The sequence below is a fragment of the Streptomyces sp. NPDC017943 genome (genome assembly GCF_044328425.1).
Lineage (GTDB): Bacteria > Actinomycetota > Actinomycetes > Streptomycetales > Streptomycetaceae > Streptomyces > Streptomyces djakartensis_A.
Window position 1 is genome coordinate 608436 of record NZ_JBIRHH010000003.1, and the last position, 110905, is coordinate 719340.

Annotated in this window: 108 protein-coding genes (1 of these 108 running past the window's edge); 59 read left to right on the plus strand and 49 right to left on the minus strand. The window is 73.4% G+C overall.

Annotated elements, in window-relative coordinates:
- Nucleotides 1-130: 130 nt before the first annotated feature.
- From ACH4C6_RS12175 to ACH4C6_RS12185, 3 genes are read right to left on the minus strand one after another with little or no spacing between them, the layout of a single operon-like run.
- Nucleotides 131-1201, minus strand: a complete 1071-nt coding sequence (locus ACH4C6_RS12175) for a threonine aldolase family protein (protein ID WP_398108473.1) — start codon at nucleotides 1199-1201, stop codon at nucleotides 131-133.
- Nucleotides 1198-1947 (minus strand): SDR family NAD(P)-dependent oxidoreductase, encoded by a 750-nt coding sequence (locus ACH4C6_RS12180; protein WP_398108716.1) that lies wholly within the window; start codon nucleotides 1945-1947, stop codon nucleotides 1198-1200. The genes ACH4C6_RS12175 and ACH4C6_RS12180 overlap by 4 nt, the downstream gene beginning before the upstream one ends.
- A gap of 41 nt (nucleotides 1948-1988) precedes the next feature.
- Nucleotides 1989-3386 (minus strand): DUF6421 family protein, encoded by a 1398-nt coding sequence (locus ACH4C6_RS12185; protein ID WP_398108474.1) that lies wholly within the window; start codon nucleotides 3384-3386, stop codon nucleotides 1989-1991.
- A gap of 250 nt (nucleotides 3387-3636) precedes the next feature.
- On the opposite strand from ACH4C6_RS12185, the gene ACH4C6_RS12190 reads away from it, so the two are divergent.
- Nucleotides 3637-4320 (plus strand): glycerophosphodiester phosphodiesterase, encoded by a 684-nt coding sequence (locus tag ACH4C6_RS12190; protein WP_398108475.1) that lies wholly within the window; start codon nucleotides 3637-3639, stop codon nucleotides 4318-4320.
- 35 nt (nucleotides 4321-4355) lie between these two features.
- Here the strand turns inward: ACH4C6_RS12190 and ACH4C6_RS12195 are convergent, their stop codons facing one another.
- Nucleotides 4356-4895 carry a GNAT family N-acetyltransferase gene (locus tag ACH4C6_RS12195; protein ID WP_398108476.1) on the minus strand — a complete coding sequence of 180 codons (540 nt, stop codon included), beginning with the start codon at nucleotides 4893-4895 and terminating at the stop codon, nucleotides 4356-4358.
- A gap of 74 nt (nucleotides 4896-4969) precedes the next feature.
- Between ACH4C6_RS12195 and ACH4C6_RS12200 the strand changes: the two genes are divergently transcribed.
- Both ACH4C6_RS12200 and ACH4C6_RS12205 read left to right on the plus strand, forming a co-directional pair.
- Nucleotides 4970-5362: a VOC family protein gene (locus tag ACH4C6_RS12200; protein ID WP_398108477.1), complete on the plus strand. Its 393-nt coding sequence runs from the start codon at nucleotides 4970-4972 to the stop codon at nucleotides 5360-5362.
- Between the two features lie 101 nt (nucleotides 5363-5463).
- Nucleotides 5464-6225 carry a VOC family protein gene (locus ACH4C6_RS12205; protein WP_398108478.1) on the plus strand — a complete coding sequence of 254 codons (762 nt, stop codon included), beginning with the start codon at nucleotides 5464-5466 and terminating at the stop codon, nucleotides 6223-6225.
- A gap of 111 nt (nucleotides 6226-6336) precedes the next feature.
- Here ACH4C6_RS12205 and ACH4C6_RS12210 read toward each other — a convergent pair whose 3' ends face one another.
- Complete coding sequence (locus ACH4C6_RS12210; protein ID WP_398108717.1) at nucleotides 6337-6828, minus strand: MarR family winged helix-turn-helix transcriptional regulator; 492 nt, start codon at nucleotides 6826-6828, stop codon at nucleotides 6337-6339.
- 233 nt (nucleotides 6829-7061) lie between these two features.
- Nucleotides 7062-8729, minus strand: a complete 1668-nt coding sequence (locus ACH4C6_RS12215) for an FUSC family protein (RefSeq protein WP_398108479.1) — start codon at nucleotides 8727-8729, stop codon at nucleotides 7062-7064.
- Nucleotides 8730-8879: 150 nt separating this feature from the next.
- On the opposite strand from ACH4C6_RS12215, the gene ACH4C6_RS12220 reads away from it, so the two are divergent.
- From ACH4C6_RS12220 to ACH4C6_RS12240, 5 genes are all read left to right on the plus strand, one after another.
- On the plus strand, nucleotides 8880-9446 hold the full coding sequence (locus ACH4C6_RS12220; RefSeq protein ID WP_398108480.1) for a DUF5134 domain-containing protein: 567 nt from the start codon (nucleotides 8880-8882) through the stop codon (nucleotides 9444-9446).
- 131 nt (nucleotides 9447-9577) lie between these two features.
- Nucleotides 9578-10513 carry a M56 family metallopeptidase gene (locus ACH4C6_RS12225; RefSeq protein WP_398108481.1) on the plus strand — a complete coding sequence of 312 codons (936 nt, stop codon included), beginning with the start codon at nucleotides 9578-9580 and terminating at the stop codon, nucleotides 10511-10513.
- 114 nt (nucleotides 10514-10627) lie between these two features.
- Nucleotides 10628-11317: a phosphatase PAP2 family protein gene (locus ACH4C6_RS12230; protein WP_398108482.1), complete on the plus strand. Its 690-nt coding sequence runs from the start codon at nucleotides 10628-10630 to the stop codon at nucleotides 11315-11317.
- 112 nt (nucleotides 11318-11429) lie between these two features.
- The gene (locus tag ACH4C6_RS12235; protein WP_398108483.1) at nucleotides 11430-12119 is read left to right on the plus strand and encodes an HAD family hydrolase; all 690 of its coding nucleotides are present in this window, start codon (nucleotides 11430-11432) and stop codon (nucleotides 12117-12119) included.
- Nucleotides 12120-12319: 200 nt separating this feature from the next.
- Nucleotides 12320-13006 carry a TetR/AcrR family transcriptional regulator gene (locus tag ACH4C6_RS12240; RefSeq protein WP_398108484.1) on the plus strand — a complete coding sequence of 229 codons (687 nt, stop codon included), beginning with the start codon at nucleotides 12320-12322 and terminating at the stop codon, nucleotides 13004-13006.
- Here ACH4C6_RS12240 and ACH4C6_RS12245 read toward each other — a convergent pair.
- Entirely contained in the window at nucleotides 12994-14496 is a 1503-nt protein-coding gene (locus tag ACH4C6_RS12245) for an LVIVD repeat-containing protein (protein ID WP_398108485.1), read from the minus strand. The genes ACH4C6_RS12240 and ACH4C6_RS12245 overlap by 13 nt on opposite strands.
- 190 nt (nucleotides 14497-14686) lie before the next feature.
- Between ACH4C6_RS12245 and ACH4C6_RS12250 the strand changes: the two genes are divergently transcribed.
- Complete coding sequence (locus ACH4C6_RS12250; protein ID WP_398108486.1) at nucleotides 14687-15343, plus strand: DUF305 domain-containing protein; 657 nt, start codon at nucleotides 14687-14689, stop codon at nucleotides 15341-15343.
- Nucleotides 15344-15401: 58 nt separating this feature from the next.
- Here the strand turns inward: ACH4C6_RS12250 and ACH4C6_RS12255 are convergent, their stop codons facing one another.
- Both ACH4C6_RS12255 and ACH4C6_RS12260 read right to left on the minus strand, forming a co-directional pair.
- On the minus strand, nucleotides 15402-15857 hold the full coding sequence (locus tag ACH4C6_RS12255) for a DUF6214 family protein (RefSeq protein WP_398108487.1): 456 nt from the start codon (nucleotides 15855-15857) through the stop codon (nucleotides 15402-15404).
- Nucleotides 15858-16052: 195 nt separating this feature from the next.
- On the minus strand, nucleotides 16053-16403 hold the full coding sequence (locus ACH4C6_RS12260; RefSeq protein ID WP_398108488.1) for an ArsR/SmtB family transcription factor: 351 nt from the start codon (nucleotides 16401-16403) through the stop codon (nucleotides 16053-16055).
- A gap of 118 nt (nucleotides 16404-16521) precedes the next feature.
- Here ACH4C6_RS12260 and ACH4C6_RS12265 point away from each other — a divergent pair, with 118 nt between their 5' ends.
- Nucleotides 16522-17601 (plus strand): NADH:flavin oxidoreductase/NADH oxidase, encoded by a 1080-nt coding sequence (locus ACH4C6_RS12265; protein WP_398108489.1) that lies wholly within the window; start codon nucleotides 16522-16524, stop codon nucleotides 17599-17601.
- Nucleotides 17602-18122: 521 nt separating this feature from the next.
- The gene (locus ACH4C6_RS12270; protein WP_398108490.1) at nucleotides 18123-18911 is read left to right on the plus strand and encodes a pectate lyase; all 789 of its coding nucleotides are present in this window, start codon (nucleotides 18123-18125) and stop codon (nucleotides 18909-18911) included.
- A 134-nt stretch (nucleotides 18912-19045) separates the two neighbouring features.
- On the opposite strand, the gene ACH4C6_RS12275 is transcribed toward ACH4C6_RS12270, so the two are convergent.
- Nucleotides 19046-19804 carry a PaaX family transcriptional regulator C-terminal domain-containing protein gene (locus tag ACH4C6_RS12275; RefSeq protein ID WP_398108491.1) on the minus strand — a complete coding sequence of 253 codons (759 nt, stop codon included), beginning with the start codon at nucleotides 19802-19804 and terminating at the stop codon, nucleotides 19046-19048.
- A gap of 75 nt (nucleotides 19805-19879) precedes the next feature.
- Here ACH4C6_RS12275 and ACH4C6_RS12280 point away from each other — a divergent pair, with 75 nt between their 5' ends.
- Both ACH4C6_RS12280 and ACH4C6_RS12285 read left to right on the plus strand, forming a co-directional pair.
- On the plus strand, nucleotides 19880-21544 hold the full coding sequence (locus tag ACH4C6_RS12280; RefSeq protein WP_398108492.1) for a DNA alkylation response protein: 1665 nt from the start codon (nucleotides 19880-19882) through the stop codon (nucleotides 21542-21544).
- Nucleotides 21545-21660: 116 nt separating this feature from the next.
- Nucleotides 21661-23709 carry a HEAT repeat domain-containing protein gene (locus tag ACH4C6_RS12285; RefSeq protein WP_398108493.1) on the plus strand — a complete coding sequence of 683 codons (2049 nt, stop codon included), beginning with the start codon at nucleotides 21661-21663 and terminating at the stop codon, nucleotides 23707-23709.
- 218 nt (nucleotides 23710-23927) lie between these two features.
- On the opposite strand, the gene ACH4C6_RS12290 is transcribed toward ACH4C6_RS12285, so the two are convergent.
- A complete protein-coding gene (locus tag ACH4C6_RS12290; RefSeq protein ID WP_398108494.1) occupies nucleotides 23928-24512 on the minus strand; it encodes a hypothetical protein in 585 nt (194 codons plus the stop codon).
- Between the two features lie 167 nt (nucleotides 24513-24679).
- Between ACH4C6_RS12290 and ACH4C6_RS12295 the strand changes: the two genes are divergently transcribed.
- On the plus strand, nucleotides 24680-25837 hold the full coding sequence (locus ACH4C6_RS12295; RefSeq protein WP_398108495.1) for a WD40/YVTN/BNR-like repeat-containing protein: 1158 nt from the start codon (nucleotides 24680-24682) through the stop codon (nucleotides 25835-25837).
- A gap of 159 nt (nucleotides 25838-25996) precedes the next feature.
- Here the strand turns inward: ACH4C6_RS12295 and ACH4C6_RS12300 are convergent, their stop codons facing one another.
- Complete coding sequence (locus ACH4C6_RS12300) at nucleotides 25997-26674, minus strand: uracil-DNA glycosylase (RefSeq protein ID WP_398108496.1); 678 nt, start codon at nucleotides 26672-26674, stop codon at nucleotides 25997-25999.
- Between the two features lie 151 nt (nucleotides 26675-26825).
- Between ACH4C6_RS12300 and ACH4C6_RS12305 the strand changes: the two genes are divergently transcribed.
- Nucleotides 26826-27809, plus strand: a complete 984-nt coding sequence (locus ACH4C6_RS12305) for an N-acetylglucosamine kinase (RefSeq protein WP_398108497.1) — start codon at nucleotides 26826-26828, stop codon at nucleotides 27807-27809.
- Nucleotides 27810-27919: 110 nt separating this feature from the next.
- Nucleotides 27920-28843, plus strand: coding sequence for a sirohydrochlorin chelatase (locus tag ACH4C6_RS12310; RefSeq protein WP_398108498.1), 924 nt, complete (start codon nucleotides 27920-27922; stop codon nucleotides 28841-28843).
- Between the two features lie 72 nt (nucleotides 28844-28915).
- Here ACH4C6_RS12310 and ACH4C6_RS12315 read toward each other — a convergent pair whose 3' ends face one another.
- The gene (locus ACH4C6_RS12315) at nucleotides 28916-29935 is read right to left on the minus strand and encodes a lactonase family protein (RefSeq protein ID WP_398108499.1); all 1020 of its coding nucleotides are present in this window, start codon (nucleotides 29933-29935) and stop codon (nucleotides 28916-28918) included.
- Nucleotides 29936-30026: 91 nt separating this feature from the next.
- Nucleotides 30027-31517: an FUSC family protein gene (locus ACH4C6_RS12320; protein WP_398108500.1), complete on the minus strand. Its 1491-nt coding sequence runs from the start codon at nucleotides 31515-31517 to the stop codon at nucleotides 30027-30029.
- Nucleotides 31518-31714: 197 nt separating this feature from the next.
- Here ACH4C6_RS12320 and ACH4C6_RS12325 point away from each other — a divergent pair, with 197 nt between their 5' ends.
- The 3 genes from ACH4C6_RS12325 to ACH4C6_RS12335 all read left to right on the plus strand — a co-directional run bounded on the left by ACH4C6_RS12325 (nucleotide 31715) and on the right by ACH4C6_RS12335 (nucleotide 33767).
- Nucleotides 31715-32191, plus strand: coding sequence for an Lrp/AsnC family transcriptional regulator (locus ACH4C6_RS12325; protein ID WP_333929967.1), 477 nt, complete (start codon nucleotides 31715-31717; stop codon nucleotides 32189-32191).
- Between the two features lie 19 nt (nucleotides 32192-32210).
- Nucleotides 32211-32906 (plus strand): HAD family hydrolase, encoded by a 696-nt coding sequence (locus ACH4C6_RS12330; protein ID WP_398108501.1) that lies wholly within the window; start codon nucleotides 32211-32213, stop codon nucleotides 32904-32906.
- Nucleotides 32907-33005: 99 nt separating this feature from the next.
- Nucleotides 33006-33767: a DUF4142 domain-containing protein gene (locus ACH4C6_RS12335; protein ID WP_398108502.1), complete on the plus strand. Its 762-nt coding sequence runs from the start codon at nucleotides 33006-33008 to the stop codon at nucleotides 33765-33767.
- A 128-nt stretch (nucleotides 33768-33895) separates the two neighbouring features.
- Here the strand turns inward: ACH4C6_RS12335 and ACH4C6_RS12340 are convergent, their stop codons facing one another.
- Nucleotides 33896-34768: a LysR family transcriptional regulator substrate-binding protein gene (locus ACH4C6_RS12340; protein WP_398108503.1), complete on the minus strand. Its 873-nt coding sequence runs from the start codon at nucleotides 34766-34768 to the stop codon at nucleotides 33896-33898.
- A gap of 114 nt (nucleotides 34769-34882) precedes the next feature.
- On the opposite strand from ACH4C6_RS12340, the gene ACH4C6_RS12345 reads away from it, so the two are divergent.
- Complete coding sequence (locus ACH4C6_RS12345) at nucleotides 34883-35263, plus strand: DUF5997 family protein (protein WP_398108504.1); 381 nt, start codon at nucleotides 34883-34885, stop codon at nucleotides 35261-35263.
- A gap of 317 nt (nucleotides 35264-35580) precedes the next feature.
- A complete protein-coding gene (locus ACH4C6_RS12350) occupies nucleotides 35581-36069 on the plus strand; it encodes a hypothetical protein (RefSeq protein ID WP_398108718.1) in 489 nt (162 codons plus the stop codon).
- A gap of 64 nt (nucleotides 36070-36133) precedes the next feature.
- Here ACH4C6_RS12350 and ACH4C6_RS12355 read toward each other — a convergent pair whose 3' ends face one another.
- On the minus strand, nucleotides 36134-36337 hold the full coding sequence (locus ACH4C6_RS12355) for a hypothetical protein (RefSeq protein ID WP_398108505.1): 204 nt from the start codon (nucleotides 36335-36337) through the stop codon (nucleotides 36134-36136).
- A gap of 286 nt (nucleotides 36338-36623) precedes the next feature.
- Here ACH4C6_RS12355 and ACH4C6_RS12360 point away from each other — a divergent pair, with 286 nt between their 5' ends.
- Nucleotides 36624-37847 (plus strand): GAF domain-containing protein, encoded by a 1224-nt coding sequence (locus ACH4C6_RS12360; protein ID WP_398108506.1) that lies wholly within the window; start codon nucleotides 36624-36626, stop codon nucleotides 37845-37847.
- Between the two features lie 122 nt (nucleotides 37848-37969).
- A complete protein-coding gene (gene adh / locus ACH4C6_RS12365; protein WP_398108507.1) occupies nucleotides 37970-39487 on the plus strand; it encodes an aldehyde dehydrogenase in 1518 nt (505 codons plus the stop codon).
- A 60-nt stretch (nucleotides 39488-39547) separates the two neighbouring features.
- On the opposite strand, the gene ACH4C6_RS12370 is transcribed toward adh, so the two are convergent.
- Entirely contained in the window at nucleotides 39548-40978 is a 1431-nt protein-coding gene (locus ACH4C6_RS12370; RefSeq protein ID WP_398108508.1) for an endo-1,4-beta-xylanase, read from the minus strand.
- A 326-nt stretch (nucleotides 40979-41304) separates the two neighbouring features.
- On the opposite strand from ACH4C6_RS12370, the gene ACH4C6_RS12375 reads away from it, so the two are divergent.
- Complete coding sequence (locus ACH4C6_RS12375; protein WP_398108509.1) at nucleotides 41305-42771, plus strand: non-reducing end alpha-L-arabinofuranosidase family hydrolase; 1467 nt, start codon at nucleotides 41305-41307, stop codon at nucleotides 42769-42771.
- A gap of 62 nt (nucleotides 42772-42833) precedes the next feature.
- On the opposite strand, the gene ACH4C6_RS12380 is transcribed toward ACH4C6_RS12375, so the two are convergent.
- Together ACH4C6_RS12380 and ACH4C6_RS12385 are read right to left on the minus strand one after the other, a co-directional pair.
- Entirely contained in the window at nucleotides 42834-43172 is a 339-nt protein-coding gene (locus tag ACH4C6_RS12380; protein ID WP_398108510.1) for a GNAT family N-acetyltransferase, read from the minus strand.
- Nucleotides 43173-43209: 37 nt separating this feature from the next.
- The gene (locus ACH4C6_RS12385; RefSeq protein ID WP_398108511.1) at nucleotides 43210-44196 is read right to left on the minus strand and encodes a pirin family protein; all 987 of its coding nucleotides are present in this window, start codon (nucleotides 44194-44196) and stop codon (nucleotides 43210-43212) included.
- Between the two features lie 113 nt (nucleotides 44197-44309).
- Between ACH4C6_RS12385 and ACH4C6_RS12390 the strand changes: the two genes are divergently transcribed.
- Entirely contained in the window at nucleotides 44310-44789 is a 480-nt protein-coding gene (locus tag ACH4C6_RS12390; RefSeq protein ID WP_398108512.1) for a carboxymuconolactone decarboxylase family protein, read from the plus strand.
- 5 nt (nucleotides 44790-44794) lie between these two features.
- On the opposite strand, the gene ACH4C6_RS12395 is transcribed toward ACH4C6_RS12390, so the two are convergent.
- From ACH4C6_RS12395 to ACH4C6_RS12415, 5 genes are all read right to left on the minus strand, one after another.
- Nucleotides 44795-45259 (minus strand): MarR family winged helix-turn-helix transcriptional regulator, encoded by a 465-nt coding sequence (locus tag ACH4C6_RS12395; protein ID WP_398108513.1) that lies wholly within the window; start codon nucleotides 45257-45259, stop codon nucleotides 44795-44797.
- 82 nt (nucleotides 45260-45341) lie between these two features.
- Nucleotides 45342-45995 (minus strand): DUF5701 family protein, encoded by a 654-nt coding sequence (locus ACH4C6_RS12400; RefSeq protein WP_398108514.1) that lies wholly within the window; start codon nucleotides 45993-45995, stop codon nucleotides 45342-45344.
- A 146-nt stretch (nucleotides 45996-46141) separates the two neighbouring features.
- The gene (locus tag ACH4C6_RS12405) at nucleotides 46142-47116 is read right to left on the minus strand and encodes a helix-turn-helix domain-containing protein (RefSeq protein ID WP_398108515.1); all 975 of its coding nucleotides are present in this window, start codon (nucleotides 47114-47116) and stop codon (nucleotides 46142-46144) included.
- 109 nt (nucleotides 47117-47225) lie between these two features.
- Nucleotides 47226-48062, minus strand: coding sequence for an alpha/beta fold hydrolase (locus ACH4C6_RS12410; RefSeq protein ID WP_398108516.1), 837 nt, complete (start codon nucleotides 48060-48062; stop codon nucleotides 47226-47228).
- Nucleotides 48063-48193: 131 nt separating this feature from the next.
- Nucleotides 48194-48646, minus strand: a complete 453-nt coding sequence (locus ACH4C6_RS12415; RefSeq protein ID WP_398108517.1) for an Lrp/AsnC family transcriptional regulator — start codon at nucleotides 48644-48646, stop codon at nucleotides 48194-48196.
- 111 nt (nucleotides 48647-48757) lie between these two features.
- Here ACH4C6_RS12415 and ACH4C6_RS12420 point away from each other — a divergent pair, with 111 nt between their 5' ends.
- The 4 genes from ACH4C6_RS12420 to ACH4C6_RS12435 all read left to right on the plus strand — a co-directional run bounded on the left by ACH4C6_RS12420 (nucleotide 48758) and on the right by ACH4C6_RS12435 (nucleotide 53814).
- Nucleotides 48758-49393 carry a LysE family translocator gene (locus ACH4C6_RS12420; RefSeq protein ID WP_398108518.1) on the plus strand — a complete coding sequence of 212 codons (636 nt, stop codon included), beginning with the start codon at nucleotides 48758-48760 and terminating at the stop codon, nucleotides 49391-49393.
- A gap of 165 nt (nucleotides 49394-49558) precedes the next feature.
- Nucleotides 49559-51964 carry a SpoIIE family protein phosphatase gene (locus ACH4C6_RS12425; protein ID WP_398108519.1) on the plus strand — a complete coding sequence of 802 codons (2406 nt, stop codon included), beginning with the start codon at nucleotides 49559-49561 and terminating at the stop codon, nucleotides 51962-51964.
- Between the two features lie 197 nt (nucleotides 51965-52161).
- Nucleotides 52162-52566 carry a DUF779 domain-containing protein gene (locus ACH4C6_RS12430; RefSeq protein ID WP_398108520.1) on the plus strand — a complete coding sequence of 135 codons (405 nt, stop codon included), beginning with the start codon at nucleotides 52162-52164 and terminating at the stop codon, nucleotides 52564-52566.
- Nucleotides 52567-52974: 408 nt separating this feature from the next.
- Complete coding sequence (locus ACH4C6_RS12435; protein ID WP_398108719.1) at nucleotides 52975-53814, plus strand: cytochrome P450; 840 nt, start codon at nucleotides 52975-52977, stop codon at nucleotides 53812-53814.
- On the opposite strand, the gene ACH4C6_RS12440 is transcribed toward ACH4C6_RS12435, so the two are convergent.
- The gene (locus ACH4C6_RS12440; RefSeq protein WP_398108720.1) at nucleotides 53783-55264 is read right to left on the minus strand and encodes an MFS transporter; all 1482 of its coding nucleotides are present in this window, start codon (nucleotides 55262-55264) and stop codon (nucleotides 53783-53785) included. The genes ACH4C6_RS12435 and ACH4C6_RS12440 overlap by 32 nt on opposite strands.
- Nucleotides 55265-55442: 178 nt before the next feature.
- On the opposite strand from ACH4C6_RS12440, the gene ACH4C6_RS12445 reads away from it, so the two are divergent.
- Entirely contained in the window at nucleotides 55443-56048 is a 606-nt protein-coding gene (locus ACH4C6_RS12445; RefSeq protein WP_398108521.1) for a response regulator transcription factor, read from the plus strand.
- Nucleotides 56049-56366: 318 nt separating this feature from the next.
- On the opposite strand, the gene ACH4C6_RS12450 is transcribed toward ACH4C6_RS12445, so the two are convergent.
- Nucleotides 56367-56789: a secondary thiamine-phosphate synthase enzyme YjbQ gene (locus ACH4C6_RS12450; RefSeq protein ID WP_398108522.1), complete on the minus strand. Its 423-nt coding sequence runs from the start codon at nucleotides 56787-56789 to the stop codon at nucleotides 56367-56369.
- Nucleotides 56790-56876: 87 nt separating this feature from the next.
- On the opposite strand from ACH4C6_RS12450, the gene ACH4C6_RS12455 reads away from it, so the two are divergent.
- On the plus strand, nucleotides 56877-57953 hold the full coding sequence (locus ACH4C6_RS12455; protein ID WP_398108523.1) for an NAD(P)-binding domain-containing protein: 1077 nt from the start codon (nucleotides 56877-56879) through the stop codon (nucleotides 57951-57953).
- Between the two features lie 16 nt (nucleotides 57954-57969).
- On the opposite strand, the gene mltG is transcribed toward ACH4C6_RS12455, so the two are convergent.
- Both mltG and ACH4C6_RS12465 read right to left on the minus strand, forming a co-directional pair.
- Complete coding sequence (mltG, locus tag ACH4C6_RS12460) at nucleotides 57970-58815, minus strand: endolytic transglycosylase MltG (protein WP_398108524.1); 846 nt, start codon at nucleotides 58813-58815, stop codon at nucleotides 57970-57972.
- Between the two features lie 43 nt (nucleotides 58816-58858).
- Nucleotides 58859-60661: an ABC transporter ATP-binding protein gene (locus ACH4C6_RS12465; RefSeq protein WP_398108525.1), complete on the minus strand. Its 1803-nt coding sequence runs from the start codon at nucleotides 60659-60661 to the stop codon at nucleotides 58859-58861.
- Between the two features lie 106 nt (nucleotides 60662-60767).
- Between ACH4C6_RS12465 and ACH4C6_RS12470 the strand changes: the two genes are divergently transcribed.
- Nucleotides 60768-61217, plus strand: coding sequence for a MarR family winged helix-turn-helix transcriptional regulator (locus ACH4C6_RS12470; RefSeq protein ID WP_398108526.1), 450 nt, complete (start codon nucleotides 60768-60770; stop codon nucleotides 61215-61217).
- Nucleotides 61218-61440: 223 nt separating this feature from the next.
- Here ACH4C6_RS12470 and ACH4C6_RS12475 read toward each other — a convergent pair whose 3' ends face one another.
- Nucleotides 61441-61737, minus strand: a complete 297-nt coding sequence (locus tag ACH4C6_RS12475) for a hypothetical protein (protein WP_398108527.1) — start codon at nucleotides 61735-61737, stop codon at nucleotides 61441-61443.
- Nucleotides 61738-61886: 149 nt separating this feature from the next.
- Entirely contained in the window at nucleotides 61887-62615 is a 729-nt protein-coding gene (locus ACH4C6_RS12480; protein ID WP_398108721.1) for a L,D-transpeptidase family protein, read from the minus strand.
- 253 nt (nucleotides 62616-62868) lie between these two features.
- Between ACH4C6_RS12480 and ACH4C6_RS12485 the strand changes: the two genes are divergently transcribed.
- The 4 genes from ACH4C6_RS12485 to ACH4C6_RS12500 all read left to right on the plus strand — a co-directional run bounded on the left by ACH4C6_RS12485 (nucleotide 62869) and on the right by ACH4C6_RS12500 (nucleotide 67533).
- Complete coding sequence (locus tag ACH4C6_RS12485) at nucleotides 62869-64743, plus strand: ABC transporter transmembrane domain-containing protein (protein ID WP_398108528.1); 1875 nt, start codon at nucleotides 62869-62871, stop codon at nucleotides 64741-64743.
- On the plus strand, nucleotides 64740-66521 hold the full coding sequence (locus ACH4C6_RS12490) for an ABC transporter ATP-binding protein (RefSeq protein WP_398108529.1): 1782 nt from the start codon (nucleotides 64740-64742) through the stop codon (nucleotides 66519-66521). The genes ACH4C6_RS12485 and ACH4C6_RS12490 overlap by 4 nt, the downstream gene beginning before the upstream one ends.
- Nucleotides 66522-66752: 231 nt before the next feature.
- Entirely contained in the window at nucleotides 66753-67220 is a 468-nt protein-coding gene (locus tag ACH4C6_RS12495) for a DUF5709 domain-containing protein (RefSeq protein ID WP_398108530.1), read from the plus strand.
- A gap of 64 nt (nucleotides 67221-67284) precedes the next feature.
- A complete protein-coding gene (locus ACH4C6_RS12500) occupies nucleotides 67285-67533 on the plus strand; it encodes a type B 50S ribosomal protein L31 (protein ID WP_369198500.1) in 249 nt (82 codons plus the stop codon).
- Between the two features lie 84 nt (nucleotides 67534-67617).
- On the opposite strand, the gene ACH4C6_RS12505 is transcribed toward ACH4C6_RS12500, so the two are convergent.
- Nucleotides 67618-68412, minus strand: coding sequence for a metal-dependent hydrolase (locus ACH4C6_RS12505; RefSeq protein WP_398108531.1), 795 nt, complete (start codon nucleotides 68410-68412; stop codon nucleotides 67618-67620).
- Between the two features lie 145 nt (nucleotides 68413-68557).
- Between ACH4C6_RS12505 and ACH4C6_RS12510 the strand changes: the two genes are divergently transcribed.
- The 3 genes from ACH4C6_RS12510 to ACH4C6_RS12520 all read left to right on the plus strand — a co-directional run bounded on the left by ACH4C6_RS12510 (nucleotide 68558) and on the right by ACH4C6_RS12520 (nucleotide 73013).
- Nucleotides 68558-71071, plus strand: coding sequence for a DEAD/DEAH box helicase (locus tag ACH4C6_RS12510; RefSeq protein WP_398108532.1), 2514 nt, complete (start codon nucleotides 68558-68560; stop codon nucleotides 71069-71071).
- Nucleotides 71072-71110: 39 nt separating this feature from the next.
- Nucleotides 71111-71983 carry an acyl-CoA thioesterase gene (locus ACH4C6_RS12515; protein ID WP_398108533.1) on the plus strand — a complete coding sequence of 291 codons (873 nt, stop codon included), beginning with the start codon at nucleotides 71111-71113 and terminating at the stop codon, nucleotides 71981-71983.
- Nucleotides 71984-72110: 127 nt separating this feature from the next.
- Nucleotides 72111-73013, plus strand: a complete 903-nt coding sequence (locus tag ACH4C6_RS12520) for a DMT family transporter (protein ID WP_398108722.1) — start codon at nucleotides 72111-72113, stop codon at nucleotides 73011-73013.
- Between the two features lie 8 nt (nucleotides 73014-73021).
- Here ACH4C6_RS12520 and ACH4C6_RS12525 read toward each other — a convergent pair whose 3' ends face one another.
- Nucleotides 73022-74017, minus strand: a complete 996-nt coding sequence (locus ACH4C6_RS12525) for a DUF6397 family protein (RefSeq protein ID WP_398108534.1) — start codon at nucleotides 74015-74017, stop codon at nucleotides 73022-73024.
- A 126-nt stretch (nucleotides 74018-74143) separates the two neighbouring features.
- Entirely contained in the window at nucleotides 74144-74557 is a 414-nt protein-coding gene (locus ACH4C6_RS12530) for a roadblock/LC7 domain-containing protein (RefSeq protein ID WP_398108535.1), read from the minus strand.
- Between the two features lie 104 nt (nucleotides 74558-74661).
- On the opposite strand from ACH4C6_RS12530, the gene ACH4C6_RS12535 reads away from it, so the two are divergent.
- Nucleotides 74662-75090 carry a PPOX class F420-dependent oxidoreductase gene (locus tag ACH4C6_RS12535; protein ID WP_398108536.1) on the plus strand — a complete coding sequence of 143 codons (429 nt, stop codon included), beginning with the start codon at nucleotides 74662-74664 and terminating at the stop codon, nucleotides 75088-75090.
- A 42-nt stretch (nucleotides 75091-75132) separates the two neighbouring features.
- Here ACH4C6_RS12535 and ACH4C6_RS12540 read toward each other — a convergent pair whose 3' ends face one another.
- The 5 genes from ACH4C6_RS12540 to ACH4C6_RS12560 all read right to left on the minus strand — a co-directional run bounded on the left by ACH4C6_RS12540 (nucleotide 75133) and on the right by ACH4C6_RS12560 (nucleotide 80287).
- Nucleotides 75133-75738, minus strand: a complete 606-nt coding sequence (locus ACH4C6_RS12540; RefSeq protein WP_398108537.1) for a GTP-binding protein — start codon at nucleotides 75736-75738, stop codon at nucleotides 75133-75135.
- A gap of 110 nt (nucleotides 75739-75848) precedes the next feature.
- Nucleotides 75849-76259 (minus strand): DUF742 domain-containing protein, encoded by a 411-nt coding sequence (locus tag ACH4C6_RS12545; protein WP_398108538.1) that lies wholly within the window; start codon nucleotides 76257-76259, stop codon nucleotides 75849-75851.
- A gap of 22 nt (nucleotides 76260-76281) precedes the next feature.
- Nucleotides 76282-76719 (minus strand): roadblock/LC7 domain-containing protein, encoded by a 438-nt coding sequence (locus ACH4C6_RS12550; protein ID WP_369198509.1) that lies wholly within the window; start codon nucleotides 76717-76719, stop codon nucleotides 76282-76284.
- Nucleotides 76716-79430 carry a nitrate- and nitrite sensing domain-containing protein gene (locus ACH4C6_RS12555; protein WP_398108539.1) on the minus strand — a complete coding sequence of 905 codons (2715 nt, stop codon included), beginning with the start codon at nucleotides 79428-79430 and terminating at the stop codon, nucleotides 76716-76718. The genes ACH4C6_RS12550 and ACH4C6_RS12555 overlap by 4 nt, the downstream gene beginning before the upstream one ends.
- 83 nt (nucleotides 79431-79513) lie before the next feature.
- Nucleotides 79514-80287, minus strand: coding sequence for an MHYT domain-containing protein (locus ACH4C6_RS12560; protein WP_398108540.1), 774 nt, complete (start codon nucleotides 80285-80287; stop codon nucleotides 79514-79516).
- Nucleotides 80288-80439: 152 nt separating this feature from the next.
- Between ACH4C6_RS12560 and ACH4C6_RS12565 the strand changes: the two genes are divergently transcribed.
- Nucleotides 80440-81042: a class I SAM-dependent methyltransferase gene (locus ACH4C6_RS12565; RefSeq protein ID WP_398108541.1), complete on the plus strand. Its 603-nt coding sequence runs from the start codon at nucleotides 80440-80442 to the stop codon at nucleotides 81040-81042.
- Between the two features lie 89 nt (nucleotides 81043-81131).
- On the opposite strand, the gene ACH4C6_RS12570 is transcribed toward ACH4C6_RS12565, so the two are convergent.
- A complete protein-coding gene (locus tag ACH4C6_RS12570; RefSeq protein WP_398108542.1) occupies nucleotides 81132-82034 on the minus strand; it encodes an oxygenase MpaB family protein in 903 nt (300 codons plus the stop codon).
- A 118-nt stretch (nucleotides 82035-82152) separates the two neighbouring features.
- Here ACH4C6_RS12570 and ACH4C6_RS12575 point away from each other — a divergent pair, with 118 nt between their 5' ends.
- Nucleotides 82153-82449, plus strand: a complete 297-nt coding sequence (locus ACH4C6_RS12575; RefSeq protein ID WP_398108543.1) for a hypothetical protein — start codon at nucleotides 82153-82155, stop codon at nucleotides 82447-82449.
- Between the two features lie 134 nt (nucleotides 82450-82583).
- Nucleotides 82584-83489 carry a hypothetical protein gene (locus tag ACH4C6_RS12580; RefSeq protein WP_398108544.1) on the plus strand — a complete coding sequence of 302 codons (906 nt, stop codon included), beginning with the start codon at nucleotides 82584-82586 and terminating at the stop codon, nucleotides 83487-83489.
- Between the two features lie 38 nt (nucleotides 83490-83527).
- Here ACH4C6_RS12580 and ACH4C6_RS12585 read toward each other — a convergent pair whose 3' ends face one another.
- Nucleotides 83528-83710, minus strand: coding sequence for a hypothetical protein (locus tag ACH4C6_RS12585; RefSeq protein ID WP_398108545.1), 183 nt, complete (start codon nucleotides 83708-83710; stop codon nucleotides 83528-83530).
- A 287-nt stretch (nucleotides 83711-83997) separates the two neighbouring features.
- Between ACH4C6_RS12585 and ACH4C6_RS12590 the strand changes: the two genes are divergently transcribed.
- Entirely contained in the window at nucleotides 83998-86931 is a 2934-nt protein-coding gene (locus tag ACH4C6_RS12590; RefSeq protein WP_398108546.1) for a DEAD/DEAH box helicase, read from the plus strand.
- The gene (locus ACH4C6_RS12595; RefSeq protein WP_398108547.1) at nucleotides 86928-88187 is read left to right on the plus strand and encodes an SWF or SNF family helicase; all 1260 of its coding nucleotides are present in this window, start codon (nucleotides 86928-86930) and stop codon (nucleotides 88185-88187) included. Before ACH4C6_RS12590 ends, ACH4C6_RS12595 begins: the two co-directional genes overlap by 4 nt.
- Nucleotides 88188-88633: 446 nt before the next feature.
- Here ACH4C6_RS12595 and xylA read toward each other — a convergent pair whose 3' ends face one another.
- The gene (gene xylA, locus ACH4C6_RS12600) at nucleotides 88634-89800 is read right to left on the minus strand and encodes a xylose isomerase (protein ID WP_398108548.1); all 1167 of its coding nucleotides are present in this window, start codon (nucleotides 89798-89800) and stop codon (nucleotides 88634-88636) included.
- A 130-nt stretch (nucleotides 89801-89930) separates the two neighbouring features.
- Between xylA and xylB the strand changes: the two genes are divergently transcribed.
- The 6 genes from xylB (at nucleotide 89931) to ACH4C6_RS12630 (ending at nucleotide 96526) form a co-directional block, all read left to right on the plus strand.
- Entirely contained in the window at nucleotides 89931-91376 is a 1446-nt protein-coding gene (xylB, locus tag ACH4C6_RS12605) for a xylulokinase (RefSeq protein ID WP_398108549.1), read from the plus strand.
- A gap of 14 nt (nucleotides 91377-91390) precedes the next feature.
- Nucleotides 91391-92599: an ROK family protein gene (locus ACH4C6_RS12610; protein WP_398108550.1), complete on the plus strand. Its 1209-nt coding sequence runs from the start codon at nucleotides 91391-91393 to the stop codon at nucleotides 92597-92599.
- Between the two features lie 233 nt (nucleotides 92600-92832).
- The gene (locus tag ACH4C6_RS12615; protein ID WP_398108551.1) at nucleotides 92833-93447 is read left to right on the plus strand and encodes an N-acetylmuramoyl-L-alanine amidase; all 615 of its coding nucleotides are present in this window, start codon (nucleotides 92833-92835) and stop codon (nucleotides 93445-93447) included.
- Between the two features lie 92 nt (nucleotides 93448-93539).
- A complete protein-coding gene (locus ACH4C6_RS12620) occupies nucleotides 93540-93935 on the plus strand; it encodes a luciferase family protein (protein ID WP_398108552.1) in 396 nt (131 codons plus the stop codon).
- A gap of 123 nt (nucleotides 93936-94058) precedes the next feature.
- Entirely contained in the window at nucleotides 94059-95156 is a 1098-nt protein-coding gene (locus ACH4C6_RS12625) for a bifunctional class I SAM-dependent methyltransferase/NUDIX hydrolase (protein WP_398108723.1), read from the plus strand.
- Between the two features lie 128 nt (nucleotides 95157-95284).
- On the plus strand, nucleotides 95285-96526 hold the full coding sequence (locus ACH4C6_RS12630; protein ID WP_398108553.1) for a phosphodiester glycosidase family protein: 1242 nt from the start codon (nucleotides 95285-95287) through the stop codon (nucleotides 96524-96526).
- 2 nt (nucleotides 96527-96528) lie between these two features.
- On the opposite strand, the gene ACH4C6_RS12635 is transcribed toward ACH4C6_RS12630, so the two are convergent.
- From ACH4C6_RS12635 to ACH4C6_RS12660, 6 genes are all read right to left on the minus strand, one after another.
- Complete coding sequence (locus ACH4C6_RS12635) at nucleotides 96529-96723, minus strand: hypothetical protein (protein ID WP_333929917.1); 195 nt, start codon at nucleotides 96721-96723, stop codon at nucleotides 96529-96531.
- Between the two features lie 129 nt (nucleotides 96724-96852).
- Nucleotides 96853-97716: a phosphatidylinositol-specific phospholipase C/glycerophosphodiester phosphodiesterase family protein gene (locus ACH4C6_RS12640; RefSeq protein WP_398108554.1), complete on the minus strand. Its 864-nt coding sequence runs from the start codon at nucleotides 97714-97716 to the stop codon at nucleotides 96853-96855.
- Between the two features lie 212 nt (nucleotides 97717-97928).
- On the minus strand, nucleotides 97929-99002 hold the full coding sequence (locus ACH4C6_RS12645) for an acyl-CoA dehydrogenase family protein (protein ID WP_398108555.1): 1074 nt from the start codon (nucleotides 99000-99002) through the stop codon (nucleotides 97929-97931).
- Nucleotides 98999-100177 (minus strand): acyl-CoA dehydrogenase family protein, encoded by a 1179-nt coding sequence (locus ACH4C6_RS12650; RefSeq protein ID WP_398108556.1) that lies wholly within the window; start codon nucleotides 100175-100177, stop codon nucleotides 98999-99001. Before ACH4C6_RS12650 ends, ACH4C6_RS12645 begins: the two co-directional genes overlap by 4 nt.
- Nucleotides 100174-101139 (minus strand): NADPH:quinone oxidoreductase family protein, encoded by a 966-nt coding sequence (locus ACH4C6_RS12655; protein ID WP_398108557.1) that lies wholly within the window; start codon nucleotides 101137-101139, stop codon nucleotides 100174-100176. The genes ACH4C6_RS12650 and ACH4C6_RS12655 overlap by 4 nt, the downstream gene beginning before the upstream one ends.
- 120 nt (nucleotides 101140-101259) lie before the next feature.
- Nucleotides 101260-101832, minus strand: a complete 573-nt coding sequence (locus ACH4C6_RS12660) for a helix-turn-helix domain-containing protein (protein WP_398108558.1) — start codon at nucleotides 101830-101832, stop codon at nucleotides 101260-101262.
- Between the two features lie 78 nt (nucleotides 101833-101910).
- Between ACH4C6_RS12660 and ACH4C6_RS12665 the strand changes: the two genes are divergently transcribed.
- The 7 genes from ACH4C6_RS12665 to ACH4C6_RS12695 all read left to right on the plus strand — a co-directional run bounded on the left by ACH4C6_RS12665 (nucleotide 101911) and on the right by ACH4C6_RS12695 (nucleotide 108801).
- Nucleotides 101911-102876, plus strand: a complete 966-nt coding sequence (locus ACH4C6_RS12665; protein WP_398108559.1) for an NAD(P)/FAD-dependent oxidoreductase — start codon at nucleotides 101911-101913, stop codon at nucleotides 102874-102876.
- Nucleotides 102877-103151: 275 nt separating this feature from the next.
- On the plus strand, nucleotides 103152-104690 hold the full coding sequence (locus ACH4C6_RS12670) for an ATP-dependent DNA ligase (RefSeq protein ID WP_398108560.1): 1539 nt from the start codon (nucleotides 103152-103154) through the stop codon (nucleotides 104688-104690).
- Complete coding sequence (locus ACH4C6_RS12675; RefSeq protein WP_398108561.1) at nucleotides 104687-105145, plus strand: NUDIX domain-containing protein; 459 nt, start codon at nucleotides 104687-104689, stop codon at nucleotides 105143-105145. Before ACH4C6_RS12670 ends, ACH4C6_RS12675 begins: the two co-directional genes overlap by 4 nt.
- Nucleotides 105146-105221: 76 nt before the next feature.
- The gene (locus ACH4C6_RS12680; protein WP_398108562.1) at nucleotides 105222-106607 is read left to right on the plus strand and encodes an NADP-dependent succinic semialdehyde dehydrogenase; all 1386 of its coding nucleotides are present in this window, start codon (nucleotides 105222-105224) and stop codon (nucleotides 106605-106607) included.
- A gap of 25 nt (nucleotides 106608-106632) precedes the next feature.
- Nucleotides 106633-106869 carry a DUF6213 family protein gene (locus tag ACH4C6_RS12685; RefSeq protein WP_333929907.1) on the plus strand — a complete coding sequence of 79 codons (237 nt, stop codon included), beginning with the start codon at nucleotides 106633-106635 and terminating at the stop codon, nucleotides 106867-106869.
- A 352-nt stretch (nucleotides 106870-107221) separates the two neighbouring features.
- A complete protein-coding gene (locus ACH4C6_RS12690; protein ID WP_398108563.1) occupies nucleotides 107222-108283 on the plus strand; it encodes a type III polyketide synthase in 1062 nt (353 codons plus the stop codon).
- On the plus strand, nucleotides 108280-108801 hold the full coding sequence (locus ACH4C6_RS12695) for a cupin domain-containing protein (RefSeq protein ID WP_398108564.1): 522 nt from the start codon (nucleotides 108280-108282) through the stop codon (nucleotides 108799-108801). The genes ACH4C6_RS12690 and ACH4C6_RS12695 overlap by 4 nt, the downstream gene beginning before the upstream one ends.
- Before the next feature lie 6 nt (nucleotides 108802-108807).
- Here the strand turns inward: ACH4C6_RS12695 and ACH4C6_RS12700 are convergent, their stop codons facing one another.
- Nucleotides 108808-110034 carry an acyl-CoA dehydrogenase family protein gene (locus tag ACH4C6_RS12700; RefSeq protein WP_369198538.1) on the minus strand — a complete coding sequence of 409 codons (1227 nt, stop codon included), beginning with the start codon at nucleotides 110032-110034 and terminating at the stop codon, nucleotides 108808-108810.
- A gap of 172 nt (nucleotides 110035-110206) precedes the next feature.
- Between ACH4C6_RS12700 and ACH4C6_RS12705 the strand changes: the two genes are divergently transcribed.
- On the plus strand, nucleotides 110207-110851 hold the full coding sequence (locus ACH4C6_RS12705; protein WP_398108565.1) for a TetR family transcriptional regulator: 645 nt from the start codon (nucleotides 110207-110209) through the stop codon (nucleotides 110849-110851).
- Between the two features lie 9 nt (nucleotides 110852-110860).
- On the opposite strand, the gene def is transcribed toward ACH4C6_RS12705, so the two are convergent.
- Nucleotides 110861-110905, minus strand: the 3' end of a protein-coding gene (gene def, locus ACH4C6_RS12710; RefSeq protein WP_398108566.1) for a peptide deformylase. Its footprint extends 495 nt past the window's final position; only the last 45 of its 540 coding nucleotides appear in the window; its start codon lies beyond the right edge, outside the window; the stop codon is at nucleotides 110861-110863.

Below are 110905 nucleotides of genomic sequence, written 5' to 3' on the forward strand. Positions count from 1 at the left end.
GTACCCGCGTGGCCGGCCCCCCCCGCCCCCCCGCGGGGGGCCGCGCCCGGCGCGGGGTGGCGCCCGCCGCGCCCCCGGGGGGGGGGGGGGGCGCACGCCCGGATCCGTGAGTACCGCGGATCCCCGCTCGCTAGCGGGCCATCTCTTCCTTGAGCGCCGCGAGGAACGCGTCCACGTCGTCCTCGGTCGTGTCGAAGGAGCACATCCAGCGGACGTCGCCCGCCGTCTCGTCCCAGAAGTAGAAGCGGAACCGCTTCTGCAGGCGCTCGCTCACGTCGTGCGGCAGCCGGGCGAACACCGCGTTGGCCTGCACCGGGTAGAGGACCTCCACCCCGTGCACCGAGCGCACGCCCTCGGCCAGGCGCTGGGCCATCTCGTTGGCGTGCCGGGCGTTGCGCAGCCACAGGTCCCGGGCGAGCAGGGCCTCCAGCTGCACCGACACGAACCGCATCTTCGAGGCGAGCTGCATGGACAGCTTGCGCAGGTGTTTCATGTGGCTCACGGCGTCCTGGTCGATCACCACGACCGCCTCGCCGAACAGGGCGCCGTTCTTGGTGCCGCCCAGGGAGAGCAGGTCGACGCCGGCCGCGCTGGTGAGCGTCCGCATGGGGACGTCCAGGGTGGCGGCGGCGTTGGCCAGCCGGGAGCCGTCCAGGTGCACCTTCATGCCGTGCGCGTGGGCGTGGTCGCACAGCGCCCGTATCTCCTCGGGCGTGTAGACCGTGCCCAGCTCGGTGGCCTGGGTGATCGACACGACCTGCGGCATCGCGCGGTGCTCGTCGTCCCAGCCGTACGCCTGCCGGTCGATCAGCTCGGGGGTGAGCTTGCCGTCGGGCGTCGGGACGGTGAGCAGCTTCAGGCCGCCGACGCGCTCGGGCGCGCCGCACTCGTCGACGTTGATGTGCGCGCTCTCGGCGCAGATCACCGCGCCCCAGCGGTCGGTGACAGCCTGGAGGGCGACGACGTTGGCTCCTGTGCCGTTGAAGACCGGGAACGCCTCGGCCGTCGGCCCGAAGTGGCTGCGCACGAGGTGCTGCAGGTTCTCGGTGTACACGTCCTCGCCGTAGGCGACCTGGTGCCCGCCATTGGCCACGGCCAGGGCGGCGAGCACCTCCGGGTGGACGCCGGCGTAGTTGTCGCTGGCGAAACCGCGGATGTCCGGGTCGTGGTGGCGTCGTGCGTCGGTCTTCGGCGGGTTCACGGCTTCTCGGTGAGCCACAGACGTTTTCCGTTCACTTCGGCGGCGGGCTTGTCCCAGACCTCGGTGATGGCCTCGGCCAGGTCCTTGACGTCGGTGAAGCCCGCGAACTTCGCGTTGGGGCGGTCGGCGCGCATGGCGTCGTGCACCAGCGCCTTCACCACCAGGATCGCAGCCGCCGAGGTCGGGCCCTCGGGGCCCCCGGCCTTGCGGAAGAAGTCGGCCATGGCCAGCGTCCACGCCTCCGCGGCCGCCTTGCCGGCGGCGTAGGCGGCGTTGCCCGCGGTGGGCTTGCTGGCCCCCGCGGCGCTGATCAGCACGTAGCGCCCGCGGTCGCTGCGCTGGAGCGCCTCGTGGAAGGCGAGCGAGGTGTGCTGCACGGTGCGCACCAGCAGCATCTCCAGGAAGTCCCAGTCGTCGAGGCTGGTCCTGGTGAAGGTCTCGCTGCCGCGCCAGCCGCCGACGAGGTGGACCAGGCCGTCGACGCGGCCGAAGTCCTTCTCGATGCGGTCGGCCCAGTCACGGGTGGCCTGCAGGTCGAGCAGGTCGACCGTGTCACCGGTGACGGTCGCGCCGCCGGTGGCGTAGCCCGCCGCGTCGACGGCTTCCGCCAGCCGCTCCGGATCGTTGTCCGAGCCGATGACGGTGGCTCCCGCCTCGGCCAGCCTGAGCAGTGCGGCCCGGCCCGCGGGCCCGCCCGCTCCGGCCACCGCGATCACCGCACCGCTGAGCGCCCCGTTCCCCGCCATGTTCTTCGCCTCCTGAGCAGTGTTCTCGGTACGCCGATCGCTCACGCGGCGATCCGCTCGGTGCTGTCCGCCGTGATGCCCTTGGTGGAGGCGATCACGTTCTTCAGCTTCTTGGACAGTGCCTCATAGAACATGCTCAGCGGAAACTCGTCCGGAAGCACGTCATCGACGAGCTTGCGCGGCGGCTGCGTCAGGTCCAGGGCGTCGGGACCCTTGGCCCACTTGGAGCCCGGGTGCGGGGAGAGATAGGTGGAGACGAGCTCGTAGCCGGCGAACCAGTGGACGAGCTTGGGACGGTCGATGCCGTCGCGGTACAGCTGCTCGATCTCGCCGCACAGCTGGTTGGTGACCTGCGGGGCCCGCTCCCAGTCGATGGTGAGCTTGTTGTCGGTCCAGCGGACGACGTCGTGCTTGTGCAGGTACGCGAAGAGGAGCTGGCCGCCGAGGCCGTCGTAGTTGCGCACGCGCTCACCGGTGACGGGGAAGCGGAACATGCGGTCGAAGAGGACCGCGACCTGCACGTCACGGGCCTGCGGGACGCCCTCCTGGGCGAGCTTCACGGCCTCCTTGAAGGCGGTGAGGTCGCAGCGCAGCTCCTCCAGGCCGTACATCCAGAACGGCTGGCGCTGCTTGATCATGAACGGGTCGAAGGGCAGGTCGCCGTGGCTGTGGGTGCGGTCGTGGACCATGTCCCACAGGACGAAGGCCTCCTCGCAGCGCTTCTGGTCGTGGACCATCGCGGCCACGTCCTCGGGCAGCTCCAGGCCCAGGATGTCGACGGCGGCGTCGGTGACGCGCCGGAAGCGGGCCGCCTCGCGGTCGCAGAAGATGCCGCCCCAGGTGAACCGCTCGGGGGCCTCGCGCACGGCGATCGTCTCGGGGAAGAGGACGGCCGAGTTGGTGTCGTAGCCGGCCGTGAAGTCCTCGAACGTGATGCCGCAGAACAGCGGGTTGTCGTAACGGGTGCGCTCCAGCTCGGCCAGCCAGTCCGGCCAGACCATGCGCAGCACGACCGCTTCGAGGTTGCGGTCCGGGTTGCCGTTCTGCGTGTACATCGGGAAGACGACCAGGTGCTGGAGGCCGTCCGCCCGGTGCGCGGCGGGCTGGAAGGCCAGCAGCGAGTCGAGGAAGTCCGGCACCTTGAAACCGCCGTCGGCCCACCGGGTCAGATCCTTGGCCAGGGCCTCGTGGTAGGCGCGGTCGTGCGGGAGCAGCGGGGAGAGCTCCAGGACCGCGTCGACGACCTCGCGGACGGCGAGCTCGGCGTCGGCCGTACCGGGCGCGCCCTCGGCGCCGAAGTCGATCGACCCGTCCTTCGACTGCCAGGGCCGTATCCGCTCCACGGCATCCTTGAGCACGGGCCACGCCGGGTGCTCCACCACCCTGGCCACGGGAGGAACCGTCTCCTCCGAACCCACTTGCACAAGAATTTCCGTCATGTCACACCCTCCACGGGAGAATCTCACGTATGCAGACCGTATACACACGAGGTTCCGTCCAGCAAGGGTCGCCTCGGGAAAATATCCTGCCTCACCCGGTCCTTCACCGCACTTTTTCCTGTCGACCATGCGTGTGCCCGGGCCCGCGACGGGCATGCCCGCACCTCTGCGCGCAGGGCCTGTCCAGGCGATACGGTCGGGTGGGCCGTCAGGCCCCCACAGCCGCCTGTCGACGGAAGAGAGTGGTGTCTTGAACTTCCTCACGATCGGTCACCGCGGAGTCATGGGTGTGGAGCCCGAGAACACCCTCCGGTCGTTCGTCGCCGCCCAGGAGGCGGGGCTCGACGCCATCGAACTCGATCTGCACCTGAGCAAGGACGGCGCGCTCGTCGTCATGCACGACGCGGACGTGGACCGCACCACCGACGGCACCGGGGCGATCGCCGAGAAGACCCTCGCGGAGCTGCGGACCCTGGACGCGGGCCGGGGCGAGCGGGTGCCGGTCTTCGAGGAGGTTCTGGAGGCCGTGCGGGCGCCCCTCCAGGCGGAGATCAAGGACGTGCAGGCGGCGCGCGCCCTCGCGGAGGTGATGAACGCGCGCGGGCTGGCCGGCCGGGTGGAGGTGTCCTCGTTCCACGACGAGGCGGTGGCCGAGATCGCCCGTCTGGTGCCCGGGGTGCGCACCGCGCTCGTGGCCAGCCGCTACGGCACCGACGTCGTCGACCGCGCGGTGGCGGTGGGGGCGGCGACCGTCTGCCTGAACATCCGCCGGCTCACCCTGGAGATCGTGGAACGGGCCCGCGCGGCCGACCTGCGCATCCTGGGCTGGGTGGTGAACACGCAGGACCACCTGCGCCTGGTCCGGGCGTTCGGCCTCGACGGCGCGACCACCGACCACCCGGACATCAAGCGCACGGGCCGTTTCACGGCGTAGGGCCGGTCCCGGCGGGCCCGGGGCCGCTCGCCGCGCTAGCCGAGCCGCTTCACCAGCAGCTCGAACTCCAGGTCGTCGCGCTGCGGGACACCGAACCGCTCGTCGCCGTACGGGAAGGGGGTGGTCCGGCCCGTGCGGCGGTAGCCGCGCCGCTCGTACCAGGCGATCAGGTCCTCCCGCACGGAGATCACCGTCATCTGCATCTCCGTCACGCCCCAGGTCTCCCGGGCCTGCCGCTCCGCCTCCGCGATGATCAGCTTGCCCAGCCCGGCGCCCTGGAGCGCGGGGCTGACCGCGAACATCCCGAAGTAGGCGTGCCCGCCCTGGTGCTCCAGCTGGCAGCAGGCGACGATCCGGCCGTCGCGCTCCACGGTCAGGAGCCGGCTGTCGGGCGACTTGATGACCTCCAGCACACCGTCCGGGTCGGTCCGCTGCCCTTCCAGGATGTCCGCCTCGGTGGTCCACCCGGCCCGGCTGGAGTCGCCCCGGTACGCCGACTCGATCAGCGCGACCAGTTCGTCCACGTCGGCGTCCGTGGCGTCCCGGAAGGTCAGTGCGGTGGCGGCGGTCTCCATGGGCGTACGTCTCCGTCTTTTGCTGGCGCGGCTCGGGCAGGGACGAGCGTAACCCCGCCGGTAGGCTCCGCCGCATGGTGCATGTACTCGGCAGCCGCGTCCTGCTCCGCCCCACCGACCCCGAGCGGTCCCGGGCCTTCTACGGCGGGCAGCTGGGCCTCGCCGTGTACCGGGAGTTCGGCACGGGTCCCGAGCGTGGCACGGTCTACTTCCTCGGCGGCGGCTTCCTGGAGGTGTCCGGCCGGGCCGCCTCCCGCCAGGAGCCGTCGGTGCGGCTGTGGCTCCAGGTGGACGACGCGGCGGCGGCCGAGGAGGAACTGCGCGCCGAGGGCGTGGAGATCGTGCGGCCCCCGGTGCGCGAGCCCTGGGGGCTGATCGAGATGTGGATCGCCGATCCGGACGGCATCCCGATCGTCCTGGTCGAGGTCCCGGCGGACCACCCGATGCGCCACCGGCCGGGCATCTGAGGCGGCCGGCGCCCGGTGCCCCACCAGCGTCCCCGGATGGCACCCGCTCCCGGCGGCGGCTTAGCGTGCTGGAGGGGGTCGTCTCCTGCGGAAGGAACGCCATGAAGCTCGACGCACCGGTGACCGGCGGGCCCTGCTGGGCGGAGCTGGGCACCAGCGACCTGGAGGCGGCCCGGCGGTTCTACACGCGCCTGTTCGGCTGGCGGCCCGAGACCGACCCCCGCCCGGAGGCGGGCGGCTACACCGTCGCCCACCTCGGGGACGCGGCCGTCGCCGCCCTCGCTCCCCTCTACCAGCCGTCCCAGCCGGTGGCGTGGAACGTGGCGTTCGCCGTGACGGACGCGGACGCCGCGGCCCGTGCGGTGACGGAGGCGGGCGGGGTGGTGCTGCTGGGCCCGGTGGACGTGTTCGACGCGGGCCGCTTCGTGGTGGCCGCCGACCCGGGGGGCGCCGTGTTCCAGCTCTGGCAGGCGGGGGCCTTCCCGGGCGCCGGGCTGTTCAACGCGCCCGGCGCGCTGGGCTGGGTGGAGCTGTTCACCCGCGACCCCGAGCAGTCCGTGGCGTTCTACGGGCGCGTGTTCGGCTGGGGCGTCAGCGCCTCGGACCGCTACACGCAGTGGGGACTGGACGGCGCGGACTTCGGCGGCATGGTGACGATGGACGACAAGTTCCCGCCGGAGGTGCCGCCGCACTGGCTGCCCTACTTCGCCGTCGACGACGTGGACGGGGCGACCGCCGTCGTCCAGCGGCACGGCACCGTCCTGATGGTCCCGACGTCCGTGCCCGACGGCCCGCGCATCGCGGTGCTGCGGGACCCGCAGGGGGCGATGTTCGGGGTGTATCCGGCGGAGTACGAGTTCTAGCGGAGTACGCGTTCCAGGCGAGCGGGAGCGGAACCCGGCGCCCCGGCCCCGGCGCCCCCGTGCCTCGTACCCGGTGCCCCGTGGCCCCGAGCCCCCGTGCCCGTGGTGGTCTCAGGGTCGCAGCGCGCCCAGGCGGCCTTCCAGCTGGCCGAGCAGGTCCCCCAGCAGTGCGGCCAGCTCGCCCTGCTCGGGGGCGTCGAGGCCGGACAGCGCGGCGGCCTCGTAGGCGAGCTGGGAGGGGAGGATGGCGTCGACCAGGTCACGCCCGGCGTCGGTGAGGCGGAGATGGACCACCCGGCGGTCGCGGTCGTCGCCGCGGCGCTCGACCAGGCCGCGCTCGGCGAGCTGCTTCAGCCGCTTGGTGACGGCGGCCCCGGAGGAGAACGTCTCCCGGGCCAGTTCCCCGGGGGTCAGCTCGTGCCCGGTCCGGCGCAGCGCGCCGAGCAGGTCGAACTCCGGCCGGCTGAGCCCCGCCCGGCGCAGGGGCGCGTCCTCGGCCTGCTGGAGGAGCGCGGCGCAGCGGTTGATCCGCCCGATGACCTCCATCGGGCCGGTGTCCAGCTCGGGATGCACCGACCGCCACTGGTGGACGACCGCGGCCACGGTGTCGCCCCGGCGGGCGGGGGCCGGACCGGACGCCGTGCCGTCGCCCGCTCGGGGGGCGCGCGCGGGCCGGTGCCCGGCGACCGAGCCCTCACCGGCGGGACCGCCCCGCGCGGTGCCGGCGGCCCGGTCCACCGCGGACGGCCGTTCCCCCGCGCCCGGCCCGGCTCCGGCTCCCTGGCGGGGACCGGCCCCCGGGCCGTTCCCTGCGGGTGGCGATCCCTCGGTCGGCGTCATGCCCGTGCGTCCTCCGTCTCCGTGCCCGCGCTCCGCCGCGGGAGCAGTCCCTGGCGTCGTGCCGTAGCGGCGAGCGTACGGTGTCCGGACCGCTCGGTGAGCACGACCCTCTCGTGGGGCAGCGCCCGCTGCCACCACTCCCCGGCCGCGGCGTCCGCGGTGGCCCGCAGGGCGGCCAGGGCGGCGGCGAGGGCGCGGCGGGCCGATTCCAGGGCGGCCGGGGCGGGGTCGGGTTCGGCCAGCAGGCGGGCGGCGTCCTCGCGGGCCCGGTCGGCGTCCGCCAGGGCGCGCTCCACCCGGTCGCCCGCGCGGCGGTCGGTCACCGCCACGGCGGCGGCGAGACCGACCAGCGCCCCGACGACGGTGTCCACGACCCGCTCCTTCATCAGCTCCCCCGGCGCCTGGTACCCGGCGAACTCCGTGACGAGCAGGGCCATGGGCGTCACGCACACGCTGCCCAGCCAGTAGTTCCGGCTGATCAGCACCTCGGCGCCGAAGCTGAACGCGAGGCAGCTCAGCACCAGGGCCGCCGGGCCCAGGTGCGCCAGCGGGACGACGGCCAGGAAGACGAGGACGCCGGCGACGTTGCCCACCACCCGCTGCACGGCGCGGCTCCAGGTCAGGGTGACGTTGGCCTGGTAGAGCGAGGCGGCCGTGACCAGCGCCCAGTACGGCCGGCCGACACCCAGCGCGAGGGAGGCGTGGCCGGCGAGCACGCAGCCGAGTGCCGTGCGGGCGGCGAGCGGGGTCAGCGGGCCGAGGCGGGCCCACAGCGGCCGGGCCGCCTCGACGCCGGCCAGTTCCTCGGCGGCGGCCGGAGGGAGCCCGGCCCGCGGCACCGGCCCGTTGCCGCGCAGCGCGTCGGCCCAGGCGCGCAGCCTCCCGGCGTCCGCTTCCGCCGGCGCGACGAGGGCCACCTCGGCGCGGACGACGAGCCGCTCCAGTGCGCGCCGGGTGCGCGAGGGGGCCTTGGTGGACAGCAGCGACTGCCAGGCGGCCTGCACGGCGGCGTACCCGGCCGCGCGGGCCCGGGCCGCGTCGCTGTCCGTCCCGGCCGTGGCGGCGCAGGCGGCGGCCGCCTTCAGTGCGGCGGCGGTGGCCCGTCGCTCCGGGCCGTGCGGGCGCAGCAGTCCCGGCGCCATGCAGACCAGCCAGGCCCAGACGCCGGTGGCGGCGGCGAGCGCCAGGTGGCCGGGGACCTGGGCGAGGGTCTGCGGCGCGAACAGGGACGCCGAGGTGACGAAGGCGAGCACGACGTTGCCCGGCGGGCCGACGCGGGTGGCGTCGCACAGCACCTTCTGCGCGGCGGCGAGCAGCGCCCCGACGGTGACCAGGAGGGCGGCGCTGTCGGTGAGCGAAGCCGCGATCAGGGCCACCGCCAGACCGCCGACCATGCCCAGCACTACCCACAGCAGGGCCCGGGCCCGGGCCGCGTAGGGGCGGTTGTGGGTGTACAGGGCGCACAGGGACCCCGCCATCGTGTACATCGCCAGGTCGAGTCGCCCGAGCGCGAGCAGCGTCAGGTTGGGCGGCGCCATCGCGGCGACCACGCTCAGCGCGGGCTTGAACCAGATCTCGGAGGGCCGGCCGAGGCGCAGCACTCCCGCCAGCGGGAGACGCCGTGGGGTCGTCGAGGAGGCGGGGGTGGGGGGCGCGGTGCTCATCCCTCCACATTAACAGGTGTTTTACTCGTGAAACATCAGTGGCCCGTCCGCCGTGCTCCCCGGAACGCTCCCCGTGTACACCCTTGCGCTCGCGTGCGCACCGTCCGGCCCGGGCATCGAATGACCGACCGCCGATCGGGGGAGGTACGCGTGCACGGACCGGCATCGTCCGGCTGGCTGCTGGTGGCGCTCTGCGCGGTGACCGGCGCCTACTGCCTGCTGCGGATGCGCACCGGGGCCGAGGGAGAACGGGGCACCACGGGCGGTGAGGCGCTGATGGGCTTCGGGATGGCCGTCATGGCGGTCCCGGCCGCGGCGTTCACACCGCCCGCGTGGGCCTGGCCGGCGTACGCGGTGATGTTCGGGGCGGCGGGCCTGCACGCGCTGTGGGCCGCGCGGGCCGGGGCGCACCACCTGCACCATCTGGTGGGGGCCGGGGCGATGGTCTACATGTCCGTCGTCATGGCGGGGTCTCCCGGCCACGCGCACGGCGGGGGCGGCTCGGGGGTTCCGCTGCTGACGGGAATGCTGCTGTTGTACTTCGCCGGGTACGTGCTACTGGCCGGGACACGGCTGGTGCCGGTCGCGGCCGTGGCGGGAAGCGGCGGCGCGGGCCGGGGCACGCCCGCGAGGAGGTGGGGCGACCGACCGGAGCTGGCGCGGGCCTGCCGCCTGTCCATGGGGATGGCGATGGTGGCGATGCTGCTGACGCTGTGACACCGCACGGTTCACGCCGGTTCGCCCGTCCACGGAGCAGTTCAAGCCGACGGCTGCGGAATTCGTTGCCTGCGTCACTTTGCCCCCGCCAGCCGTACCGCCGGTGGGTGATGCCCTCATAGGCTGCGGCCATGATGCTCCCCGCGGCGCTGCTGCTGCTCGGCGCCCTGACGGCCGTGGTCGCTCCCCGGCTGCTCGCCCGGGCGGACTGGCCGGACCGCGAGCCGGTGGTGGCGCTGTGGGTCTGGCAGTGCGTGGTGGCGGCCGTGCTGGTGTGCTGCGCGCTGTCGATGACGCTGAGCGCGGCGGCCGCCTGGCACGCGGTCGGCGGGCATGTCTTCGCGACGGCGCCCGGCCCGGTCGTCGAGGCCTACGCCCTCGGCACGGCGGGCACCTGGGCGGCGAGCACCGCGGTGGCGCTGGCCTGCGCCGGGCTGTGGAGCGCGGCGATGCTGGTCCGCGAGATCGTCCGGGCCCGGGCCCGGCGCCGCCGGCGCCGCGCCGACCTCCTGGTCCGGGCCCCGCTGATGCCGGGCGAGGTGGCGGTCTCGGGTCGGCTCGTCGTCCTGGAGAGCGAGCGGCCCGACGCCTGGTGGGTGCCCGGCACACCTGCCCAACTGGTCGTGACCACGGCGGCGTTGCACCGGCTGAAGGGCCGGCAGCTGGACGCCGTCCTGGCCCACGAGCAGGGTCACGCCCGTGCCCGGCACGACTGGCTGCTGAACTGCTCCTCCGCCCTCGCGGGCGGCTTCCCGCAGGTGCCGGTGTTCGCGGCGTTCCGCGACGAGATGCACCGCCTGGTCGAACTCGCCGCCGACGACACGGCGTCGCGCCGCTTCGGCCGGCTGACCACGGCCCTCGCCCTGGTCGAACTGAACGAACACCGGGGCGTGTTCGGCCCCTGCCCGACCCCCCAGGCCCATGTCCCGGCCCGGGTGCACCGGTTGCTCACTCCCCCGGACCGCCTGTCCCCCTCGCGGCGGCTGCGCCTGACGGCGGCGGCCGCGCTGGTGCCGGTGGTGCCGGTGCTGCTGGCGTTCGTACCGGGGCTGCACGCCCTGGGCTGACCGGGGCCGGGGCCGGGGCCAGGTGGACGGGAGGCGTCCGGAGCAGGTCGTCCGGGTGGCGGGAGATCGTCCCCGCGCTGGTTTCGGAACCCCGGGTTCGGCGACTATCGCTGTATGCACACCTCGTCCGTGGACTCCCCGCCCCGCCCGGAGCACCGCGTCACCGCCACGCTCGCCGGCGCCCTGGCCGTGTGCTCGGCCCTGCTGCTGACCCTCGTCGCGGCGAGATGGAGTCCTCTCGTCACCGCGGACGGCGACATCGCGGCCACCACCCACCGCTGGGCGGTCGAGGAGGGCGGCCTCACCCAGGCGTGCCGCATCCTGACCGACTGGGTCTGGGACCCGTGGACGATGAGGCTGCTGTGCGCGGCCGTCGTCGTGGCGCTGGTGGTGCGGTTCGCGGCACGCTGGACGGCGGTGTGGCTGGCCGTGGCCGTGGCGTTCGGCACGCTGCTGCAGCAGGGCGTCAAGGCGGCCGTGGACCGGCCTCGCCCCGTGTGGCCCGACCCGGTCGACTCGGCCCACTACGCGGCCTTCCCGTCGGGTCACGCGATGACCGCCACCGTGGTGTGCGGACTGCTGCTGTGGCTCCTGCACCGCCACGGCGTCACCCGCGCGGTGTGGCGCACGGCCCTGGCCGTGGCCGTCGTCTCCGTGGTGGGCGTGGGCCTGACCCGGATCTGGCTGGGCGTGCACTGGCCGTCGGACGTGATGGGCGGCTGGCTGCTGGGTGCGACGGTCGTGGCCCTGGCGGTGTGGGCGCACGCCCGGTGGCAGCCGGGGCGGATGGACGCGCAGGGCTGAGCGGTTCCCCGCCCGGCCGGTCACCGCCCGGCCCCGTCGCGCCCGGCGGGCCCCGCCCATCGGCCTCCGCAATCACCGACGGGCGTGGGGCGGCGCCTCATAAGATCGCCCCATGGACGCCGTGCTGTTCGACTTCTCCGGGACCCTCTTCCGGGTCGAGTCCACCGATGCCTGGCTGCGCGGGGCCATGGTGGGCAGCCGGACCGCGCTCTCCGACACCGAGTTGACCGCCGCGGCACGGGCGCTGGAGGCGGTCGGGGCGCTCCCCGGCGGCGGGGATCCGGCCCGGGTCCCCGAGGAACTCGCCGAGACCTGGCAGGTCCGCGACCGCAGCGCCGCACTGCACCGGGCCGCCTACACCGGCCTGTCCCGCCAGGTCCCGCTGCCCGACCCGGCGCTGCACGACGCGCTGTACGACCGGCACATGACCCCGGCCGCCTGGGCCCCCTACCCGGACGCCCCGCAGGTGCTGCGGGCCCTCGGGGAGCGCGGCATCCCGGTGGGGGTGGTCAGCAACATCGGCTGGGACCTCCGGCCGGTCTTCCGGGAGCACGGCCTGGACCGCTACGTGGACACCTACGTCCTGTCGTTCGAGCACGGTATCCAGAAGCCCGATCCGCGCCTCTTCGCGACCGCGTGCGAGGCGCTGGGGGCCGATCCCCGCAGGACGCTCATGGTCGGGGACAACCGCGTGGCGGACGGCGGCGCCGGCGCCCTGGGGTGCGCGGTGCACTTCGTGGACCATCTGCCGGTGGCCGACCGGCCCGCCGGACTGCTGCCCGTGCTGGAGCTGGTGAGCTGAGCCCGGGCGGCGTGGACGCACCCGCCGTTCGGCCGAGAGGTGGTAGCCCCGGGCGACCACTGGGGCGTTCGCACGTCTGCCTCGGACGATCCCCCGCGTCGCCCGAGGCAGACGGCATCGCCGACCAGGACCGAGCGGTCCGGCCGGACACCCTCCGAGTATAGTTGGCTGGCAGCCAGTCAACGCAGGAGTTACAGGATATGTCCCCGCGCAGCGCCTCGGTCAATGAAGAGTTGCGGCGGCGTTCCCGGGAGCGGCTCCTGCAGGCGGCGGTCGAGCTCGTGGGCGAGCGCGGCTACGAGGCCACCACGCTCGGCGACATCGCGGACCGGGCCGGTTCGGCGCGCGGTCTGGTGTCGTACTACTTCCCGGGCAAGCGGCAGCTGGTCCAGTCCGCCGTGCACCGGCTGATGCACCGCACGCTGGAGGAGGCGCTGGAGCGCGAGCCGCGCACCGACGACGGCCGGGAGCGGATGGCCCGGGCCATCGACGCCGTCCTGGGCCTCGCCCGCGACCGGCCGGTGCTGATGCGCCAGCACATGGCGGGGATCCTGGACACCGAGGGCTTCATGCAGTGCCCGGAGCAGCGCCGGCTGGCGGAGCTGCTGCGCGACACGATGGCGCGGCACGGTTCCGAGGACGTCGACCGGGACTACCCCATGATGCGGGCCCTGCTGATGGGCGCGGTGTACGCGGCCCTGGTGCCGGGCGTACCGATGCCGGTCCCGGTGCTGCGGGCCGAGTTGTTCAAGCGCTACCGGCTCGACTGGGAGCTGGGTCTCCCGCCGGAGGCCGGGGCCTCCGGCGGGGACTGCGACGACGATCTGTCGCGGTTCTTCGCGACGGGGGCCGCACCGCGGTGCGGCCCGGCGGATCAGTCGAAGTAGTCGGGCTGGGTCTGCACGTTGAGCTCACGCTGGTGGACCCGGCGGGCCGGATCCGTGCGCCGGTCGTCGACCTTCAGCACGTCGAAGCCCCGGGCGATCTCGTTCGAGTAGATGTAGCCGTTGTAGTAGTACGCCGACCAGGAGCCGGCCGTCGTGATCGTGTCGGTGGTCAGCGGGCCGCGGTCGAAGTAGGCGATCTCCTTCGGCCGGTCCGAGTCGGTGAACTCCCAGACGGAGACACCGCCCTGGTACCAGGCCTGGACCATGATGTCCCTGCCCTTGACCGGGATGAGCGAGCCGTTGTGGGCGACGCAGTTCTCGGTGTCCGCCTGGTGGCGGGGGATCTTGAAGTAGCTGCGGAAGACGAGCTTGCGCTTGTCGCCCTTGCCGACGATGTCGTAGATGCCGTCGGCGCCGCGGTCCGGGCCGACCTGGGCGTTGCAGGTGGCCCCGCCGCCGCCGCCCAGCTCGTCGGTGAAGACGACCTTGTTCGCCCTCTGGTTGAACGTCGCGGAGTGCCAGAACGCGAAGTTGACGTTGTCCTGGACCCGGTCGATGACCTTCGGGCGTTCCGGGTCCTTGATGGAGAACAGGATGCCGTCGCCCATGCAGGCGCCTGCGGCCAGGTCCTCGGACGGCAGCACCGTGATGTCGTGGCAGCCCGTGGTCTTGGAGACCCCCGGGTTGACCGGGCCGCCCGGGTTGCCGCCGCCGTCCGGGCCCTCACCGGGGAACAGCACGGGGAAGCCGACGACCTGGGCCTTCTCGGGCGCGTGGCGCGGCACCTTGATGACGGAGATGCCGTCGTGCGGCGGCTGGCAGTCGGGGTAGGCGGCGTTCGGCGAGTACGAGGAGACGTACACGAACACGTTGCGGCGCTCGGGCACCAGCGTGTGGGTGTGCGAGCCGCAGGCGGTCTCGACGGCGGCGACGTACCTCGGGTTGCGCTTGTCGCTGATGTCGAAGACCTTCATGCCCTCCCACGAGGACTTCTCGGTCGCCGGCTGGGTGGTGCTGGAGCAACTGCTGTCGCTGCGCGAGGAGTCGGTGGACAGGAACAGCAGGTCACCGGAGACGGAGATGTCGTTCTGCGAGCCGGGGCACAGGACTTCGGCGACGGTCCTCGGCGCCCTGGGGTTGCTGATGTCGAAGATGCGGAAGCCGTCGTAGTTGCCGGCGAAGGCGTACCTGCCCTGGAAGGCCAGGTCGGAGTTGGTGCCCTTCAGCGCGTCCTTGGGGACGTGCGCCACGTGCCGGATGTTGTCGGACCGGACGATCTCGTCCTGGCCGGGTATGTCGCCGTTCCGGATGGCGTCGCGCACCTCGGCCTGGGCGTTCCTGGAGACCTCCTTCGGCGCGGGCGGCGCGTCCCCGGGGTCGGGGGTGGCCCCTGCCGGAGCAGCCGTGAGGAGCGCGGCCAGCATTCCGCCGGCGGCTGCGACGACTCCCAGTCGTCTGCGGCGTGTTCTGCGGTCGTTCAACAGGATCACTGTTTTCCTCCCTGGTTCCGTTCGCTGCGGAACGGTTCACGCACCACGCAGTATCGTCTTCGCCATGCACATACCAATAGGGGGCAACAGAATCGCAATGAAGTTTTGCGATCAATGACCCGCGGAAGCGTGCCAGTACGCCGCCGGCACCACGCGGTGCGCCCCAACCCGCCCGCCCCAGGAGGTCGTTGTGCTCTTCCGCCGTGCGTCCCGTACGTCCCGCGCGTCCGCCGTCGTGACGGGGCTGGTAGTCCTGACCGTGCTCGGCGCGGGAGGCTGCGACTCGGGCTCGGACGAGAAGGCGGCGGACGGCCCGGCGGTGATCGCGCCGGGCGGGCCCGGTGAGGCCAACCGCACCCTGTCCCCCGAGGAGGTGGCGGACCGGCACGCGGAGAACGACTCCCCCAACTCGGCCGACGTCTCCTACGTCCGCATGATGATCCAGCACCACACGCAGGCGCTGGAGATGACCGGACTCGTACAGGAGCGGGCCGAGTCGAAGGACGTCGAGCGCATCGCCGAGCGCATCGCGGCCGGGCAGAAGCCGGAGATCGAGGCCATGAAGGGCTGGCTGAAGTCGTACGGCAGACCGCTGAGGGCCGAGCGGCACGACCACGCGGCGATGCCCGGCATGGCGACCGAGGCCCAGCTGAAGAAGCTCCGCGCGGCCGAGGGCAGCGCGTTCGACCACCTCTTCCTCACCTTGATGACGACCCATCACCAGGGGGCGATCACCATGGCCACGGAGGTGAAGGGGGAGGGCAACAACATCCGCGTCGAGGAGATGGCGGACGAGGTGATCGCGCAGCAGACGAGCGAGATCACCCGTATGCGGAACATGCTCTGAGCGGCTCGCCCGGCGCGGCCGGATGGGGGTCCGGCCGGACGCCGTGCGGGCCGGAAGGTCAGCGTCTGGCCCGGCGCGCCGGCAGCAGGCCGGCGTCCCTGGCCTGGCCGATCAGCCTGAGGGAGGTGCGGCGGCCATGACCGGTCGCGGACATCACGGCGAGGACCGGGTCGGTTCCGGACCGCTGGGCCGCGCGGTACTCCCGGGCGACGAGCTGCCGCCCCTCGGCGCCACGCGGGGGTACCGGCCTCGCCCGGCGGCCCGGGCCGTCTCCCCCCGCTTCGGGCCCGGCGGCGCACGCCCCGGCGACCGACTCCTCGATCCAGTCGGCGAGCACCGCCAGATCGTCCAGGGTCAGCGCGGGCTGGGCGCGCACCTCCTCGACGCAGACGGTTCCGCCGGCCACCAGTGCCAGCGCGTCGACACGGGCTCCGTCCGCGAAGGCCAGACGGAACTCGAACCAGCGCGTGGCGCCCTCGCTCTCCCGCACTTCCCACGCGGGGCGCACGGACACCGCACCGTCCGCCGGAGAGCGATCAGAAAGATGAAGAAAGGATGCTTCGACCACACACGGAACGTAACCGCATGATCACATTCCCTACAGATCGGACACGCGCCCTCGGCGGCGCACTGCACCCTGTCAGCGCAGCCGCGGCGGCGGCGCCCGCGTACCGCCGGCCGCCCGGACGCCCGGACGCCCGTCGGACCGTCAGTCCGCGAGGCGGGCGGCCTGCCGGGCCGCAGCCTCCAGCAGTGCGTCCAGCAGACCGGGGAACAGGGCGTCCAGATCGTCGCGCCGCAGCCCGTTCATCTTGGCGGTCCCGCGGTACACCTGCCGGATCACCCCGCTCTCCCGCAGCACCCGGAAGTGATGGGTCGTCGTCGACTTGGTCACCGGCAGCTCGAAGTGGGAGCAGGACAACTCCCCCACCGCGGCCGCCAGTTCCCGCACGATACGCAGCCGCATCGGATCGGACAGCGCGTGCAGCACACCCTCCAGCCGGACCTCGTCCCGTGCGGGATGCGGCAGAGCACGGCTACTCACGGCGGGGGTCGTCACGACGGCCTCACTTCCTCGGGAGTTCCCATGGTACGAGAACCTTCGTAGTTTGACACTCGCCGTACTACGAAGGCTATCGTACGAGGAGACCTCGGCCCCCTGACGAACGGAGTCCGCCGTGACCGCGCTCTTCGAGCCCTTCACCCTGCGCGATGTGACGATCCCGAACCGCGTGTGGATGCCCCCGATGTGCCAGTACTCGGCCGCGCCGGAGGGTCCGGAGGCCGGCGCCCCGACCGACTGGCACTTCGCCCACTACGCCGCCCGCGCCACCGGAGGCACGGGCCTCGTCATCGTCGAGGCCACCGGCGTGTCCCCGGAGGGCCGCATCTCGCCGTACGACCTCGGCATCTGGAACGACACGCAGGTGGCGGCCTTCCGCCGGATCACCCGCTTCCTGCGGGAGCAGGGCACGGTCCCGGCGATCCAGCTGGCCCACGCCGGCCGCAAGGCGTCGACGGAGCGCCCGTGGAGGGGCGGCGCCCCGGTCGGCCCGGAAGGCCACGGCTGGGACTCCGTCGCCCCGAGCGCGATCGCCTTCGACGAGCGGCACCCCGTCCCGGCCGAGCTGACGGTCGAACAGATCGGAGACGTGGTGCGGCAGTTCGCGGACGCGGCCCGCCGGGCACTGGCCGCCGGCTTCGAGATCGCGGAGATCCACGGCGCCCACGGCTACCTGATCAACGAGTTCCTCTCACCGCACTCCAACCAGCGCACCGACGCCTACGGCGGCTCCTACGAGAACCGGACCCGCTTCGCGCTCGAGGTCGTCGACGCCGTTCGCGCCGTCTGGCCGGACGACAAGCCCCTGTTCTTCCGCGTCTCGGCGACCGACTGGCTCGACGAGGGCGGCTGGACGGCGGACGACACCGTCCGCCTCGCCGGCGATCTGCGTGCCCACGGAGTCGACCTGCTGGACGTCTCCACCGGCGGCAACGTCTCCGGGGTGCACATCCCCACCGGCCCCGGCTACCAGGTGCCCTTCGCCGCCCGGGTCCGCGCCGAGACGGGCCTCCCGGTCGCCGCCGTCGGCATGATCACCGACGCCGAGCAGGCGGAGAAGATCCTGGCCAACGGCGAGGCGGACGCCGTCCTGCTGGGCCGTGAACTGCTGCGCAACCCCTCATGGGCCCGGCACGCCGCACGGGAGCTCGGGGGCGAGGTGCACGTGCCGGACCAGTACCACCGCTCGGTCTGAGCCGACCCCCGCCCCCGCCGCCGACCGGCCGCACCCGCCGCCGACCGGCCGGGCGGGCGGCCGGCGGGGGGGGGCGGGCGGGCGGGGGCCCGCAACCCCGGCCCCCCCACAAACCGAAAACACGGTGTACCCCCACCCGCCCGGCGCCGCGGCCCCCGCCCCCCGCGCCCCCCGCCCCGCCCCCCGGGGGCCCCCCCCGCGGCCGGTTTCGCCGTTCCGGGGCGAGCACTCCCCCACCGTGACGGCCGACCCCGACCGGCCGGACGGACGGCCGGATGTGTTCTGCGCGAGGCGTTGACCAGAAAGCGCTTACCGTCTACGTTCCGTTCAGTGGGTTGACCCGGATGCGTCCGCACAGGGCGCCCGTCTTACCCTGCCCGACGCCATGAGCTGCACGTCTTGGTGGATGTAGATGCATACCGGGACACACACGCAACCGCACCGGACGAAAGCTTGACCGTTGTCCGTGTACATGAACCACCCGAACCTGATCGGCCCCCACGACAGAAGGAATCGGGACCATGACGTCTGCGACCCGACCGCGCGCCCGCGGGCGCGCACCGATCGGCACGATGGCCGCCCTCGGCCTTTCTATTGGCATGGTCATGACCATGCAGGCCCCGACGGCGAGCGCCGCCACCTGGCCCACACCCAACGGCAGCCAGGGCACCTCCTCCACCATCGCCGTGTCCGGCACCAAGGACTACGGGATGAAGCGGTACTACGGCACCGGCGACCTGGCCGGCGACGGCCAGGAGGAGGGCCAGGACCCCATCTTCCGGCTCGCGGACGGCGCGGTGCTGAAGAACGTCGTCCTGGGTGCCCCGGCCGCCGACGGCATCCACTGCGAGGGCAGTTGCACACTGCAGAACGTCTGGTGGGAGGACGTCGGCGAGGACGCCGCAACCTTCCGCGGCGGCACCGGCGCCACCTACCACGTGATCGGTGGAGGGGCGAAGAAGGCGGCGGACAAGGTCTTCCAGCACAACGGCGGTGGCACGCTCAACATCTCCGGTTTCGCGGTGCAGGAGTTCAAGACGCTCTACCGCTCCTGCGGCGACTGCTCCACGCAGTACACCCGCAAGGTCAACCTCGACACCATCGACGTGACCGGCACGGGGTCCACCGCGCGGCTCGTCGGCATCAACGTCAACCGCAACGACGTGGCGACCCTGCGCGGCATCACGATCCGCAACGACTCCGCGCGCAAGGTCGTGCCCTGCCAGAAGTACAACAACAACACCGCGGTCGGGTCCGGCCCGGACAGCAAGAACTGCCTGTACTCCACCTCGGACATCACCTACCGGTAGCCCGGGGAGACCTCCCCCCACGGTGACGGCGGCCGTGCGGAGCGCCCCGGCGGGCGCTGCGCACGGCCGTCCACGTCATGGCACCCCGCCCCGGCCGGTCGAGCCGACCGAGTGCCTTCCGGGTGCCTTCCGGGTCATGTGCCGCGCACGCGCGCGTGCACTGCCCCGGTCAGCTCCCGTTGGTAGGCGGCGTAGGCGGCACGCAGTTCGTCCCCGGGCCAGTCGGCCGGCAGGAGGCTCGGGGGCAGCACCGGATCGGCGAGCAGATGCCGGACGACCGCGGCGTACGCGGTGAGGCGGTCGGCGGGCCGGTCCGCCCCGGCGATGTGGGCGAGGAGGTCCCGGGCCGTGCCGGACCAGGTGTCCAGGGGCCACAGCGACGCGGCGAGTTCGCGGGCGGGGCGCTCGGGCCGGGCCGTGTACCGCTGGACGACCTCACCCAGGTCCGCGGGGAGCTCCCGGGCGAGATTGGCGGGCCTGAGCCAGACGCCCTCGCGCAGTTCGGCCAGCCGCAGGCCGGTCAGCCGGGTCCTCAGATCGGCGCGTTCGGCGGGCCCCCGGCCGGTCGCGGTGACGACGGCCATCTCCCAGTCGCCGTCCCACGCGCGCGTGCGGGGCCGTACGGCGTCGTCCTGGCGGCGCTGACGGTCCAGCAGACGGTCGTTGAGACGGTATCCGGCGTCGGTGCGCCCCAGATCGCCGGCGGCCACCATCCGGCTGAGCGCCGCGCGCAGGGTGGAACCCCCGACGCCGAACCCCTCGACGAGCGGCACCAGCTCCCGCGTCGCCAGCTCCGGGGGGTGCGTGCCGAGCAGCAGGCTCAGCACGACCGACCGCGCGGACAGGGGGCGCAGATCGAGCGCGCCGGACCGCGCGGGCACGTTCCTGGGCATGGGCACGTACTGTACGCGGCACCCTGCGATGTTGCACTATTGCTGCGACCGTAGAAGAAGTGCAACACTCGGCGCATGGTCTCGACACCGGAGGAACCGCGGGCGTACGGCTCACCCGCCACGCACGACGTCACCAACCAGGCCCCGCCCCTCACCCCGTACGACGCCTCCGAGGACGCGGCGCTGCTGGAGGGGCTGCGGCGGGAGGGCGCCGGCTGGGCAGAGGCGGACCTGCGGCGGCTGGGCCGGCAGGCCGGCAGCGTCCAGGCGCAGGAGTGGGCGGATCTGGCCAACCGGCACGAGCCGGAGCTGCACACGCACGACCGGTACGGCAACCGCGTCGACGAGGTCCGGTTCCATCCGAGCTGGCACCACCTGATGCGGACGGCCGTCGCGGAAGGGCTGGCGGGCGCGCCCTGGGCGGAGGACCGGCCGGGCGCGCACGTCGCCCGGACGGCCGGCGGCCTGGTCTGGGGCCACACCGAGGCGGGACACGGCTGCCCGACCTCCATGACGTACGCGGCCGTCCCCGCCCTGCGCCGCCAGCCGGAGCTGGCCAAGCTCTACGAGCCGCTGCTGACCAGCCGCGAGTACGACCCCGCCCTGCGCGAGCCCACCGAGAAGCGGGGGCTGCTCGCCGGCATGGGGATGACCGAGAAGCAGGGCGGCTCCGACGTCCGCACGAACACCACGAGGGCCACACCCACGGCCGAACCCGGGGTGTACACCCTGCGCGGGCACAAGTGGTTCACCTCCGCGCCCATGTGCGACGTGTTTCTGGTGCTGGCCCAGGCCCCGGACGGTCTGTCCTGCTTCCTGGTGCCGCGCGTGCTGCCGGACGGCACCCGCAACACGTTCCGCATCCAGCGCCTGAAGGACAAGCTGGGCAACCGGTCCAACGCCTCCTCGGAGCCCGAGTTCGACGGCACGGTGGCCTGGCTGGTCGGTCCCGAGGGGCAGGGCGTCAAGACGATCATCGAGATGGTCAACTGCACGCGTCTGGACTGCGTGACGATGTCGGCCGCGTTGATGCGCAAGTCCCTGGTGGAGGCGGGGCACCACGCGCAACACCGCAGGGCGTTCGGCGCACGGCTGCTGGACCAGCCCCTGATGCGCAACGTCCTGGCCGACCTCGCGCTGGAGTCGGAGGCCGCGACGGCGCTGACACTGCGCCTGGCAGGGGCGGCCGACCGGGCCGTCCGCGGGGACGCGCGGGAGAGCGCGTTCCGCCGGATCGCCACGGCCGTGGGCAAGTACTGGGTGACCAAGCGCGGTCCGGCCTTCACGGCCGAGGCCCTGGAGTGCCTCGGCGGCAACGGCTACGTCGAGGACTCGGGCATGCCCCGGCACTACCGCGAGGCACCCCTGCTGTCCATCTGGGAGGGCTCCGGGAACGTCAACGCGCTCGACGTGCTGCGGGCGCTGGGCCGCGAACACGGCACGGCCGACGCCCTGTTCGGCGAACTCGCCCTGGCACGCGGCGCGGACGCCCGGCTGGACGCGGCGGTGGCACGGCTGAAGCAGCAACTGACGGAGGCGACGCAGACGACGGCACGCCGCCTCGTCGAGGACATGGCTCTGGCGCTCCAGGGCTCGCTGCTGGTGCGGCACGCCCCGCCCGCGGTCGCCGACGCCTTCTGCGCGACCCGGCTCGGCGGCGACTGGGGGCACGCCTTCGGGACACTGCCGGAGGGGGCGGCCCTCGACGCGGTCGTGGAGCGGGCGCTGCCCGGGGACTGACCCACAGTCAGCCAACCAGCAGACAGATTGCGCACAGTCACCCCCTGCTTCCGCTTCGTTGTCGGTGCCGTGGTGCAGACTCCCCGTCAGTCGGCACTTCGCCTGGGGAGGACAACGTGTTCAGGGGGATCGACGAGGTCGACTGGGCCTCGCTGCGGTACGCGGACGGCAGTGCGCAGGACATACCCGGACTGCTGCGGGGACTGGCCTCCGCCGATCCCACCGAGCGGGGGACCGCACTCGACGGGATGTACGGCGCCGTGCACCGGCGGGGGGACGTGTACGACGCGACACTCGCGTGCGTCCCGTTCCTCCTCTCGCTCGCCGTCCGCGAGGAGGTGCCGGACCGGGCGGAGGTCCTGGAACTCCTCGTCAGCATCGGCGACCTCGGCGGTGACGGCGACGCGCTCGCCGCACGGGCCCGGGCCGCGCTCCGCGCGCGTGCCGAGGTGTTCGTACGGCTCGCGGGGGACGCCGACAGCGGGGTGCGCCGGGTGGTGCCGGGGGCGCTGGTGCGGTTCCTCGACGGGCCGGGCCGGGTGCTGTCGCTGCTGCGGGAGCGCATCCTCGTGGAGCGGGACGACCGGGTGCTGACGGCCCTGGCGGAGGCCCTCGGCCTGTTCGTCCGGCGGCACGGGCACGCCGCGGCCCGGTCGCCCCGCCGGCACCGGTTACGCCTCGGCCCCGACCACGGCGCCGAGGCCGTGCGCCTGCTTCAGGCGCTGAGCGGGCCTCCGTACGGCCCGTCCCTGCGGCTCGCCGCCCTCGGCCAGCTCGCCGGGTGCGCCCCCGGGCGGCTGCCCGGCGATGTGGTCCCGGTCGCCGTGGGGCTGCTCAGGGAGAGATCCGGTCGGCGGACCGCGCAGGGCCACGCCTGCGGCGATCCCGGCCCCGAGACCCTCGCCGGGCGGCTGCGGCGGCTGCGTCCGTCCGACGAGGAGGGCTCCCGGCTGCTGCGCGTCCTGCACTCCGGGCTCGGGAGCCGCGTGGCCGACCGGGCCGAGTTGCTGTGCGGGCAGTTGTCGAGTCCCGACCCCCTCGACCGTTGCAACGGGGTGTGGATGGCGGCCGGGTTCGTCCGGGAGTGGCGCGACGGTCACGAGCGGCCGGTGGCCCTCGTCGGTGCGCAACTCGGGTGCCGCGAGGACCGGTTGCACGATGCCGCAGTGACCGTCCTGGCGGAGTTGCACGCCCTCGCGGCACCCGCCGCCGGGCCTCTGCACGCCCTGGTGACGTCCCGCCCCGAGTTCCGCGTACGGCACGGCGAGCGGGGCGGCCCCGCTCTGGGCGGTGCGCTCAAGGCCCTCGCGCGCGCGGGCGACGCGCGTGCCACGCCGGTGCTGGCCGAGGTGCTGGCCGGTCCGGTCGTGCCGCACGATCTCGGCCGGGTCATACCCCACCTGGGCCCGGCGGCGGCGCCCCTTGCCCCGGCCCTGCGGCGCCGGCTCGCCCGCGTGCCGCCGGACAGCCCCTGCACCCACGAGCAGGCCGTCCCCCTGCTGGCGGCGCTCGGGTCCCTGGGCGACGTCTCCTCCCTGCCCTGGGTTCTGCGGCTGCTGCGTGGCATGCCGGAGCGGGCGCGGGGCCGTGAGGCCGTCGTGCACGCGGCGGTCGACGCCCTGGGCGCCTTCGGCGGGGAGGCGCGGGAAGCGGTCCCGGACCTGCGGGCGTTGCTGGTGACCGGCTGTGCCGTCGCCGCCGCGGAGGCGCTGTGGTCGGTCACCGGAGACGCGGACGCGGTCGTGCCCGCGCTGCTGCGGGAGGTGGCGGCGCCGGGGAGGGACCGGCGGTGCCGCGCGGCGGCCGTCCTCGCGCGGCTCGGACCGGCGGCCCGGCCGGCCCTGCCGGAACTGCGCCGCCTGGCGGGCTCCGGCGACTCGCTGGAACGAGCGACGGCAGCGTGCGCGGTGTGGCGGACCACGGGCGAAGCGGACCGGGTCCTGCCCGTCCTCCGCGCCTGCTGGACCGGCCATCCGCACACGCGCGTGGTGATCGCCGGGTGCGCCGCCGCCCTGGGGCAGGAGGGCGCACCCCTGCACGACCTGCTCCGCGAGGAACTCGCCTCCCCCCGGCGGCACAGAACCGACCTGGCGGGCGGCCGCGCCCTCCACGAGGACCTGGTGCTGCTGCGGCTGTGCGGGGAGGCGCTGGGGGTGGCGGGGTAGGCACGTCGGGGGCCGGGGCGCGGCGGGGCACGGACCTGTCGGGACCGGGCGAGGAGAAGTGCCGCTGCGCGTCGTCCCGGGTTGCCGCAGCGTCCGTGGGACGGGGCCGCGGCGCCGGCCGGGGCGAAGCACGCGAAGCAGCCCCGTGGAGGTGCTTCGCGGGGTGGCGTGGGGCCCGGCGGCGGTGGGCCCGTGGCGTCGGCCGTCCGTCCGGGTCCTCACCCCGCGGTGCGGCCCCACAGCGGGTCGAAGCGGGCCCACGCTGCGTCCCAGGAGTCGATGCGGCGGCGCTCCAGGCGGCGGCCCACCGCGCCGCCGAAGAGCAGCGGCACGGTCGCGGCGCAGACGCCCGCCACCCCGCCGGTCAGCACCGCGCGGAAGCGTGCCTGGGACGCGGTCAGCGGGCGGGTCACCCGGCGGCCCTCCGGGTCCGTCCACACGGTGACGGGCGTCCCGGCGGGGCTGCCCTCCGGGACCCGGAGCAGGCCGGTCCGCACGGAGCCGTCGGGCGCCGTCCACCGGGCGGTCGCCCAGACCTGGTCGGCAGGGGACGAGCCGCGGTCCCGGGCCGGCGCTCCGGGAGCCCGCTCGGCGAGGCGGGCCACCGCGGGACGCCACTCGATGCGCTCACGGGACAGCCCCTCCTCGACCGAGCGGCACACGTGCGTCCCGGCGAGCACTCCGGCGACGACGGTGAGCGTCCACACGCCCAGCAGGACCCAGGTCTCCAGCCTGTCGGCCGGGCGTTTGAGCGGATTGCGGCGCCAGCGCCACAGCCACACCGTCGGACCCCGCCATGCCATCGAGGGCACCTCCTCACCGGCGGCCGGTGGGGCCGCCGTCCTCCCCATACGCGCCGGGGCCTGCCGATGCTCAGAGCACCGACCCGGGTGGGAGGCGGGCGCCGGCGCGGCTCAGCGCGCGACACCCCGCTGACCTGCGCCGCAACCCGGTCCGGAGGTGACTGTCAGTGGTGGGGTGCAGACTGGCCGATGTCGGAGGAGAAGGCGTCGACGGTGACGCCGCGGAGGTGATCGGCATGACCGAGGTACTGCTCGCCGTGGGCACGCGCAAGGGCCTGTTCATCGGGCGCCGCCGAGACGGCGGGGCCTGGGAGTTCGACGAGAGTCCCTACTTCAACGCGCAGGCCGTGTACTCGGTCGCCGTCGACACCCGCACCGCGTCCCCGCGGCTGCTGGCCGGCGGCGACAGCGCGCACTGGGGCCCGTCCGTGTTCCACTCCGACGACCTCGGCCGGACGTGGACCGAACCGGCCCGGCCGGCCGTCAAGTTCCCCAAGGACACCGGCGCGTCCCTGGAGCGGGTGTGGCAGCTGCACCCGGCGGCGGCCGAACCCGACGTGGTGTACGCGGGTACGGAACCGGCCGCGCTGTACCGCTCGGAGGACCGGGGCGAGACGTTCGACCTCGTGCGGCCGCTGTGGGAGCACCCGACGCGCTCGAAGTGGGTGCCGGGCGGTGGCGGTGAGGGCCTGCACACGGTGCTCACCGACGCGCGCGACCCCGGAGCGGTGACGGTGGCCGTCTCGACCGCCGGAGTGTTCCGCACCCTGGACGGCGGTGCGAGCTGGTCACCCTCCAATTCCGGTGTGTCGGCGGTGTTCCTGCCCGACCCGAACCCGGAGTTCGGCCAGTGCGTGCACAAGGTCGCCCGGGACGCGGCGGACCCGGACCGGCTGTACCTGCAGAACCACTGGGGCGTGTACCGCAGTGACGACGCGGGCGCGCACTGGACGGACATCGGCGAGGGCCTGCCGTCGACGTTCGGTTTCGCGGTGGCGGCCCATCCGCACCGGGGCGACACGGCGTACACGTTCCCGATCAACGCCGACGCCGACCGGGTCCCGGCGGACCGCCGCTGCCGGGTCTACCGGACGGCGGACGCGGGCAAGAGCTGGGAGCCGCTGTCGGCGGGCCTGCCCCGTGACGACCACTACGGCACGGTGCTGCGGGACGCGATGTGCACGGACGACGCGGACCCGGCGGGCGTCTACTTCGGCAACCGCAACGGCGAGGTGTTCGCCTCGGCGGACGACGGGGACAGCTGGCAGCAGGTGGCCTCGCACCTGCCGGACGTGCTGTGCGTACGCGCAGCGGTCGTCGGCTGAGTCGAACGGGGCGTCCCGCTGAGGCGGTTGACGGGCCCCGCCCGTGGTCCGGTGCACCCCGGCGGCCGACGGGCCCCGCCCGTGGTCCGGTGCACCCCGGCGACCGCCGGTCGCGGTCGCCGAAACTGCGCAAGGGGCGGCCCCGGCGGCGCGGCAAGGTTATGGAAGCCGCCAGTCGACCGGCTGGCCGCCCAGCTTCATCAGCAGGTCGTTGGCCCGGCTGAACGGGCGTGAGCCGAAGAAGCCGCGGTCAGCCGACATCGGTGAGGGGTGGGCCGACTCGATCGCCGGGAGGTCGCCCAGCAGGGGGCGCAGGTTGCGCGCGTCGCGGCCCCACAGGATCGACACCAGCGGCTTGCCGCGTGCGGCCAGCGCCCGGATCGCCTGCTCGGTGACCTCCTCCCAGCCCTTGCCGCGGTGCGCGCCCGGTTTGCGGGGCGCGGTGGTGAGGGCCCGGTTGAGCAGCAGGACACCCTGCCGCGTCCACGGTGTGAGGTCGCCGTTGGACGGGCGGGGCAGGCCCAGGTCGGAGTGCATCTCGCGGTAGATGTTCTCCAGGCTCCCCGGCAGCGAGCGCACCTCCGGCGCCACGGCGAAGCTCAGGCCGATGGCCATCCCCGGTGTGGGGTAGGGGTCCTGGCCGACGATCAGGACGCGGACGTCGTCGAAGGGTTGCTGGAAGGCGCGCAGGACATGGGCGCCGGCCGGCAGGTAGGTCCGGCCCGCCGCTATCTCGGCCCGGAGGAAGTCCCCCATGGCGGCGATGCGTTCGGCCGCGGGTTCCAGGGCCTTCGCCCACCCTGCTTCGACAAGTTCGTGCAACGGTCGTGGTGCCACGACGCGTCACTCTACTGGCAGACACCGTGCGCCGGCGCCGGCGCCGGGTCGTCGCCCCCTGCCGCGGGCACGCCGCTAGTGTTCCTCCCCGTCGAGCTCGCGGGCCGGGGCCGGGCGGAAGGCGCGGCCGGCCCGCCGTGAAGGAGGGGTCGTGTCGCGTCCCGTGGACTGCGGGTTCCTCGCCGTGGACTCCGGCGGGTCCGGCCTCCGGGTGGTGGTGGGGACCGCCGGGCGCGGGCCGCTGGCCCGGCGGGCCTCCGCCGAACCGGTCCGCACCGGCGCCCGGGGCATCGACCCCGAGCACTTCATGTCGCAACTCCTGCCGCTCGCGCGCGCGTCGGCGGCGGAGGCCGGTCCGGTACGGCTGACCGCCGCCGTCGTGGGCGCGGCCGGGCTGGCCACCCTGGGCGCGGCGCTGCGCGCGGAGCTGCCGGGCGCCCTGGCGCGCGAACTGGGTGTGCGGCGGGTGGCGCTGGCCGCCGACGCGGTGACGGCCTACGCGGGGGCCCTGGGCACCCGTCCGGGTGCCGTCGTCGCGGGCGGCACCGGCCTGATCGCGATCGGCACGGATCTGGCCGGCTGGCGCCGGGCGGACGGCTGGGGGCACCTGCTGGGCGACTGCGGAGGCGGGGCGTGGATCGGACGGGCCGGGCTGGAGGCCGCACTGCGCGCCCACGACGGCCGGGAGGGCGGCTCCGCCCGGCTGCTGGGCCGTGCCGAGGAGGCGTTCGGGCCGGCGGCGGGGCTGCCCGGCGCGCTGTACCCGCGTCCCGACCGGCCCGCCGTCCTCGCGTCCTTCGCGCCCCGGGTGGCCGAGTGCGCCGACGAGGACCCGGTCGCCGCGGGCATCCTGCGTGCGGCGGCCCGGCACATGGCCGACTCCCTGGCAGCGGTGTGCCCGCGCGGCGGGGAGCCGTACGTGGCGGCCACCGGCGGACTGTTCAGGATGGGCGCGGTGCTGCTCGGACCGCTGGACGAGGAACTGGCGCAGCGGCTGCCGCGGGTGCGCCGGGTGCCCGCGGAGGGAGATCCCCTGCACGGCGCGGTGCGCCTGGCGACCGAGCTGAGCGCCGGCTCCCTCGCCCTGCCCGAGGACGAGGCCCTGCTCAGCGTGACCGCCCTGACGGGCGATTGACCCCATCACACCCGAACCGTACGCAACTCATCCGACAAAACGGGACGGATACCGCTCACCTGCACCCTCCCCGAACAGGGGAGCCCAGGAAGCCAGTAACATGCGACGCCATGAGTTCCCCCACTGGGCCCGCGTCCGGCCTGCCAGTACGAATGCCGCGCCCCCGCCAGCCCGGACGGCACCGCCGCCCCGAGCCGCTGGTGGCTCCCGAGGGCGCGCCGGCGCTCGTCCTCGCGGTCCCGGGCACGCCCAGCGGTGCCACGCGCGGCCTCGCCGAGGAGGTCGTGAGCATCGCCCGCTCCGAGCTGCCCGGCCTCGACGCCCGCATCGGGTACCTGGACGGGGACAACGAGGAGTTCCCGACCCTGCAGTCGGTGCTCGCGTACGCCGCCGAGGAGCGCACCGCCCGCTTCGAGCAGGCGCGCGCCGCGGGTCTGGACGTGCGGGAGCCGGACGGACCGGTCGCCGTCGTCGTGCCGCTGCTCGCCGGCCCGGACAGCGCGCTGCTGCGCCGGGTCCGCCAGGCCGTGATGGAGAGCCGGATCGCCGCCGAGCTGACGGACGTGCTCGGTCCGCACCCGCTGCTCGCCGAGGCGCTGCACGTGCGGCTGTCGGAGGCCGGTCTGGCGCGTGCCGACCGCGCCCGGCTGTTCACCGTGGCGACCGCCGCCGACGGCATCGTCCTGGCGTCCGTGGGCGGTGACGAGGCGGTGCAGGCGGCCGGGATCACCGGCATGCTGCTCGCGGCCCGCCTTGCGGTGCCGGTGATGGCGGCGGCCCTGGACCAGGAGGGTTCCATCGCGTCCGTGGCCGAGCAGCTGCGTTCCTCCGGGTCGCAGCAGCTGGCCCTCGCGCCCTACCTGATCGGCCCGGAGATCGAGCCGGGACTGGTCCAGGAGGCCGCGAAGGAGGCCGGGTGCTCGGCCGCGGAGTCGCTCGGCGCGTACCCGGCGATCGGGAAGCTGGCCCTCGCCAAGTACACGACCGCCCTCGGCATCACGCCGCAGCAGGCGCAGAGCACGCCGGCGCGCTGACGCCCGGCGTCCCACCGCACGCGGAAGGCCCGTTCCGGCACGGAACGGGCCTTCGTCGTGTGTACGGGCGTGTCAGCCGATGATCACGCAGGACGCGGCCGGGAGCTCGAGCGAGCCCTCGCGGTGGGGGACGCCGGTGTCGGGGTCCACCGTGAACCAGGTGACATCGCCGGAGCGCTCGTTGGCGACGTACAGCCGGCGGCCGTGGGCCGTGAGGGCCCGCGGCCAGTGGCCGCCGCAGGGCACCGTGGTGACCAGCCGCAGGTCCTCGCCCTCGACGGCGAGGACGGACAGCACGTCCTCGCCGCGGGTGGCGGTCCACACGAAGCGGCCGTCGCGGGAGACGGCGATGCCCGACGGGTAGGCGTCGCCCGCCGGCGCGCCGGGCAGGACGCCGGTTTCCGCGAGGGGGGTCAGCACGCCCGCGGCCGCGTCCCAGCGGCAGACGGTGACGGACGGGCGCAGCTCGTTGACGACGTACGCGCGCGTGCCGTCCGGGTGGAAGGCCAGGTGCCGGGGTCCCGAGCCGGGCTCCAGGGCGGTCTCCCGGTGCAGGACCGGAACACCGTCGGCCAGGGTGCACACCCGCACCGAGTCGGTGCCGAGGTCGACGCTGACGGCCCAGCGGCCGCTCGGGTCGGCCTGCACCTGGTGGGCGTGCGGTTCCCCCTGGCGCTGCGGGCAGGGCCCCGATCCGGTGTGCCGCAGCGCGCCGGACGCCGGCCCGGTGAGGATGCCGTCGGGGCGCAGGGGGACGGCGGTGACGCTTCCGGAGCCGTAGTCGGCGGTGAGGACGTGTCCGGCGAACACGCCGAGGTGCGTGGGCCCGCCCCCGACCCGGACGGCGGGCCCGGCGGGTTCCGGCTCGTCCCCGCCGACCCGGTACGCCGTCACCGTGCCCTCTGAGGTCTCGCTGACGGCGTACAGCGTGCCGCCGCCGGGCGCGAGGGCGAGGTAGGAGGGGTCGGCGAGGCCGTCCAGGCGGCTCAGGACGGTCAGTGCGCCGCTGTGGGCGTCGACCCGCGCGGTGACGAGGCCGGGGCCGCCGGCCGTCGTGAACGATCCGATGTACGCCCGTCTGCCGTCCGTCACCGCTGTCCCCTCTCGTCGCGAGCCGTCCGGAAGGCCGCGCAGCCGATCATGCGCGGTCTAGACCAACGGGTCAAGAGCGCCCCTGGTGTCCTCAGGCGCCGACCAGTGGGGAGCCCGAGGGGGCGCGCAGGGGCCGGGCGAGTTCGGCGAGGGCCCGCTCCAGGCCGTGGAGGTGGGCGAGAGCGGGCTCGGAGACGGCCGGCCCGTCGGCGTCGAGGGCGATGTCGCGGCCCTCGGTGAGGGCCTCGACCGCCGTCTCCACGCGCGCGCAGGCCGCGGCGAGGCGGGCGTCGTGGGAGGCCTCCGGGTCGGCGGCGACGGCGACCAGGCCGCGGATCTCCCGGGCGCAGTCGTCGAGGAGGTCCAGCACGTGCCGGGCCCGCCGCTTGCGCCCGAGCACGGGGTTCAGGGGGTGCACCAGCGGGGCGACCGAGAGCCGCACCCGGGCGAGGAGCTGCTCCAGTTCCGCCACGCGCGGGGCCGGGTCGGCGTCGGGCGCACCCGCCAGGCGCCGGGCGGTCTCGGTGGCGCAGGCGTGCACACAGCCCAGCGCGCGCCGGATCCAGGCGTCGGTGACGCTGTGGGTGGTGACGGGCAGGACCAGGATCACGGCCAGGACCGCGCCCAGCGCCCCGACGACGGTCTCGGCGAGCCGCAGGGCGAGCAGTCCGGGCCCGAGCACCCCGAGCAGGCCGTACAGCAGCCCGGCGAGCAGGGTCACCCAGAGCATCATCCAGGTGTAGGAGACGGCCGCCGTGTAGAAGATGCCGAAGACGCAGACGGCCGCGAGCAGGGCGGTGCCGACCGGGTCCCCGTGGACGGGCACGGCGATCAGCAGGCCGAGGCCGATGCCGATGACCGTGCCGAGCAGCCGCCGGAAGCCGCGCACGAGGGTCTCGCCGCGCGAGGTGGTGTTGACGAAGATCCACCAGGTGGCGCCGACGGCCCAGTACCAGCGCTGCCCCGACACCAGCTGCCCCACGATCAGGGCGAAGCCGGCGCCCGCGGTCGCCTGCACCGCCTGGCGGGTGGTGACGCGGGCCAGGCCGGTGCCGCCCGGCGGGGCGGGCGGCACCGGCAGGGGCAGGCGCCGCTCGTAGCACCACAGGCCGAAGCGCACCGCGGCGGCGGCCAGGACGGACAGCAGGACCGCGGCGTACAGCTCGGGCAGCTGGCCGGTCGTGGCGTGCAGGAACTGCGCCACGAAGAAGTTCATGAAGGCGAAGACGCCGAGGCTGTGGCCGCGCGGGCCCCATCGGCGCGCGTACACGCCCGCGCCGACCACGGCGAGGAAGGTGAGGTCCCGGGCGACCGGATGGTCGTGGAGGACGGCCGCCGCGGTGAGGACGGGCAGGCCGATGGCGGGCAGCAGCGCGGTGGTGACGGCCTGGCCGCGGACGGTGGCGTCGGTGACGGTGAACAGGGCGAGCAGGGCGGCGAGGCCGCCGGTGACGGCGCCCGTGAGGGAGTGCCCGGCGAGGCCGCTCAGGGCGACCGCCAGTGCGATGCCGAGCACCGCGCGCGTGGCGAACCGCAACCGCGTCCGCCCCGGATCCGGAGCCGTGAACACCCTCTTCAGCACCGCCTACCGCCTCCTTCGTCCCCGCACGTGGCGTGGGCATGGAAAAGGCGCCGCGGGGTCCGCAGCGCCATCGACTCACCCATATCAGCATCCCGTCCGCCAGTGGCTCAACTCGCTGATTCTAGACTGGGCCATTGGCACAGCCGGGACCGCAAGGAAGCGGCCATGGCAGAGCCATCGGACGAGGAGGACGTGCGATGCCCGTGGACGAGCTCGACACCCGCATCCTGCGGCTGCTGCTGGAGCAGCCGCGTACCAGCGTGCGCGAGTACGCCCGGATCCTCGGTGTCGCCCGGGGCACGCTCCAGGCGCGACTCGACCGGCTGGAACGGACCGGGGTGATCACCGGCACCGCGCCGGCCCTCTCCCCCGCCGCGCTCGGGCATCCGGTGCTGGCGTTCGTGCACGTCGAGGTCACCCAGGGGCATCTCGACGAGGTGGGCGACGCGCTGGCGGCCGTGCCGGAGATCGTCGAGGCGTTCTCGATCACGGGTGGCGGGGACCTGCTGGCGCGGGTGGTGGCGCGGGACAACGCGCACCTGGAGGACGTCGTCCAGAAGCTGATCAGCATGCCCGGGGTCGTACGCACCCGCACGGAGGTCGCCCTGCGCGAGCGCGTCGCGCACCGGCTGCTCCCGCTGGTGGAGTCGATCGGGCGGTCGGCCCGGGGATGACCTTTGAGAGCATGGCGGCATGAGCAGGCTCCGCGGCCTTTCGGTCATCTTCGATCTCGACGGAACGCTGGTGGACAGCGAGCCGAACTACTACGAGGCCGGCCGGCAGACCCTCGCCGCCCACGGCGTCCCCGACTTCACCTGGGCGGACCACGAGCGGTACGTCGGCATCAGCACGCAGGAGACCGTCGCGGACTGGAAGGAGCGGTACGCCCTGCCGGCCACGGTGGAGGAGCTGCTCGCCGCGAAGAACCGGCGCTACCTGGACCTGGCGCGCGGCGCCACCCGCGTCTTCCCGGAGATGCGCGCTTTCGTGGACCTCCTGGCCGCCGAGGATGTGCCCATGGCCGTGGCCTCGGGATCCTCGCCGGAGGCGATCGCGGCGGTGCTGACCGGCACCGGCCTCGACGCGCAGCTGCACACGGTGGTCTCGGCCGACGAGGTCGCGCACGGCAAGCCCGCACCCGACGTCTTCCTCGAGGCGGCCCGCCGCCTCGGCGCGTCCGCGGCCGACTGCGTCGTCGTCGAGGACGCCGCGCCGGGCGCCGCCGCCGCGCACGCGGCCGGCATGCGCTGCATCGCCGTCCCGTACGTCCCCGCGCAGGCCGCAGCCCCGGAGTTCGCCACGGCCGGCCTCCTGATGCGGGGCGGACAGCGGGAGTTCACGGCGCGCGGCGCCTACGGCTGGCTCGTGGAGTCGGCTGCCCCGTCCTGACGCCGGGCGGGTGTACGAACTTTTTTGCGGCGGAGGTGATTGTTTCGCCTGCGCCGTCCGTACCTCCTGCTGTTGGGCCGTTCATCTCCAGGAGGCACGATGCGCATCTCGCGCAGCACGGCAGGAACCGCGTTCGTGGGCGGTGCGATGATCCTTACGCTCACCGCGCTCGCCTATCCCAGCATGCTGGGCGTGCAGAACACGGCTTCCAGCCAGGACCGCATCATCGCGAACACCCAGTGGGGCCCGCTGACCGAGGCGGACCGCGACTTCGTGGTCCGGGTGCGTGCGGCCGGGCTGTGGGAGTACCCGCTGGGTCAGATGGCGATGGAGAAGGGCACGACGCCGGCGATGAAGGAGGTCGCCAAGCACCTGCTGGTGGGACACGGCCGCCTCGACGCGTCGTGCCGCAAGCTCGGTACGGACCTGGGCATCACGCTGCCGAACGAGCCCTCCCCGCAGCAGCAGCAGTTCGTGGCGACGGCCGAGAGCGCCTCGGGCAAGGAGTTCGACTCCACGGCGGTGACGATCATGCGCGTGGCGCACGGGGGCATCTTCCCCACGATCGCCAAGATCCGGGCGACCACCCGCAACAGCCTCGTGCGGGAACTCGCCGACCAGACCAACGACACCGTGCTCGACCACATCACGATCCTGGAGAAGACCGGCCTGGTCAATCACGAGCAGGTGGCCTTCCAGATCACCGCCCCGGCGAAGCTTCCGCAGGACCAGACGACGCCCCCGCCACCGCAGGCGGGCGCGCCGGTCCGGGTGCTGCCGGTCCCCGAGAACCTGAAGGACTTCCAGACGGTCGCCCCCAACCCGACCTTCGCGCCGCAGCCGTCCCCCACGGCGGGCTGAGCGGGGAGTGCGGGGTCCGGGCCGGGCCCCGCACGCGTGCGGACGACCCGGGTGCGCCGCCCCGGTCGCGGACCGGACCGGACGGGGCCCGGGCCGGACGTCGGCGCCGGGTACCCGGCCCCCGGGCGTCAAGAGCGCCGACGGGGCTTGCCGCGCTTGCCGCTCCCCTTCCCGGCGCCTCCGCCGGCCTGCCGCGTGCCTCCGGCGCCCTTCGAGGTGCCGCCTCTCGACGCGCCCCCCTTCGACGCGCCGCCCTTGGCCGTGCCCTTCGCGCCTCCCGCGGCGCCGCTCCCGCGGCGGTCGGCGCCGGAGCGTCCGCCTGCCGCAGGCTTGCGCCGCGTCCCGTCCTGCCCCGCGCGCCGGGACTTCTCCTGGGCCGGGGGCTGCGTGCGGCCCCGCGTGCTGTTGACCGTCCGGCCGCGGACGATGCCGATGAAGTCCTCGACGAGGTCCGTCTTCGCGTCCTCGGGCCAGGCGAGAGCCACGCTCGAGCCCGGCGCCTCCTCCAGGGGACGGTGCGTGAGGTCCTTGCGGTGGTGCAGACGGGCCAGTGACAGGGGGACGATCAGGACGCCGATGCCGGCCGCGACCAGCTCGATCGCGTCGGCCGTGGTGGCGGGCCGTTCGACGGCGGGCCGCCCGGGCAGGCCGTGCTCCCAGTCGAGGACGTCGTCGAGGGGGTGCAGCACGATGTCGTCGGACAGGTCCTGCGGCGTGACCTCGTCGACGGCCGTGACCAGATGGTCCTTCGGTACGACGACGACCGTCTGCTCCGTGTACAGGGGGATCGCGCTGAAGACCGCGCGGTCCACGGGCAGCCGGACGAGGCCCGCGTCGGCCTCCCCCGCGCGCAGCCGTCCGGCCGCGTCCGGCGCGGGTACCTGCGCGAGCGTCAGCGGGACTTCGGGGTGCCGCCGGCTCCAGACGCGCACCCACTTGTCGGGCATCACCCCGGGGACGTAGGCGAGCCGGAACGCGGGGGATGCTGCCGAGTCTGTCACCCGGCCAGGTTACCGGCCCAGGTCAGCGACCGTGACGCCGCGCAACCGTCCCCGTCCGGCCGCGGGCGGTGGCCGTGGTCGGAGGCGCGGCGCACGCTCGATACGCTGGACGGCATGACGTCGCACCAGAGCACCCAGACGATGAAGCCCGCCACCGCGGCGAAGAAGCTGGGTGTGTACCTCGAGGCCACCCCCGCCGAGTTCCGGGAGGGTGTCGTCTCACGCGCCGAGCTGAACGAGCTGCAGGCGAACCCCCCGCAGTGGCTGCGGGAGCTGCGGCGCGACGGGCCGCACCCCCGCCCCGTCGTCGCGGCCAAGCTGGGCGTCTCCATCGCGGGTCTCGCCCGCGGTGGCGTGACCGAGCCGCTCACCACCGAGCAGATCGAGGCGCTGAAGCAGGAGAACCCCGAGTGGCTCCAGCGGGAGCGCACGACCCAGGCGGAGGTCCGCAAGGAGGCCGCCCGCATCAAGAAGAAGCACGCCGAGCGCGGCTGACCCGGCCCGCTCCCGCACGGCCCCGACCGGTCCCCCGGTCGGGGCCGTCGTCGTGCCGCCGCGGTCCGCCGGTGCGCCGGTCCGGACCGTGTCGCCGGGCGCACGGATGTGACCGGCGTCGTACGGATCGGGCCCTCGGGCGTCCGCTTCCGATCGTTGCCCCACCGGTCGGAACGCCAGGCCGCGCCACCCCTTCCGGGACGTAGAAATATCTACCAGCATGGCTGTGGCCGGGCGGGGCGCGGAGCACCGCGGGCCCCCGGTCCGTGTCCCGCGCGCCCGCGGACGCGGAGCCGCCGACCGTGCCTGGGGTGAGCATGCGGAGCGTCATGGGGAAACAAGCCGTCGAGTGGCTCGCCGCGGCCGCCACCGACCCGCAGGCGTGCAAGCGGGAGTGGGACCACGGCTCGGGCACGGTGCTCGTGGAGGCCGGGCGGTACTGGGACGTGCTCAGCGTTCCCGACCGGCTGGGACTGCTCGCCCTGGACATCCTGTGGCGCGATCCGCCGAACCTGCCCGGCCCCACCCTGGTGGACTCCGCCGCGCGCCGGGTGGGGTTCCTCCTGCCGCCCGACCCGGTCAGCGAGTGGGTCGGGGACGGGGTCCGGCACGTGGGGCGGGGCTCCTGGATCGCCGTGCCCCCGCCCTACCGGCCCGCCGGACGGCTGGAGTGGCTCGTCCCGCCGGACGGTTCCGGCGCGCTGCACGCGCCCGGCACTCTGGAAGCGGCGTTGCGGAAGGCCACCGGCACGCTCGCCGTGCTGACTCCGGCCAGTGCGGAGCCCGCGGTGACGGACGGCTGGTGAGCCGGCGTCCGGGCGGATGCGGGCCGGCCCAGGGGCCGGCTGCGGCCCCGGTGGCACCGGCGGGTCAGATCTCGCTGTCGGCGGGGGCGGCGAAGGAGACCCAGTGCCCGTCGCGGTGTCCCGGCACGGCGTCGGAACTGACCGGCCCCTCGGTGGCCGGTGCCGCGCGAAGCGCCGGATGTGCCGTGTAACCGCTGGTGAGTTGGGCGTACGAGCGGGGCGCGGCCTCGTCATCGGGCGGGCGCCGCACCGTCTGCGTGCTGTCCATGCCCGGTCAACGCGGCACCACGCGCCGGTGGTACGCGGTGCCGGTCCCGTTCCGCCGGACCGGGTGAACCCGTCACCCGGACGGCGGCACCCGGCCACCGGGGCGAACTGCCGCCGAACCGTTGGCTGTTCGTACCGCCGGACCGTCCGCTGTTCGCACGGCCGGTCCGCTCGCTCGTACGGCCGGACCGTTCGCCGTCCGCGCTGCCCGACCGCTCGACCGGGGCGGGGGCGTCCGGTAACACTGACCTGACGCCGGGACGAAGGTACGACGGCAGGGAGAGCCCATGTCACAGCGCCCTGACCTCCGACAGCGCAGGAGTGTGCTGGAGCACGAGTGGTCACGCTGGGTGCCGCGGCTGAGCGTCCCGGGGACGCGGCCGGGCGGCAGCCCGAGCCTGCGGCACGAGGTGACGGAGTCCTGGGCGCGTTCGCTCGGCAGCGTCGATCCGGGCCGGGACAGCGCCCCGGTCGCCGACGGCGGGGCAGTGCGGCAGCGGTGGACGTCCTCGCCGCTGTACGGCCCGGTCACCGGCCTCGCCGGGGAACTGCGCAGCATCGCCGAGGACGCCGGATTCGTCACCGCCGTCACCGACGAGTCCGGCACCATCCTGTGGACCTGCGGCGGCCCGACCATGCGGCGCCGGGCCGAGCGGGTCAACTTCGCCCCCGGCGGCCGCTGGGACGAGCAGGCGATGGGCACCAACGCCCTGTCGCTGGCGCTGCGCACGGGGCGTCCCAGCTCCGTCTTCTCCGCCGAGCACCTGGTGTCGGCCCTGCACGGCTGGGTCTGCTACTGCGCGCCCGTACGGGCTCCCGACGGCCGGGTCCTCGGCGTGCTCGACCTGTCCACCACCTGGGACCGCTCACACCCGCTGGCGATGTCGACCGTGCGGACCCTGGTGTCGACCGTCGAGGCCCGCCTGACAGCCGAGCCTCCCCGGCCGGGCCGGCTGCGGATCAGCTGCCTGGGTGCGGAGCACGCCGTCCAGGGAGGACGCCGACTCGCCCTGCGCCCGCGGCAGTTGGAGATCCTGACCCTGCTCGCGCTGGAGCCGGGCGGCTTCCCGGCGGAGCGGCTGCGCGCCGCGCTCCACGGGGACCGGCCCGTGACGTCCTCCACCGTCAAGGCGGAGATCTCCCATCTGCGCCGGGCCCTGGGCGGTGGCGTCTCCGCCCGGCGCTACGCCCTGACCGTCCCCGTGGCGTGCGACGCCGTCGAGGTGCTGCGCGCGCTGGAGCGGGGCGACATCGACGGCGCGCTGCGCCACTACGGCGGCCCGCTCCTCCCCCGCTCCGAGGCCCCCGGCATCGGCGAGTGGCGCACCCGCCTGGAGGTGGCCGTCCGCGAGGCCGTCCTGGCGAGTCCCCGCCCGGAGCACGCGCTGCGTCACGGCGAACTGGCGCCGTACGACACGGAGATCCACGAGCACGCGCTCGGGCTGCTGGGTCCGCGGGACGCCCGGCGCGCGATCGCGGCGGGCCGGCTGACGGCGGCCCTGCGCGACTGACCCTCCGACCGGGCACCGGTTGCCGCTCCGGCGCACCAACCTTGCGCCAACCTCCGCGGAGCACAGTCGGGGACGTCACGACGGCACGGGCCGTCGCCAGCCCTTCACCGAGGAGAGCCGCCATGGTGTACGCGCAGCCCGGAACGGACGGCAGCATCGTCACCTTCGCCCGCCGCTACGACAACTTCATCGGGGGCGAGTGGACACCCCCCGTCGAGGGCCGCTACTTCGAGAACCCGACTCCCGTGACCGGCAAGGTGTTCTGCGAGGTCGCCCGCTCCACCGCGGCCGACGTCGACCTCGCCCTGGACGCGGCGCACCGGGCGGCCGACGCGTGGGGCCGCACCTCCACCGCGGAGCGCGCGAGGGTGCTCAACCGGATCGCGGACCGCATCGAGGAGCACCTGGAGAAGATCGCCGTCGCGGAGACCTGGGAGAACGGCAAGCCGGTCCGCGAGACCCTGGCCGCCGACATCCCCCTGGCCGTCGACCACTTCCGGTACTTCGCCGGGGTGGTCCGCGCCCAGGAGGGCAGCATCGCGCAGATCGACGCCGACACGGTCGCCTACCACTTCCACGAACCGCTGGGCGTGGTCGGGCAGATCATCCCCTGGAACTTCCCCGTCCTGATGGCCACCTGGAAGCTGGCGCCCGCGCTGGCGGCCGGCAACTGCGTCGTCATCAAGCCGGCCGAGCAGACACCGGTGAGCCTCCTGTACGTCGTCGACCTGATCGCCGACCTGCTGCCTCCGGGCGTGCTCAACGTGGTCAACGGCTTCGGTGTCGAGGCGGGCAAACCGCTGGCCTCCAGTCCGCGGGTGGCGAAGGTGGCGTTCACCGGCGAGACCACGACCGGCCGCCTGATCATGCAGTACGCCAGCGAGAACATCATCCCCGTGACGCTGGAACTGGGCGGCAAGAGCCCGAACATCTTCCTGCCCGACGTCATGGCCGCCGACGACGACTTTTTGGACAAGGCGGTCGAGGGATTCGTGATGTTCGCCCTGAACCAGGGCGAGGTCTGCACCTGTCCGTCCCGTGCGCTGATCCCGTCGTCGATCTACGACGACTTCATGGCCCGCTGCGTCGCCCGTACGGAGGCCATCGTGGGCGGCGATCCGCTGGACCCGGCCACCATGATCGGCGCGCAGGCGAGCAACGACCAGTACGAGAAGATCCTCTCCTACCTGGACATCGGCAGGAAGGAGGGCGCCGAGGTCGTCACGGGCGGCAACCCCCGGACGGTGCCCGGCCTGGAGGGCGGCTACTACGTCGAGCCGACCGTTTTCCGCGGTACCAACGAGATGCGCATCTTCCAGGAGGAGATCTTCGGCCCGGTCGTGTCGGTCACGACCTACGACTCGGTCGACGAGGCACTCGAGATCGCCAACGACACCCTGTACGGGCTGGGCGCCGGTGTCTGGAGCCGCGACGGCAACACCGCGTACCGTCTGGGCCGCGGGATCAAGGCGGGCCGCGTGTGGACCAACTGCTACCACGCGTACCCGGCGCACGCGGCGTTCGGCGGCTACAAGAAGTCGGGCATCGGGCGCGAGACCCACAAGATGATGCTGGACCACTACCAGCAGACCAAGAACCTGCTGGTCTCCTACTCGCCGAAGAAGCTGGGCTTCTTCTAGAGCCGCGGCGGGGCGCCCGGCGGCGAGGTGGTGCGCCGGGCGCCCGGTGGGACGGTGCCGTCAGGTGCGGGTCCAGCGTTGGTTGCCGCCGCCTGAGCAGGAGTACAGCTGGATCAGGGTGCCGTTGGCCGTACCGGCCGAGGCGGCGTCGAGGCAGAGGCCGGACTGGACGCCGACGATGGATCCGTCGGAGGCCAGGCGCCACTTCTGGTTGTTGCCGCCCCAGCAGCTGTAGATCTGGACCTTGGTGCCGTTGGAGGTGCCGGCGGCGTCCAGGCATTTGTTGCCCAGGACCCGCAGCTCACCGGCGTCGGTGTAGGTCCACTGCTGGTTGGTGCCGCTGTGGCAGTCCCACAACTGGAGCTGGGTGCCGTCGGCGGTGCTGGTGCCGGGCACGTCGAGGCAGCGGCCCGACGCCGCGTTCCTGATCTGCCCGGAGTCCGCGGGGGGCGTGGTGGAGCCGCCGTTGAGCGCGTCGAGGACGGCGGTGTAGGCGGGCTTCTTGCTGCCGTTGCCGTTGAACAGCAGCGGCGTCTGCTCCGCTCGCCAGGAGTCGGTGTCGCGCACGCCCCAGACGGTGATGCCGAGGCAACGCGGGACGGCCAGGCAGTCGTTGGTCACGGCGGCGTAGGTGGAGGCCGGGGCTCCCTGGATGTCGAGCTCAGTCACGGCCACGTCGACACCGAGGGCGGCGAAGTTCTGCAAGGTGGTGCGGAAGTTGCTGTTGTAGGGGCTGCCGCTGTTGAAGTGCGACTGGAAGCCGACGCAGTCGATCGGCACACCGCGCTGCTTGAAGTCCCGGACCATGGCGTACATCGCCTGGGTCTTCGCCCACGTCCAGTTCTCGACGTTGTAGTCGTTGTAGCAGAGCTTGGCCGCCGGGTCCGCTGCGCGCGCGGTGCGGAAGGCGACCTCGATCCAGTCGTTGCCGGTGCGCTGGAGGTTGGAGTCGCGCCGGGCCCCCGAACTGCCGTCGGCGAAGGCCTCGTTCACGACGTCCCACTGGGCGATCTTGCCCTTGTAGTGCGCCATCACGCCGTTGATGTGGCTGATCATCGCCTGACGCAGCTGGCTGCCGCTGAGACTCTGCATCCAGCCCGGCTGCTGGGAGTGCCACGCCAGCGTGTGACCGCGCACCTGCTTGCCGTTCTGCACCGCCCAGTTGTAGACGCGGTCGGCGGCGGTGAAGTCGAACTGGCCCCGCTGCGGTTCGGTGGCGTCGATCTTCATCTCGTTCTCGGCCGTCACCGAGTTGAACTCGCGGGCCGCGATCGACGTGTAGGCGGAGTCGCCGAGCTTGCCCGAGGCGATGGCGGTGCCGAAGTAGCGGCCGCTCTGCGCCGCCGCGGCGCCGAGCGTGCTCTCGGCGGCGTGCGCGGGTGGCGGCGCGACCAGTGCGGCGACCGCGCACAGGACGCCGACGATCAGCGCCGGTAACAGCCGGCGGATCGTCCGGCGGGCTGCGGGTGCGGGTGGGGCGTACACGCCCATGGCTGTGCCTCCAGAGTAGAGATCACGGACTGTCGGATGGGCAGGGGAAGGCGCCGCTCGACAGGGACGGCCCGGCCCGTGGGTTCGACATCTCGAACTGCGGTCGGGCGCTCGGTGGGAAGCGTGCGGGATTGACCGTGACTCGTCAACACCTGACACCGAGAAAGTTTCTTGCTTTCCTTCGAAACATTCGAAGCCCTGGTGCAGCGTCTGTTTGCAGACACCTCGGCTCCAGACCTTGACCGACGCACTCCGGATTCCTAGCTTGTGCCGTCGATGATTCGGGGATCGATCGAAAGTTTCGACCGCCCTCAAGGAGGCCTCGCATGTGGTTCCGCCATCCGTCACCGGTCCGCCCAGGACGCCTGCTCGCCGTCCTCACGCCCCTGTTGCTCCTTGTCACCTTCCTCGGCGCCCAGCCCGCCGGCGCGGCGACCGTGGACCCCGGCGCCTCCTACGTGCTGGTCAACCGCAACAGCGGCAAGGCCCTGGACGTGTACAACCTGGCGACCGAGGACGGCGCCCGCATCACCCAGTGGACGAGGAACGACCAGAACCAGCAGCAGTGGCAGTTCGTCGATTCCGGGGGCGGCTACTACCGCATCAAGTCCCGCCACTCGGGCAAGGTGCTCGACGTGCACAACTGGTCCACGGCGAACGGCGGTTCGATCGTGCAGTGGGCCGACCTGAACGGCGTCAACCAGCAGTGGCGGCTGGTCGACAGCTCCGACGGTTACGTGCGGCTCGTGTCGCGCCACAGCAACAAGGCCCTGGAGGTGCAGGGCGGTTCCACCGCCGACAACGCCGACATCGTCCAGTACGACGACTGGGGCGGTGCGAACCAGCAGTGGCGGCTCGTGAAGGCCGGGGCCGACGGCGGGTCCGGGACCTGTGAACTCCCCTCGGCGTACCGCTGGAGCTCGACGGGCGCGCTGGCGCAGCCCAGGCAGGGGTGGGTCTCGCTGAAGGACTTCACCGTCGCCCCGTACAACGGCAGGCAGCTCGTCTACGCCACCACGCACGACACCGGGACGCGGTGGGGTTCGATGAACTTCGGCCCGTTCACCGACTGGTCGCAGATGGCCTCGGCCGGCCAGAACCCGATGTCGAACTCGGCCGTCGCCCCCACGCTGTTCTACTTCGCGCCGAAGAACATCTGGGTGCTGGCCTACCAGTGGGGCCGGACCGCCTTCTCCTACCGCACCTCCAGCGACCCCGCCGACCCGAACGGCTGGTCGTCCGAGCAGGTGCTCTTCTCCGGGAGCATCACCGGTTCCGGGACCGGGCCCATCGACCAGACGCTCATCGGTGACGGTACGAACATGTACCTGTTCTTCGCCGGCGACAACGGCAAGATCTACCGGGCCAGCATGCCCATCGGCAACTTCCCGGGCAGTTTCGGCTCGACGTCCACCGTGGTCATGAGCGACACGACCAACAACCTGTTCGAAGCCCCGCAGGTCTACAAGCTGCAGGGCCAGAACCGCTACCTCATGATCGTCGAGGCGATCGGCTCACAGGGCCGGTACTTCCGCTCGTTCACGGCCACCAGCCTGAACGGCTCCTGGACGCCCCAGGCCGCGACGGAGAGCAACCCCTTCGCGGGCAAGGCCAACAGCGGTGCCACCTGGACGAACGACATCAGCCACGGCGAACTGATCCGCACCACCGCCGACCAGACCATGACCGTCGACCCCTGCCACCTGCAACTCCTCTACCAGGGCCGCAGCCCGGCCTCGGGCGGTGACTACGGCCTCCTGCCCTACCGCCCGGGCCTGCTGACCCTGCGTTAGGCCCGCTGGAGGGCTGCCGGACTCGTGCCCCGCGTGACGCGGTCCACGCCGCGCGCGGTCGCTCAGCCCAGTTCGCCCTCCAGCCACCGCAGGACGTCCGGGGTCACCGGGTCGGTGAGGTCGGTGAACTCCTCGTGCTTCTTCAGGTACTTGGCCACGTAGGGGCAGACCGGCACGATCCGCTTCCCGGAGGCGCGTACGTCGGCGAGGGCCCGGCCGACCAGTTCCGAGGCCAGCCCGCGGCCGGCGAAGGCGTCGTCGATCTCGGTGTGGAAGAAGACGCGCTGCTCACCGCGGTCGCGGTAGGCCGTCAGCCCGGCCCGCCGGCCGTCGACGAGGATCTCGTACCGCTGCCGCTCGTCCACCCGCTGCACGGCGGGGGCGGTGGAGGACTCGCTCATGGGATGCCTTTCCTACGGGGAGTTCGACGGCCGGCACTCAGGGGTGCCGGGGATTGCGGCGCGGGGTGATGACGGCGTTCGGCAGGGCGGGTGCGGGCAGTCGCCCTCCGGGGTAGCCCTCGACGGTGCCGAAGCGGCCGGAGTCCGCCTGCCAGTCCTCGCGCGCACGGACGATGTCCTCGTGGCTGCGGCCGATGAAGTTCCACCACATCACGATCTCCTCCTCGAACGGCGGGCCGCCGAGCAGGACCGTGCGCGCCGGGGTGCCGGAGTCGTTCGCCACGGTGAGGGTGTCGGTGCCGCGGGGGAGGTAACCGAGGTCGGTCGGGCGCAGCGCGGTGCCGGACAGGCGGACGTCGCCGCTGTCGACGAGCAGGCCGTGCTCGAACGCGGGGTCCACCGGCAGGGTGAGGGTCGCGCCCGGCCCGAGGACGATCTCGGCGCCCAGCAGGGGCGTGAAGGTGCGCACCGGCGAGGTGCTGCCCACGAGCGAGCCGAGGAAGACCTTGATCTCGGCGCCGTCCCGGCGCACGGTCGCGGGCACGTGGTGCTGGAAGTCGCGGGCGGTGTGCCGGTGCTCCTCGGGCAGGGCCACCCACAGCTGGACGCCGTGCAGGACGGTGGTGCGCGCGGTGGAGACCTCCGAGTGGGCGATGCCGTGGCCGCCGGTCATCAGGTTCATCTCGCCGGGCCGGACCAGGGCGTGGGTGCCGAGCGAGTCGCGGTGCTCGATCTCTCCGCTGAACAGCCAGCTCACCGTCTGGAGGCCGGTGTGGGGATGCGGGGGCACGTCCATGCCGGTGCCGGAGGCGTCGACCGGGCCGTAGTGGTCCGCGAAGCACCACGCGCCGATCAGGGTACGGGCGCGCTGCGGCAGGGTCCGGCGCACGAGCAGGGCACGCGGGCCCCCGAGCGGCACCTCCCGGGCCGACAGCACCTCGACCGCGGCACCCTGCCCGGCCCCGGCGTCGCCGGCCACCGCCCCGCACTTCAGCGCCGCCGGTTCGGCTTCCACGTTGCTCACCGGGACCACCTCTCGCCCGCTCTGGTTGTCACATCAACTATGATGCCACGCAGGCAGGTCGGCGGCCACGGCACACCGGTGCCGCGACCGCACGGCCCCGAGGGAGGCGTGACGTGAGCGACCGGACCACCGGCCCGGCCCATCCGAGGATCTTCGTCGACAAGCGGAGCCCCGAGGCCTTCCGGGCCATGGTGCGGGCCTCGGAAGCGGTCAGGGCGACGGCCGCCGGGGCGGGACTGGACCGCACGACCGTGGAGCTGGTCAACCTCCGCGTGTCCCAGCTGAACGGCTGCGCCTACTGCCTCGACCTGCACACCCGCAAGGCCCTCGAGGCGGGCGAGTCCGCACAGCGGCTGGGCGTCCTGCCGGCCTGGCGGGAGACGGAGGTGTTCACCGCCGTGGAGCGGGCGGCCCTGGCGCTCGCCGAGGCGACGAACGATCCCACGGACACGGCCGCGCAGACGTCCGCCTACGCGACGGCCCGCGAGGCCCTGACCGAGGAACAGATCTCCGCGGTGGTCTGGGTGGCGATCACCATCGGCGCGTTCAACCGGGTCTCGGTCATGAGCGGACACCCCGTGCGGCGCGCCTGACGGCGTCAGTCCTCCTCGTCCATCCGGGCGAGGACGCGCTCGGACAGCTCGGCGAGCACCCGCAGTTCGGCCGGGGTGACGTGATCCAGGAAGAGGGCGCGGACGGCCTCCACGTGACGCGGTGCGGCGGCCTCGATCGCCGCGCGCCCCGCCTCGGTGATCACGACGAACGCGCCCCGCCCGTCCTCGGGGCACTCCTCGCGCACCACCAGACCACGTCCGGCCATCCGCGCGATGTGGTGGGACATGCGGCTCTTCTCCCACTCCAGCGCGCGGGCCAGGTGCTGGTACCGCTGCCGCCCGTCGGGCGTGTCCGTGAGGTGGACGAGCACGGCGAAGTCGGCCGACGACACCCGGGACTGCGACTGCAGCAGCCGTCCCAGGCGCCCGCCGAGCCGTTCCTGCAAGCGGACGAAGCCGCGCCAGGCGCGCTGCTCCTCCGGTGTCAGCCAACGCACTGTCTCCGCCATGGCACGAGTGTAGGCATGGATGACGGATCATCCACTTGCCGTACCGGCGGCTGCGCCCGGGTCCCGCCCCGGCGGGGAGGGCTCAGCCACGGCCCGCCGCGGAGGCGAACCCGAGCCAGGTGTGGCGGTTGTTCCACCAGCACCAGCCCACCTTCGGGGCGTTACGGCGCTCGCGTCCGTCGCGGCCGGTGCCGTTGCTGATCCAGACGGCCGGGGTGCGCGCGTCGAAGGTGCCGTCGGCCTTGCGCAGCCGGGAACCGATGGTCATGAAGCAGCGGTTGCGCTCCAGGGCCTGCGGCTGCTGCAGGATCCAGTGGATGCCCTCGGTGAGCACGAGCGGGGTGCGGTGCTCCGCGGTGAGGGCGGGAAGCGCCTCGTCCGGACTCCAGTTGGCCAGGTGGTCGCCGCGGTCGACGCCGGAGACGAAGTAGAGGGCGGCGTCGGGCAGTTCGACGGCGTACGGGGTGAACGCGTCGACGTCGGCCATGTCGACCACCACGAAGCCCGGCTTGCCGTCCCGGCGCAGCAGCGGCGCGAGGGTGGAGGCGGGCGCCCGGTCGGGATGGACGGCCAGGAGCGAGCCGTCGCTGCCGGCCCGGGCGGCGAAGTCGCGGATCTCGTCGGCGGCCAGTCCGGCGATGTCGTGCACCCCCAGCTCGATCAGCCGTTCCGCCTGGGCACTCGGGGCGGGAAGCGCGGGCAGGACGGCGGACGGGGCGGTCGCGGTGTGCGGCATGAGGCTCCTCGAGTCAGCGGCACGGCAAAGGTGAGCCCCGGTGGAACGAGGGGGCGGACGAAAGTGTTCCCCTTCGCGCCGGAAGCTTGCGACGAAAGTGTTCCCCTTCGCAACAGAGGGTTGCGACGAAACTGCTTCCCCCCGCGTCAGAAGCCCGCGCCGTCGGTGCCGGCGGATCCTCGCCGCTGCCACTCGCGGGGCGTCACGCCGTAGGCCGCGCGGAAGGCGCGGCTGAAGTGGCTCGGGCTGACGAAGCCCCAACGCCGGGCGACCGCCGCGACGCTCTGCTCCCCCGGTGCGGGACGCAGGAGGTCCCGGCGGCACCGCTCCAGCCGCTGCGTCCGGATCCACTCCCCCACGGTGACACCGTCCGCCTGGAACAGCTTGTGCAGGTACCGGACGGACACGAAGTGCGCGGCGGCGATCAGCGGCGGGGACAGCTCCGGGTCGGACAGGTGGCGCAGGATGTGGTCCTTGACGCGCACCAGCGTGGCGGCCGCGGCCTGCGGCTCCCGGGGCGCGTGCCGGCCGCCCCGTTCGTCGATCAGCACGGCCAGCAGGTCGAGGGCGGTCGCGGCGAACCGGCGGCCGGCACAGGGGTCGAGGTGCGGCGCCTCCCGGGCCAGGCGCGCGAAGTAGGAGGCGACCAGGGCTGCGCCGCCCTCCCGCCCGGAGAAGGCGGTGGCCGTCACCGCCCGCAGATCCTCGTCCCGCACGCTCAGGTCCCCGCGCGGGAACTGGAACGAGGTGAAACGGAAGGGGCCTTGCACCTTCTTGCGGAACGGACGCGCCGCGTCCGACAGGGAGAACTCGCCCGGCCCGACGCGGGTCTCCCGGCCGTCCTGTTCCTTGAGGGAGGCACCGCGCTGCTGGAGGGTGAGGATGAGGGCGTCCTCGCCGTCCCGGGCGATCAGCCGCCGGCTGCGCGTCACGACCTGGGGGCCCGCCTGGACCTGCGAGATGCGCAGGGAGCCGAGACGGTCGCCGGCGATCCTCCCGGGCGACGGCTCCTCCTGGAGGAGCCGCACATCGAGCGGGACGAACGTGTGCGACACCGCGTGGTGCCAGCGCTCCGCGCGGTCGGCCGGCGGCAGTGACGCGGTGGAAAGGACGACGGGCACCTGGCTCCCCCTCGGACGTCGTCGGGGCCGGCGGCACGGGCCGGCCGCAGACCCCGATGATCTCACCCCGCGCACCTGCGGCGGGGTGAGAACGGTCCGAGGGAGAGGCCTACTTGGCCAGGAAGGCGAGGAGCGCCGCGTTGACCTCCTCTGCGTGGGTCCACAGCAGTCCGTGCGGGGCGCCCTCGATCTCCACGTAGTCGGCGGCGGCGAGCGCCTTGTGGAAGGGCCGGCCGGTTCCCTCCACGGGCAGGATGCGGTCGGCGGTGCCGTGCAGGATCAGGGCGGGCACGTCGATCGCCGGGATGTCGGCGCGGAAGTCGGTGTACCAGGTGGCGGGGGCGGCAGCGGCGGCGTGCGAGCCGCCCCGGGCGGCCACCTGCCAGCTGTTGCGGACGGCCTCCTCGCTGATGCGGGTGCCGAGGTTCTCGTCCAGGTTGTAGAAGTCCTTGTAGAACTCGGTGTAGTAGGCGTAGCGGTCCGCCTTCACCGCGGCGATGATCCCGTCGAAGAACTCCTTGGGGGCGACGCCGTCGGGGTTGTCGTCGGACTTCAGCAGGCAGGGCTCCAGCGAGGCGAGGAAGGCGGCCTTGGCGACGCGTGCGGAGCCGTGGCGCGCGAGGTAGCGGGCGACCTCGCCGGTGCCCATGGAGAAGCCGACGAGGACGGCGTCCCGCAGGTCGAGGGTCTCCATCACGGTGTTCAGGTCGTCCGCGAAGGTGTCGTAGTCGTAGCCGGTCGTCGGCTGCGAGGACTGCCCGAAACCGCGCCGGTCGTAGGTGATCACGCGGTGGCCGGCGTCGAGCAGGACGGCGCTCTGCCGTTCCCAGGAGTGGCCGTCGAGCGGGAAGCCGTGGATGAGCACGACCGGCTGCCCGGAGCCGTGGTCCTCGTAGTACAGGTCGATGGCGGTGGAGTTCTCCTGGCCCACGGTGATGTACGGCATGGGGCGCGTCCTCGCTTCCGGGCGGCTGGTGACGGTTCGGCTTCACGCTAGGCCGCGGGGCTGCGGCCCGGTTGCCGGGGAGTGCACGGCGCCTTGCCCGTGCGTGCACATCCGCCCGGTGGCTCGCGCGGTCACTCGGGCAGCGGCCGGTCGTCCACCACGTGCTTCATCACGAGCGTGGAGTTCAGCCGCTGCACGCCGGGCAGGCGGGCGAGTTGACGGTCGTAGAGCCGCTGGAAGGCGGCCAGGTCGGTGGTGGCGACGCGCAGCAGGTAGTCCGGGTCGCCGAACAGGCGCTGTGCCTGGAGGACGTGCGGGACGGCGGCGACGCCCTCCTCGAACGCGGAGACCGTGTCGGCGTCCTCCCAGCGCAGCGTCACGAAGACCAGCGCCTCGAAGTTCAGCCCCACGGCAGCGGGGTCGACCATCGCGCGGTATCCGCGGATGGCGCCCTCGCGCTCCAGGTCGCGCAGCCTGCGGTGGCAGGGCGAGACGCTGAGCTTCACCCGGGCCGCCAGCTCGGTGACGGTGAGACGGCCGTCCCGCTGCAGCTCGGTGAGAATTTTCCGGTCCAGGGCATCCATGGAGAAGATTCTGCCTCAGATCCCGCGATCAAGGAGAAAAGAAGGGAACACCTTCGGTCCGATCCGGCCTAGCCTTCCTCTCGCACCACGGCACGTGAGAGGGATCGCTTCATGGACACGACGACGCTGGCGGCCTTCCTGGCCATGGATCTGCTGCTGGTGTCCACACCGGGCGCGGACTGGGCCTACGCCGTCACCGCGGGTCTGCGGGACCGGACCGTCGTTCCGGCGGTGGCCGGGCTGGTGGCCGGATACGCGGGCTACACCCTGCTGGCGGTCGCGGGCCTGGTGGTGCTCGTGGCCGGGTCGGCGACCCTGCTGACCGCGCTGACCGTCGCCGGGGCGGGCTATCTGGTGTGGCTCGGCGGGGGTCTCCTGCGGCAGCCGGCCGCCCCCGCTCCCGCCGGGGAGGCGAGCGGCGCGGACGGCTCCTCGGCGCTTCGGGTGATGCTCCGGGGGGCCGGGACCAGCGGGCTGAACCCGAAGGCGCTGCTGCTGTACTTCTCGCTGTTCCCCCAGTTCATCGACCCGGCAGGCGGCTGGCCCGTCGCCGGGCAGACCTGTCTGCTGGGCGCGCTGCACATGACCGTGTGCGCCGTCGTGTACCTCGCCGTCGGCGTCCTGGCCCGCAGGGTGCTGCGGGCCAGGCCGGCCGCGGCGCGGGCCGTCACCCGCGTCTCCGGCGTGCTGATGATCGGCATCGGTGCCGTGCTGCTGGCCGAGCGCGTGGCGGTCGCGTGGCCCTGAGCCGTTCCGGTGCCCGGGGACGGCGGGCGGACTCCTCCCGCCGTCCCCGCGGCCGTGCGCCGATCGCCGGCTTCCCCCCGGCCATGGACGCGCCCGCAGCGGCCGGTGGCGCGACAATCGGGGCAGGAGCCCGTGAGCGGTCGAGAGGCGTCAACCGGAGGCACCGTGGAGGGACGCGTACCGGAGGGCCTGGCGGTCGTCGTCGACGCCGGCGGGGCCGTCATGGTGTGGAGCGACGGCGCCCGCCTGCTGCTCGGGTTCGACTCCGCCGACGTGGTGGGCAGGCCCGTCACCGACCTGCTCGCCGCCGCGCTCCCGGAGTCCACGCGGCGGCATCTGGCCGACGGGCGCCGCTGGGCCGGTGAGGTGGCGCTGCGTCACCGGGACGGCGACCGCGTCGTGGTCCGGTTGCAGGGGACGCCGCTGCTGGACGCGGACGGCGGGCGGCTGTGGCTCGTGACCGGGACGGCGCCGGTGTACCGGGCCGGACCGGCCGAGCAGGCGACCCTGCCCCTGTGGGACCTCACGCTGGCCCAGCTGCCCGTGCCGGTCGCGGTCTACGACCGGGACGCCCGGCTGGTCGCCGCCAACGAGAGCATGACCGAGGTGATGGGCCGGACCGAGGAGGAGATGAAGGGCCTGACCCTGTGGGAGATCGAACCCCACCCGCCCTTCGACGCGTACGACCGCCTCCAGCGCGAGGTGCTGCGCACGGGCGAGATGATCTTCCACGAGTCGCACGACAAGGCTCCTGGCGAGACCCGGCCGCACGCCTGGTCGATGTTCATCTCTCCGCTCAAGGACGGGACCGGCGCGGTGCGGGGCGTGTCGGCGACCGTGTTCGACACGACGGAGCAGTACTGGGCCCGCCGCCGCCTGGCGGTGCTCAACGAGGCCAGCACACGCATCGGCAGCACCCTCGATGTCACCCGGACGGCCGAGGAACTCGCCGAGGTGGCCGTGACCGGCGGGTTCGCGGACTTCGTCACCGTGGACCTGCTGGAGTCCGTCGCCGTGGGCGACGAGCCCGGCCCGCTGCCGCCGGACACACCGGTGACGGTTCGGCGCACCGCGCAGCGGTCGGTGCTGGAGGGCTGCCCGGAGTCGGTGGTCCCCTCGGGCGGCACCACCCGCTACCCGGTCGGGACGCTGCCCCTGCGCACCCTGGCCGCGGGCCGGGCCACCCGGCACCGGCCGGGTGATCCGCAGCTGCGGGAGTGGCTCGGGTCGTCCACCGCCCGCGCCGAGACCGTGGCCAGGCACATGATCCACTCGGTGATGCTGGCGCCGCTGAGCGCCCGGGGCGTCACCCTGGGCCTGGTGCACTTCCTGCGGCACCGGACGGCGGAGCCGTTCAGCGAGGACGATCTGCTGCTCGCTGAGGAGATCGTCACCCGGGCGGCGGTGAGCGTGGACAACGCCCGCCGCTTCACCCGCGAGCGCCGCACGGCACTGGCGCTCCAGCGCAGCCTGCTGCCCCGGCGGCCGCCGGCGCTGGCGGCCGTGGAGGTCGCCTACCGCTATCTGCCGACCGGTTCCGGCGCGGACATCGGTGGCGACTGGTTCGACGTCATCCCGCTGTCCGGTGCCCGGGTCGCCCTGGTCGTCGGGGACGTGGTGGGACACGGCGTGCACGCCTCGGCCACGATGGGCCGGCTGCGCACCGCCGTCCGCACGCTCGCGGACGTCGATCTCCCGCCCGACGAGCTGCTCACCCAGCTGGACGATCTGGTCATCCGCCTGGACCGGGAGGAGGGCCCCGGGGTGCACGGGACGGACACGCCGTCCGGCCAGGTGGGCGCCACCTGCCTGTACGCCGTGTACGACCCGGTCTCCCGGCGCTGCACCGCGGCCCGCGCCGGGCACCCACCGCCCGCGCTGGTCACGCCCGGCGGCGCGGTGCGGCTGCTGGACCTGCCGGCCGGACCGCCGCTGGGTCTGGGCGGTCTGCCCTTCGAGGCCGTGGAGCTGCCGCTGGAGGAGGGCAGCCTGCTCGCCCTCTACACCGACGGTCTCCTCACGGCGCCGGAGCAGGGCATCGAGGACGGGGCCGCCCTGCTGTGCCGCGCGCTGGGCGAGCGGGCGGGCACCCTCGACGAGACCTGCGACCGGGTTCTGCACACCGTGCTGGACGGCAGGCCCGCCGACGACATCGTGCTGATGCTGGCCCGGACGGCCGCGCTCGACGCCGCACAGGTGCGCACCTGGCGGCTGTCACCGGAGCCGGCTGCGGTGGCCCGGGCCCGCAAGATGGCGGGTGAGCAACTGGCCGCGTGGGGCCTGCTGGAGGCCGAGTTCGCCACCGAGCTGATCGTCAGCGAACTCGTCACCAACGCCCTGCGGTACGGCGGCGCTCCCATCGAGCTGCGGCTGATCCGCGACGCGAGCCTGATCTGCGAGGTGTCCGACGGCAGCAGTACCGCACCGCACCTGCGCCGGGCCCGGGTCTTCGACGAGGGCGGGCGGGGGCTGATGCTCGTCGCACAGCTCGCCGAGCGCTGGGGCAGCCGTCAGACGGCCACCGGCAAGACCATCTGGGCCGAGCAGTCCCTGACCGCGGACGGGATGTGACGCGACCGGGGCTCCCCCGGGTTCGGCGGGACCGCGGCGGCGCAGAAGCCAAGGTGAGGACGGCGACCGGCTGGTGCGCGCCGCTTGCGACGACGCGTGCCTCCTGCGGGCACACGGCCCGCACGGGGCTTGCGGTCCCGCACCCGTGCGGGCCGATACTGGACGCCTGGCCACCCGCCGTGCCCGGGAGGGACCGCATGACCGTACGCACGGGACGCGTCGAACTGACCGCTCAGGCAGAGGAGTTGCTGCGGCGCCTCACCGCGGCGCACGGGCCGGTGATGTTCCACCAGTCCGGCGGCTGCTGCGACGGCAGCGCGCCGATGTGCTACCCGCGCGGCGAGTTCCGGGTGGGCGCCTCGGACGTCCTGCTCGGCCAGGTGGGCGGCGACACCCCGTTCTGGATGAGCGGCGACCAGTTCCGGTACTGGTCGCACACCCACCTCACCGTGGACGTCGTCCCCGGCCGGGGCAGCGGCTTCTCCCTGGAGGCCCCCGAGGGCGTCCGCTTCCTGCTGCGCTCCCGCCTCCTGACGGACGAGGAGCTGCGCCGCATCGAGTCGGAGCCACCGCTCCCGACCGGCGCCGGCGAGATCGTCTAGCGCGAGGGATCTCCCGACGGGCCGGTTCCGGCCCGCGTTTCGCCGTACGCCGGCGAATGCGCCGTGCGGTGCGGCGGCACGGCCGGGATGTCCTGGCGTGGGGAATGCGTCCCCCGCGCGAACGCGCCGCGACGGTGATGACCCCCGCGCTTCCCGTGCACCTGTGCGCCCCCTCGCAGAAAGGGTTCACCAGATCGGCGGCAGGCGCGGACCGGGCAGGGCCCGGTGAGCATCGCGTCGGTGCACCGTCACCGCTTCAGCCCGTCGACCAGGACAGGTGGTTCTCGATGAGCGGCGTCACTTCCCGGACCGAGCCGGCGTGGACGGCCGGTTCTGCACCAGGCATCTTCCATTTTTCTCAGCCACGGCATCGCCCTGGCCCGGCGACCGCTGGACTTTCTGAATTCCCTGCCCCAGCACGGCGATCTCGTCGCATTGCACCTCGGCCCCCAGCGCGCCTGGATGGTCTGCCACCCCGAGTCGGTCCACCACGTCCTCAAGGACAGCGCGACGTTCGACAAGGGAGGCCCGCTGTACGACCGGCTCGGCGCCCTGATGGGCGAGGGCCTGGTGACGTGCCGTCAGGACACCCACCGCCGCAAGCGCAGGGTGCTGCAACCCGCCTTCCGGCGCTCGCGCGTCACCGGCTGTGCCGACCTGATCGCCGAGGAGGCGGAGGCCACCTGCCGCAGCTGGCAGCCGGGGCAGGACGTCCGGGTGAGCGCCGAGATGACCGCCCTGACGACGAGGGTGATCAGCCGCGTCCTGCTGTCCGACTCGCTGGACGAGGCCACCGCCGCCGAGGTGCGGGACTGCCTGACCGTCATCGTCCGCGGCCTGTTCGTCCGCACCATCGCCCCGGTCGACGCGCTCTTCCGACTGCCCCTCCCGGCCAACCGCCGCTACCGGCGGGCCGTGGACCGCGTGCACGCGATCATCGACGCGGCCATCGCCGAGCGCACCACCGGCCCGCCCCGCGACGACGTGCTGGGCGCCCTGCTGGCGGCCGGACGCGAGGACGGTGCACGAGCGCAGGGCCGCCGAGATGACGGCCCGGGGCCGCCCGGCGCCGGCGGTGGCGCAGGAGCTGCGGATCACGGAGGAGGGCGTGCGGCGGCAACTGTCCTCGGTGTACCGCAAGCTCGGCACCGACGCGGCCGGACTGGCCGACGCGCTGGCGGCCTCCCCGCCGCCGGGACGGTGAGGGCGGCCGGGCTCACATCGGGCCGGGGGTCGCCCCGCCCTTGAGGCGTTCCAGGTCGGAGGGGCGGACCTGGATGACGACCAGGGCGATCAGGGCGGCCACGGCGGTGAAGACGGCCGCCGTGACGAACGCGGCCGAGACGCCGGCGGTGAGGATCTCGTCGGACCAGGGTTTGGGCAGCTGCCCGGTGCGCTCGAACCGCAGGCGTTCCACCGGCGTCGCCTGGCGCAGGAAGGCGGGGACCTGCTTCTCGGCCTCGTTGGTGCTGGCCGTGCCGTACATGGTCACCAGGATGGACAGGCCGAGGGAGCCGCCGACCTGCTGGGTGGCGTTGAGGAGGCCGGACGCCGCGCCCGTCTCGGGGGTGGGCACGTTGGACAGGGCCATGAGGGTCAGCGAGACGAACTCCATGCCCATGCCGAGGCTGAAGACGAGCATCGGCCCGAGGACGCTGCCGGCGTAGGTGGAGTGCACGTCGGTCAGGGTGAGCCAGGACAGTCCGGCCGCCGCCAGGATCGCGCCCATCACCATGAACGGCTTGGGTCCGTACACGGGCAGGAACCGCGAGGCCAGTCCGGCGCCGACGGCGATGACCGCGCTGACCGGCAGGAAGGCGAGACCTGCGGCCAAGGGGCTGAAGCCCAGCACGTTCTGCACGAACAGCGTCAGGAAGAAGAACATCCCGAAGATCGCGGCGGCGAGGCACAGCATGATGCCGTAGGTGCCCGCGCGGTTGCGGTCGGCGAACATGTGCAGCGGCGTGATGGGTTGTCTGGAACGCCGCTCGATCAGGATGAAGGCGATCAGGAGCACGACCGCCCCGGCGAACGAGGCCAGGGTGAGCGGATCCCGCCAGCCGTCCTGCGCGGCCCGGATGAACCCGTAGACGAGCAGCACCATGCCCGCGGTGGAGGTGAGGGCGCCGACGATGTCGAAGCGCCCGGGATGGCGCTCGGACTCGCGGATCCACTTGGGGGTGGCGAGCACGATGAGCAGGCCGATGGGCACGTTGACGAACAGCACCCACCGCCAGTTGAGCCACTCCACCAGCATCCCGCCCGCCAGCAGGCCGATCGCGCCGCCGCCCGCCGAGACCGCGGCGAAGACCCCGAACGCGCGGTTGCGTTCCGGTCCCTCGCGGAACGTGGTGCTGATCAGGGCGAGGGAGGTCGGGGAGGCGATGGCACCGCCGACGCCCTGGAGGGCGCGTGCGCCGAGGAGTTGGCCGGGGTTCTGGGCGAACCCGCCGAGCAGGGAGGCGAACACGAAGAGCAGCACGCCGAAGACGAACACCCGCCGCCGGCCCAGGATGTCACCGGCCCGGCCGCCGAGGAGCAGCAGGCCGCCGAAGGTGAGCGTGTAGGCGTTCACCACCCACGACAGGCTCGTGGTGGAGAACTCGAGGCTGCTCTGGATGTGCGGCAGGGCGATGTTGACGATGGTGATGTCGAGAACCACCATCAGCTGGCACGAGGCGATGACCAGAAGCGCCATGACGTTTCCGCCACCACCGGTCTGCTTGGTGGTGGTCGCCTGTGGTGCGGCCGGCTGCGGGCTGCTGCCTGCGGTGTCCACCGTTCGACGGTACGCCCGCCCCAGGGGCCTCACCACTCGACCGGACGCGCGGGCGGCCCGACCTGAAATCCGCGGTGCGGGCGGCGATAATCCGAGCGTGATCCGCGTTCTGCTCGTCGAGCACACCCGTCTCGTGCGGGGAGCGTTCGCCGCCCTGCTGTCGCACGAGGACGACATCGAGGTCGTCGCCGAGGCCGACGGCGAGGGGGACGTGCTCGCCCGCGCGGTGGCGTGCCGGCCGGACGTGGCCGTGATCGACGTGGACTCCCGCGAGGGCGAGGAACTGGCGGTCCGGGGTGAGCTGCGGGAGCGGCTGCCGGAGTGCCGGATGCTGCTGGTGATGGCCTCGACGACACCCGAGCGGCTGCGCCGCATGCTGGATCTGCACGCCGCCGGTGTCATCAGCACCAACGCCCCGCCGGACCGGCTGGTGTACGGGGTCCGCAAGCTGGTGCGGGGGCAGCGCTTCGTCGACCCGGAGTTCGCACTGGCCGCGCTGGACGCGGGCGTGAACCCGCTGACGCCGCGCGAGGTGGAGGTGCTGCGGCTGACCGCCGACGGCACGCCCACGCGGGAGATCGCCGAGCGGCTGTGCCTGTCCGTGGCGACGGTCCGCAACCACCTGTCGGCGATCACGCGCAAGACGGGCGGCCGCAACCGCATCGACGCCATCCGGATCGCCACCGAGTCGGGCTGGGTCTGAGCGCCCGCCCCCCTGCCGCCCCTGCTACGGGTGTCCGGGTCTCCAGGTGTCCGGGTGTCCGGGTGTCCGGGTGTCCGGGAGCGCCCCTGAACGCCCCCGGACAGAGGAACGGCCGGGCAGGTCATCGAGGTGTACCTGCCCGGCCCCCGCGGGCCCTCGCGCCCTGTCCCGGGATCTGCCACGAGCATGGCAGAGCGGGCACGGCGCCGACCAGCACCGTTTGTCACGCCTTCGACGTGAAGCCGTCATCGGCCACCCGGGAGGAACGCCGGTACGGGATGGGCGTTCGGTTCGCCCGGGGGCGAGGACGCGGCGGGGTCAGCCCAGGAAGCTCAGCCGCACCGTGCGGTCCGGGTTGTCCTTGTTGGTGTCCACCAGACACACCGACTGCCAGGTGCCCAGCTGCAGCCGGCCGTCGACGACCGGCAGGGTCGCGTGCGGCGGGACGAGGGCGGGCAGGACGTGGTCCCGGCCGTGGCCCGGGCTGCCGTGCCGGTGCTGCCAGCGGTCGTCGGCGGGCAGCAGGGTGTGCAGCGCGGACAGCAGGTCGTCGTCGCTGCCGGCACCGGTCTCGAGGACGGCGATCCCGGCGGTGGCGTGCGGCACGAAGACGTTGAGCAGGCCGTCGCGGCCGGCGGCGGCCTCGCGCAGGAAGGACTCGCACTCGCCGGTGATGTCGAGGACCCTCTCCGCGGATCCGGTGCTGACGTTCAGGACTCGAGTGGTGAAGGCATCAGACATGCCCTCCATCCTGGCCCATGCGTCCGCCGCCTCCGGGGCGCCCCGCCCGTCGGGAAGATCCACGCCCCCGGGACCGTTGGTAGAAATGTGAACAACCCGCGTGAGGTCGAGACCGTTGTCATCGGCGCCGGCCAGGCCGGTCTGGCGGCCGCCTACCACCTGCGGCGCTCCGGCTTCGAGCCGGACCGCGACTTCGTGGTGCTCGACCACTCCCCCGGCCCCGGGGGCGCCTGGCAGTTCCGCTGGCCGTCGCTCACGTACGGCAGGGTGCACGGGATGCACGCGCTGCCGGGCATGGAGCTCACGGACGCGGACCCGGGGCGGCCGTCCGCCGAGGTGATCAGCGAGTACTTCGACCGGTACGAGCGGGCCTTCGACCTGCGGGTCAGGCGCCCCGTCGGGGTGCGGGCCGTGCGCGAGGGCACGGGCGGCCGGCTGCTGGTGGAGACCTCGGACGGCGCCTGGTCGACGCGGACGCTGGTCAACGCCACCGGCACCTGGGACCGGCCGTTCTGGCCGCGCTACCCCGGCCAGGAGACCTTCCGCGGGCGGCAGCTGCACACCGCGCAGTACCCCGGGCCCGAGCAGTTCACCGGGCAGCGGGTCGTCGTGGTGGGCGGCGGAGCCTCGGGCACCCAGCACCTGCTGGAGATCGCCGGGTACGCGGCGTCCACCACCTGGGTGACCCGCCGCCCGCCCGTGTTCCGCGAGGGTCCGTTCGACGAGGGCGCCGGCCGGGCCGCGGTCGCGCTCGTCGAGGAGCGGGTCCGGCAGGGACTGCCGCCCCGCAGCGTCGTCTCGGTCACCGGGCTGCCGCTGAACGACGCGATCCGGCAGGGCATCGAGGACGGGGTGCTGGACCGGCAGCCGATGTTCGACCACATCACCCCGGCAGGCGTGGAGTGGAAGGACGGCCGGCACGTCGACGCCGACGTCATCCTCTGGGCCACCGGTTTCCGCGCCGCGATCGACCACCTCGCCCCGCTGCGGCTGCGCGGCCCCGGCGGCGGCATCCGCATGGAGGGCACGCGCACGGCCGCGGACCCGCGGGTCCACCTGGTCGGCTACGGTCCCTCGGCCAGCACGATCGGAGCCAACCGCGCGGGCCGTGCGGCGATCCGCGACATCAGGCGGTTGCTGAGCCGGGAGCCCGCCGCGGCGTAGCCCGTCCGCCCTCGCCTCATCCGGCCGCCCGTGCCCCGGCGCTCTTCTGGTGGGCGTTGAACTCCGCGACGTTGCGCTGGTGTTCCTGGTAGTCGGCGGTGAAGCGGGTGTCGCCCGGGCGGACCGTGACGAAGTACAGCCAGTCGCCGGGGGGCGGGTTGACGGCCGCGCGCATCGCTTCCTCGCCGGGGTTGTCGATGGGCGTCGGCGGCAGCCCCATGCGCTGGTACGAGTTGTAGGGGCTGTCCATCCGGGTGTCGCGCAGCGTCGTACGGAGGGTGGAGCGGCCGAGGGCGTAGTTGAGGGTGGAGTCCATCTGCAGCGGCATGCCGCGCTCCAGGCGGTTGAAGACGACCCGGGCGACCTTCCCCATGTCCGCCTTGGTGGCCGCCTCCGCCTGGACGATGCTGGCGATGGTGACGGCCTGGTAGACGTTCATGGCGTTGCGCTGCGCCCCCGCGGCGATGGGCGCGCCGTTGAACTTCTCGTTGGCGGTGTCGACCATCAGCGTCAGCAGCTTCTCGGGCGTCGTCTTCCCGCCCAGCGGGTAGGTCGCCGGGAAGAGGTAGCCCTCGGGGTTGCCGTCGGCGTCGTTCGGCAGTTTCAGCGCGGCCTTGGCGACGACCTTCTTCGTGCTGCCCGCGGGCAGTTCGAGGGCCTTGTCGACGGCCGTGTAGACCTGCGTCGCGCGCCAGCCCTCCGGGACGACCAGGGCCGTGGGCCGGGGGTCCTCCTCGGGAGTCAGCGTCAGCAGCGGCACCGCCACGGCGGTACCGACCACGACGGCTCCGGTCGCGACGAGGGCGATGCGGCCCCGGCGCGTCAGTCGAATCGTGCTCCGTGGCGGAGTGTTCTTCTGCATGCGGGCACGGTAACCCGCATACCGTCACAAACCCGGCATATTTTCATTTTGTCGGTTGCAGTTGGGCGTCCCGGCGTACCAGCGCGGCGTACCGGCCGTCCTGTTCCAGCAGTTGTTCGTGGGTGCCGCGCTCGACCGCACGTCCCGCGTCGAGGACGACGATCTGGTCGGCGCCCCGCACGGTGGAGAGCCGGTGGGCGATGGTCAGCGTGGTGCGGTTCGCCGTCAGGGCGTCGATCGCGTCCTGGACGGCCGCCTCGGTCCGGGTGTCCAGCGCGCTGGTCGCCTCGTCGAGGATGAGGACCGGCGGGTCGCGCAGGATGGTGCGGGCGATGGCCAGGCGCTGCTTCTCGCCGCCGGAGAAGCGGTGCCCGCGCTCGCCGACGACGGTGTCGTAGCCGTCGGGCAGGGAGGCGATGTGGTCGTGGATCTGGGCCGCCTCCGCCGCCCGCCGGAGTTCCTCGTCGGTCGCGTCCGGCTTGGCGAAGCGCAGGTTGTCGGCGACCGAGGCGTGGAAGAGGTACGTCTCCTGCGAGACGACGCCGACCGCCCGGGCCAGGGTGTCGAAGTCGAGGTCGCGCACGTCGACCCCGTCGAGGGTGACGCGCCCGCCGGTCACGTCGTACAGGCGGGGCACCAGGTAGCCGAGCGTCGACTTGCCGGCCCCGGTCGGGCCGACCAGGGCCAGACTGCTCCCCGCCGGCACGGTGAGGTCGATGCCGTCCAGGATCGGGCCGCCCTTGTCGCCGTAGCCGAAGGAGACGCCCTCGAAGCGGATCTCGCCCTTGACGCGGTCGAGACGGACCGGATCGGGGCGCTCGGTGATGTCGACCGGCAGGTCGAGGTACTCGAAGATGCGCTGGAAGAGGGCGAGCGAGGTCTGGATCTGCACGCCGGTCGACAGCAGGCTCACGGCCGGGCGGAACAGGCCCTGCTGGAGCGAGACGAATGCCACGATCGTGCCGATGGACACCTTGGGACCGCCCATCTGGAGGGCCATGCCGGCGGTCCAGTAGATGACGGCGGGCAGGGCAGCCATGACGATGGTGATGACGGCCATGCGCCACCGGCCGGCCATGCTGGAGCGCACCTCCAGGTCGACGAGTTCCTCGGACTCCTCGGCGAAGGACTTCGTGAGGGAGTCGGAGCGGCCCATCGTCCGCCCGAGCAGGATGCCGCTGACCGAGAGCGACTCGGTGACGGTGGCAGCCATGGCGGCCATCTGCTTCTGGCGCCGGGTGGTGATCTTCCGGCGTTCGTCGCCGACCCGGCGGCTGATCCACACGAAGACCGGCAGCAGCACCAGCGAGACGATCGTCAGCCGCCAGTCCAGGGCGATCATCGCGACGATGGTGGCGACCACGCTGGTCAGGTTGGAGACCAGGGAGGTCGCCGTGGAGGTGACGGTGGCCTGCATGCCGCCGATGTCGTTGGCGATGCGGGACTGCACCTCGCCCGTGCGGGTGCGCGTGAAGAACGCCAAGGACATCCGCTGGAGCCGGCCGTACACGGCGGTGCGCAGGTCGTGCATGACGCGCTGTCCGACGGTCGTGGAGATCAGGGTCTGCAGGACCCCGAAGACGCTGGTGAGGACGGCGCCGAGGATCATCCCGAGGGCGAGCAGGCTGAGCAGGCCGGTGCGCCCCTGGGGGATCGCGACGTCCAGGATCTCCTTCAGCAGGAAGGGCGTGGCGACCGAGACGAGCGACGCGGCGCCGACCAGCAGGCCGACGACGGCGAGGCGGCCCCGGTAGGGGCGGAACAGGGCGAGGATGCGGCGGACCTGCCGGGGCTGCTCCTGCATGCCGTCGGGCGGGGTCCAGGCGATGGCGTGGTCGGGACGCATGGGCTCCTTCGCGGGTGTGTCGCCGGGGCGTGGCGGGTGGCGGGTCGGATCGTAGTTCATTGTTACCTAGACTCACAATGAACGTCATCCTGATATTGTTCCCCGCATGACCATGCCCGACCCCGACGGACCGCTCGCCGAGCAGTTGCTGCGGCTCACCCGCCGGGTGCACCGCATCCAGAAGCGCCATCTGCAGCAGCGCGAGCTGGGCGTCACACCCGCCCAGTCACGTCTGCTGCGCACGCTCGCGCACTGGGGTTCGCCGCCGCGCATGGCCGATCTCGCGGAGCGGCTCGAAGTGGTGCCGCGCGCCGTGACGACCCTGGTGGACGGGCTGGAGGCGAGCGGGCTGGTGCGACGCGTGCCCGATCCCGCGAACCGGCGCGTGATCCGCATCGAGCTCACGGACGAGGGCCGGTCCACGCTGCGCGAGCTGCACGCCGTGCGCAGGTCGGCGGCGGAGGAGATCCTCGCTCCGCTGACGGGGGATCAGCGCGAGACGCTGGGCGCGCTGCTGGACACGCTGATCGACGGGGCACCGGCGGAGCGCTGCTGACGGGGGCGGGACGCTGCTGACGGGCGTCGACCGCTGCTGGCGGGCGCTGGGCGCGGACGCGACACGGTGCGGGTGCAGGGGAGCACGGTGGTTCACGGTGGTTGCCGTGCACCCCGGCACCGTTCAGGTCAGCACCGGCGGCGGTCCCGCGTGAGCATCCATCCACCTCGCGGCACTCCACATCGCTGGAATCCTCATCTGGTCCACGAGGTGACTCAGCGCCTCAGGCAACCGCTCGAACAACCGCCGAGGTCAGGGTGATAGCGGCCGTTGCACCCAAGAGCAGAGCGGTGATCGCCCCCGTTCGGCCGACGCCCTGCTCGAACGGGACACTCGGCACCACCTTGTGCAGCACAGGCGCAACTACCGCCAAGAGACCGAAGCCGACGCCAAGACGCCAGTACGTCCCGCCTGAGCACGAATCATGGAAGCGACCTCCGCAACCACTCGGTTCCACGGTGAAGCCCGTCACGACGAGGAACAACGCGCTGGCGTACACCGCGCCGAACAGCATCGTCACGGCAAAGTCGATACGCCTCGCTCTCGCAGAGCTGATGCCGTCACCTGCCACGTCGCCCCCCCAAGCGCGCTGAACCAAGAGCGCGGAGTCTACTGGGTCGATGCGGCGCCCCGTCAGCGACGGAAGGTCGTCAGATCCCAAGGAACGCCCTAGGCCGCCAGGTCGGCCCTGTCGCCCATCACCACCACAGGATGCTGTCGCGGGTCGAGCGTGCGCAGCAGGTACTTCATCGCCGACTCGGACACGCTGACGCAGGCCGACGTGCCGCTGCCGTGGTCCATGTGCAGCCAGATCCCGCCCCCCTTCTCCTGACCTTCCGGCCGGGTCGGGTCGTTGGGCGGGGTGCCCTTGACGCGGTTGTAGTCGATGGCGATGACGTAGTCGAAGTCGTGCCAGTGCGACTTGGCCCACCAGCGCGGGGCGGCGAAGGCGGCGGAGCGTGTGTACGGGAGCCCGGAGCCCGGGTCCGGCAGCACGCCGCCTGCGTCGCTGAGGGTGAACACGCCCACGGGGCTGCGGTCGTCGTCCTCGTGGTGGTCGGTGGTCCAGCCCTTCTTGCCGTTGTGCCCGGCCCAGTCGCGCTCCCGCTGCCAGGCCGAGCCGTGCTTGGTGTACAGGACGACCTTGGAGTCGGCGGAGTTCTTGCCGTCGCCGTAGACCGCGACGACCTGGCGGGATCCGGACGGGATCTGCCTCTGGAGCCGGTCGCCGACACCGGGGATGCGGGTCGGATCGGCCGTGGTCGCGTGGGGGCGTGTCGCCGGGCGCCCGGTGTCCGTCCGGCCGTCCTTCGCGCCGCCGCACGCGGACAGAGCCGTCACGAGGGAGGCGACGACCGCCGTCGCGGCCACCGCTCGTCGTACGCCACCACTGTGCATCGCTCCGTTGTTCATCGCCCCATGGTCGCACCCGCGCTCCGGCGAGGACGGGCCGAGGTCGCACGGGCGGCCGGTTGCGTGCGGTGGACGGAAAACCGTTTGCCTCCGACCGCGTCGCACCGCGAACCTGTCACGGTTTGCTGCCTTCGGTCCGCACCCTCTCGTCCCCTCCCCTCGCCCTCCTCTCCCCCTCGCTCTCGCCCTCGCACCTCGTCCTCACCCCTTTCCGCCTGACACGAGCCACTGGGACGTCATGAAGATCCAAGACCTTCCGTACCCCGACCCGGGCGTGCCGGACGCGCGTTCGGGTTCCCGCTTCCTGTGGTGGCTGTTCCGCAACCAGCTCGGCGGGCAGACGAAGGCACTGGCCTGGGGCCTGCTGCACTTCGGCTGCGTCGCCGCGCTGCCGTTCTGCGTGGGCGTCGCCGTGCAGGCCGTCGTCGACCGGTCCGGGTCGCAACTCGCCCTGGCGGGCGGTCTGCTGGCGCTGGCCTGCGCCGGAAGCGCGGTCGGCGACACCTTCCTGCACCGCGCGGCCGTCACCAACTGGATCACCGCGGCTGCCCGGGTCCAGCAGCTCCTCGCCCGCAAGGCCGCACGGCTGGGCTCGGCGCTGACCCGGCGGGTGGCGGCCGGCGAGGTCGTGGCGGTCTCCACGGGGGACGTGGAGAAGATCGGCTGGTTCGTCGAGGCGCTGTCCCGGTTCACCGCGGCCGTGGTCACCGTCGTGCTGGTCTGCGCAGCGCTACTGGTGCACCAGCCCGCGCTCGGCGTGGTCGTCGCCCTGGGGCTGCCCGTGGTGGCCCTCGCCGTGCTCCCGCTCCTTCCGCGCGCCACCCGGCGGGCCGACGTGCAGCGCGAGAAGGCGGGCCGCGCCACCGAGCTCGCCTCCGACACCGTCGCCGGTCTGCGCGTCCTGCGCGGCATCGGCGGCGAGGAGCTGTTCCTCGACCGCTACCGCGACGCCTCCCAGGAGGTCCGGCACGCGGCCGTGCGCAGCGCCCGTATGTGGTCCCTGATCGCCGCGATCCAGGTGCTGCTGCCCGGGCTGCTGCTCGTCGGCCTCGTCTGGTACGGCGTGGACCTGGCACGCCAGGGCCGGATCACGGTCGGCGAACTGGTCACCGTCTACAGCTCGGTGATGATCCTCAGCTACCCGCTGCGCCACTTCGAGGAGATCGCCATGGCGTACTCCTTCTCCCGCCCCTCCGCACGACGGGCCGCGGGCGTGCTGGCGCTGGAACGGGCCACGGACAGCACGGGCACACGGGCGGCCGGTTCCCGCTCGGCGGACCTGCATTCCCTCTCGGGGGACCTGCATTCTGTCTCGGGGGACCTGTACGACCCGCAGACCGGGCTGCTCGCCCCCGCCGGGCGTCTCACGGCGGTGGTGTGCGGTGACCCGGACGCGGCGGGCCGGCTGGCGGAACGCCTGGGCGGGCACCCGTCGCAGCAAGGCACCTCCGCGCTGCTCGGCGGCGTCCCGCTCGACGAACTCCCGCTGGACGACGCCCGGTCGGCGGTCCTCGTCCAGGACAAGGACCCGGTGCTGCTGTCGGGCACACTGCGGGAGCTGCTCGACGTACCCGCCTCGGGCAAGGTCGAGCTCCAGCGGGCCCTGACGGCCGCGCAGTGCGACGACGTGCTGGCGGCGCTGGCACAGGGCTCGCTGGAGGCCGCCGATCCCATGGACGCGCGGATCACCGAGCGCGGCCGGTCCCTGTCCGGCGGTCAGCGGCAGCGGCTCGCCCTAGCCCGCTCACTGGTCACCGACCCGCAGGTCCTCGTGCTCGACGAACCGACCTCGGCGGTCGACTCGCACACCGAGGCCCGGATCGCCGCGGGCCTGCGGGACGTGCGCGCCGGGCGTACGACCGTGGTGTTCACCTCCTCCCCGCTGCTGCTGGACCGGGCGGACGGGGTGGTGTTCCTGCACGGCGGCGAGGTGGTGGCGGCCGGGACGCACCGCGAGCTGCTCCGGGGCGAGCCCCGCTACCGGTCGGTGGTCACCCGCGAGACGGACGACGAGGCCGCGCGGGACACGACGGCCCCTTCGGCCGTGCTGCGGGCGGAACTCACCGGGGCGGACATGCTGCGGAAACTGGAAGAGATCGAGGAGAAGGCATGATCGGCGTCGCACCACCGGCCTACGACCCGGCGGCCCCGACGACGGCGAGCACCCTGCCGGTCGGTGCCCCCGCGACCGTCCGCGCCTACGTCACCGAGCTGCTGCGCCGGCACCGGCGCGCGTTCGCGGCCCTGGTCGCCGTGAACACCGTGGCCGTCATCGCCTCCATGGCCGGACCGTGGCTGCTGGGCGGGCTCGTGGAGCGGGTCTCCGACGGGACCCGGGAACTGCGCCTGGAACTCACCGCGGGCCTTTTCCTGGGCGCGCTGCTCGTGCAGGCCCTGTTCGTCCGCCAGGTGCGGCTGCGCGGCGCGATGCTGGGCGAGCGGATGCTGGCCGACCTGCGGGAGGACTTCCTCGTCCGGTCGGTCGGGCTGCCGCCCGGTGTGCTGGAACGGGCCGGCACCGGCGACCTGCTGTCGCGGATCACCACCGACATCGACCGGCTCGGCAACGCCATGCGCGAGGCCGTGCCGCAGCTGTCGATCGGTGTGGTGTGGGTGGTCCTGCTGATGGGTGGGCTGGTCGTCACCGCGCCGCCGCTGGCCCTCGCCGTCCTGGTCGCCCTGCCGCTGCTGGTCGCCGGCTGCCGCTGGTACTTCCGCCGGGCGCCCGCGGCGTACCGTTCGGAGGCCGCCGGGTACGCCGCCGTGGCCGCCGCCTTGGCCGAGACCGTCGACGCCGGGCGCACGGTCGAGGCACACCGCCTCGGCGACCGCCGCATCGCCCTGTCGGAGCGCCGCATCCAGGAGTGGACCGCCTGGGAGCGGTACACGCTGTGGCTGCGCTCGGTGCTCTTCCCCGTCATCAACGTCACCCACTTCACCGTCCTGGGCGCGGTGCTCATGATCGGGGGCGTGTTCGCCCTGCAGGGGTGGATCGACGTCGGCCAGCTCACCACCGGCGCGCTCATCGCCCAGATGCTCGTCGACCCGGTCGGGCTGATCCTGCGCTGGTACGACGAGCTCCAGGTCGCCCAGGTCTCCCTGGCCCGGCTGGTGGGCGTGCGGGACATCGAGCCCGACCAAGGCGATCGCACCGTGGCGCCGGAGGGACGGCACGTGCACGCCGACCGGGTGCACTTCGGGTACCTGGAGGGCGTGGACGTCCTGCGCGAGGTGTCATTGCAGGTCGCCCCCGGCACGCGGCTGGCCCTGGTCGGTCCCTCGGGCGCGGGCAAGTCCACGCTGGGGCGGCTGCTCGCCGGCATCTACGCGCCCCGGGACGGCCGGATCACCCTGGGCGAGGCCGAACTGTCCCGGATGCCCGCCGAACGCGTCCGCGAGCACGTGGCGCTGGTCAACCAGGAGCACCACGTCTTCGTGGGCTCCCTGCGCGACAACCTCCGGCTGGCCAGGTCCGGAGCCGTCGACGCCGAGCTGTGGGCCGCGCTGGGGGCCGTCGACGCGGACGGCTGGGCCCGGGCCCTGGAGGACGGCCTGGACACCGAGGTCGGCTCGGGCGGCCTGGGCCTCACGCCCGCCCAGGCCCAGCAGATCGCGCTGGCCCGCCTGGTGCTGGCCGACCCGCACACCCTGGTCCTCGACGAGGCGACGTCCCTGCTCGACCCGCGTGCCGCCCGCCACCTGGAACGTTCCCTGGCCCGGGTCCTCGACGGCCGCACGGTCGTCGCCATCGCCCACCGGCTGCACACCGCGCACGACGCGGACGTCATCGCCGTGGTCGAGAACGGGCGGATCAGCGAACTGGGCAGCCATGACGAACTGGTCGCGGCGGACGGCGCGTACGCGTCGCTGTGGCGGTCCTGGCACGGCTGAGGGGCGACGGGGCGCAGCCGCCGCCGACGCCTGGCGTTGCGGGGTCCCGCGGCTCGGTGGAACTCTGGAAACAGGCACCGGCTCGGGGAACGCCCGAGGGGCCGCGACAGCAGCGGCACCCCGGCGGGCCCGGATCCCGCCGGGGGCGCCGGCACCTGCCCCGTCCGGTGCGGCGGCGGCCCGGCGCGGGCCCTGGTGCGAGCGGGCCCGTCCCACCCCCTGGAGGTACCCGTGAGCAGCTCCGACGGCTGGGGAGACGACGTCTACCAGCCGGAACAGAACGAGCAGAGAGAGGACACGGGGGTGCTCGACTCCGAGGACACCCTGGACTACGACGGAGTCGACGATCCTCTCGACCGGGGCTGGTCCCCTCCGGAGCGGCCCTGGGCCGTCGAGCACCTGGGCGTCACGGCGGCCGAACGGCTGCGCGGGGAGACACTCGACCAGCGGCTCGCGGAGGAGCTGCCGGACGGCGCGGCCGACGACGGCGACGGGATCGGGGACTGCGCGGGCACCGACGGGGAACTGCTGGACAACGAGGTCGGCGCGGCCCGCTCCGGCCGGCTGGTCGCCCCCGACGAGGGCGCCCACGAGGAGGAGGCCGCGCTGGTCGCCCTGGACGTGGGCATCGACGGTGCCGCGGCGTCGGCCGAGGAGGCCGCGGTGCACATCGTCGACGAGGACACCCTGCCCGGCTGATCCAGGGCTCCGCCCCGCCGCCCGCCCCGAGCTCTCCGTCACCTCAGTCGCCCGAGGAGCATCCATGCAGCAGGACAAGCACCCCGACTACCACCCCGTCGTCTTCCGCGACCGCGCCGCCGGGTACGCGTTCCTCACCCGGTCCACCGCCACCAGCGACCAGACCATCGAGTGGGACGACGGTGAGACCTACCCGGTGGTGGACGTGGAGATCTCCTCGGAGAGCCACCCCTTCTACACGGGCAAGGCCCGCACGGTGGACACGGAGGGCCGCGTCGCCGCGTTCGAGCGGCGCTACGGCGGCAGCGGCTGAGCTCCCGCGGCCGGCCACCGCCGGTCGGGCCGCACGGGCCACCCGCTGCCCGCACGCCCGCACGCCCGCACGCCCGCGAGGCGGTCAGATCACGTTGAGCGCCGCCGCGCAGCCCACCCCGCCGAGCAGCATGAACACCGGCATCAGTACCTTCAGCTCCACCCAGCTGCCCGCCCGGAAGCGCATGAACTTCGGCGGACCGACCGGGTACCAGCGCTTGCGGCCGACGGGGATGGGCCACAGGATCGGGCAGCCGGAGACGGTGAGGGCGTCGCCGATGTCGTGCACGATCGCGCCGAGCACGACCGGCAGCCCCAGCCACAGGTACTCCTGGCCCGGTGCGGTGAACAGCCAGTCCGCGCCGTTGCCCGGCTGGTCCAGCACGCCCGCGAGGATCCACGCGGTGGTCGCGGCCAGGAGCCACACCAGGACCTCGCTGCTGGAGCCCCGGGTGGCACGCCACAGCAGGCCCTCGATGGCCAGCACCATGTGCACGAAGAGGATCGCCAGGACGCCCCAGCGGTCGCCGGTGAGGGCCACCACCGACGTGCCCGCCCCGATCAGCACCGCCCACAGCCAGGTGTGGGTGAGCGTGCGGTGCCCGCCGGAGCGGCGCGGGTCGCCCTGCTTCTTCGTCGCCTTGTAGACGGCGTAGGACAGCTTGTCGACGATCTCGCACAGCCAGCGCGACACCGGCCCGAAGGACCGGGAGATCGTGGCCGCCTTGTGGTCGAGGTCCGGGGCGAGGGCGGCACCGGCGCAGATCAGCGCGCCGACCAGGAGGACCGGCCAGGGCATCGTGTGCCCGGCGGCGGCCGAGGCCGCACCTACGCCGAGCCAGGCGGCGGCGCCCGACAGTGAGTGTGCTGGTCCCATCATGGCCGTTGCCCGCCCCATTCCTCATGTGCCGCTGTCCAGTTGACCGGGAGCGCCGACGCGCGGTCGGCGCCCCAGCGTAGCGTTCGTGATCTTCGGGACCGCAGCCGATTCCCGCATCGGGCACCGGGCCAGGCAAGATGGGGGCGTGACCCTCATCGATCAGCTGCCGCGGACCGCCGACCCCGACGCCCTGTACGAAGCCTTCGAGTCGTGGGCCGGCGAGCGGGGGCTCACGCTCTACCCCCACCAGGAGGAGGCGCTGATCGAGGTGGTCTCCGGCGCGAACGTGATCGTGTCGACGCCCACCGGGTCCGGCAAGAGCATGATCGCGGCGGGCGCGCACTTCGCGGCCCTCGCGCGCGACGAGGTCACCTTCTACACCGCCCCGATCAAGGCGCTGGTGTCGGAGAAGTTCTTCGAACTGTGCAAGATCTTCGGCACCGAGAACGTCGGCATGCTCACCGGCGACGCCTCGGTCAACGCCGACGCCCCCGTCATCTGCTGCACCGCCGAGGTCCTCGCGTCGATCGCGCTGCGCGACGGCAAGGACGCGGACGTCGGCCAGGTCGTGATGGACGAGTTCCACTTCTACGCGGAGGGCGACCGCGGCTGGGCCTGGCAGATCCCGATCCTGGAGCTGCCGCAGGCGCAGTTCGTGCTGATGTCGGCGACGCTCGGTGACGTGTCCTTCTTCGAGAAGGACCTCACCCGCCGCACCGGCCGCCCCACAGCGGTGGTCCGTTCGGCCACCCGCCCGGTGCCCCTGTCCTACGAGTACCGCTACACCCCTCTCACCGAGACGCTCACCGACCTGCTCCAGGCGCGGCAGGCGCCCGTCTACATCGTGCACTTCACCCAGGCCCAGGCGGTGGAGCGGGCGCAGGCGCTGATGAGCATCAACATGTGCTCGAAGGAGGAGAAGGAGCAGATCGCCGACCTGATCGGCAACTTCCGCTTCACCACCAAGTTCGGCCGCAACCTCTCCCGTTACGTCCGGCACGGCATCGGTGTGCACCACGCCGGCATGCTGCCCAAGTACCGCCGCCTGGTGGAGAAGCTCGCGCAGGCCGGCCTGCTGAAGGTCATCTGCGGCACCGACACCCTCGGCGTCGGCGTCAACGTGCCCATCCGCACGGTGCTGTTCACGGCCCTCACCAAGTACGACGGCACGCGTGTCCGCACCCTGCGCGCCCGGGAGTTCCACCAGATCGCGGGCCGCGCCGGGCGGGCCGGTTTCGACACCGAGGGCTTTGTCGTCGCCCAGGCGCCCGAGCACGTCGTGGAGAACGAGAAGGCCCTCGCCAAGGCCGGCGACGACCCGAAGAAGCGCCGCAAGGTCGTCCGGAAGAAGGCCCCCGAGGGGTTCGTCGCCTGGTCCGAGCAGACCTTCGAGAAGCTCATCGCCTCCGAGCCGGAGCCGCTGACCTCGCGGTTCCGCGTGACGCACACCATGCTGCTGTCGGTCATCGCCCGGCCCGGCAACGCCTTCGAGGCCATGCGCCACCTCCTGGAGGACAACCACGAGCCGCGCAAGCAGCAACTGCGGCACATCCGCCGGGCGATCGCCATCTACCGCTCGCTGCTCGACGGCGGCATCGTCGAGAAGCTCGACCAGCCGGACGCCGAGGGCCGCATCGTCCGCCTCACGGTCGACCTCCAGCAGGACTTCGCCCTCAACCAGCCGCTGTCCACCTTCGCCCTGGCCGCCTTCGAACTGCTCGACCCCGAGTCGCCGTCGTACGCGCTGGACATGGTGTCCGTCGTGGAGTCGACCCTGGACGACCCGCGGCAGATTCTCGCCGCGCAGCAGAACAAGGCGCGCGGCGAGGCCGTGGCCCAGATGAAGGCGGACGGTGTCGAGTACGAGGAGCGCATGGAGCGGCTCCAGGACATCACCTACCCCAAGCCCCTGGAGGAACTGCTCTTCCACGCGTACAACACGTACCGCAAGAGCCACCCCTGGGTCGGCGACCACCCGCTGTCGCCGAAGTCGGTCATCCGGGACATGTACGAACGCGCCCTGTCCTTCACCGAGTTGGTCTCCCACTACGAGCTGGCCCGCACCGAGGGCATCGTGCTGCGCTACCTCGCCAGCGCCTACAAGGCCCTCGACCACACCGTCCCCGACGATCTGAAGTCCGAGGATCTGCAGGACCTGATCGAGTGGCTGGGCGAGATGGTGCGCCAGGTCGACTCCAGCCTGCTCGACGAGTGGGAGCAGCTCGCCAACCCGGAGGAGATGACCGCCGAGGAGGCCCAGGAGAAGGCCGACGAGGTCAAGCCCGTCACCGCCAACGCGCGGGCCTTCCGGGTCCTGGTCCGCAACGCCATGTTCCGCCGGGTCGAACTGGCCGCCCTCGACCAGGTCGGCGAGCTGGGCGAGATGGACGCCGAGTCCGGCTGGGACGCCGAGACGTGGGGCGAGGCCATGGACGCGTACTGGGACGAGTACGACGACCTCGGCACCGGTCCCGACGCCCGCGGGCCGAAGCTGCTCATCATCGAGGAGGAGCCGGAGAACGCCCTGTGGCGGGTCCGGCAGATCTTCCACGACCCGAACGGCGACCACGACTGGGGCATCAGCGCCGAGATCGACCTCACCGCTTCGGACGCCGAGGGCCGCGCGGTCGTCCGCGTCACCGATGTCGGCCAGCTCTGACCGGCCCGGCAGCAGCAGCGAACACAGGAGAACCGTCCCATGACGACGAACCCCGCCGAGAGTCTCGTCGACCTGCTCGACCTGGAGCAGATCGAGGTCGACATCTTCCGCGGCCGCAGCCCCGACGAGTCCTTGCAGCGGGTCTTCGGCGGGCAGGTGGCGGGCCAGGCGCTGGTCGCCGCCGGCCGCACCACGGAGGGCGACCGGCCCGTGCACTCGCTGCACGCCTACTTCCTGCGGCCGGGCCGGCCGGGCGTGCCGATCGTCTACCAGGTGGAGCACGTGCGCGACGGGCGCTCCTTCACCACCCGGCGGGTCACCGCCGTGCAGCAGGGCCGAACGATCTTCAATCTCACCGCGTCCTTCCACAAGCCGGAGGAGGGCAGCTTCGAGCACCAGCTGCCGCCGGCCCGCAAGGTCCCCGACCCGGAGTCCCTGCCGACGGTCACGGAGGAGATCCGCGAGCATTTGGGCGCCCTGCCCGAGCAGCTGGAGCGGATGGCCCGCCGCCAGCCCTTCGACATCCGCTATGTGGACCGGCTGCGCTGGACCGCCGAGGAGGTCCGGGACGCCGAGCCGCGCAGCGCCGTGTGGATGCGCGCCGTCGGGCCGCTCGGCGACGACCCCCTCGTGCACACCTGCGCCCTCACCTACGCCAGCGACATGACCCTCCTGGACGCCGTGCGCATCCCCGTCGAGCCTCTGTGGGGGCCGCGTGGCTTCGACATGGCGTCGCTGGACCACGCCATGTGGTTCCACCGTCCGTTCCGGGCGGACGACTGGCTGCTCTACGACCAGGAGTCGCCCATCGCGGTCGGCGGCCGTGGCCTGGCCCGGGGCCGGATCTACGACCTGGAGGGGCGGCTGGTCGTCTCCGTCGTCCAGGAGGGCCTCTTCCGCAAGCTGGGCTGAGCCGGCCTTCACCGGTACGGGCCCAAGGGGGTGGGCCCCGGATCGCGCCCGGGGCCCGCCCCGGTGACCATGGCAGAGAAAGGGCCAGCCGGCGTCACGCGCCCGCCGCCACCGGGAGGTGACCACGCTGCACACCGTGCTCCCCGTTCTGTTCGCCGTCTGCGCGGCCCTCAGCAATGCCGTCGCGACCGTGCTGCAGCGCAAGGCGGCGCTCACCGTGCCGCGTGCGCAGGGCTTCCGGGCCGGACTGATGCTCGACCTGCTGCGGCGGCCGGTCTGGCTGGCCGGCATCGTCGCGGTGATCGGCGCCGCCGTCTGCCAGGCGCTGGCCCTGGCGACGGGACCGCTGACGATCGTGCAGCCGCTGTTCGTCCTGGAACTTCCGCTCACTCTGGTCGTCGCCTCTCTGCTGATGCACCGGCATCTGCCCGGTGCGGGCTGGGTGGCCGTCGCGATGGTGGTGGCCGGGCTCGCCGTGGCCCTGGCCGCGGCCTCTCCGTCCGGAGACCGCACCCATGTACCGCTGGACCGCTGGATTCCCGCGCTGGCCGTGTGCGCGGGGGTGGTCGTGGTGCTTTCCCTCGCCGCTCTCAAGCGCCCCGAGGGCCGTGCCCGTGCCGCATGTCTGGGGGCGGGCACGGCGATCAGTTACGCGGTGACCGCCGCGCTGATGAAGGCGGCCACCCACATCCTCGACGAGCACGGACTCGTGGCCTTCCTCACCACGTGGCAGACCTATGCCTTCGCCCTGACCGGCGTGTGCGCGCTGTTCCTGCTGGAGAACGCCATGCAGGCCGGCCCCCTGGTCGCCTCCCAGCCGGCGCTCACTCTCGGCGACGCGCTGGTGAGTCTCGCCCTCGGCATCCTTCTGTACGAGGAGACGGTCCGGTCGGGGTGGTGGCTGGTGCCCCAGTTGTTCGGGGTCGCACTGATCGCCGCCGGGGTCCTGGCGCTGTCCCGCATTCCGTTCACGCAGTCGCTGGTCGCCCCGGACGAAGGCGCGGAGCAGGAGCCGGTGGCGGCACCCTGACGACGGCGCTACCGGCGGCCTCTGCGGCGGAGGCGGCTCAGCAGGCCACCCGGGCGGGCTCCGGTGTTGGACCCGGTGCGGGACTCGGAGCGGGACCCGGGGCGGGTGGGGAGGGAGGGGCCGGGGTGGGTGGCGCCCCGGGACGGCGCGTGGGAGCCGGGTGCCCGGCGTGTGACGGCCGAGGCGGGCCGCGGCAGGGGCGCCGGCGTGTGCCGCGCGGCGGGAGAGGGAGCCGCGGGGCGTTCACGTGCCGTCTCCAGCGTGTGCGCCAGGTCGGCTCGGAACCAGGCGACTTCGTCCGGTTCGCTCGCGGTCATGAGCGCCGCGGCCAGCTCGGCGGCGGGCGATCCCGGGGCGCCGTGCGAGGGAAGGCGGGGGCGGTACCGGTCCAGTCGTGCGCGCTCCCCGGGGTCCGGCACGACCTCCGCGACGTCGGCCGGATCGAGGAGGGAGGCGACAGCCGCGGCTCGCGCCCAGGGGTCGTCCCCGGCCTGCCGGGTCAGGAACCCGATGTGACGTCCGCGCCAGTTGCGGGGCCGCCGGTCCGTTCCCGCCTTCTGCGCTTCCCGCATCTCGGGTGGTGTCCGCCGTCCGGTCAGCAATTGGGCGTTGCCCGCTTCGGCCGCGAACCGGCCCAGTTCCTCGGCCAGGTAGAGCCAGACGACGGTGCGGTAGCGGTTCAGGTAGAAGCGGACCGGCACCAGCAGGCCGAAACGCGCCAGCGCCGTGAACCTCGTCGGAGCCACTCCCATGAGCTCGGCGCCCTCATGGGTGCCCACCGTGGCGACGCGCCGGCGCAGGTCGTCCGAGGAGCCCTCCTCGGCACGCAGCCGGTCGATCTCCGCCCGGGCCACGCGTCGTCCTGGGCCACCCTCGTCGGGCACGGTACGGATCAGGCCCAGGTTCACCGCCAGATCGAACTCGCCGCGTTTGAGGTCGAGTTCGCGGGCGGCCCGGCTGGGGGCGCAGGATGCGCCGTCGGTGGTGGTGCTGATGCGTGACATGGTCGGTCTCCCCCGTGGAGTGGCGGCTGACGCCGGACGCGATCGCCGTGCAACAGACCGTATCCGTTTCACCACCGAGCGTGCCCGGCCTGTGGACAACTCCACGGGGAGCGACAGAACCGCAGGTCAGAGATCTCTTGTCGGCTTCTGCTCGGGCTGGCGCGCGTCCACGTCGAGATGCTCGCCGACCCGGTTGACCAGAAGCGTCATCTCGTAGGCGATCTGGCCTATGTCGGCTTCGGCGCCGCTCAGGACGCACAGGCAGCTGCCCGTGCCCGCCGCTGTGACGAAGAGCACCGCGTCGTCGAACTCGATCATCGTCTGGCGTACGCCGCCCGCTCCGAAGTGCCTTCCTGATCCCTTGGCCAGGCTGTGCAGTCCGGACGACACGGCGGCGAGGTGCTCGGCGTCCTCGCGGCGCAGTCCGGTGCTCGACCCGGTCACCAGGCCGTCGTTGGACAGGACCAGTGCGTGCCGCACGTCGTGGACGCGTTCGGTCAGATCGTCGAGCAGCCAGCCCAGCCCCTGGTTCTGCGGCATCTTCCGTTCTCCCCGTTTTCTCCCCGTACGATTCCCCTCCTTTTCGGAGGATCTCCATGCCAGCCTTCCCCACGACCGGGGCAGGGGCAAGGAGGATGGACGCCATGGCAGAGAAGATGACCGATGCGCAATGGCGGGAGTTCGTGTCCCACGGCACCCGCACCGGAAAGCTCTCGACCGTCCGGGCCGACGGTAGTCCGCACGTGGCGCCGATCTGGTTCGTGATGGACGGGGACGAGCTGGTGTTCAACACCGGCAAGAAGACCGTGAAAGGGCGCAACATCATCCGGGACGGCCGGGTCGCCCTGTGCGTCGACGACGACCGGCCGCCGTACGCGTTCGTCGTGGTGCAGGGCCGTGCCCGCGTCTCGGAGGACCTCGACGAGGTGCGGCACTGGGCCACCCGGATCGCGGCTCGCTACATGGGCGCCGACCGCGCCGAGGAGTTCGGTGCCCGCAACGGTGTCCCGGGCGAACTCCTCGTGCGCGTGACCGTCGACAAGGTCCTGGCCGAGGCGGACGTCGCCGACTGAACGCGCGACGGCGTCCAGCCGGCGGAGCCGGCGAGCGGCGGCTCAGCTCACGGAGTCGAGCAGCCGGGCGGTGTGCATGCGCCCGGCGTACTCGACGAGCCGGATCAGCACCTCCTTGCCCGAGTCGCGTTCACGCGCGTCGCACAGCACCACCGGGGTGCCGCGGTCGAGATCGAGGGCGCGCGAGACGTCCGGGGCGCCGTGCATACGGGCACCCGCGAAGCAGTTGACGGCCACCACGAACGGGATGCGACGATGCTCGAAGTAGTCGACGGCGGGGAAGCAGTCCTCCAGACGACGGGTGTCGGCGAGGACCACGGCACCGAGCGCCCCCTGGGCCAGCTCGTCCCACAGGAACCAGAACCGGTCCTGGCCGGGGGTGCCGAACAGGTACAGCGAGAGCCCGGACCTGATGGTGATCCGCCCGAAGTCCATGGCGACGGTCGTGGTCGTCTTGTGGTCCACTCCCTCGGTGTCGTCCACCGAACGGCCGGCTTCACTGAGCAGTTCCTCGGTGCGCAGGGGGCGGATCTCGCTGACGGCACCCACCAGGGTCGTCTTGCCCACGCCGAACCCGCCGGCGACCAGAATCTTCAACGCCAGTGCGGTGGTGTCGCCGCCCGCGGCGTCGGAGTGCTCGGAGACCATTGATCACTTCTCTCGGGAGTGCCGGCAGGGTTGACGTGGTGCAGGTGGGGTGGAGGACCGGCGGGGCGAGCGACGGTCATCGCCCGGTGGCTGTGTGTGGTGGCCGCCGGTCACAGGGCTTTGAGCCCTTCGATCACCTCGCGGAGGATGCGTTCATCGGGCAGTTGCGCGGGGGGAACCGGGCGGCTGACGGTGACGCAGCCGAGTTCCAGGAGGTCGCCGAGGAGAACCCGGATCACGCCCACCGGCAGGTCCGTGCCGGCGGCGAGTTCGGCGACCGACTGGGTCTCGGTGCGGCACAGGCCGAGGATGTTGCGGTGTTCCGGGCCGAGCGGGGCGTCGTCCGTGCCCTGCGCGGCCGGATCCAGGGTGACCAGCGCGATCAGGTCGAACCGGACGCCCTCGGGGCCCGGCCGGGTCCGGCCGCCCGTCAGCGCGTAGGGGCGGACGAGCGGACCGGCCTCGACGTCGTACCACTGGCTGCCCTGGTCGAGCGGGGCGCCGGTCATGTCCTCGGTCATCTGCGCGGGCCGTTCTGCCCGTTCATCCGGCGGCCGGTGGCTGGGTGCCGACGCGGGGCGCGGTGCCGAGATGCTCGCCGACGCGCTTGACCAGGCGTGCCATCTCGTAGGCGACCAGGCCGATGTCGGCGGTGACGGCGGTGAGCAGGGCGAGGCAGGATCCGTCGCCCGCGGCGGCCACGAACAGGAAGCCCTCGTCCATCTCGACCATGGTCTGGCGCACGCCGCCGGCCCCGAAGTGCCGTCCCGCTCCCTTGGCCAGGCTGTGGAAGCCGGAGGCGACCGCGGCGAGGTGTTCGGCGTCCTCGCGCCGCAGGTCGCTGGAGGCGCCCACCGCGAGGCCGTCGTTGGACAGCACCACGGCGTGCCGGATCTCGCTCACGCGGAGCGTCAGATCGTCCAGCAGCCAGTCGAGTTCGCCGGAGCGCCGGGCGGTGTGCGTGCTCGGGTCCTGGATCATGCGGGGTCTCCTTCGCTGCTTTCGTGGCCCGCCGCCGGGTGGGGCGCCGGTCCGCGCCCGGGTCGCCTGCCTCCGCCGCGCGCCCAGCCGTCGCGGTAGGCGGCCATGCGGTCCCGTACGAGTTCGGGTGTGCGCGTGTCGTCCCGCGGGGCGGGCGTCGCGTGCGGTTCGTCGGGGCGTCCTTCGCGCAGTTGGGGGGCGAGGCTGGCCTGGCGTACCCGCCGCGGAAGATCGTCGGAGTGGTCGGGCTGCTCCGGGGGTCGGTGCAGTCGCAAGGTGGCGACTCCTGGTGGTGGGGTGCGGCTTGTGGACTCGCCGTGCCCCGGGGCCTCGGTGCGGCTCGTCGGGGCGGCGCGGCTCACCGTCCCGGTCCGGCCGTCGGGCTCGGCACGGCTCTCCGTCCCGGTGCGGCCGTCCGGCTCGGTGTGGCTCTCCGGGACGGTGTGCCCTGGCGTCCCGGGGTGGTCCGAGGCGGTGAGGTGGTGGGTGTCCTCTGTGTGGCTCGCCGTCCCGGTGGCGGCGGGTACCGGGGCCATGAGGGCGCGCCGGTCGGCCTGGGCGGGGACGGGGTCGTGGAGGCGGCTGCCGTCGGGCACGCGCGCGTGGGCCGCTTCGCCGTACGGACTGGTGCGGGTCGTCACGGCAGGGGAGCGTTCGGCCGTGTCCGCGTGCAGCAGTGCGGTGGGCAGCAGGACGACGGCGGTGGTGCCGCCGTACGGCGAGGTCCTCAGGTGGACCTTGACCTCGTGGCGGGCGGCGAGCCTGCTGACGACGAACAGCCCGAGCCGGTCGCTGTCGAACAGGTCGAGCGCCTCGGACTGCGCGATACGGCGGTTGGCCTCGGCGAGGGTCTCCTTGCCCATGCCGAGGCCGCGGTCCTCGACCTCCACGGCGTAGCCGTTGCCCACGGGTTCGCCGGTGACGCGCACGCGCGTGTGGGGCGGTGAGAACTGGGCCGCGTTCTCGATGAGTTCGGCGAGCAGGTGGGTGAGGTCGGCGACGGCCGCGCCGGCCACGGACGCCTCGGGGAGCTGCCGTACCTCCACGCGCGCGTAGTCCTCCACCTCGGAGACCGCGGCGCGGACGACATCGGTGAGCGAGACGGGCGTGCGCCAGGCCCGTCCGGGCGCGGCTCCGGAGAGGATGATCAGGCTCTCGGCGTGGCGCCGCATGCGGGTGGTGAGGTGGTCGAGCCGGAAGAGATCGCCCAGTTCGTTCGGGTCGTCGGAGCGGCGTTCCATGCTGTCCAGCAGGCTGAGTTGCCGGTGGACGAGGATCTGGCTGCGGCGGGCGAGGTTGACGAAGACGCCGGAGATGCCGCTGGCGAGTTCCGCGCGTTCCACCGCGGCTCGCAGGGCGGCGCGGTGGACCGTGCCGAGGGCCCCGGCCACCTGGCCGGTCTCGTCCTCTGCCGGCGGGGTCGACGGCACCTCGGCGTCGATGTCGATGTCCTCTCCGGCGCGCAGTTTCCGCATGGCGTCGGGGAGTTTGCGCCGGGCGATCTCCAGCGCGGTGTTGCGCAGGCTCACGAGTTCCACCACCAGGCCGCGTCCGATGCGCACGGAGATGACGAGCGAGGCGGCGACGGCAGCGAGACCGAACAGGACGGCGGCACCGGCCGGCGTGAGCAGGCCCCGGCTGAAGGGGTCGGCCCGCTCCGCCACGCTGCGCGCCGCGTCGCCCTCGATGGTGCGCATTCCGTTCTGCACGCGCGCGTGGGCGGTGGTCCAGGTGTCCGCGGGGACCGCGTCCACCGCGCGGGCGCCGGATCCGGCGGAGAGCACCTTGTCCTCGACGGCGCCCAGACTGTCGTGGGCGCCGTCGCTCTCCAGACTGCCCCAGGCGGCTCGTTCGGTGCCGCGCAGGTCCGCCACGGCCGAATCGGTGAGCGTGCGGCGCACCTGGACCGCGCCGGCGAACAACCGGAGCCGTTCCCCGTCGAGCGCACCGCTCAGGCGGGCGCTCGCCAGCACCGCGTCCTCCTGCGCCAGCGCCTCGCCCGCCCGTGAGAACTCCAGCAGCACGCGTGCGTCGGAGCCGAGGGCGGCGTCCTGGATGCCGGTGAGGGAGCCGACCGCCCCGAAGGCCGCGGCGATGGTGCTCGTGTACCTCTCGTACGCGTCTTCCCAGCCGACGCGCCGGTCGAGCACCGCCGTGCGCAGTGGCTCCAGTTGTTCGGCGCCGGTGACGAACTCCCGGAGGCGGGGGGCGACGGCGGCGGGCAGTTCCTCGCTGTCGGCGACGGTGCTGCTCCGGCCGAGCCGGAGTCTCGCGACGGCCGCGTCGGTGCGGCGGGCCAGTTCGTCCAGTTCGTCGGCGCGTACGGCCGACGGGTCGGTGGCGCGGCGGACCGCCGCCGCGCGTTCGGCCTGGAGCGCGGCGACCGCGGTCGACACGGGGACGCGGACGGCGGCGTCCACGCGCTGCACCTGCCGCAGTCGTGAGACGTCCTGGGCGGTGGTGACGGTCGCGTACGCCCACAGGGCCAGCAGGGACACGACGGGCACCATCAGCAGGCAGACGATCTTGGCCCGCACGGTCCGCGGACGCACCCGCCAGCGCTCGGCCCGCGCGGGTATGCCGTCCGCGCCTTCGCCCTCGGGTGTCTCGGGTCCCTCCTCGGCCGGTGGCCCGGCGTGTGCGCGACGGCCGCGCACGGGCGGGGGCGGCGTCTGGGCGCCGGCTGTGGGCGTCCTCCGGGGTGTGCGCATGGACTCCTCGCTCGGGAGTGGTCGGGGGTGCCGCCGGGGCCGCGGCGGGGCGGAGTGCGGCAGCCGGGCCGCACGGGGAGTCGCTAGGAGGGGGCGGTGCCGACCGTCCGCTGGGCCGACGCGGTGGCCTCGCGTTCCCCGACGGCCGGTGACAGCGCCACGAAGGCGGAGGTCAGGAAGAGGTAGGACCCCAGGCCGACCGCGAGGGGGAAGATGAACTGCATCGCCGTGGCGCCGGGCAGGATGTCGGCCGACGGCGTCACCCGCACCGCCACCGCGAACATGCCGGTGTAGTGCATGCTGCTGACGGCGGCACCCATGATCAGGGAGGCCACGGTGACCGCGACGGGTGACTTGATGTTGAGCGCCGCCCACAGCGCCGCCGTGGCGGCGACGACGGCGATGAGGACCGACAGCCCGACGAGCAGCGGGTCGTACGTCACGTCACCGTGCAGCCGTACGGCCGCCATGCCCAGGTAGTGCATGCTGGCGACGCCGACGCCGGTGGTGAGTCCACCGAGGACGAGGGCGCGGCCGCGGTCGCGGCTGTAGCCGACCGCGAAGACGCCGGCGCAGACGACGACCATGGCGACCATCAGGCTCAGCAGGGTGAGCGGCACGTCGTAGCGGATGTCGGTGCCGGCGACGCTGAATCCGAGCATGGCCACGAAGTGCATGGTCCAGATGCCGGTGCCGATCGCCGAGGCGGCGGTGAGGAGCCAGTTGCGGCGCGAGCGTCCGGTGGTGGCGAGCGCGCGGACGGTGCAGCGCAGCCCCAGCGCGGCGCCGGTGCAGGCCATCACGTACGACAGCACGGGGGTCAGCCACCCCAGGGCGGCGTGGTCCAGGTGTCCCATGGCCCCGGGACGCTAGACCCGGGCATGCCGCGTGAAGGGGGCGCATTTCGAAAGTAGTTGCAATGTGGCGCAAGGATGCTGCGGAACGATCGGGTCGCGCTCGAACGTGTGCACCGAGGCGTCATCCGTGCCGGTGAGGAATCATGCCGTACATGAGCGACGACCAGACGCGTGTCCAGGAGTTCTTCACAACCCGCGCCGCCGACTGGGACAGCCGGTTCCCCGACGACGGGCCGGCCTACGCGGCCGCGGTGGCGGAACTCGGGCTGCGGCCGGGGGGCCGGGTGCTGGACGCCGGGTGCGGTACGGGCCGTGCTCTGCCGCCGCTGCGTGATGCCGTCGGGCCTTCGGGTGTCGTGCTCGGGGCCGACCTGACACCGGCGATGCTGCGCGAGGCCGTGCGGGCGGGACGGGACCGGGACGGGGCGCTGCTCCTCGCGGACGTCGCCGCACTTCCCCTGCGGTCGGGCTCACTGGACGCCGTGTTCGGTGCGGGGCTCGTCTCGCACCTGCCGGACCCGGCCGCGAACCTGCGTGAACTCGCGCGCGTGGTGCGCCCCGGCGGACTGCTGGCCCTGTTCCACCCGATCGGCAGGGCGCGCCTCGCGGCCCGGCACGGCCGCGCGCTCACCCCGGACGATCTGCGGGCCGAGCCCCGTCTCGGTCCGCTGCTGGCCGGTGCGGGCTGGCGGCTGACGTCGTACGTGGACGAGGACGACCGCTTCCTCGCGCTGGCCGTGCGCTCGGACACCTGACCGTGCCGGGGGCACGCGTCGAGCGGTGGGCGAGGCGACCGTCGCGGTGACTTCGGCCCGGGATGTGCGAGCCGGTTGCGGTCCGCATCTCACCCGTTCCCGGCATCCGGGGCCTTTCCGCGCCGCACGGGGCAGCCCCGCAGACCGGGGACCGGACGGGTGCCCAGGTCGGCGATCCGGTAGCCGTTCGGGTAGGACTTGATCTCACGGTTCTGGCGGGCGAAGTGCGGGGCGCGGCGGGGCGGAAGCAACCGGACGGCGCGGCCCCGCAGCCGGACGGCGCGACGCACCCACGCGCGCGTGGCGGCGCTCGGCGGGGTGTAGCGGAAGGCCCGCAGGAGGGAGTCGTCGAGAAGCGAGAGGGTCGTGGTGCGCAGCAGGGGCGCGAGCGGCGCCGGGTACCAGGAGGCCATCAGGTCGAGCGTGGCGTCCGAGACGCACCGTGCCTCCTCGTCCCAGGCGAAGTGGGCCGCTTCGTAGGCGTCGAGCACCGCCTCGAACTCCTCGTAGGTGCCGGGGATGTCCTTGATACCCATGTGCCGGCCCAGTGTGCGGTAGTGGACGACGGAGGCGACGATCTCGTGGCGTGACATCCGCCGCCAGCCGTAGGCGTCGATCCACCGCTTGGGCATGACCACGAAGGTGCACAGGACATAGCGCATGTCGTCGTCGCTGATGTCGTAGCTGCGGTGCATCCCGTTGATCCGGCGGATCGCGGTCCTGCCCTGGTCACTGCCGAAACCGTGCTCCACGACGGTGTCCAGGAGCAGTGCCGTGTCGTCGTAGCGCTTCTGCGCGCGCTCGGTGAGCTCCGCCGTGCGGGCGAGCAGCCGGCCGATGCTCGGGACGGCGTACGTGCGGTACAGCGCCAGCTCCAGCGCCCTGGTGTGGTCCCAGGGGAATTCGTAGGCCACGCTCAGCCGGTGGATGTCCGTGGCCTGCCGGTTCGGGTCCATCTGCCGGATCTGTTCCAGACGCGCGAATCGCTTCACCGTGCCGTCCCCCTTCTGCCCCGAGTCCCGCAACTTTACGTTGGACAAGCCGAGATGACGGCATGGCGCCGACACGACGGCACGGCAGTTCGCGCACACCGGTGGAAGGGTGGTCGACATGTGGGGCAGGGTCCGCAAGGCCGGGGACAAGGTCGCGCACGCCTTGCGCACGGAACCGAAGGCCGGCGGGGGCGGGCGTCCGCACAACCTGTTCGAGGCCGCGGCGTCCTACGTCACGGCCTGCGCCGAGGACGACCAGGACCGGGCCGAGGAGGCGGCCGGCTGGGTGTCGCCGGAGGCCCTGTCGTTCGGCGTGAACGAACTGGCCTGCCGGGCCGTGATCGCCCTCGCGCGAGAGCGGGGCCGGTCACCCGAGACGGTGGCCCGGGAGCTGCTGGGGCTGCCGACGGGGTGACACATTCCTCCGCGGCGGCCGATTCGCCCCCGTCCGCCGGAAAACTGCAGCTCGCGCGGCCGACCGGGTCGTGACAAGCGGCTTCCGGGCGCATTAGGGTGCGCGCGGTTGGACGAACCGATGGGGAGGCTGGGATGGCCGGGACGGACGAGGTCGCCGTCACCGCCGAGGACGACGCGCTCTACGTGCTCACGGCGGTGCTGCTGACGCCGGCGAAGTTCCCGAGTGTGCTCGGCGACGACTACCCCGAGGCCTGTGCGGCGCTCGGTCTCGCCCCGCTCGCGGACGGGTACGGGCTGGTGCTCGGCCAGGACGGCGAGGGCGCCCGGTGGACCGTGGTCACCGACGACGTCTCCCTGGTGGCCGTCGCGATCGCGTCGTGGGACTGCGGCATGGAGTACGAGCTGTCCCCGGACGAGCGCACGGTCGTGTCCGCGCTGCCCGGCTGGCCGCTCGCGGTCGCCGTCGCGGCACCCGGTGTGCCCGCACCGCACGATCCGGGCCCGGACGTCGACGACCGCCCCCCGCTGACTCCGCCCGACACCGGCGTCTGGGGCCCGGCCCAGCGACGTCTCGGAGCGGACGAGATCGCCCTGCAGTGGGCGATGTGGCGGGAGCAGGTCGAAGCGGCCTACCCCCGGCCCACCGCGTCCGCGAGCGAGGACGGCGGGGCACAGGGCGGTGCGCAGGGCAGCGCGCAGAGCGGCGCGCAGGACAGCGCCCAGGGCAGCGGCGACGCGCAAGGCGGCGGGGAGAACGGGCGGAGGGCCGGCCACAGCGGCATCCGGCGCGCTCTCGCCGAAGCGCGCACCTACCTGGACACGCCACCGCCGCTGGGCCGGGTCCGTTCCTCGTTCGCCCCGGGTGACGCCCGGATCCTGCGGGCCGACGGCCCGGGCTGGTCCCTGGTCGCCCGGACCGACGACATCGCCTTCGTGCTGCTCGACGACGAGCCGGGCGAGGTCCTGCCCGTGGGCCGGGGACCGGAGCTGCCGGGGCTCCTCGAAGCGCTGGACAAGATGGCCGTACGGCCCAACTGACCGTCAGTGGGTGGCGGCCCTGCGCGTTACCGGGCGCCTCACCGGCCGAGTTCCTTGCGTGTGGCGCGGCGCAGCCTGCGCCGCTGTGACGGGTCCAGGGTGAGGTAGGCCGCGGCCGGAACACCCAGCACGATCAGGAGCGCCGCCCACCAGGGCAGCCAGATCAGCAGGACCAGGCCGACCGCCACACCTCCCACGGCGATCTTGGCGTTGTTGGACATGTCGTCGCCTCCTTCGCGGCCGGTGCCGCTCTCTGTCCCGAGAACGGACCCGCGCCCGCGCCGGTTCCGATCCGCGCCCCTGAGACATCCCTGAGGCCGGACCCCGAGGCGCCCCTGAGACCCCGTGGTGACCCGGCTCACAGCCTTGTCATACCCGTACGCGGCACGAGTGCTGTACTCTCGGCGACTCCGCCCCGCTAGTCAAATTTGAGGACTCAGTCATAACCGAGCAGTCGACACCCCGGGAATCCTCCTCCGCGCCCCTCGAACTGACCCGCTGTCACGCCGTGTTCCTGCCCGGCGACCCGCCGCGCACCGGCGGCATCGCCTTCTGGCGGCCGGACGGCACGCACCCACCGGCTCCCGGGCCGTCGCCCGCGTCGGAACCGGCCCTCGGCGACCTGACGGTCGTCGATCTCGAGGTCGTCGTCGCCGGTGACGACGGAGTCGAGAGAGCGACGGTGCCCGCCGCCCTGCTGCCGCTGCGCACCGCCCTTCCGGTCCTGACACGCGTGCGTGCCGAAGCCGGGGACCACCGGTCGGCGGTGTTCTGGCGCGCGGCCGCCCTGCACGCACTGCATCTCCTGTCGCGCGGCCTGCTGCTGCCGGGGCTGTCGCAGGCTGACCACGACGCCTGGCGCGCCGGCCCGCTGCACGCCGAGGACGTCGAGGCCGTACGCCGCCTCGCCGCCGCGATGCCGCCCGAGGCGCATGCCGTGCCGCTGGACGGGCCGGGACCCTTGCGGCTGCCCCGGCCGGAGCCGCTCCTGAGGGCCTTCTTCGACGCGGTGGCCGACACCCTGCCCCGCTCCCCCGCCGCGCCCCTGGTGACCGGCACGGAGGCCTACGCGTCGCTCACCCCGGTGCACCTGCCCGGGCAGCGTGCCTGGGCCGCCGACATCGCCGCCGGCCACGACGCGGGCGTACGGCTCTCGTTGCGGATCGAGACGGACGGGCTGCCGGACATCGAGGCGAAGGGCTCCGGAGGCACTGGGACGGACGGACACGGAGACACTGGGGCGGACGGACACGAAGGCACTGGGGCGGACGGGTCGGGCGATCCGGAGGGTCTCGGCGCGGACGTGGCCTTCCGGGCCGTGCTGCAGGTCCACAGTGTCAGCGACCCGGCACTCGTGGCGGACGCCGCGGACCTGTGGGCCGGCGGCGAGGCCTTCGGCCCGCGCGCGCGGATGGACGCCCTGCTCGCGCTGCGGCGGGCGGCACGGGCCTGGACACCGCTGGCCCCCCTGCTGTCGGCGGCCGTGCCGGACGCGGTGGCGCTCGCCGACGAGGAGGTTGTCGACCTGCTCGGCGCCGGGGCACGGGCCCTGGCGCTGGCCGGGGTGGAGGTGCACTGGCCCAGGGGACTGACCCGGAAGCTCACCACGCGCGCGGAGGTGGGGCCCTCCGACAGCGGAACGCAGCCGGACGACGTGCGGGCCGGGCGGAGTTCCGGGGTGGCCCCGTCGTTCCTCTCCGCCGACGCACTGCTCTCCTTCACCTGGTCGTTCGCGCTGGGGGACCAGCAGCTCAGCCGCGCGGAACTGGACCGCCTCGCCGAGGCCAAGCGCCCCGTGGTGCGACTGCGCGACCAGTGGGTCCTGGTCGACCCGCAGGAGGTACGCCTGGCCCGCTCCCGGCAGGACCACAAGGTCACCCCGGTGGACGCGCTGGGCGTGGCTTTGACGGGCTGGGCCGAGGTCGAGGGCCACCGAGTGGAAGCGCAGCCCACGGGGTGGCTCGCGCAGCTGAAGGAGCGGCTCGCCGACCCCGAGGCGCAGCAGCCCGTCGAGCAGCCCGCAGCCCTCGCGGCCACCCTGCGCGACTACCAGCGGCGAGGGCTCAACTGGCTGGCGAGCATGACCTCACTCGGGCTGGGGTGCTGTCTCGCCGACGACATGGGGCTCGGCAAGACGATCACCCTGATCTCCCTGCATCTGCACCGGCAGACCGACGCGCAGTCCGCGGGGCCGACCCTCGTGGTCTGTCCGACGTCCCTGATGGGCAACTGGCAGAGGGAGATCGAGCGGTTCGCCCCGGGCGTCCCCGTGCGGCGCTTCCACGGCCCGCGGCGCTCCCTGGAGGACCTCGCACAGGGCGAGTTCGTCCTCACCACGTACGGCACGATGCGCCTGGACGCGGGCCGGCTCGGTGAGGTGCCGTGGGGCATGCTCGTGGCGGACGAGGCCCAGCACGTGAAGAACCCGTACTCCTCCACCGCGCGCGAGTTGCGTTCCATCGGCGCACGCGCGCGTGTGGCCCTCACCGGCACCCCGGTGGAGAACAACCTGTCGGAGCTGTGGGCGATCCTCGACTGGGCGACTCCGGGACTGCTGGGCCGGCTCGGCACCTTCCGGCGACGTTACGCGGAGGCGGTCGAGGGCGGCCGCGACCCGGGGGCCGCCGACCGCCTGGCCCGGCTGGTACGGCCGTTCCTGCTGCGCCGCCGCAAGTCGGACCCGGGCATCGCCCCCGAGTTGCCGCCGAAGACGGAGACGGACCACGCCGTGCTGCTCACTCCGGAGCAGACGGCGCTCTACGAGGCCGTGGTGCGCGAGGCGCTGGCGGAGATCTCCGGCGCGGGCAACATGGCCCGGCGGGGCCTGATCGTGAAGCTGCTGACCGGTCTCAAGCAGATCTGCAACCACCCGGCCCAGTACCTCAAGGAGGAGCGACCGGTGGTCTCCGGGCGCTCCGGGAAGCTGGAACTGCTGGACGAGCTGCTGACCACGATTCTCGCCGAGGGGGCCGGTGTCCTGGTCTTCACGCAGTACGTGCAGATGGCCCGCCTCCTGGAACGCCATCTGGCCGCGCGCGGAACGCCCTCGCAGTTCCTGCACGGTGGCACGTCCGTCGCCGAACGGGAGGCCATGGTGCGACGGTTCCAGGACGGTGAGGTGCCGGTGTTCCTGCTGTCGTTGAAGGCGGCGGGCACCGGGCTGAACCTGACCCGGGCCGAGCACGTGGTGCACTACGACCGCTGGTGGAACCCTGCCGTCGAGGCGCAGGCGACCGACCGCGCGTACCGGATCGGCCAGACGCGGCCGGTGCAGGTGCACCGCATCATCGCCGAGGGAACCGTGGAGGACCGCATCGCCGAACTCCTGGCCCGCAAACGGGAGCTCGCGGACGCGGTGCTGGGCTCCGGCGAGTCCGCGCTGACCGAACTGACGGACGCCGAACTGGCCGACCTGGTCGAGCTGCGAGGGGGCCTGCGATGAACCGGTACGACGACACCCCGGAGCGGACGTTCGCCGCGCTGCCGCCCGCCCGTGGCAGGGCGTTCGCCGCGAGCTGGTGGGGCCGGGCCTGGCTGCAGGCGCTGGAGGACACCGCGCTCGACCTGGCGCAGCTCAAGGCGGGCCGGCGGCTGGCCCGGGCGGGAGCGGTCGGTGCGGTGTCGGTGCGCCCGGGCCGGCTCACGGCCGTGGTGCAGGACCGCGACGGCACGGCCCACCGGGCCGATGTCCTGCTGTCCGAGCTCTCGCCCGCGCAGTGGGACCATTTCCTGGACATGACGGTGGAGCGGGCCGGTCATGTCGCGGCGCTGCTGGACCGGGAGATGCCGCCGCACCTGGTCGAGGACGCGGCGAGCGCGGGTGTCGACCTGCTGCCCGGGATCGGTGACCTGGAACCGGAGTGCGACTGCGACGCCTGGGACCACTGCGGGCACACCGCGGCGCTCTGCTACGAAGTCGCTCGGCTGCTGGATCAGGACCCGTTCGTCCTGCTGCTGATGCGGGGACGGACCGAGCCCGCCCTGCTGGAGGACCTACAGGCGCGCAGCGGGACGCACGCCGTCCCGGAGCCCGCCGAGCCGGAGGGTGTGGACGCGGCCGAGGCGTACGCCGCCGGCGACATCCTGCCCCCGCTTCCGGCCCCGCCCTGCCTGCCGGACGAGCCGGGGACGCCGCCCTCCCTCGACACCGAGACTCCGCCCGCGCCCGGCGTGGACCCGCCGGCACTGGAGTACCTGGCGGCGCGCACCGCCGTGCACGCCCATCGGCTGCTCGCCCAAGCGCTCGGGGGCGAACCAGGGGCGCGGTTGACGGCCGGGCAGGACGCGGTGCGGCTGGCCGCGGGTGATCCGGCGCGGGAGGTGGCCGACCGGCTGGCCGACGGATCGGGGCGCGGCCGCGAGGGACTGGCGACGGCCGTGCGCGCCTGGCGGCTGGGCGGCCCGGACGCCCTGTCCGTACTCGACGAGGAGTGGCAGGTCGAGGGCGAGGCCCTTGCACGCGCGCGTGCCGCCCTGGAGGCGGCCTGGGACCCGGACGAGCGGCCCGAGCTGCGGGCGCGGGGCAACCGGTGGACGCCGGCCGGCTCGGCGACCCAGCTGCGTCTCGGCCGGGACGGCCGCTGGTGGCCCTACCGCAAGGAGCGCGGCCGCTGGCAACCCGCCGGAGAGCCCACCCGGGACCCGGCCACGGCTCTGGCTGCCGCGGAACCCTCGCCGGGGGAAGGGGACGGGCCGTGAGGGTGACGCCCGACGGGCGCACCTGACGGTGACGTGAGTCCGACGCCAGGGCTCCGGTCCGTCGGGCCGGAGCCTTGGCGCGAGGCGCGCGTGAGGCAACCGCCGCGCCGACCGGTCGCGACGACCGACCGGCGGGACCGGCGGAGTCTTCACGCGCGTAGCCGCACGAACAGAGTCCGCGCTCGCGTGCCGGCACGGACCGAGGCCGCGCGCGTGTGGCCGCACGGACCGGGACCACACGCGTGTGGCCGCACGGACAGGAGCTGCGCGCCTGTGGCCGCACGCACCGTGACCACGCGTGCGTGGTGGCACGCACCGAGACCACCAGCGTGCGCCGGCACGCACCCCGGCCGCGCGTGCGGCGGCATGCCCCCGGCCGCGCGTGCGGCGGCATGCCCCCGGCCGCGCGTGCGGCGGCACGCACCGGGACCACGCGCGCGTGCAGGTCAGCCGCGGGCCCCCAGCAGGTGGTCCATGGCCAGCTGGTCCAGGTGCTCGAACGCCATGCCGCGCGCGGCGGCGGCCTCGACGTCGAACGTCTCGAAGGCCGTCCGGTCGGCGAGCAGGGCCTGGAGGCCGTCCGCCGCGGTCGGCTGCGCCAGCTCGTCCAGCCGGGCCACGCGCAGCGCCTCCTGGACCTCCGGATCGGCGCGGAACGCGGCGGCGCGCTCCTTGAGGATGAGGTAGTTGCGCATGCAGCCGGCCGCCGAGGCCCACACGCCGTCGAGGTCCTCGGTGCGCGGGGGCTTGAAGTCGAAGTGGCGCGGGCCGGTGTATCCGGCCGACTCCAGCAGGTCGACCAGCCAGAATGCGGCGCGCAGGTCTCCGGCACCGAAGCGCAGGTCCTGGTCGTACTTGATGCCGGACTGGCCGTTGAGGTCGATGTGGAAGAGCTTGCCCGCCCACAGGGCCTGGGCGATGCCGTGCGGGAAGTTCAGGCCGGCCATCTGCTCGTGCCCCACCTCGGGGTTCACGCCGTACAGCTCGGGGCGCTCCAGGCGCTCGATGAACGCCAGCGCGTGGCCGACGGTCGGCAGCAGGATGTCGCCGCGCGGCTCGTTCGGCTTCGGCTCGATGGCGAAGCGCAGGTCGTAGCCCTGGGACGTGACGTACTCGCCGAGGAGGTCGAAGGCCTCCTTCATCCGGTCCAGGGCGGCGCGGACGTCCTTGGCGGCCCCGGACTCGGCTCCCTCGCGGCCACCCCAGGCCACGTACACCTCGGCGCCGAGTTCGACGGCGAGGTCGATGTTGCGGATGGTCTTGCGCAGGGCGTAGCGGCGTACGTCGCGGTCGTTGGCGGTGAAGGCGCCGTCCTTGAAGACCGGGTGCGTGAAGAGGTTGGTGGTGGCCATCGGGACCTTCATGCCCGTGGCGTCCAGCGCCTGCCGGAAGCGCTTGATGTGGTTCTCGCGCTCGGTGTCGCTCGAGCCGAACGGGATCAGGTCGTCGTCGTGGAAGGTGACGCCGTGCGCGCCGAGCTCGGCCAGGCGCTGCACCGACTCGGCCGGGTCCAGGGCGCGTCGGGTGGCGTCGCCGAAGGGGTCCCGTCCCTGCCAGCCGACGGTCCACAGGCCGAAGGTGAACCTGTCCTCGGGGGTGGGCTGGTAGTTCATGCCGCGGCTCCTTGCTCGCTGAGGCTATTTCGTCATGCCGGTTTACAAATTAGTATGCGAGCACCTTCCTGGGAAGGGACAAGGTGCCCCGAACAACAGGCACGTGCCGCGCGCAGTAGGGAGAAACCCGATGTCAGCAGCCGAGGGTCCGCTTGTCGTCGGCGTGGATTCGTCCACCCAGTCCACCAAGGCGCTGGTCGTCGACGCGGCCACCGGCCGGATCGTCGCCAGTGGCCAGGCGCCTCACACGGTCACCTCGGGAGCGGGGCGCGAGAGCGATCCGCGCCAGTGGTGGGACGCCCTGCGCGAGGCGCTGCACCAGTGCGGCGAGCCGGCGCACGAGGCCGCCGCGGTCGCGGTCGGCGGCCAGCAGCACGGCCTGGTCACGCTGGACGGCAGGGGTGAGCCGGTGCGGCCCGCCCTGCTGTGGAACGACGTGCGCTCGGCGCCCCAGGCAGGGCGGCTGACGGAGGAGCTGGGCGGGGCGAAGGTCTGGGCCGAGCGCACCGGCAGCGTTCCCACGGCGTCCTTCACGGTCACCAAGTGGGCGTGGCTGGCCGAGCACGAGCCGGAGTCCGTCCGCGCCACGAAGGCCGTGCGCCTCCCCCACGACTACCTGACCGAGCGGCTCACCGGGCAGGGCACCACGGACCGAGGCGACGCCTCGGGTACGGGCTGGTGGTCCTCGGGTACGGAGGCGTACGACGAGGAGATCCTGGCGCGCGTGGGTCTGGATCCGGCGCTGCTGCCGCGCGTGGTCCGGCCCGGCGAGATCGCGGGTACGGTCCGCGATGGCCATGATCTGCCGTTCTCCAAGGGCACCCTGGTCGCCCCCGGTACCGGCGACAACGCCGCGGCGGCGCTGGGCCTCGGGGTCCCCCCGGGTGTCGCGGTGATGAGCCTCGGCACGTCGGGCACGGTGTACGCGGTGTCGCGCAGGCGGACCGCCGACCCCACGGGCACGGTGGCCGGCTTCGCCGACGCCCGGGGCGACTGGCTACCGCTGGCCTGCACCTTGAACTGCACGCTCGCCGTGGACCGCGTGGCCACGCTGCTGGGGCTGGACCGCGAGGCCGTCGAGCCCGGCACGGCCGTCACGCTGCTTCCGTTCCTGGACGGTGAACGCACCCCGAACCTGCCCCACGCGTCGGGGCTGCTGCACGGCCTGCGCCACGACACGACCGCCGGTCAGCTCCTGCAGGCGGCCTACGACGGTGCCGTGCACTCGCTGCTCGGCGCTCTCGACCTGGTGCTCGACGAGGACGCGGACCCCTCGGCGCCCCTGCTGCTGATCGGCGGAGGTGCCCGGGGCACGGCCTGGCAGCACACCGTGCGGCGCCTGTCGGGACGCCCGGTGCAGGTGCCCGAGGCGAAGGAACTGGTGGCCCTGGGCGCCGCCGCCCAGGCGGCCGGACTGCTGACCGGCGAGGACCCGGCCGCCGTGGCACGCCGCTGGGGCACCGCCGCCGGTCCGGTGCTCGAGGCCGTCGAGCGGGACGAGGAGACGCTGGCCAGGATCGCCGGGGTACTCTCCGACGCGGCTCCACTGCTGGAGCGTCCCACCCGCACCGACTGAGGACTGGCTCAGGCATGACCGCACCGCTGCACGAGGCCCACCCGACCGGGCGGCGACGCGCGCTGCCCGACACCCAGCAGGGGATGCGCCGCCGCAATCTCGCCCGGGTCATGCACACCGTCCGGGCCGAGGGGCCGCTCTCGCGGGCCGCCGTCGCCTCGCGGATCGGGCTGACCCGGGCCGCGGTGTCGACGCTCGTCGACGAGCTGATCCGCGCGGGGCTGCTGGAGGAACTGGGACCCGAGCGGCCCGGCCGGGTGGGCCGGCCGGGCTCCGCCCTCGCCGTCAGCGGACGCGGCCCGGCCGGGATCGGCGCGGAGGTCGGCGTCGACCACCTCGCCGTCTGCGCGGTCGACCTCACCGGCACCACCCGCGCGCGGGCGATACGGCAGGGGGCGAACCGCGGCCGCTCCCCCGAACCTGTGATCGCGGAACTGACCGGACTGATCCGCCAGGTCGTCTCCGAGGCGGAGAGCGAGGGACTGTGGCCGGCGGGACTGGCCGTGGCCGTGCCAGGCCTGGTGGCGCGCGACGGCCGGACCGTGGTCCGCGCACCCAACCTCGACTGGCGCGACGCCGACCTGGGCGCGCTGCTGCCGGCGGATCTGCCGCCGACCGTCGACAACGAGGCCAACTTCGGGGCGCTGGCCGAACTCTGGCTCGGTGAGGACACACCAGGCGACTTCCTGCACGTGTCGGCGGAGATCGGCATCGGCGCCGCGCTCGTCGTGGACGGCGGACTGCTGCGCGGAACCCGCGGGTTCGCGGGCGAGCTGGGACATGTGCCGGTCCGCCCCGACGGACCGGAGTGCGGGTGCGGGGGCCGGGGTTGCCTGGAGCAGTACGCCGGTGAGGAGGCGGTGCTGCGGGCGGCCGGCCTGGAGCCCGACCGGGACCGGGTGGGAGCGCTCGCCGGTCGTGCGGCGGACGGCGACGAGAACGTCCGCCGCGCCCTGCGGGACGCCGGATCCGCACTCGGAGTCGCCCTGACCGGCGCGGTCAACCTGCTCGATCCGGAGAGCGTCGTGCTGGGCGGAGAGCTGTCCGGGCTGGCGCCGTGGCTCCTTTCCTCCCTGCGCGAGGAGTTGGCGCGTCGCACAGCGGGTCCGGCCTGCCCGGTGTCCGTGTCCCGACTGGGCCCGGAAGGCCCTCTGCTGGGGGCCGCGCACTCGGTGGTGCGGGCGGTCCTCGACGACCCGGCGGCCTTCGCCGCGCAGCGATGAGGGCGCTCCCGCCGCACCCGCATCCTGTCGTCCCCGCCACTCCCGAGGTCCGCAATACCCCGTGCGGGTGAGCGCGTTGTGCACATCACCGGTCCTGTCCACGGAAAGCCGACGCTTCCCTCCGACCGCCCGGCAGGCGCCGTAACTTGATCGACGTGAGCCGCACCCACCGCGGCCACCGCCACCCCAGTCGATCGCACGGCACCGTCCGTCGGCCCCGGAAGGAACCCCGCATGAACCGCACGACGGCCATTCCCAGCAGGCGCGGCATCCTCGAGGGCGCCGCCCTGACCGCCCTGACCGCCCTCCCGTGTGCCCTCTTCCCGGCCCGGGCCGCCGCCGCCGGAGCACGGGCGGCCGTCGACCACCCCGGGGCCGCGTGGCACCCGGCGAGCCGGTCCAACTACACGCCCGCGAACCGCCCCCGGGCCCATCCGCTGAAGTACGTCGTCATCCATGTCGCGCAGACGACCTACGCCGGCACGCTGTCCGTGTTCCGTGATCCGCGCGAGAGGGTGTCCGCCCACTATGTCGTGCGGTCGTCGGACGGGCGTGTGGCGCAGTGCGTACGCGAGTCCGACATCGCCTGGCACGCGGGGAACTGGGACTACAACACCCGCAGCATCGGCATCGAGCACGAGGGCTGGGTGGACCGGCCGGGCTGCTTCACCGACGTCATGTACGAGCGGTCGGCCCGGCTCACCGCCGCGATCTGCGGGCGATACGGCATCCCCCGCAACCGCGCGCACATCATCGGGCATCACGAGGTGCCCGGCAGCGACCACACGGATCCCGGCCGGCACTGGGACTGGAAGCGCTACCTCAGACTCGTGCGCGACCACTCCTGAACGCGGGCCCGCACGCGCCGGACCACCTCACGTCCCGGTTACGAATCGCTCAACCCCTGGTTGCGGACGGGTGATCGCGCGACCATAGGGCCATGAGTCTGGCCCAGCGCGCCATCGAGCGCCTGCAGGCCTGGCCCGACCTCATGGCGGGCCCGGCGAGTTGCGGTACCGGACGGGCGCTGCGCTCCGTCCACGACGAGATCGTCCACTTCCACTCGGCCCGGGACGTCGACCTGCATCTCACGGACAGAGCCATACGGCGCTTCCACCACAACCTCTCCGACTCCAGCGCCATCCACCTGGTCCCCGGATCGGACTGGGTGACGGTGCACCTCGACTGCGAGGCGGACGTCGACCTGCTGCTGAGCCTGCTGAGCATCGCCCTCAAGGCACACCAGGCCCCGCCCGCGGACCGCGGGCCTCGGCTCGCCGGGTGCAACTTCCACCGGGTCAGGGTGCTCCCCCGGGACGCCGTCGCGGGCGGCTGAGCCTTGACGGAAGAGGCGGAGGACGGGGCCGGCGCCGTGCACGCGGAGGGCGCCCCCGCGGCGGAGGACGCCAACGCCCGGGCCTGGGACGCGTACGGGGCACACCACCTGCGGCGGGGCACGGTGCTGCCGGAGGCGGAGCGGATCGACTGGGGTTTCGAGGGCGGCGGGCCGGATGCGGGGATCCTCGGCGAACTGACGGGCCGCCGGGTGCTCGACCTCGGATGCGGTCCGGCGCGGCACGCCGCCCATCTGGTCCGGGCCCACGGCGCGCAGGTGGACGCGGTCGACCGCGCGGAGGGGCAGTACGCACGGGCGCGCGCCCGCTACGGCACGCTGCCCGGGCTGCGGCTGGTCCTGGCGGACGCGGTGGAGCACCTGCGCTCGGCTCAGCCGTACGACGTGGTCTATTCGGTCAACGCCGTGCCGTACGTCGATCCGCACCGGCTGCTGCCCGCCCTGGCCGGGGCGCTGAAGCCGGGCGGCCGGCTCTGCTTCACGGTGCTGCACACCAACTCGGACGGTGACGGGCCGTCGGACCGGGTCCGCGCGCGGCCCGAGATCCTGCGGCTGGCCGGCGGCGGTGAGGTGACGGTCCACATGTGGGTGCTCACGCCCGGCCTGTGGACGGAGCTGCTCACCGAGTACGGGCTGCGGGTGGAGCGGGTCGACGTCCTCGAGGCGCCGGAGGAAGGCAACCGCGCTTCCTATCTGCTGTTCCAGGTGACCAGGCCCGTCCGGGTGTCCTCCCGGCCGCGCGTGGGCAAGCCGCCGCCCGCCCACGCGGCGCTCGGGGTCGGCGTCGTGCTGCACGGTCCGCGCGGCCTGCTGCTGGGCCGTCACCGGCGCGGGACGTGGGAGCTGCCGGGCGGCACGGTGGAGCCGGGCGAGTCGCTGCGGGAGACGGCCGTGCGCGAACTCCGCGAGGAGACCGGGATCGAGGCGCGGCCGGAGGACGTCCGGTTGCTGGGGACGCTGCTGGACGAGGTCGGTGGTGTCGTCCGGGTGACCGTGGCGGCCGAGGTCACGGCATGGCGGGGCGAACCGGCGGACCAGCCCGGCGAGAGCGTGGGCCGCTGGCGCTGGTTCGCCCTGGACCGGCTGCCGGATCAGCTGTTCGTGTGCAGTGCGCAGGCCCTCACCGCGTGGCGGCCCGGCCTGCCCGTCGACCACGCCCCCGCCCACTTCACCCCGTACGCCACCGGAACGGGCGACGGCTGAGACACCCGGAGGGGTGCGTTTTTTCAGCCGTTCCCGCGTGGCCGCCGCACAGCAGGCCCCGCCCGGCCTCCCGGTCTGGTGCACTGCCCCCGGAAGTCCCGACGGTCGACGAGGCATCAGGGGGCACGGTGGCAGGTCGTCACAAGCGGCGCAGGGCAGGCAGATCGGTTCTGGCGTTCCTCACGGCGTTCGGTGCGCTGGCCGGTGCGGGTCTGGCGGGGGCGGCCCCGGCCGACGCCGCCGTCGCCAAGCGGGCACGGGTGGCGCCGGGCGTCACCTACGAGGAGTTCGACATCGACGCGGCCAAGGGGGTGGCGCACGCGCACGTGCTGCGGGTCGATCTGGGCAACCCGCAGGTGCGGGTCGACCTGCTGTACCCCGGGGCGGTCGCCTCGCGGGCCCAGGTGTCGAGGATGGCCGACGCCCAGGGCGCGGTCGCCGGCGTCAACGGCGACTTCTTCAATATCAGCGAGGCACAGCACCCCGGCGTCGAGGTGACCGGCGCCAGCGTGGGGCCGGCGATCGCGGCCGGACGGACCCTCAAGGCGGCGGTGCCGAAGGGGCAACGCTTCGGGCCCGCCCTGCCGTCCGGTACGACCACGGAGGACGTGCTGGCCGTGGACACCGACGGGCGGGCGCGCCTGGACCGGTTGGCCCTGGACGGCTCGGTCGGCACGGCCGACGCGCAGCTTCCGCTGGGCGGGCTCAACCAGTACGCGCTCCCGGTCGGTTCGGTCGGCGCGTTCACCTCGGAGTGGGGCAGCGCCTCGCGCGTGCGCGCCACCTGCGGCACGGACACGGACCGGGCGGCGCCGTGCAGCACCGACACCTACGAGGTGACGGTCCGCGACGGCGCGGTGGTGTCGGCCGCCGACACCCCGGGCAGTGGCCCCATCGCGGCGGGGACCACCGTGCTGGTGGGCCGGGAGACGGGCGCCCAGCAGCTACGGAAGTTCGCCACGGGCGAGGAGGTCCACATCGAGCACCGTCTGGTGTCGGCCGCGGGCGGCGCCGCGTACCGCCTGGCGCTGGGCGGCTATCCGGTGCTCAGCGGCGGTAGCCCGTTGCCGGGGCTGGACGACACCACGTCGGCGGTGCGCACGGCCGTGGGGATCGCGGACGGCGGGCGGCGCCTGCTGCTGCTCGCGCTGGACGGGGCGGCCGCCTACCGCACCGGGCTGACGATCGCCGAGGTCGCCGGGACCATGCGGGAACTGGGCTCGGACGACGCCTTCAGCCTGGACGGGGGCGGGTCGTCGACGCTCGTCGCCCGGAAGGCGGGCGCGAGCGCCGTGTCGGTGCGCAACCACCCCAGCGGCGGTGCCGAACGGGCCGTGGCCAACGGCATCGGCGTCTTCTCCGGGACCTGACGTCAGGGCCGCAGACCGCTGACGATGTCCGCCGTCGCGGTCAGGCCGCTGTGGATGGTCGGGGCGATGCTGGTGCTGGCCAGGGAGAACCCGAGCAGCAGGCAGACCAGCGCATGGGACACCTTCAGGCCGCCGTTGCGCAGGAAGATCACCGCCAGGATCGAGAGCAGCAGCACCACAGAGATGGAAATGGCCATCGTCGACTCCTCCGCCACGCCGCCTTGTCCGGTTCACGGCGTTCGGCCGCAAGTGTGGCGTAGCGGAGGGTTCGTCGGTGCGGCTGGCCTGTCCGCCGAACGTGTGGTGTCCCCGCGCTCCCGGCGGGCCTACGCCGTGCGCCGGGCGTCCAGGAAGCTCTCGAGTCCGGCGAGGTCGTCGGTGTTGAGGTGGTCGACGCCTGCGGCGAGGAGTTCGCCCCAGACGGCGTCGCGGGCGGGCCCGGGCTGGTCCGGGGTCGCCCAGAACCGCACCGCCTGCCCGCGCCGGTGGGCGGTTGCGACGATGGCCCGCAGTTTCCGCCGCTCGGCGTCGGGGAAGGTGCCCACGCCCTGCCACGTGAAGTTGAGCGTCCAGTTGTCGCTGACGAGCGGGATGAGGGAGGCCGGCGCCGGGCCGCCGAGGTCGGCGAGACGGCCGTCGTAGAAGGCGCGCCGGACGGACTGGGCCTCCAGGGGAGCGCGGGCCGCCCGGTCGCCGGAGACGACGACGGTGACCGGGCCGGGGCGGACCCTCCCGTGGGCGTAGGTGGTGAACAGGTGCCGGTGACGCCGGAGGTGACGGTCGAGTGCGAGGTAGGTCGACGCGCCCTCGGTCTTGATGTCGACCAGCAGTTGCAGCGAGCCGCGGTGACCGCGGTACACGGAGCCGTGGTGGGCGCGCACCCGGGCGGCGAGCGGGTCGAGGTAGAGGGACTCCAGGGTGCGGGACGGGTCCAGGTCCTGCGGGTCGTGCGCGACCAGGAGCCGGTCGCCGACGAGGTGGATGTCGGCCTCGACGCCGCCGAAGCGGTGGTCCAGGGCGTCGTGCAGGGGGCGGGGGTGCTCGTAGTCGTTGTGGGCGTGGGCGCGCCACAACGGGCGGGGCCCGTGCCGGCGTTCGCCCGCCAGGGCGTCCGCGGTGGGGAGGGCGACCGTGCCCGTGAGGGCGGCGCCGAGGGTGGTGAGGGCTCTGCGACGGGTGGTGAGGGCCATGCTCTGCCTCCCTGGAAGTGCCGTACGGGAACCCTGTGAGTATGCGGTCCTGCACGCTCAACCAGCAGGCTGGTGCGTCGAGTTGGCCGGACTGCCGCCGTGCGTTCACCTCGTCGGGTCCGGGCGCACCGAAAAGCCCGCCCCTGGTGGGGCGGGCTTCACCGCGGTCGCCCGGTCCGCCGCCGGACCCGAGGTGCCGGGAAGGAGGAGCCTCAGGGCGCCTGGAGGTCGACGAGTGCGGCCACGGCCTGGCGGTGGGCGCCGGCCGTGCCGAAGACGATCGAGTCGGCCTTGGCGCGCTTCAGGTAGAGGTGCGCCGGGTGTTCCCACGTCATGCCGATGCCGCCGTGCAACTGCACCGCTTCCTCGGCGGCGTGGACGGCCACGGGTGCCGCGTACGCCTGGGCGACCGCGACGGCGAGGTCGGTGTCCTCGCCGGTCGCCAGGGCGTCGGCGGCGTTGCGGGCGGCCGCGCGGAGGTTGACGACCTCCAGCCACAGTTGGGCGAGGCGGTGCTTGAGCGCCTGGAAGCCGCCGACGGGCCGGTTGAACTGCTTGCGTTCCTTGAGGTAGCGGACGGTCTCCGTCAGCGTCCATTCGGCGAGCCCCAGTTGCTCGGAGGCGAGCAGCCCGGCTCCGGCGCGCAGGCCACGGCGCACGGCGGGTTCGGCGTCACCGAGCAACGTGCCCGGTGTGCCGTCCAGTTCGACGGTGGCCAGGGGCCGGGTCAGGTCGAGCGACACCTGCGCGGTGATCGTCGCGGCGCCGGCGTCGACCGCGTACAGGCCGCCGTCGTCGGCGGGCACGAGCAGGACGTCCGCGACGGCCGCGTCGGCGATGCCGGTCAGTGTGCCGTGCAGCAGCCCGTTCTCGTGCCGGACCGTACGGTGGACGGCGCCGGGCGCGGTGTGCAGGGCGACCGCGAGGGCGCCGATCGCCGTGCCGGTGGCGAGGTCGCGCAGCAGGTCGTCCGCGCCGCAGGCGAGCAGCGCCTCGGTGGCGACGACCGCGCTCGTCAGGTACGGCACGGGCGCGACCGCGCGGCCCAGTTCCTCCAGCACCACGGCGGCTTCCCGGTGGGTGGCGCCCTGCCCGTCGAGTTCCTCGGGCACCAGCAGACCGGCCAGGCCCATGCCGTCGGTGAGAGACTTCCACACGGCCAGGTGGTGCGGGGTGTCCGACTCCGTGCGGGCGATGACGCCGGGGGCGTCGCAGTGGTCGGTGAGCAGGCCGCGGACGGCCGCGCGGAGCGCCTCTTCCTCCTCGGAGTACAGCAGATCGCTCATCGGGCCAGGTCCTTCCAGGCGACGTCCTTGTCGGTGCGCGGCTCGGGGGGCAGTCCGAGGACGCGCTCGGCGACGATGTTCAGCAGGACCTCGCTGGTCCCGCCCTCGATGCTGTTGCCCTTGGAGCGCAGGTAGCGGTAGCCGGCCTCGCGGCCGGTGAAGTCGACCAGTTCCGGGCGCCGCATGGTCCAGTCGTCGTACGACAGGCCCTCCTCGCCGAGGAGTTCGACCTCCAGGCCGCTGATCTCCTGGTTGAGGCGGGCGAAGGCCAGCTTCATGCCGGCGCCCTCGGGGCCGGGCTGGCCCGCGACGAGTTGCTGGCGCAGCCGCTCGGCGGTGAGGCGGGAGACCTCGGCCTCCACCCAGAGCTTCAGCAGCCGCTGGTGCAGGTCGTGGGTGCGCAGCTCGGGCCGCTCGCGCCAGGTGGCGGAGACGGGCCCGATCATGCCGCCCTCGCGGGGCAGTCGCATGCCGCCGATGGCCACGCGCTCGTTGTTCAGCGTGGTCTGCGCGACCTTCCAGCCGTCGCCGACCTCGCCGAGGCGCCGCGTGTCGGGGATGCGGACGCCGGTGAGGAAGACCTCGTTGAACTCGGCCTCACCGGTGATCTGCCGCAGCGGCCGCACCTCGACGCCCGGGTCGGTCATGTCGCACACGAAGTAGGTGATGCCGCGGTGCTTGGGCACGTCCGGGTCGGTGCGGGCGATGAGGATCGCCCAGCGGGCCACATGGGCGCTGGACGTCCAGACCTTCTGCCCGTCGACCACCCAGGTGTCGCCCTCACGCACCGCGCGGGTGCCGAGGGCGGCCAGGTCCGACCCGGCGCCGGGTTCGCTGAACAGCTGGCACCAGACCTCCTCGCCGGTCCACAGCGGCCGCAGGTAGCGCCGCTTCTGCTCCTCGGTGCCGTACTGGAGGATCGTCGGCGCGGCCATGCCGAGGCCGATGCCGATGCGCCGCGGGTCGTTGTCGGGCGCCCCGGCCGCGGTCAGTTCGGCGTCGACGACGGCCTGCAGGGAGCGGGAGGCGCCGAGTCCGCCGAGGCCCTGCGGGAAGTGCACCCAGGCCAGTCCGGCGTCGAAGCGGGCCCGCAGGAAGTCGAGGCGGTCGGTCGAGGCCGGCGGGTGCGCGGCCAGGAACTCCCGTGTGCTGTGGCGCAGTTCCTCGGGGGTCATGCCGACTCCTCCATGACGACGGCGATACGGCCGGTGGTCCGGCCGTCGGCCACCTTCTGCACGGCGTCGGCCGCTCGGGCGAGCGGCACGCGCTCGCTGACCAGCGGCTTGATCGCGCCCCGCGCGGCCAGCTCGGTGAGTTGCTCGTGGCAGTGCCGGACGAGCTTCGGGTCCTTGGTGTTGTACAGACCCCAGTGCAGGCCCAGGATCGAGTAGTTCTTCACCAGGGCGTGGTTGAGGGCCGGGCTCGGGATGGTGCCGCTGGCGAAGCCGACGACGACGATCCGCCCCTCGAAGGCGACGGTCTTGGCCGACTGGGTGTAGGCCTCGCCGCCGACCGGGTCGTAGACCACGTCGGCGCCCCGGCCGCCCGTGGCCTCCTTGACGGCGGCGACCACGTCCTCGGAGCGCCGGTCGATCACCACGTCGCACCCCAGCTCGCGGGCGACGGCCGCCTTGTCGGGGCCGCCGACGACACCGATGACGGTGGCGCCGGCGGCCTTCCCGAGCTGCACGGCCGCGCTGCCGACCCCTCCTGCGGCAGCGTGGACGAGCAGGGTCTCGCCGGCCTCCAGACCGGCCCGGCGGTGCAGGCCGAACCAGCCCGTCTGGTAGCCGATGTGCAGGGCCGCGGCCTCGGCGTCGTCCAGGGCCTCGGGCGCGGGCAGCAGGGCGGCGGAGTCCGCGAGGGCGTACTCGGCGAAACCGCCGTGCGGCAGCGCCGGGTTGGCGATGACCCGGCGGCCGTCCTCGGTCTCGCCGCAGATCTCCACGCCGGGGGTGAACGGCAGCGTCGGCCGGACCTGGTACTGGCCGCGGCACAGCAGGGCGTCGGGGAAGTTGATGTTGGCCGCCCGCACCTTCAGCAGGACCTGGCCCTCACCGGGGGTGGGCGGTTCCGCGTCCTCGAGCCGCATCACCTCGCCCGGCTCGCCGTTCTCGTGCACGTGCCATGCCTGCATGCGGGGCCTCCACGGGGGACTGCTTCGTCTGACCGGGTCCGGTTCGCATACTAAGCGGTCGCTTGCCGATCAGGGAACAGCCTTCGGCGGAAAGGTCCCACGCTCGCCCTGTCGTGTACGTCACGACCGCTTCGGCCGCGCCCGCACGTGCATCCGCTCCCCCTGCGGCCCGAACAGGCTGAGGAACTCCACGGGCCCCTCCCCCGTCGACCCGAACCAGTGCGGCACGCGCGTGTCGAACTCGGCCGCCTCGCCCGCCGTGAGCACCACGTCGTGCTCCCCCAGCACCAGGCGCAGCCTCCCGGAGAGCACGTACAGCCACTCGTAGCCCTCGTGCGTGCGCGGGTCCGGCTCCAGCTTCCGCTGCGGCTCCAGCACCTTGTACGCCTGGAGGCCGCCGGGCTGGCGGGTGAGGGGCCAGTGGGTGCGCCCGCCCATCTGGATCGGCTTGGCACGCACCCGCGGGTCGCCCGCGGGCGGCGCCCCGACCAATTCGTCCAGGGCCACCTGGTGGGCGCGCGCGATCGGCAGCAGCAGTTCCAGACTGGGTTTGCGCAGGCCGGACTCCAGCCGCGACAGGGTGCTGACGGAGATGCCGGTGGTCTCCGACAGCGCCGCCAGGGTCACCTCCCGCTCCTTGCGCATCTGCCGCAGCCTCGGGCCGACGCCCGCGAGTACCTCGTCCGTGGTCATGGGGGTATTGCAGGTTCGGCAAAGGCGTTTGTCAATCCCGGGGGTCCGGAGCGACGCTCGGCGACGGAGGTGGTCACCATGACCGAGAAGTACGCAGTGGTCGTCGTCGGCGGGGGCGCGGCCGGTCTGTCCGCGGCGCTGGTGCTGGGCCGGGCCCGGATCCGCACCCTGGTCGTCGACGCGGGTGAACCGCGCAACGCGCCCGCCGCGCACATGCAGGGTTATCTGTCGCGTGACGGCATGCCACCGGCCGAGTTCCTGGCCGCGGGCCGCGCGGAGGTCACCGGCTACGGCGTCGAGCTGGTGCGGGACCGGGTGGTGGAGGTGGGACGGGACGAGGACTTCACCGTGGTGCTGGCAAACGGCCGGAGCGTGCGCGCCCGCCGCCTGGTCGTCGCCACCGGGCTCGAGGACGAGCTGCCCGACGTGCCGGGGGTGGCGGAACGGTTCGGGCGGGACGTCCTGCACTGCCCCTTCTGCCACGGCTGGGAGGTGCGGGACCAGCCGTTCGGGGTGCTGGCGACGAGCCCGGCGAGTGTGCACCAGGCGCTGATGGTGTCCCAGTGGTCCAAGGACGTGCGGTTCTTCCTGCACCGGGTCGCCGAGGAGGAGCTGTCCGACGTCGACCTGCGCCGGCTGGCAGCCGCCGGGGTGGACGTGGTCCCCGCCGAGGTGGCGGGCCTGGTGGTCGAGGACGACCGGCTCACCGGGGTCCGGCTGGCCGACGGCACGGTGCACGCCCGCTCGGTGCTGTTCGCCGCTCCCCGGCCGGTGCCGCGGACGGGCTTGCTGGAGCGGCTCGGCGCGGAGCTGCACGAGACGCCCTTCGGCGCGTACCCGGTGGTCGACGCGACGGGCCTGACGACCGTGCCGGGCGTGTGGGCGGCGGGCAACGCGATCGGCTTCGCCGAGCAGGTCGTGCACGCGGCGAGCGGCGGCTACCGGGCCGCGTCCGCGATCGTCGGGGACCTGCTGATGGCGGACCTCGACGCGGCGGTGCAGGGACAGGGGGTCCCGTGGCAGGCACCGCGCGAGGACCGGTGATGACCGGCCGGCGGCCCTGGCACGGCGGCCCCGGCACGGCCCTCCGGGCGACCCATTAGGGGTCCCCGGGCAACCCGCCAGGGCCCCGGGCAACCCGCCAGGGGTCCTCGGGCGACCCGCCAGGGTCCCCGGGCAACCCGCCAGGCTCCCCTGGCAACCCGCCAGGGGCCCCCGGGCAACCCGCCAGGCTCCCCGGGCGACCCGCCAGGGTCCCCAAGCAACACCGGCCCGGGCGTCCGGGTGTAGAGGTGGCCCCGGCGGTGCACCATGACTGCATGCTTCTGCACCGGCTGGCCCGAGTGTCCCAGGAGGTCGCCGCCACCTCCGCACGGTCGAGGAAGACGGCGCTGCTCGCGGAGCTCTTCCGGGACGCGGAGGCGGACGACGTGCCCGTCGTCATCCCCTACCTGGCCGGACGCCTGCCGCAGGGCCGCATCGGCGTCGGCTGGAAGGTGCTGGGGCGGCCGGTCGTCCCCGCCGCCGAGCCGAGCCTGACCGTGCGGGACGTCGACGCCCGGCTGTCCGAGCTCGCGAAGGTGTCCGGCCCCGGTTCTCAGGCGGAGCGCACCCGGCTGGTCGGGGAGCTGATGGGCGCGGCCACCGAGGACGAGCAGCGGTTCCTGCTGGGACTGCTCACCGGCGAGGTCCGGCAGGGCGCGCTGGACGCGGTGGCCGTGGAGGGCCTGGCCCAGGCGACGGGGGCGCCCTCCGCGGACGTGCGCCGGGCCGTGATGCTCGCGGGTTCGCTCCAGTCGGTCGCCGAGGCGCTGCTCTCGGACGGGCCCGCGTCCCTGGACCGGTTCCGGCTCACCGTCGGCCGCCCCGTGCTGCCCATGCTCGCGCACAGCGCCTCCTCGGTCGCCGAGGCCGTGGACAAGCTCGGCGCCTGCGCGGTGGAGGAGAAGCTGGACGGCATCCGGGTCCAGGTGCACCGGGACGGCGGCACGGTACGGCTCTACACCCGCACGCTCGACGACATCACCGACCGGCTGCCCGAAGTGACGGCCGCCGTGCTGGAGTTGCGCGGCGAGCGGTTCATCCTGGACGGCGAGGTGATCTCCTTCGGCGAGGACGGACGCCCCCGTTCGTTCCAGGAGACGGCCGGCCGGGTCGGCTCGCGCACCGACGTGGCGACCGCCGCCCGCGCGGTGCCCGTCTCCCCCGTCTTCTTCGACGCGCTGTCCGTCGACGGCCGTGACCTGCTGGACCTGCCGTTCACCGAGCGCCACGCCGAACTCGCCCGCCTGGTCCCCGAGCCGATGCGGGTGCGCCGCACACTGGTCTCCGGCCCCGGGGAGACCCCCGCGGCGGAGCAGTTCCTGGCCGCGACCCTCGGGCGCGGCCACGAGGGAGTGGTCGCCAAGGCGCTTCAGGCCCCCTACAGCGCGGGCCGGCGGGGTGCGTCCTGGCTGAAGGTCAAGCCCGTCCACACCCTCGACCTCGTCGTCCTGGCCGCCGAGTGGGGCCACGGCCGCCGCAGCGGCAAGCTCTCCAACCTCCACCTGGGCGCCCGCACGGCCGACGGGGGTCTCGCCATGCTCGGCAAGACGTTCAAGGGCATGACCGACGCGATGCTCGCCTGGCAGACCGAACGGCTCCAGCAGCTCGCCGTCGAGACGAACGACCACGTGGTCAGGGTCCGCCCGGAACTCGTCGTCGAGATCGCCTACGACGGCCTGCAGCGCTCCACGCGCTATCCGGCCGGCGTCACCCTCCGCTTCGCCCGCGTGATCCGCTACCGCGAGGACAAGCGCCCCGAGGAGGCCGACACCGTCGAGACGCTCCTCGCGGCGCACCCGGAGGTGAGGCCGTGAAGCGCAGCGCAGGCCTGCTGCTCTTCCGCCCGTCCGCGCGGGGCCGCGAGGTCCTGCTCGGCCACATGGGCGGCCCCTTCTACGCCCGGCGTGACGCCGGCGCCTGGACCATCCCCAAGGGCGAGTACGAGCCCGACGAGTCCCCCTGGGCCGCCGCCCGCCGCGAGTTCGAGGAGGAGCTGGGACTGCCCCCGCCCGACGGTGAGGCCATCGCCCTGGGCGAGGTGCGGCAGACCAACGGCAAGATCGTCACCGCCTGGGCGATCGAGGCCGACCTCGACCCGGACACCGTCGCACCCGGCACCTTCCGGATGGAGTGGCCGCCGCGCTCGGGGCGGATGCAGGAGTTCCCCGAGCTGGACCGGGTCGCGTGGTTCGGGGCCGAACAGGCCCGAGCGGTGATCATCACGGCCCAGGCCGCGTTTCTCGACCGGCTGGCGGAGCACTCGCCCTGAGGAGACACTCCCGCGTTGCGGTCCCCTCCGTCGCGCGGGAAGGTCGAGACACAGCCCGCACCGAGGGAGGTCAGCCATGCCCATCGCGACGGTGAACCCGGCGAACGGCGAGACGCTCAAGACGTACGAGGCCATGGGCGAGGAGGAGATCGAGCGCCGGATCCAGCTCGCGGAGGCCACGTTCCGCACCTACCGTACGACGACCTTCGAGGAGCGCGCGCGGCTGCTGCACCGGGCCGCCGACCTCCTCGAGGAGGACCAGCAGGACATCGCCCGGGTGATGACCACCGAGATGGGCAAGCCGATCCAGCAGGCCCGGGCCGAGGCCGCCAAGTGCGCCAAGGCGATGCACTGGTACGCCGACCACGCCGAGGAACTGCTCGCCGACGAGCGGCCCTCCGACGCGGACGTGAAGGACTCGGGCGCCTCACGCGTCCTGGTGCGCTACCGGCCGGTCGGCCCGGTGCTCGCGGTCATGCCCTGGAACTTCCCGCTGTGGCAGGTGATCCGCTTCGCGGCGCCCGCGCTGATGGCGGGGAACGTGGGTCTGCTCAAGCACTCCTCGAACGTCCCGCAGACCGCCCTCTACATCGAGGACCTCTTCCACCGGGCGGGCTTCACCGAAGGCTGTTTCCAGACCCTGCTGATCGGCTCGGCGGCGATCGACGACATCCTGCGCGACGAACGCGTCAAGGCCGCCACCCTCACCGGCAGCGAGCCGGCCGGCCGCGCGGTCGCCTCCACCGCCGGGGAGATGATCAAGAAGACGGTGCTGGAGCTGGGCGGCAGCGACCCGTTCGTGGTCATGCCGTCCGCCGACATCGACCGGGCGGCGCAGGTCGCGGTCACGGCACGGGTGCAGAACACCGGGCAGTCCTGCATCGCCGCCAAGCGGTTCATCGTGCACACGGACGTCTACGACGCCTTCGCCGAACGGTTCACCGAGGGCATGCGGGCGCTGAAGGTCGGCGACCCCTTGTCCGAGGACACGGAGGTCGGGCCGCTCTCCACCGAGCAGGGACTGCGCGACCTGGAGGAGCTGGTCGACGACGCGGTGCGCGGCGGCGCCCGGGTGCTGTGCGGTGGCGAACGCCCGGAGGGTCCGGGCTGGTACTACACGCCGACGATCCTCGCCGGCATCACCCGGGAGATGCGCATCCACCGGGAGGAGGCGTTCGGGCCGGTCGCCACGCTGTACCGGGCGGCGGACCTGGACGAGGCGGTGCTGATCGCGAACGACTCGCCGTTCGGGCTGAGTTCCAACGTGTGGACGCGGGACGAGGCCGAGGTGGACCGTTTCGTCCGGGATCTGGAGGCCGGAGGCGTGTTCTTCAACGGGATGACGGCCTCGCACCCGGCGTTCCCGTTCGGCGGTGTGAAGCGGTCCGGCTACGGGCGTGAGCTGTCCGGGCACGGAATCCGCGAGTTCTGCAACATCACCACGGTTTGGCACGGTGCGTGAGTGATGCGGGGCTACGATCCCGTCTGTGAACCGCGAAGTGACTCTGCCTCTGATCGTCGACAACCGCGGGACCCTGCAGGTGGCTGCGGCGGATGTCAGCAAGCTGCTGCGGACGGTGGGGGGACGGTGGGTGCGGCTGGTGGAGGACGGGGAGTCCGGACTGGACGAGGACACGGTCGCGGCTCTGACCATCGAACTGGCGAAGCTCGCCGACCGTATCGACGTGGCCTGCATCGCGCACAGCAGCGGGACGGCGACGTAACGGGTGCGGGTGCATGACGGCTTCTCGCGCGGTTGCCCCCCGAGGCCGGTTGACCGCCGGGGCCGGGACCGCGTCCGGCGGTGGGGCGCCCAGGGCCTGCCGGGCCGTGTACGCCCGGTAGACCCGGCGGCCGCGCGGCGGCCGCCGGCAGCGGGTCCCGGGCCGGACGCGTCGTCGCGCGGCCGCGTCATCCGACTGCCGCAACGAGCCTTGCACGTCCTCCCCGGTACGGAGTAGCCCGGCGCGAAGTCACCGTGCCCCCGGGTGATCGTGGGGTGACCACCCCTAGTGGTGAACCACCTTCTGGCCGGGGGGCGAAGCGCCTTCCGGAAGGCGAAAGCAGGCACGGTTCATGGCGACTTTGTGCAGACCCTCGGTGTCCGTCCCGGAGTACGTGATCACGATGGAGGAGACGCTGGAGCTGGCGCGGCAGCGCCACGCGGGCCACCCCCAACTGCCGCTCGCCCTCCGGCTGATCGAGAACACCGGCGTGCGCACGCGACGCATCGTGCAGCCCGTCGAAAAGACCTTGAGACACCCGGGTTTCGAGGAGCGCAACAAGCTCTACGAGGCGGAGGCCAAGGCGCGGGTGCCCGCGGTGGTCCAGCGGGCCCTCGACGACGCCGAGCTGCTCACCACCGAGGTGGACCTGATCGTCTACGTGTCGTGCACGGGCTTCATGATGCCGTCGCTGACGGCCTGGCTGATCAACGAGATGGGTTTCGAGCCGACCACCCGTCAGCTGCCGATCGCCCAGCTCGGGTGTGCGGCCGGCGGGGCGGCGATCAACCGGGCCCACGACTTCTGCTCCGCCTACCCCGAGGCCAACGCGCTGATCGTGGCCTGCGAGTTCTGCTCGCTGTGCTACCAGCCCACCGACATGGGCGTCGGTTCCCTGCTGTCGAACGGGCTGTTCGGCGACGGCATCGCCGCCGCCGTGGTGCGCGGCCGGGGCGGCGAGGGCATCGCGCTGGAGCGCAACGGTTCGTTCCTGATCCCGAAGACCGAGGACTGGATCACGTACGACGTGCGCGCCACCGGTTTCCACTTCCTGCTGGACAAGCGGGTCCCGGGCACGATGGAGCCGCTCGCACCGGTCCTCACCGACCTGGCGGGCGACCACGGGTGGGACGCGTCCGACCTGGACTTCTACATCGTCCACGCGGGCGGGCCCCGGATCCTGGACGACCTGAGCACCTTCCTGCGCGTCGACCCGCACGCCTTCCGGTTCAGCCGGGCCACGCTCACCGAGTACGGCAACATCGCCAGCGCCGTCGTCCTGGACGCGCTGCGCCGGCTGTTCGACGAGGGCGGGCCGGAAAGCGGGGCGCGCGGGCTGGTCGCCGGGTTCGGTCCCGGCATCACCGCCGAGATGGCGCTGGGCCGCTGGCGGGACGGGGACCGGGCGGGATGACGGCGACGGAAGGGCTGCTCGTCCCGCCGGGGCAGGGCCGGGTCGTCCGGGCGCCCGCCCAGCACGTGACCTTCAAGGTGACCGGCGCCCACTCCCGCGCGGCCTCCTCCTTCGAGGTGGTGGTGCCGCCGGGGTTCGACGTCGGCGCCCATGTGCACGCGCGCAGCGAGGAGTTGTTCTACGTGCTGGAGGGCGAGCTGGACGTGCTCGCCTTCGAGCCGCGGATCCGCACCCCCGACCGCTGGCAGGGGTGGGAGTCCGCCGCCGGCAACCGGGTGGTGCGGGCGACCCCCGGCACGGTGATCGTCGTGCCCCCGGGGTGCCCGCACGCGTTCGCCAATCCGACGGACGAGCCCGCGAAGATGTTCTTCCAGGCGAGCCCGCCGCCGGACCACGAGCGGTACTTCGAGGAGCTGCTGGAGATCCTCGGCGCCGGCGGCCCGCCGGACCACACGGCGATCGAGGAGCTCCGGGCGCGGTACGACATCGAGCAGCTGACGCCGCTCAGGCACCGCTAGCGGACGTCAGCGGATGGGCACGCCGGCGAGGGTGCGGGCGATGACCAGGCGCTGGATCTCGCTCGTGCCTTCGAAGATGGTGTAGATGGCGCTGTCGCGGTGCATGCGCTCCACCGGGTACTCGCGGGTGTAGCCGTTGCCGCCGAGGATCTGGATGGCCTGGGCAGTGACCTTCTTGGCGGTCTCGCTGGCGAAGAGCTTGGACATGGAGCCCTCGGCCGCGGTGAACGGCTTGCCGTTGATCGCCATCCAGGAGGCGCGCCACACCAGCAGCCGCGCCGCGTCGATCGAGGTGCGCATGTCCGCGAGCTGGAACGCCACGCCCTGGTTGTCGATGATGGGCCGGCCGAACTGCTCGCGGTTCGTGGCGTAGTCGAGGGCGACCTCGTAGGCGGCGCGGGCGGTGCCGACCGCCATGGCCCCGACGGCCGGGCGGGAGGCCTCGAAGGTGGCCATGGCCGCGTTCTTCACGCGCTCCCCGCCCTGCCGGGCCTTCTCCCGGGCGCGGGCGAGCCGCTCGTCCAGCTTCTCCTTGCCGCCGAGCAGGCAGGAGCCGGGCACGCGCACGTTGTCGAGGACGACCTCGGCGGTGTGCGAGGCGCGGATGCCGTGCTTCTTGAACTTCTGGCCCTGGGAGAGTCCCTCGGTGCCCGGCGGGACGATGAAGGAGGCGTGGCCCTTGGAGCCGAGCTCGGGGTCGACGACCGCGACGACGACGTGGACGTTGGCGATGCCGCCGTTGGTGGCCCAGGTCTTGGTGCCGTTGAGCACCCACTCGTCCTTGGCCTCGTCGTAGACGGCCCGGGTGCGCATGGAGGCCACGTCGGAGCCGGCGTCGGGCTCGGAGGAGCAGAAGGCGGCGACCTTCACGTCGTTGGCGTCGCCGTACATCTGCGGGATCCAGGTGCCGATCTGCTCCTCGGTGCCGTTGGCGAGGACGCCGACGGCGGCGAGGCCGGTGCCGACGATGGACAGGGCGATGCCCGCGTCGCCCCAGAAGAGCTCCTCCATCGCCATGGGGATGCCGAGGCCTGTGGGGTCGAAGTACTGCTGGGCGTAGAAGTCCAGGGAGTAGATGCCGACCTTGGCGGCCTCCTGGATGACCGGCCAGGGAGTCTCCTCACGCTCGTCCCATTCGGCGGCCGCGGGCCGGATCACGTCGGCGGCGAAGCCGTGGATCCAGTCGCGGACCTCCTTCTGTTCGTCGTTGAGCTCCATGGTGAACTCGGCCATGTCGTCCCCTCCAGCGGCGCACGTGCATGTTACTTGCGGTAACCGCAGTCTGTTACCGACGGGTAGTCCACGTCAACTCCCCTCGGCCCGGTCGGGCCCTTCCCCTGCCCGGATCACGCCCGAGTGCTAGTTTGCGCAGGCGTCATCGAAACACCACGGGTGGGGAGAGCACATGGACACCACACAGCGGACCGATCAGCAACGGTCCGCCGACCGCCGGCGGCGCGAGCTGCTCGAGGCCGCCGACCGAGTGGTGCTGCGCGACGGCCCCCAGGCCTCGATGAACGCGATCGCGGCGGAGGCCGGGATCACCAAGCCGATCCTCTACCGCCACTTCGGCGACAAGGGCGGACTTTACGCCGCCCTTGCCAAACGGCACACCGACGCACTGCTGGACTCCCTGCGGGCGGCGCTGGACGCCCCGGCGGACCGGCGCGAGCGCGTCGAGGCGACGCTCGACACCTACCTCGCCGCCATCGAGGCGCGCCCCCAGGTGTACCGGTTCCTGATGCACCCCGCCGAGGGCGGCCAGCCGGGCGACCCCGGGTTCGACGTCGGCAAGCACAGCGCGCCGTTGCTGCGGCGGATGGGCGAGGAGCTGGCCCAGGTCATCGAGGAGCGGCTGGACCTCGGGCCGGGCGGCCAGCAGCTCGCGCGGGTGTGGGGCCACGGGATCGTCGGCATGATGCACGCGGCCGGGGACTGGTGGCTGGGGGAACGGCCCTGCTCGCGGACCGAGTTGGTGCGCAGCCTGGCGGACCTGCTGTGGGGGCGGCTGGCGAGCGTGGGCGACCGGGTCGGGGGCCCGGGGTTCTGACCACGGCGCTCAGGCGTTCCAGGAGGCCCGGGCGACCTGCCGCATCAGCTTGCG

Coding starts and splice junctions, on each gene's coding strand:
- ACH4C6_RS12180 (WP_398108716.1), bottom strand. CDS start 1,947: ATGGCGGGGAACGGGGCGCTCAGCGGTGCGGTGATCGCGGTGGCCGGA.
- ACH4C6_RS12185 (WP_398108474.1), bottom strand. CDS start 3,386: ATGACGGAAATTCTTGTGCAAGTGGGTTCGGAGGAGACGGTTCCTCCC.
- ACH4C6_RS12195 (WP_398108476.1), bottom strand. CDS start 4,895: ATGGAGACCGCCGCCACCGCACTGACCTTCCGGGACGCCACGGACGCC.
- ACH4C6_RS12200 (WP_398108477.1), top strand. CDS start 4,970: ATGGTGCATGTACTCGGCAGCCGCGTCCTGCTCCGCCCCACCGACCCC.
- ACH4C6_RS12205 (WP_398108478.1), top strand. CDS start 5,464: ATGAAGCTCGACGCACCGGTGACCGGCGGGCCCTGCTGGGCGGAGCTG.
- ACH4C6_RS12215 (WP_398108479.1), bottom strand. CDS start 8,729: ATGAGCACCGCGCCCCCCACCCCCGCCTCCTCGACGACCCCACGGCGT.
- ACH4C6_RS12225 (WP_398108481.1), top strand. CDS start 9,578: ATGATGCTCCCCGCGGCGCTGCTGCTGCTCGGCGCCCTGACGGCCGTG.
- ACH4C6_RS12230 (WP_398108482.1), top strand. CDS start 10,628: ATGCACACCTCGTCCGTGGACTCCCCGCCCCGCCCGGAGCACCGCGTC.
- ACH4C6_RS12235 (WP_398108483.1), top strand. CDS start 11,430: ATGGACGCCGTGCTGTTCGACTTCTCCGGGACCCTCTTCCGGGTCGAG.
- ACH4C6_RS12240 (WP_398108484.1), top strand. CDS start 12,320: ATGTCCCCGCGCAGCGCCTCGGTCAATGAAGAGTTGCGGCGGCGTTCC.
- ACH4C6_RS12270 (WP_398108490.1), top strand. CDS start 18,123: ATGACGTCTGCGACCCGACCGCGCGCCCGCGGGCGCGCACCGATCGGC.
- ACH4C6_RS12275 (WP_398108491.1), bottom strand. CDS start 19,804: ATGCCCAGGAACGTGCCCGCGCGGTCCGGCGCGCTCGATCTGCGCCCC.
- ACH4C6_RS12280 (WP_398108492.1), top strand. CDS start 19,880: ATGGTCTCGACACCGGAGGAACCGCGGGCGTACGGCTCACCCGCCACG.
- ACH4C6_RS12290 (WP_398108494.1), bottom strand. CDS start 24,512: ATGGCATGGCGGGGTCCGACGGTGTGGCTGTGGCGCTGGCGCCGCAAT.
- ACH4C6_RS12310 (WP_398108498.1), top strand. CDS start 27,920: ATGAGTTCCCCCACTGGGCCCGCGTCCGGCCTGCCAGTACGAATGCCG.
- ACH4C6_RS12325 (WP_333929967.1), top strand. CDS start 31,715: ATGCCCGTGGACGAGCTCGACACCCGCATCCTGCGGCTGCTGCTGGAG.
- ACH4C6_RS12330 (WP_398108501.1), top strand. CDS start 32,211: ATGAGCAGGCTCCGCGGCCTTTCGGTCATCTTCGATCTCGACGGAACG.
- ACH4C6_RS12335 (WP_398108502.1), top strand. CDS start 33,006: ATGCGCATCTCGCGCAGCACGGCAGGAACCGCGTTCGTGGGCGGTGCG.
- ACH4C6_RS12345 (WP_398108504.1), top strand. CDS start 34,883: ATGACGTCGCACCAGAGCACCCAGACGATGAAGCCCGCCACCGCGGCG.
- ACH4C6_RS12350 (WP_398108718.1), top strand. CDS start 35,581: ATGCGGAGCGTCATGGGGAAACAAGCCGTCGAGTGGCTCGCCGCGGCC.
- ACH4C6_RS12355 (WP_398108505.1), bottom strand. CDS start 36,337: ATGGACAGCACGCAGACGGTGCGGCGCCCGCCCGATGACGAGGCCGCG.
- ACH4C6_RS12360 (WP_398108506.1), top strand. CDS start 36,624: ATGTCACAGCGCCCTGACCTCCGACAGCGCAGGAGTGTGCTGGAGCAC.
- adh (WP_398108507.1), top strand. CDS start 37,970: ATGGTGTACGCGCAGCCCGGAACGGACGGCAGCATCGTCACCTTCGCC.
- ACH4C6_RS12370 (WP_398108508.1), bottom strand. CDS start 40,978: ATGGGCGTGTACGCCCCACCCGCACCCGCAGCCCGCCGGACGATCCGC.
- ACH4C6_RS12375 (WP_398108509.1), top strand. CDS start 41,305: ATGTGGTTCCGCCATCCGTCACCGGTCCGCCCAGGACGCCTGCTCGCC.
- ACH4C6_RS12380 (WP_398108510.1), bottom strand. CDS start 43,172: ATGAGCGAGTCCTCCACCGCCCCCGCCGTGCAGCGGGTGGACGAGCGG.
- ACH4C6_RS12395 (WP_398108513.1), bottom strand. CDS start 45,259: ATGGCGGAGACAGTGCGTTGGCTGACACCGGAGGAGCAGCGCGCCTGG.
- ACH4C6_RS12400 (WP_398108514.1), bottom strand. CDS start 45,995: ATGCCGCACACCGCGACCGCCCCGTCCGCCGTCCTGCCCGCGCTTCCC.
- ACH4C6_RS12410 (WP_398108516.1), bottom strand. CDS start 48,062: ATGCCGTACATCACCGTGGGCCAGGAGAACTCCACCGCCATCGACCTG.
- ACH4C6_RS12415 (WP_398108517.1), bottom strand. CDS start 48,646: ATGGATGCCCTGGACCGGAAAATTCTCACCGAGCTGCAGCGGGACGGC.
- ACH4C6_RS12420 (WP_398108518.1), top strand. CDS start 48,758: ATGGACACGACGACGCTGGCGGCCTTCCTGGCCATGGATCTGCTGCTG.
- ACH4C6_RS12430 (WP_398108520.1), top strand. CDS start 52,162: ATGACCGTACGCACGGGACGCGTCGAACTGACCGCTCAGGCAGAGGAG.
- ACH4C6_RS12440 (WP_398108720.1), bottom strand. CDS start 55,264: ATGGCGCTTCTGGTCATCGCCTCGTGCCAGCTGATGGTGGTTCTCGAC.
- ACH4C6_RS12450 (WP_398108522.1), bottom strand. CDS start 56,789: ATGTCTGATGCCTTCACCACTCGAGTCCTGAACGTCAGCACCGGATCC.
- mltG (WP_398108524.1), bottom strand. CDS start 58,815: ATGCAGAAGAACACTCCGCCACGGAGCACGATTCGACTGACGCGCCGG.
- ACH4C6_RS12465 (WP_398108525.1), bottom strand. CDS start 60,661: ATGCGTCCCGACCACGCCATCGCCTGGACCCCGCCCGACGGCATGCAG.
- ACH4C6_RS12470 (WP_398108526.1), top strand. CDS start 60,768: ATGACCATGCCCGACCCCGACGGACCGCTCGCCGAGCAGTTGCTGCGG.
- ACH4C6_RS12480 (WP_398108721.1), bottom strand. CDS start 62,615: ATGCACAGTGGTGGCGTACGACGAGCGGTGGCCGCGACGGCGGTCGTC.
- ACH4C6_RS12485 (WP_398108528.1), top strand. CDS start 62,869: ATGAAGATCCAAGACCTTCCGTACCCCGACCCGGGCGTGCCGGACGCG.
- ACH4C6_RS12490 (WP_398108529.1), top strand. CDS start 64,740: ATGATCGGCGTCGCACCACCGGCCTACGACCCGGCGGCCCCGACGACG.
- ACH4C6_RS12500 (WP_369198500.1), top strand. CDS start 67,285: ATGCAGCAGGACAAGCACCCCGACTACCACCCCGTCGTCTTCCGCGAC.
- ACH4C6_RS12505 (WP_398108531.1), bottom strand. CDS start 68,412: ATGATGGGACCAGCACACTCACTGTCGGGCGCCGCCGCCTGGCTCGGC.
- ACH4C6_RS12515 (WP_398108533.1), top strand. CDS start 71,111: ATGACGACGAACCCCGCCGAGAGTCTCGTCGACCTGCTCGACCTGGAG.
- ACH4C6_RS12525 (WP_398108534.1), bottom strand. CDS start 74,017: ATGTCACGCATCAGCACCACCACCGACGGCGCATCCTGCGCCCCCAGC.
- ACH4C6_RS12530 (WP_398108535.1), bottom strand. CDS start 74,557: ATGCCGCAGAACCAGGGGCTGGGCTGGCTGCTCGACGATCTGACCGAA.
- ACH4C6_RS12535 (WP_398108536.1), top strand. CDS start 74,662: ATGGCAGAGAAGATGACCGATGCGCAATGGCGGGAGTTCGTGTCCCAC.
- ACH4C6_RS12540 (WP_398108537.1), bottom strand. CDS start 75,738: ATGGTCTCCGAGCACTCCGACGCCGCGGGCGGCGACACCACCGCACTG.
- ACH4C6_RS12545 (WP_398108538.1), bottom strand. CDS start 76,259: ATGACCGAGGACATGACCGGCGCCCCGCTCGACCAGGGCAGCCAGTGG.
- ACH4C6_RS12550 (WP_369198509.1), bottom strand. CDS start 76,719: ATGATCCAGGACCCGAGCACGCACACCGCCCGGCGCTCCGGCGAACTC.
- ACH4C6_RS12555 (WP_398108539.1), bottom strand. CDS start 79,430: ATGCGCACACCCCGGAGGACGCCCACAGCCGGCGCCCAGACGCCGCCC.
- ACH4C6_RS12560 (WP_398108540.1), bottom strand. CDS start 80,287: ATGGGACACCTGGACCACGCCGCCCTGGGGTGGCTGACCCCCGTGCTG.
- ACH4C6_RS12565 (WP_398108541.1), top strand. CDS start 80,440: ATGAGCGACGACCAGACGCGTGTCCAGGAGTTCTTCACAACCCGCGCC.
- ACH4C6_RS12575 (WP_398108543.1), top strand. CDS start 82,153: ATGTGGGGCAGGGTCCGCAAGGCCGGGGACAAGGTCGCGCACGCCTTG.
- ACH4C6_RS12580 (WP_398108544.1), top strand. CDS start 82,584: ATGGCCGGGACGGACGAGGTCGCCGTCACCGCCGAGGACGACGCGCTC.
- ACH4C6_RS12585 (WP_398108545.1), bottom strand. CDS start 83,710: ATGTCCAACAACGCCAAGATCGCCGTGGGAGGTGTGGCGGTCGGCCTG.
- ACH4C6_RS12595 (WP_398108547.1), top strand. CDS start 86,928: ATGAACCGGTACGACGACACCCCGGAGCGGACGTTCGCCGCGCTGCCG.
- xylA (WP_398108548.1), bottom strand. CDS start 89,800: ATGAACTACCAGCCCACCCCCGAGGACAGGTTCACCTTCGGCCTGTGG.
- xylB (WP_398108549.1), top strand. CDS start 89,931: ATGTCAGCAGCCGAGGGTCCGCTTGTCGTCGGCGTGGATTCGTCCACC.
- ACH4C6_RS12610 (WP_398108550.1), top strand. CDS start 91,391: ATGACCGCACCGCTGCACGAGGCCCACCCGACCGGGCGGCGACGCGCG.
- ACH4C6_RS12615 (WP_398108551.1), top strand. CDS start 92,833: ATGAACCGCACGACGGCCATTCCCAGCAGGCGCGGCATCCTCGAGGGC.
- ACH4C6_RS12620 (WP_398108552.1), top strand. CDS start 93,540: ATGAGTCTGGCCCAGCGCGCCATCGAGCGCCTGCAGGCCTGGCCCGAC.
- ACH4C6_RS12635 (WP_333929917.1), bottom strand. CDS start 96,723: ATGGCCATTTCCATCTCTGTGGTGCTGCTGCTCTCGATCCTGGCGGTG.
- ACH4C6_RS12640 (WP_398108554.1), bottom strand. CDS start 97,716: ATGGCCCTCACCACCCGTCGCAGAGCCCTCACCACCCTCGGCGCCGCC.
- ACH4C6_RS12645 (WP_398108555.1), bottom strand. CDS start 99,002: ATGAGCGATCTGCTGTACTCCGAGGAGGAAGAGGCGCTCCGCGCGGCC.
- ACH4C6_RS12650 (WP_398108556.1), bottom strand. CDS start 100,177: ATGACCCCCGAGGAACTGCGCCACAGCACACGGGAGTTCCTGGCCGCG.
- ACH4C6_RS12655 (WP_398108557.1), bottom strand. CDS start 101,139: ATGCAGGCATGGCACGTGCACGAGAACGGCGAGCCGGGCGAGGTGATG.
- ACH4C6_RS12660 (WP_398108558.1), bottom strand. CDS start 101,832: ATGACCACGGACGAGGTACTCGCGGGCGTCGGCCCGAGGCTGCGGCAG.
- ACH4C6_RS12665 (WP_398108559.1), top strand. CDS start 101,911: ATGACCGAGAAGTACGCAGTGGTCGTCGTCGGCGGGGGCGCGGCCGGT.
- ACH4C6_RS12670 (WP_398108560.1), top strand. CDS start 103,152: ATGCTTCTGCACCGGCTGGCCCGAGTGTCCCAGGAGGTCGCCGCCACC.
- ACH4C6_RS12680 (WP_398108562.1), top strand. CDS start 105,222: ATGCCCATCGCGACGGTGAACCCGGCGAACGGCGAGACGCTCAAGACG.
- ACH4C6_RS12690 (WP_398108563.1), top strand. CDS start 107,222: ATGGCGACTTTGTGCAGACCCTCGGTGTCCGTCCCGGAGTACGTGATC.
- ACH4C6_RS12695 (WP_398108564.1), top strand. CDS start 108,280: ATGACGGCGACGGAAGGGCTGCTCGTCCCGCCGGGGCAGGGCCGGGTC.
- ACH4C6_RS12700 (WP_369198538.1), bottom strand. CDS start 110,034: ATGGCCGAGTTCACCATGGAGCTCAACGACGAACAGAAGGAGGTCCGC.
- ACH4C6_RS12705 (WP_398108565.1), top strand. CDS start 110,207: ATGGACACCACACAGCGGACCGATCAGCAACGGTCCGCCGACCGCCGG.